Origin of the sequence: Vibrio sp. JPW-9-11-11 (genome assembly GCF_013369335.1) — a bacterium.
Taxonomy (GTDB): Bacteria; Pseudomonadota; Gammaproteobacteria; order Enterobacterales; family Vibrionaceae; genus Vibrio.
Window position 1 is genome coordinate 518,199 of sequence record NZ_SZQJ01000004.1, and the last position, 115,343, is coordinate 633,541.

Below are 115,343 nucleotides of genomic sequence, written 5' to 3' on the forward strand. Positions count from 1 at the left end.
AGCGTAAACTCAACGAGATGGAGCTTGACCGAGCTTCAGTATTGGTTATTCGCTACTGTTTATGCGCGGCTATTGATGAGTCGGTATGTCGACAGGAATGGGGGGCGAATAGCCATTGGAGTCAGAATAGTCTTTTGTCTGAGTTTCACAATGAGACATCAGGAGGCGACAAGTTCTTCGTCATTCTTGAAAGATTGAAAGCAGACCCGCGGAAGTATCGCCATGTCATAGAGTTCCTTTACCTTCTACTGCAACTTGGCTTCCAAGGCAAATATGGCCGAGAAGAGCGCGGAAATGAGAAACTGACAGAGATAGGCAATACTATCTATCGCCTCGTGCGTGATGACCGCTTAGCGGAACAGGAAAAAGTCACACTGGTTAACCTAAAAGCCAAGTATTTGAAAAAACCGCTTAAGAAGGTGATTTCTCCTAAGCTAATTTTGGGTTTTAGTGCGTTTACCTTCGCCGTTATGTACGCAGCAACCTACATTGTTATCGACATGAAATTCCAGAAATTATTAGAAGTGTATCAGCAGAGTATGTAACTCAAAGTGAGATCTTCTGTCAGATTTTTAAGTTAGCGTGATTTTTTAGGTAAGTTCCGTGGAAATCACTAAGTATTTAGAGAGATTGCAATATGCGATCTCTTTTATTATTCACTCATTACATATTCATATGGATTGGTTATGGGCGTAACAGTTTGTGCAAATGGACTCAGTGTGGTTCATAAAGGATCAGGTGGTGAAGCGAATGCCACGCTTCCCGATGTATGTCTAACAACAGTCGGTAACTCGGTAGTGCCTATACCGTATGGTAATAATGCTAAGTCTGCCGATTTAGCCGATGGCACTACAACAGTATCGATGGATGGCGGCAACAGCATAGCAATCAAAGGTAGTAAGTTCAGTGCCAGTACGGGTGATGCTGGCGGCGATAAAAAAGGCGTATCTTCAGGAACAATAGAAGCAGAAGCCGAATTTATCTCCGCTTCGCCGACCGTAAAGTTTGAAGGTAAGGGCGTGTGTCGTCTTTCCGATCAAATGACTATGAACAAAGCCAACACCATGTGTTTAGGTGGCGCCCAGAACCCATCAGTGACTGTGACGGAAGAAGCGGAAGGGACTTATACGGTTGATATTGAATGTCGTTATCCAGATGGTGTGCTTCTTAAGAACGCAGACTTTGACATTACCGACGTCTCCGGCGGTGTGCTTTCTTCCGGTCATATTGATGATTCTGGTAAAAGTATTGCGTCAGGCTTAAAACCTGGTCAAATCAAAATTCTTGCCAAAGAAAGTACGGATGATTTTATCACGACACCTGTTCGCATCACTAACCCTCACTATCTGCCAGATTACAATGACTATGACTTTTTTGATAGGTCTGCTCAGGGGCAGCAAACTTTCTGGCACCCAAACCGCATCGCCCCTCCAGTAGAAGGTTGGGGGACCATGGGCTCCAGTCTCACTGCTGACCGATATTTCGCTGATATTGTGAAAGAGGAAACGAAAGCTCATTTTGAATTTAGGCACCCTGAGTTTCAGTTCAGCGTATTGGCAGAGTCTCTAATCGCGGGGATTGATAGCCTCTCTGATGCCAGCTTTGACAGTGTACTGGTGAATGGCTTACCAATAGTGATGGAAGAAGGGGAAATACTGTCCGTCTTATTTCGTTTACCCAAGCATGAAACAGCAGACCGTATGCTGGCTTACATGCGCGCTCGAGGTAAAGGTAATCCTCAGACTTTCATCAATAATTATCCTTGGGACAAAGCTAAGAAAAGCCTCAATTCAGAGATTGAAGGGTTGTTAAGCAAGATAAAAGGGCGTATTGAGTCTCTAAGATCTGAAGCTAGTCGGTTGAATTACGTTTACTTGTCTTCTGACATCTATAAAAAGCATGTAAGTACCATTGATACTTATGCTAAAAAACTGCCCGATAATCTCAGTCAAGCTTTCAAGCGTATGGAGAAGAAAGCGAACCAACTCATGAGTGATGTATCGGGTGTCTCGGTCATTCAAGCGCCTAATCATGTTTACTCTGCGGAAGCAGGGACTATTGAAGTTGTGGTTAATGCGATACAGAAAATAGATTTAGAGGAGCAGAAATGGGTCAAAGTCCGTGCAATATACTCCGATCGTTGGCAGACACCTATATATGCTCAAAACCTCAAAATAACTGCTAACTCAGTGGTGCATGAAGAGAACGCATCACTCAATGCTCTACCCTTGAATAGCACAGAATCTGAAACCATAGACTTGGCTGTCGAAACAAATCAAGTTGAGGGTGGTGTAGCGGTATTTGACACATTAAAACCTAACACAGATATGGTAACCGTAGAGTTCGTTGGCGAACCAGGTATTGAGGAGCAAATCGTCAATATCCAAGACAGCGTTGAGGCCACACTTGATGGTACATACAACGCACTTATTGAGGACATGAAAGGGTTCCAACAACAATGGGATGAAGAGGGTTACTGGACTTTAGGCGATGGTGTGATTGACGGTGCTCAAGCTTGGGGTGCTGGTATTGTTGATATGTTGTCTCCTAGTTTTTGGGGAGACGCTGCGGACACTATCTCAGATTTATCTTCTTCTGCTGTAGATAAATTGGCGATTTATTCAGTCGATAAGTTCAACTCGATCACCAAGGCAATGCTTAACGAGAAGGGGCAACTGAAAAATCCAACTTGGGTATTGGAAACATTAGGAAGAGAGTTTGATTCATTCCAAGACAGTGTTTTTGAATCTGTCGATGAAGCAATTGAAGATGTAAGTAAGCTGTACGTGGAAAGTCAAGATGTTGTGCGAAAGCTAGAGTGTATTGCTAAGCATCGGCAGACGATTCTAGAATTGCCACAGAAAATCTCTAATGGTGATATCGATGCGGTTGAAACCTTTGTTGACACAGTGTTGATGGAGCTTGACCCTGATTGGGCACAGGAAATAAAGGGCCACGAACAGTTCCCTAACGCAATGGCAATCATAGAAGACCACGATACGATTCTGACTTATGTGACTTATCTGTCTTTAATGCTTGAGGCTATTCCACCTAACTTCTATTTCTACTACGGCGGTAAAGCGGGTACATATTTGATCCTTGAACTGATTCTCACCGTTGTGCTGGCTATTTGTACGTTAGGCACAGGAGCAGCGGCTCGTATTGCGACGCTAGTAGCACGTTTTGCGGGAGGTGCTAAGAAGGTCAAGGGAATAAGAAATGCGGCTAAAGCTTTGGATTCATTTATTAAGGCAGTGGAAAGCTTGATTGATGTTCTGTCTGATTATCAGGAGCTAGCGGAAAAACTAGTCAAACGCCCACTTGGGAAATTTAAAGGCAAGGCTGTTACAACCATGACTGCGAAAAAGAAAGCGGTCAAACGAGACGCAAGCTGTAGGCTCTGTCATTCCAACCAACATAAAACGCCTCGTTATAAACGCGGTGAGTTAGATTATATTTAGGGTTTTAAAGATGGGATATAGAAAAAATATTCTGAATCGCATAAAAAATGATTTGTCGCATCCAATAAATCACGGGTTTAAGATGCAAGTTCACCACCTAGTCTCAAAAAATGGTGTGACTAAATCTGGAAAGAAAAGCATTCTAGAAGCATATGGTTATGATATAAATTTAGCGGGTAATTTGGTTGCATTGCCATCAACATTAGATGGTGCATGCCATTTGAAAGTGCAGCTTCACAGAGGTAATCATACTACTCCTATAGAGGATAACGACAGTGATAAGGTGCACCCAATGTCTTATCACACTTATGTGAAAAAAATGCTAAAGCCAGCTGTCAGAGAAATAAAAACAAAATGTAAAACTAATGATATACAAAAAGTACAAGCGTATTTAAATCTGCATAGTCAAGTTATATTAGATGATATATCTGACTTTAGATTACCATTGACGAGGGTTTTTAAAGCTTTTAAATCAGGTGCGGTTGGGTGTTTGGATGAAAAAGAAGTTGGTAGTTTAGCGAAGAAAATCAAACTGAATATCCCGTGTACTTGCGATCGCGTTCATTCAGAGTACAATTCATTTCCGTCAACAGGCTATACACTTAAGAGAGGTAGGTAATGAAAAATTATAATGATGAATACTATATTATTGAACAGGACTACTCCTTCGAAGATAATGCAGCATATCCATCCGAGTCTTCATCAAACTTTGACTACGATTATGATGAGTTAGTACTAGGAACTAAGCCTTTAAAGTTTCACGCAGAAATCAGTGATGTAGGAGATTTTAAATCTTCTTATATTTTTCTTTACGATGGTCCTTCATTTCTTGTGAATACAGAGCTTAAAGAAAAAATAGACTTTGGCCTATATGGATCTCAATTCTTTCCTGCAATTATTGTCGGAGAAGACCAAGGAGTAAGAGATGATTTTTGGGTTCTTAATACCTATGACATGCTTGATGCTTTAGATGAAAATAAATCTGATGTTAAAACTATTCCCGAGAGTGTTGATGGTCTATCAATGAGTGGTTCGGTATTAAAGTATTCACTTGATTTTGAATTGCTTTCATCAATTCCAGAAGAAGAAAGACTAATATTTAAAATGTCGAATACAAGCACTGAACCTGTTTTTGTTCATGAGAAAATTGTAAGCATATTTAGGAAGCTATCAGTTCAAGGTGTGAAGTTTTATAAAGTCAGTGAATATGAATTCGGTGATGAGTTTCAATAAACTAATTTGTTTTTTCCATAAAGAAATCGGTTGATGAATCCAAGTTTATTAAATTAAACCGCAAGCTGTTTGCTATTTGTACAATGTTTTACTACCGTAAAATTAAGTACCCTGAGCATGCTTTAGGTACTTATTAAATCTATGTTCTATACGTAGTGTAGAAACTCTCATCGAATTAATAGTGAGTATATCTATGTTGAATTTAATGGATAATTTCATTGAACTTGATATGAGATATTTTAACATCTGAATATGTGTCTCGCATAATGAAATACGATCTTTTCAAAGTGTCTGATTGGGAAAAGGATCCCAGTCTGTAGATTCTTAATCTATATCGTGATAGTAGAGGAAGAAATCTTATCATTTTACTCGAACGAGTTTTGATGAAAACTCGTTCACTTTGAGAATCGGGGTTTTATTGGTACAATGATAGTAGTTTGAAAAACGATTTCCGATGTATGCAGTAATCGGTATTGTACAGTCGTTGCTCCAGCAAGGTTTGAAATGGTTAGGTGTTCGTGTTGATTTCTCTAAGCAAGAGCATGTGCATCTTGAAGAGCGTTTAATATTTAAACTAGAAGAAGACTATGGCTTGGTGTTTATACACGAAAGCGTAATTGAACTGCTCAAAAAATCCGTCAAGGATGTATGGGTAAGAGATGTATAAAAGGCGCCGAAAGGCGCTTTTTCTTTATCAGATTTAATAGTTTTAGAAGACAAAAAGCGTATCTTCAGGAACGATAGAAGCAGAAGCCGAATTTATCTCCGCTTCACCGACCGTTAAATTTGAAGGTAAGGGCGTGTGTCGCCTTTCCGAACAAATGACTATGAACAAAGTCAACACCATGTGTTTAGGTGGCGCCCTGTAGTGGCATAGTGAATTTGGCCACTACACTGAATTAGGCAACAAAGCCGGATAGATTTATCTAAGTTAGAAGATGTGCATATAACAAGAGCACTTGATATTACTCCCCCCCAACAGAATCACTTGCACTTTGGTGTCAGGATCGATATAAATTCGCCTTTGCTTTTTCCATCGTAAGTTCGAGTAGTTGGGGTTAACGTACATGACACACTTTTGGCAACAAAAATCACTAGAAGAGATGACTGAACAAGAGTGGGAGTCTCTGTGTGACGGCTGCGGTAAGTGTTGCCTGCACAAATTGATGGATGAGGATACCGATGAGGTTTACTACACCAACGTTGCGTGTAGTTGGCTAAACAGCAAAACATGCGCGTGTAAAGACTACCCAAACCGTTTCACTTCTGGTGAAGAGTGCACCAAGTTAACCCGTGAAGACATCGACGATTTTACTTGGCTTCCGCATACGTGCGCATACCGCCTGCTGGCTGAAAAGCAACCTCTACCAGAATGGCACCCGTTGATTACGGGCTCAAAGTCCGCCATGCATGCCGCCGGTGAGAGTGTTCGCAACAAGGTGGTGTACGAAATCGATGTGGTGGATTGGGAGGACCACATTTTGAATCACCCTCACCGTGCGTAATCTCGACTGCAGCCGCTTTTTGCGGCTGTTTTTCTATTTACCTTGAGTTAACAATCAAACTGCAAACTTGCCTGAGTTGTGGTGTACACTAAAGGGCAATAACTTTTGAAACAAAGACTTGCTGGAGTCTTAAGAGGTAAATATGAATCAGCTCAGCCGCTTTACCTTCTCATCTTTTTACGTTGTTGCTTTATTCTTTGTCGCGTTGCTCATGAGTGTGACGACGCACGCCAACGAGGAGCTTAGTCCACCTTCTCCTTCTAAAGATGCGTTGGCTCTGCAGACACTCAATAGTGAGTTGAAAGATCTCACTGATTCGCTAAATAGTGCCAGCGGGGATGAAAAAGACGCATTGCAGCTTAAGCTATTTCAAAAGAATGAAGAGTTACGCGCGCAGCTCAACAATGCGATTCGTAATCAAAGCATGGATAAAGCGACGCTGATTGCTCATGTCGAAATGCAACAGACATACACCAGTAACGCCACTGTTTACCTAGAAAGTAAGATCAAAGCGCTCAACCTCAAAATTGATGAAGCGAAGAATGAAGACCGTTTGTCGCTGCTTACGGACTACCAAGAACTGCAGCACTACTTTGATGAAGTGATCACCTCGAGATGGCAAAATATTCAATGGCTACAGCAGCTTGGCTTAGATGAAACCATTGCGGAGCAACAACTGCGCGATGTCGTGGAAAAACGCCTCAGAGTTATTTCGGCGTCTGTCGAGTATTTTAGTCAACAAATAAACTCCGTCGGCAAGCAGTTATCGGTCAGCCCTGAGTCAGAGAAAGCATCTCTGCAGCTTAACCAATTGGTCATTAAACAGCGTATGGGCATTGCGGTAGAGAGCTTGTCAACGCTGATCAATCTTGCCGATAATCTCAATATCGACAGCGCAGAATACAAACGTCTCCAGTTCGAAGTGACAGGGAGTATCACCCAAGATTTACTTAATGGGCAGGTGATATTGTCTATCCTCACCACATGGTCAGACGGATTGTGGGATTGGATTGCCAACAACGCCCCGCAGCATTTATTTCAGTTGTTCGTCTTTGCTTTGATTCTGTTGGCAACCAGTTTGGTCGCCAAACTGGTGCGCAAAATTATCTCTAGAGCGGTAGTGACAAAGAACCTCAATTTGTCCCAACTGATGCAAGATTTCTTTATCGGCATGTCAGGCAGGTTTGTGTGGGTGCTCGGAATTTTGGTTGCGCTGTCGCAAATTGGGCTAAATCTCGCGCCTGTATTGACCGGTTTCGGTATTGCGGGTGTGATCATCGGTTTTGCTTTGCAAGATACCCTATCTAACTTTGCGGCAGGGATGATGCTGCTGATTTACCGGCCATTTGATGTCGGTGACTTTGTGTTTGCGGGCGGTGTTGATGGCAAAGTGAGTCATATGAGCTTGGTGAACACCACGATCAAAACGTTTGACAATCAAATTATCATTATCCCCAACAGCAAAATTTGGGGCGACGTGATAAAAAATGTGACTCATGAACGTGTTAGACGCGTCGATATGGTGTTTGGCATTGGCTATTCCGATGATGTGCTTAAAGCCGAGCAAGTCCTAACCGATATTGTTGTCTCGCACCCGAGTGTCCTTCGTACTCCCGAGCCGATGATCAAAGTTCACACTCTCAATACGTCTTCTGTCGACTTTATTGTTCGTCCTTGGGTCAAAACGGACGACTATTGGGATGTATATTGGGATGTGACTAAAGAAGTGAAATTGCGCTTTGACCAAGAAGGAATTTCCATTCCGTTCCCACAGCAAGATGTGCATTTACATATGGTGAAAGAGCAATAAACAAAAAGAGCGCCACTTAGGCGCTCTTTGTCATCCAATTTCTTCGAAGAAAGCAATGACGGGTTCATCTTTCAAGATGCGATCAAGCTGACCTAGTAAGTTTTGCAAATAGGGTTGCTGACTATGAAAGTCGAAAGCTTCTTGGTTGGCAAATTGCTCTTGAAAAACAAAACGGCCCGCTACGTTTGCATCTTTAAACAGGCGGTAAGACACACAGCCTGGCTCATTGCGAGTGGGTTCGATTAACGCTGTTAATAGCGTCTGTAGCTCTTGTTCGGCGCCATCTTTGGCGTCAAAAGTCGCGGTTAAATGGATCATAGTCATACGCTTTAAAGATAACGTCCTTGGCGCTGCAAAAACTCGATTTTGTAGCCGTCTGGGTCGGTGATGAAAAAGAAGGTCGCAAGGTGCGCACCATTGTGATCGAGTACTTTGACATCCGATGCATCAATTTCTAGATCTTTAATGCGTTTGTGTGCTTGCTCAATGTCTTCGACACTTACCGCCAAATGCCCATATCCAGAGCCATGACTGTAAGGATCTTCTTGGCTGTGGTTGTGTGTCAGTTCCAGCTCAAAGCCGGTTTCCGCATTTGCCAAGTAGGTTAAGCTAAAGCCATCAAACATAAACTGGTCTTTGACTTCAAGCTCTAAGGCTTGGCGATAAAAAGCGATTGAGCGGGCAAGGTCACTGACCCTGACCATGGAGTGAATGAGTTTTGTCATAACTGCCTCTTACTTCTGATTTGGGTAGGATACGGGCATCGAAAACAGATTAGGTAGTACTAGAGTACGACACGGCCATTTTTACGCGAACTCATGCAGTTTTTGTTTTACTTCTTCCATCACATTGTTTGGTTGACGCAGGTAAATGAGGCACGCGCAGCGAAGCAGCGAAGTGAAGTTGCTAATCTCACCATTGTGCTGCAAGGCTTCGTTGTGAATAGAGCTAATGAAACGAGGGAGTGACATGCCTTGTTTTGCAGCGATCTCTTCGAGAATTTGCCAAAAGCTGGCCTCGAGTTTGATGCTGGTGGCGTGGCCATCGATACGAATAGAGCGAGCGACCGTTTGGTAGTTTTCTTGAGGTTGTTGGGAGAATATTTCACACATGTTCGAAGGCCTTAACTATTGCTCGGTCTATTCTTATCTCTCCCTCGCTGAGAGTCAATCACTGGCGCCGCAAACAAAAAAACGCCCCTTGTGGGGCGTTGGATTAAGCCAAGTGAAATCTATTCAGGCTATTTCACTTGAGATTTAATAAACTCACCAAGTTCTGAGTGGTGCATGATTTTTGAAACTGGCACCACTTTCTCAGCAGGTCCCCAAGCAAATACATTGACCGGAGTATGAGTATGAGTCCCGGTTCCCCAGACGATGTTTTGCCCAGTGGCTTGTTCGCGCGCCAACAAGTTACCGCGGTCGTTGTATGGAAAGAAAGCGTCAAAATCATTGATCGCTGGGACTTCTTCCACTGACAAGTAGCTATGCCCGGCTAGGCGGTATGGGTTCGGTTTGCTTTTCAGAACATTCGCCGCCTGTTCCGCAGTGATAGGGAAAGCACTGTTTTGGTTAACAATCTCAGCAAGCTTTTCAGGGGTCTGTTGTGACTTGTCGAGCTTTTCAAACTGGCTAATCATCGAGTAGTAGCTGAGTTTTTGATTGTATAACCCATCGAGGATATCGAATGCACCGAAATTAAAGTTTGGTGCGTAGTCACGTTTCTCGAAGGCCTGACCAGAACGCTTTTGTGCTTTAGGCAGATCTTTTGACGAGTAGCTGAAACCAAAAGAGCCGGTTTCGTGGTCAGCGGTGACAATGACAATGGTATCGTCTCGGTCTTTGGCCCAGTCATACACCGATTGGACCGCTTCATCAAACTTGATCATCTCATGCAGCATGGTACCCGCATCATTGCTGTGACCAGCCCAGTCGATTTGACCGCCCTCAACCATCAAGAAAAAGCCATCGTTGTCCTTAGAAAGCACTTGTAGTGCTTTGTCGGTCATCTCTTTCAAGCTTGGCTGGGTGCGTTTCGGACTATTTTTCTCGTTCCTGTATGCGATGCCGTCATTCATGCCAGAGTAAGCAAAAAGACCAAGCAGTTTATCGCCTTGGGCTTGGCTAAGCATGTCGCGGTTAAAGGCCAAGTTATAGCCTTTTTGCTCAGCTTCGTTGAGTAAGTTTCGCTCATCCTTACGCTTTGACTTAAGGTACACATCACCTTGCGTCAGAGTTTCAAGTTGCTTATAGGTCTCGCCTTTGTCATTGGTAGATTTTGGAATCCAGTGACGCAAACCGCCAGATAGCATCACGTCTACACCGGTTGCGAGCATATCTGAGGCAATATCGTTCTCTAGCGATCGGTGAGGTTGGTGAGCCGCAAAAGCGGCCGGAGTCGCGTGAGTCAGTCGGGTGTCTGAAACCAGACCTGTCGCTTTTCCTGCGCGTTTCGCCTTCTCTAACACGGTTTCAACGTGATTGCCTTGGGAATCAATGCCAATCACTTCCGAGCCTGTGTAGATACCGGTGGCGAGCATGGTGGCAGAACAGGCGGAATCGACCACAATGGCATCTTCTGGGTGGGTCAGAGATGAACCGATTACCCCTTGCTCTGCAAGTTGGTAAAGCGCGGTTTGCTTACCTTGATAGATTGAGTTTGGCGCTTGATTGGCGTAGGTTTCGAGTAGGCCAACTTGCTGTGGTCCCATACCATCACCAATCATCAAAATAACATTTTTGATTTCTGCTGACACAGCGCTAAGAGAGAGCGTAGAAGTTGCCACGGCGGCAATAATGGGTTTTATGTAGTGCTTCATTAAATTATCCTTGTTTACAAAAGCAACGCGATTAAAACATTGATTTATTTCAACAATGTTTCTGTTAGGTTGCAAAAATATAACAAAGATCTGCCGCCCACTTTTTTAGTCGCTAATAAAGAAAAAGCTCACCTATCAAGGTGAGCTTTGGATTGGGCATGGAAGCGCAGAGTCTAGGTCAGGAAACGGAAGTCGCCAATACCGTTTGATTGAACTCCCCCCGCGCTTGCTGTGCTTGCTCAGATGCTTCCTGCTTAAGTTGCTGCGCTTGTGCCACTTTTTCTAAGGCGTGTTGCAATGCCTGCTGCAGTTCATCTGGAATATGATGGTCGCCACTAGCGTGTTCCAAAGCAAAAGCGCGCATACGTTTTTTCACCTCATGCACTTTGGCCAGCGCTGCACGCTCTTCTTCGGCCGCGGCTTGGGCGGCATCACGGCTTCGTTCAAATCGCGCCAACGCCATACCTTCCGTCGACCAAGGATCGATATCAGGCAACGCCTCGATATTGATGGTCGGCTCAACATAGGTGTGCTGATGACGAAGGTCGAGAGTCGTGGCCCGTACCGCTGAGATCATGAGCATGATGGAAATCACTAGCAGTGGCAATCCCCCAACGATCGCTGCGGTTTGCAAGGTGCTCAAACCGCCCAAAAACATCAGTACCGTCGGCATAAATGAGAGCGTAAACGCCCAAAACATTCGGTTCCAACGCATCGGCTCTTCGGAGACATTGTTCTGGACAACGGAAGCAAGAATGTAAGAGATAGAGTCAAAGGTTGTCGCGGTGAATATCACGCATAGTACGGTAAATACGGCGATGACTAGCGTTCCCATCGGCAGAGCATTGAGCATCGAGAAAATCGCTTTGGTCGCTCCCTCAGCGTTGAGAATGGCGACCACATCCAACTCTCCTGATAGTTGTAGAGATAGCCCATAGTTACCCAAAATCATAAAAAATAACAAGCAGCCCAAAGAGCCAAAAAAAATTGACCCGGACACCATTTGTTTTATTGTTCGGCCACGTGAAATCCGAGCGACAAATAGTCCCATACTCGGCGCGAACACGAGCCACCAAGCCCAGTAGAAAATGGTCCAATCTTGTGGGAAATGGGTGTTTTCAAATGTGCCATAGCCACCAAACGGCTCGGCCCAAGTTGCCATAACAAAAAAGTTCGACAGCATTCGGCCAATTGAGTCGAGGCCCGTTTCGAGCATAAAGATAGTAGGACCGGCAATCAGCACGAAGGCGAGTAGTCCCATTGCGCCCCAAAAATTGATGTTGCTCAGTACCTTGATGCCTTTTTCCATCCCTGCATAGGAGGAATAAGCAAAAATGGCGGTACAAACCAGTAGGACACCAATTTGGCTTAACGTCGTTTGTGGGATACCAAATAGGAAGTGGAGTCCTTCCCCAATCAATGGCGCTGCAAGACCAAGCGTGGTAGCCGCCCCGCCCAACAAGCCGAAAATAAATAGTACATCAACCAATTTTCCTACCGGACCCTTAGTGCGAGCCTCGCCAAGTACTGGCATTAGCGCACTGGACACCTTAAGTACAGGTTGCTTACGAACATAGAAAAAATAGGCAATAGGAAGAGCAGGGATGAGATAAATAGCCCAAGCGATTGGTCCCCAATGGAAAATCCCGTAGGTGGCCGCCCAGCGTACGGCTTCCTCACTACCGGGTTCTAGTTGGAAAGGGGGCGCTTGGTAGTAGTAGGCCCACTCTATACAGCCCCAATAAAGAATACTGGCACCAATACCACCACAAAACAGCATCGCCGCCCAAGATGCGGTGGCAAACTCTGGCTCCTCGTCCGCCTCACCAAGCTTGATTTGCCCCATGTCACTAAAGACAACATAAATCATAAAAAAGAAAGCGCCTAAGCCCAAAGCAAGGTATAGGAAACCAAGCTTATCCGTCATGAACGTTTTGGCGACAGCAATCCAATCAGCGCCTTGTTGTGGAAAGGCGATGAGTGGAATCACTATGGAAAACAGCAGCGCTAAAGCGCCAAAGAAAGTGGGTTTGTCGATAAGAGAAAATGAGTTGCGCACAACATCCGATCCATAATTATGTAGAGTGCTGATTATGGATTGGAGTGTTTGCTCACGACAAATAGGGTAATTTGTCGTGAGGGAAAAAGAAGTCAATCACACCCAGATTAGATTAAGGCCAGCAAGATACCGCCAACCGTTGCCGCAGCGGAAAGATATTGCCCCGCAGAATAGGAACCGTCTTCCTCTTCTTTAATTTTATCTGGATGGTCCATTCCGAGGGCACCATGGGCAAACGATTCAACTTTATCGCCAACGGATTTCTCGGGGAGTTTACTCTCTTTATCAATCTCTTGCAGTGCGGCCAAAAGCGCTTTTCCCTCATCTGAGAGGGTCACTTTGTTTTGCTCCACTTTTAGCGGGGCCGGATTGGAGACGGCATCTGCTGCCGCTGCTTGAGGCTTTACCTGCTGGGTAGGGGACAGCTTAGCTGGCTCCATTCCTACTGGTGTCATAATGATCTCCTTACATCATCCTCAGACAATATATCGACTGCTTGACGAGAAACTTGTGCAAAATATGCAAAATTTGTATAAAAACTCAGCAAGCATAAATCGTGCCTGTTTATGGTTCCTCACCGATATTCCCGTTGGTGAAGCCAGAGGTGCTGCCCACAGCACCTCATCAAAGATACCTCAGCAAGAATAGTGCCTATTGGCAAGTAAGCGAATCGTTGCGTTTGCCCAAGTGTTGATAGGCGGCTAAACGGTTTTCTGCTTGCACATAACGGACTGGCGGTGCTAACACTTTAAGCCAATAGTCGTCTCCTTGAGGGGGAAGGTTGCTGTCCATCGCGATAGGGGTAACGACGATAACCTTGAGATTAGGATTACGCTTGGCTATCGATGATTTGATCCCAAGCCCTTGCTCTGTGTGAAATTTGCCCGCTATGTGGACAACTTGCGCTGCAGGGTGTTGTTGTAGATAGCGTACGATACTGTCGGCCATCGTTTCATCCCATGAAACTTGCGCGGCGAACTGTCTCTCGGTTTGCTCGGGTTTACCGTGGTGCATGGAAGCCATAAATTTTTCTTTGTACGGGGAGTCTGAAATATCGATATCGCTAGCTAACAATGAACGCTCTTCGTCACTCAATGAGTTGAGATAACCCACACCCTGGCGACCAATACAGCGTACTATCGCTTTAGGCGCGTTGGACGCGATGATCTCTAGGCCTTGAGCCTTGGCGAACTCGACCAGTGGGCGGTAATCGCTTTCATAGTTAGGCCACGCGTTGCCCTCCTTTATCAATACTTGTTCACCGATGCTGCCTGCAAGGTAATCATCCACTACGGTTTGCTTGTCACGAGAAAACTGCTCCATAGAGAGGGCGACGGTTTTATTGTTCCGTGTAAGCTCTCTCAACAGGTCAGTTTGAAAACGATGGATACCTGTGTGGGTATGCCACTCTCCGATTAAAATGACATCGGCATTGGCTAGGTTTGCCGGAAGTTGGTTGACTTGTATCTGCTCAGAATTAGGCGTAAGCAATGTGTAGTCATAATAGGTGGGGGGAAGCGGGTCTTGAGTGGTTGAGCAGGCGCTGAGGAATAGGGTAATCAGTGATGTTGAGATTAGAGTACGCATAAAAAGCCTCCAGAAGATAGTGGGTGCATACTACTGGAGGCTTAGTGATGTTTCAATAATAATGAGAATTGTTATTATTGAGTTTGCTTGCGATAGATACGTAGCATAAAGTCGGCCTCACACTCGTACAGTGTAGCGGACTGCAACTCATCTCTTAGTCCATCGGATGCTTTCCAAGCAAATGGTGTCATCTGAAGAAGGTCGTAGCCGTCCCCTTGTGCAAGAGGCATCACGTAGTTCAGCTTTAGCTCTTTTTCTAACGTGAACCTCGACATGGCTTCGGCGGCCTCACTGTGTAGCCTCACGTCCGAATATATCGCTTCACGCAATTGGTATAGGTGGCGTGCCCCTGGCGTCACGGTAATCACGACGCCCTGTGGTTTGACCACTCGAGCCAGTTCTTCGGCTTTGCACGGTGCATAAATTCGTACCACCGAATCTAGGCTGTGATCGGCAAAAGGCAGGCGATGGCTAGAAGCGACACTGAACGCACAGTTGTTGTAGCGCTTGGCTGCATAGCGAATGGCGACTTTTGAAATATCAAGCCCGTAAACTTGGGCACTGGGCGAAATAGCCTGTAACTGTTTGGCGATTTCTGTTGTGTAGTACCCTTCACCACAGCCAATATCTAACAATTGGGGGCTATCGCCTTGCGTGTATTCGGCGCTAAGCTTCGCCACTTCGTGTTTCATTGGTTGATAATAGGCTTTTTCCAAAAAACGTCGGCGTGCCTGCATCATCTCTTTGTTATCACCAGGATCTTTTGACCGTTTATGTTGCACGGGCATGAGGTTGACATACCCTTCTTTAGCGAGGTCAAAACTGTGATTGTTTTCGCAGCGAAAGTTTGACTGTGAAAATGAAAGCGGTTGATGGCAAAGAGGGCATTGATAGTTCATGACGTTCTCAATACAGAAAAGAGGAGCGATTTTAGCAAAAACACCGGTATCAAGCGAAGTAAAAAGAGCCGAATTTCTCCGGCTCTGTAACCTGATTTAGTGGAAGAAAGCCACTTGCTGTTTTAAGTGTTGAGCTTGTTGTTGTAACTCTGTAGCGCTTAGCGATGTTTGCTCGCTTGTGTCACGGCTCTTTTGATTCAACTCATTGATTGAGTTCGCGTTGGCGGCAATTTCTTGTGAAACGTGAGCCTGCTCTTCTGATGTGGCTGCAATGGCGTCCGATTGAGAGGCAATCGACTGAACTTGGCTTGCGATAGACTCTAGCGCATTGCCTGCTTCTTGCGCTTTATCGAGTACTGCGTTGGCGTTGGTTTGACTGTCGTTCATCATTTGTACGGCATTGCCCGTCGAGGCTTTGAGTTTTTCGATAATACTCACCACATCTTGGACGGATGTTTGTGTTCTATGCGCGAGAGTTCTGACTTCATCGGCGACAACGGCGAAACCTCGACCTTGTTCACCAGCTCGTGCGGCTTCAATCGCGGCATTTAATGCCAATAAGTTTGTTTGTTCAGCGATTTCATCAATCATCTTGGTGACCGCTTGAATGGTTTCACTGTCCGCACTGACTTGTTCTATAGCAGCGGCAGATTGGTCCAATTGGTCATTCAGCTGCGCTACATCAATACATACCCCTTCGACAACTTCTAGCCCTGATTGACAATCGTGGTTCGCTGAACGCACGTTTTCAGCAATCGCTTCGACCTGTTGAGCGACCGACTGTGCGGAAGAGGCCATTTCTTCAATGGCTGTCACGACTTGCTCAACTTGCTCTTGTTGGGTATCGGATTGTATTAAGTTGCGCTTAGCATCATCAACTACGCTGGCTGAGTTGCGTTCTACTTGGTCGCTCGTGTTGCGAATTTGACCAACAAGCCCATTCAACTGGTCTGCCATATTGGCGACACCATTCGTTAAATTGTTAATCTCATTCTTTGTTGATTGGTGTGACGCGGGAATCGCTATGCTCACTTCTCCTTTAGCAAGACGAGACATATAACCATTGAGTACGGTCAGAGGCATGATCATTCGGTTTAACATGACAGTCAGAACAGTAAAGGTACCCAGCGCAATGACCACTGAGATGATAGCAATCAATTTAAGCAATGCGTGGCTACCTTTGGTGACCTCTTCAATAAAGGTGCCGCCCAACAGCTTCCAGTTCCAGCCGGGAACTTCGGTAAAGACGAGGTACTTTTCACCAACTTCCCCCTGATATTCATAGGGATAGCGAATCAACCCACTACTTTGCTGAAAAATCTGTTGGAAAGGTTTGTTGCCCTCGTAATCGAGCGTTTCTTGAATCGGCGCGTCTCGTTCAGAGTGTTTCGGATGGAGTAGGTAGTGGCCTTGATTATCTTGAGTGTTATCGACAATGACGGTGTAGCCTGAATCGCCCCATTTTACCGTTTGCAATGAATCAAACAGTGCTTGCGTTGCTTGCTCTACAGGTAGGCCGATAAAGGTAATGCCTGAAGTCTTGCCTGATGGGTCTTTCAAAGGGGCGTAGTAGGTAATGTAGCGCTGGTCATAGAGTTTGATTTGTGCGTAATAAGGCAACCCACTCATCAATTGTTGATAGCCAGGATGATCGACACCTAAGGTTGTGCCGATCACACGATTGCCTTGCGGATCTTTAAGAGACGTTGCCACGCGAATAAAGTCGTTATCTAAAGGAGCAAAAATGGTCGCAACCGCGCCAGTGTCTCTAGTAAAGGTATCGACCAGTTTAGTATCACCAATCAAGCTTTCACTGTATTGAGTGATGTTTGGGATTTGATGATCTTTGAAGTCTACGGTGTAGTTTTCGACATAAACTCCAGCCAGATAGCCGTTTCTAAATGTCGATTCTAGTACTTCTGCTGTATGAAGGTAGGCGTTGAACTGTCCAGCGATCGTTTTAGCCATCGATTCGACTTTCGATTGATGCTCACGCAAAGTGTTTTCGAGTAACACGCTGGAGGCATTTCGATAGACAAGAACCGCAATGCTCGAAAAGGCGATAAACAGACATAGTGTGATGACCAATTTTAACTGGACGCCGACACTTTGGTTTCTGTACTTTTGCAACATGTAATGTTTTTCCTACTATTGTTCGGTCGGATAGGTTTCGATGAAACTGATGCTATCGATTTATATCAATCGCTGAATTGATATCTATTAAGTAATGTATCAAAAAGTGCAGTTATTGCAGGGGATATCTACGAGACCGGATAACAGTGGAGTTGGTTGCAAAAAGGCCGGCAAGCCGGCCCAATTTAGTCATTACATTGATTTAACGGTCGTGATCAATTGGTGGCGTTCACCAGGCTGTAAGGCTTTACCCTGTTCAATCGTGGCAGCGTGTAGAGTCGACTCCACACATAAGAAGGTTCTATAACCATCGTCTTGCATGTCCGCCATACTTTCTGCGCCTGCGGCCCATGGGTTCCAAATGACTGCTGAATTGTGCCCTTGGTTTTCGACGCACAGAGAACGGTTCAATACTGGGTCTTGCAGCGTGATTTGTGCTTGTGGCTGAGTGTAAACACGGTCAATGGCGTCAGTCAGTTGGAGGGTATCGCCGCCCTGGCAGATTTTTCCATCTTGTAGGCTGTCAATATATTCAGGGCCCATTCCACTGGTTTGGGTTTGTTCGATGTCGCCTACATTGAGATAGGTGTGCAGCGCGCCGGAGAATGTCCAAGGTTGATCGTCAGTGTTAATGACATCGAGAATTACTTTCAGCTCATCACTGATTTCAACTAATAAGTGAGCTTGGAATTGGTGCGGCCAAACCGAGAGTGTTGACTCCGATGCCATTAGCCCAAGTTCGATAATCACACCATTTTCATTTTCGCGGTGTTCGAGCAATGTCCATTCACTGTTACGGGCAAAACCGTGGGCGGGGGCCGCAATACGTCCAAACCAGGGCCAACAGACGGGAATGCCACCGCGAAGGGCCGCTTTTCCATCGAAGACGGCTTGCTCGCTCATCCAAATCAGTTCGTCGTGGCCTTGAGGTTTAAATGAAATGACATGCCCACCGTGCAAGGCGATACCCGCTGTGGCTTTTTCATGGATGACGCGAACTACTTTAATTTGGTCAACTTCAACGATTGTCACCTTGTCAGAAAGAACGGTAAGGGCGGGGAGAGTGTTTAAATCCATGTCTGTTTCCTATCGCAGGGAGAGCATTGCTTGGTATCGCATGCTCTCAAGTTCCAGATACAAAAAAGGCGACTCGAGAGCCGCCTTTTCAAAATTCATACGCTAATTGCGCATCCTAAGATATTACTTAGAGATGTGAGCGATTAGGTCTAGAACTTTGTTTGAGTAACCGATTTCGTTGTCGTACCAAGATACAACTTTAACGAAGTTATCAGTTAGAGCGATACCAGCTTTAGCATCGAATACTGAAGTTTGTACTTCACCGATGAAGTCTTGAGAAACCACTTGGTCTTCAGTGTAGCCTAGAACGCCTTTTAGTTCGCCTTCAGAAGCTTCTTTCATTGCTGCACAGATAGCTTCGTAAGATGCGCCTTTCTCTAGGTTAACTGTTAGGTCAACTACAGAAACGTTAGCTGTTGGTACGCGGAAAGCCATACCAGTTAGTTTGCCGTTAAGTTCTGGAAGAACAACGCCTACTGCTTTAGCAGCACCAGTTGAAGATGGGATGATGTTTTGAGAAGCACCACGGCCACCGCGCCAGTCTTTAGCAGAAGGACCGTCTACAGTTTTTTGAGTTGCTGTAGTCGCGTGAACTGTCGTCATAAGACCAGACACGATACCGAACTTGTCGTTAAGAACTTTAGCGATAGGTGCTAGACAGTTAGTAGTACAAGAAGCGTTAGAAACGATGTCTTGACCAGCGTAAGTTGAATCGTTTACGCCCATAACGAACATTGGAGTTGCGTCTTTAGAAGGACCTGTTAGAACAACTTTTTTCGCGCCAGCAGTGATGTGCTTACGTGCAGTTTCGTCAGTTAGGAAAAGACCTGTTGCTTCAGCAACAACGTCAACACCGATTTCGTCCCACTTAAGATCTTCTGGGTTACGCTCAGCTGTAACACGTACAGTTTTGCCGTTAACGATTAGGTTACCGCCTTCAACTTCAACAGTACCGTTGAAACGGCCGTGAGTTGAGTCGTACTTAAGCATGTATGCCATGTAATCTACATCGATAAGATCGTTAATACCTACTACTTCGATGTCTGCGCGCTCTTGCGCTGCACGGAATACGAAACGACCGATACGGCCAAAACCGTTAATACCTACTTTGATAGTCATTATAGTTGCTCCACAACTTAATTTCTGATTAAAGATAACTGGTAGTAAAATTACAGAATCCAGTCAAAATCTGCAACAGATAATCGGACTTAACTTGTTTAAAGTCAAAAAAAAGCGTCGCTTTTTTTCACAATTAGTCGCAAATGGTTAACTTTTGAACGGATTGCTGGTTCCTTCCTAAACCAGTTGACGTAAAATAGTTTAGATGTCGACAATGCTGATGAAAGTTTGAACATCCTTTTATGGTTTCAAAGTATGTGCTACAAAGTTCGATATCCGCAAGTTTTTCGCAAAAAAAGTCATAACTAAAAATGAGAATAAGGAGAGATAAAGCAGTGAAACATAAGGTAGAAAAAATCACGAAACCTGATGAATACTGGCGTGAGAAGCTATCTGACGAAGCGTATCGAGTGTGTCGAGAACAAGGGACTGAAGCGCCGTTTTCGGGAAAGCTACTGCATAACAAAGAGACGGGCGTGTATGCTTGTACCTGCTGTGAAGCGCCACTTTTTACCTCTGAGAATAAGTACGATTCGGGCTGTGGTTGGCCGAGTTTCGATGCCCCGATCAACAGTGAGGCTATTCGCTATTTAGAAGATCTGAGTCACGGAATGGTGAGAACAGAGATACGTTGCGCCGCTTGTGATAGCCATCTAGGTCACGTTTTTCCTGATGGCCCACAAACAACAGGTGAAAGGTTTTGTGTTAATTCAGTGTCGTTAATTTTCAACAATTGATAAAAAAGCGACGATTTATCCAGCTTGGATTGTTTTATCCTTTCACTTCACTATTTGGAAGTTTCAAACCTAGGGATTTGCTCTGAGCTAAAAGTGCCACCCCGAATCGACTCTTCTATCTGTTCGGCAATATCATCAAGCTGATCATAGATACTGTTTTCAAACCCATATAAGAGTTGTAGCTCGTTTTGTGACGCGATAGGGACGTTGAACGATTCTGCGACTCGGGTCCAGATATAGGCTTCCTCTTTGAGGTTAATCCGGTATGTGGTGCTCGCTAATGATTTAAAGATTTCAGTGTTGATGTTTTTCCCTTTACTTAGCTCTAAAGCGCGCAGCAGTAAGTAACGGGTTTTACCATGGTCTCGACTGGTATAGAAAGTTGCCAATGCGTACTGCATTTCGGCGGTCTCGAGCTCTGGAGAACCTTCTAATTGTAAAAAACGTCGTCGGGCCTGATCGTTACCGACTTGGCTCCACAAAAAATACAGCGCTTCTGGCGAGGTCGATTTTTCCAGTGCGGTGACAATGGTCTCTAAGTCGTCGCCAGCGTTGACCAGTGCGCTAAAGCGTCGCTGTTTGAGGTCGGTTTGATCCAATGGCTGTATTTGCGCGGCGAGCTCTAAACATTTTTTGTATTCTGCGACCAGTTGATACTCTTTAATTTTGTTTTGGTCGGTGGGATTTTTTAGAACTTCAAATCGGTGCCAAATGAGGTCAGTACGCGGTACGCGACATTGACCATCGTTAATGTTTAAGCGTTCACATTTGAGGCTGGGATTGTCATTACAAAGTTGCTCGGTGTTTTTGTTGCCCTCTAAGCAACCGCTCAGCAATAGGCTAGAAGATAGAAGGGCAAGAGTGCTAATTGTTTTCATACTGTCGTTGCTTGTGATCCGTTACACTTATTCATATCAGGTGTCTTGACTCACTCGGTTGGCTCGGTACTGTTTGCTTACTTTGTTAGACTTATAGGACATAACATGGACGCAGAGCAGTTAGTTAATGCCATTACACCTGAGGCTTATGAGCGTCTACTATTCGCAGTAGAAACTGGTAAGTGGCCTGAGGGTACTCCACTTTCAAAGCAGCAGCGAGATTCTTGTATGCAAGCTGTGATGTTGTATCAATCTAAGCATAATGCACAAGCTCAACATATGACAGTTGCTAAGGGTGGGGAAATCAGTTTTAAGTCAAAAGCTGAGTTAAAAAAGCAATTTCAGCGCGACCAAGAGGATATCGTCCGAATCAACCCGAATCACGACGACTAGACCAGAGTATTTAAATGCAAAAGGCAGGGAGATCCCTGCCTTTTCATGTTTAACGGCTTACCAATGAATTAACCGCAGCACTTTTTGAATTTTTTGCCACTGCCGCAAAGACACGGGTCGTTTCGGCCAATCTTAAGGTTTGAAACCGTTTGCGCGAGTCGAGTATCAACCTGCGTCTCTTGTGGGGAGAAAGTGCCGTCAATGTAATACCAAAGCCCATCCTGCTTGATAAAACGCGAGCGCTCTTCTAGGCAATACTCCTGACCTTCTTGGCTAAAGTAGGCTCTAAATGTCACAAAGCCTTCATCGGCATGGCTTCCATCTTCGCATTTGAGTACCTCTAACCCTATCCAATCGCTGTTTATCGACTCGGCAATTTCAGAGCGCTGCTTTTCTGCTTCGCAGCTTGGGTGATAGGTCGCGACAACAAAATCAACCAAACCTTTAACATGGGCACTGTAGCGCGAGCGCATCAATTGTTCCGGTGTTGTTGCTTGATTGTGATTCTGGTGCACTAAAGCACAACACTCTTGATATGGGCTTGGGTTGCCACAAGGGCACGAACTCATAGCGTCTCCGTTTAACTGGTTTTGACTGAAAGTAGGTCCGCTGTCCATTTGACTGAAGCGTCGTAGCACTCGCTCAAGGTTTCTTGGTCGACACCAACTTGTTGACATAAGTCATTGACGTCCTCCCACTGTGCTTGCTCGTATGCTTTGGCTAGCGTAAGAATGCTGCCCAGTATGCCTTGGTTGTCTATAATTGCGAGTTTTATTGACTTATCGACCGAGATTTCGTCGATGATTTGTTCAATCGGACGATCAAGCAAGCTATCAAGCAGTGAAAACATACCGGTCAGAAAGGCCTGGCCCGACTCGAGTTTTGTCTTGAGGCGCGAAGCAAGCAACTCGCAATAACGAGCGCGTTGGATAGAGAGGCCGTAGAGGTAATCAGGTTTGCTGTCTTGGGTTGAAGCCAGTGCGACTAACGAGATAAATTTGCGGAGCTTGTCTTCACCCAAGTAAACCAGCGCCTGCTTAAAAGATTGAATCTGAGTGCGGACTATCGAAGAGGCGTTGACGAAAGTGAGCAGTTTGTAAGAGAGCGTTAAGTCTTTGCTGATAAGAGACTCGATTGCAGCAAAGTCCATATCTTCCTTTGCGATTTCAGTCAGCAACTGAACAACCGTCATAAAAGAAGGCTCGAGTGATTTACGAGAAATCATTTCGGGCTTGCTGAAAAAATAGCCTTGAAAATAATCAAACCCCGCTTGTTTAGCCTGTTCAAATTCTTGATAAGTTTCGACTTTTTCCGCCAAAAATTCGATGTCAGAACCACTGAGCCGCAGAATAAACATCCGTGCCTTTTCAATCGATACTTGGCGAATATCAAACTTAATCAAAGAAACATAGGGCAGAAACGCTTTCCACTCTTTGCTTGGTACGAAGTCGTCGAGTGCGATCTTGTACCCTTGGCTAGCCATCTCTTTTACCGCTTGCAATAGTTCGTCGGTGGGGGCGCAGGTTTCGAGAATTTCCACCACGAGATTTTCGGCAGGAAATAGGGTAGGTACGCGATTAATCAGGCTTTGATATGGAAAGTTAACAAAACCGAGCTTGTCGCCTAACGTTTCGTAGTGGGTTGAGAGGAAATGGTCAGAGAGCAAACGGCTGGTGGCTTGCTCAGGGTCAATTTCTGGGAAAGTGTTGTTGGGCCCGTCCCTAAAAAGAAGCTCATAGCCAACCGTTTGCTTGCTTGTGTCGAGTATGGGTTGTCTAGCTATATATGAGTATTTCAAGGTAGTCACCTGCTCCGTGTAAAAAATCATGCTCATCCATTACCGACGAGACGGTACTATTGTGCATGAGTGAAAGCGCTTAACCAGAAAAAGGTCTTTGTTGTAACTCGAAATGATTTTTATCGAACACCAACACTGAGCCCTGAGTGTACCAATCTCCCAATACAATTCTAGTGTAGGCCTTCTGGTTTCGTTCAAATGTGTGAACATTAGGTCGGTGCGTGTGGCCGTGGATCATGAGATCTACCTGGTGAGATTGCATCACTAGCTCGACTTCACTCTGAGTCACATCCATGATGTCGAGGGACTTAGTCTGTTTCTCGGTATTGATGCCGGATTGAACTTTACTGACGATCTTTTTCTTGATTGACATAGGAATACGGTTAAACACCCACTGCAGCCAAGGTTGATGTACTTTTTTACGATATTCGAGGTATTTCACATCCTGTGTGCACAAGGTATCTCCGTGGAGCACCAAAGCTTTGCGGCCATACAGGTCGATGACTGTTTCATCGCCGAGCAGTTTTACGCCAGTTTGGCGACTGAAGCGTTGACCTATTAGGAAGTCTCGGTTGCCTTGAGTAAAGTAGCAAGGTACGCCACTATCGGTGAGGTTTTTAAACTCCGCACGGATCTGATTGGCAAACTGAGAACGGTCGTCATCGCCAATCCAAAATTCAAATAGGTCGCCTAATACATAAAGTGCGTCGGCTTTTACCGCTTCTTGGCGCATAAAACGAACAAAACACTCAGTGGTCGCCGGTGTGGAAGGAGACAGGTGAAGATCAGAGATAAATAGTGTGGTCATAGTGTGATAAAAAGAGAGCGCATGCAGCGCTCTCAATACGTCATATTATTCTTCGATAGTCGTGCCAGTGATCATCACCTCTTCAAGAGGCACGTCTTGGTGCATACCCATAGAACCCGTGCTCACACCTTTGATCTTGTTAACAACGTCCATACCTTCAACCACTTCGCCGAATACGCAGTAGCCCCAGCCGTCAAGGCTTTCACTGCGGAAATCTAGGAAAGTGTTGTTGTTTACGTTGATAAAGAACTGTGAGCTTGCTGAATGCGGTTCCATGGTGCGTGCCATGGCCAATGTGCCCACTTTATTGCTTAGACCATTGTTTGCTTCGTTTTTGATTGGCTCACGAGTGGATTTTTCTCTTAAACCAGACTCCATACCGCCACCTTGAATCATGAAACCGTCGATAACACGGTGAAACAGTGTGTTGTCGTAGAAACCATCACGGCAGTACTGTAGGAAGTTTGCGCTTGTCTTTGGTGCTTTTTCTTCGTTGAGCTGAATTTTGATGTCACCAAAATTAGTGTGAAGGGTGATCATGATTATGTCCTTTACAGATGTTTTTGACTTGAATGGCAGATTCTAGCTCAACTTTAGCGACATTAATACGTGAAAAGTTATCATTGAGAGCCCGGTATCAGTGTCAATGGTGGCTTTTTAGTCGTTTGAGGGATTACCTATTAGTGCGTGACTTGATATACTGGACGACCCTTTATTTCACCCAACGATTAGAAAGAGATCATGTTAAAGATTTATAACACACTCACAAGACAGAAAGAGGAATTCAAGCCAATCAATGCCGGCAAAGTAGGCATGTATGTCTGTGGGGTAACCATCTATGATCTCTGTCATATTGGCCATGGTCGCACCTTTGTGTCGTTTGACGTAGTTTCTCGTTATCTACGTTACTTAGGCTATGAGTTAACCTTTGTACGCAATATTACTGATATCGATGACAAAATCATCAAACGCGCCAACGAAAATGGCGAAAGCTGCGACTCACTAACAGAACGTCTGATTGGTGAAATGCACGCCGACTTTGACGCATTGAACATGAAGCGCCCTGACGTAGAGCCGCGTGCGACAGAATTTATTACAGAAATCATCGAGCTAGTTGAAAAGCTTATAGAACGTGGATTTGCTTATGTTGCGAGCAACGGCGATGTGATGTTTGAAGTCGGCAAGTTCGATGAGTACGGCAAACTGTCAAAGCAAGACCTAGATCAGTTGCAAGCGGGTGCGCGTGTGGATGTTGAAAGTGCGAAACGTAGCCCGTTAGATTTTGTTTTATGGAAAATGTCCAAGCCAGGTGAGCCAACATGGGAATCCCCTTGGGGACCAGGTCGCCCTGGTTGGCATATCGAATGTTCAGCGATGAACTCGTCTATTTTGGGTAATCACTTTGACATTCATGGTGGTGGTTCAGATTTGCAGTTCCCTCACCATGAGAACGAAATCGCCCAGTCATGCTGCGCCCATGATACTCAGTACGTCAATACTTGGATGCACAGTGGTATGGTGATGGTCGACAAAGAGAAGATGTCGAAGTCACTGGGTAACTTTTTTACCATTCGAGATGTACTTGGCCACTATGACCCAGAAACGGTTCGTTACTTCTTGATGTCAGGTCATTATCGTAGTCAGCTGAATTACAGTGAAGAGAACTTAAATCAGGCACGTGCGTCTCTGGAGCGTCTGTACACGTCATTGCGCGGTCTTGATCTTGCGGTACCAGCGGCGGGTGGCGAAGAATACGTTAAACGCTTCACACAAGCGATGAACGATGACTTTAATACCCCAGAAGCTTACTCAGTGCTTTTTGATATGGCGCGTGAGATTAACCGTTTGAAAGGTGAAAGCTTAGAGCAAGCCAGTGCCTTAGGCTCATTGATGCGTGAGTTGGCCGATGTGATTGGTATCTTGTACCAAGAGCCTGAGGCTTTCCTCAAAGGTGATGCTGGCAGCGATGATGAGGTCGCTGAAATCGAAGCGCTCATAAAACTGCGTAACGATAGCCGCGCGGCTAAAGATTGGGCCAATGCCGATCTGGCCCGCGATAAGCTCACTGAGCTGGGTATTGTGTTAGAAGACGGGCCGGAAGGCACGACTTGGCGCCGTAAATAATTGTAAGGGCTGTCATTGCAGCCCTTTTTTCTACGCTTTTATTATTTCTATAGGAATCAATCTGTGGCACAGATGTACTTCTATTACTCAGCAATGAATGCGGGTAAATCAACCACTCTTCTTCAATCTTCTTTTAACTATCAAGAACGTGGCATGACGCCAGTGATATTTACCGCAGCGCTCGATGACCGCTTCGGGGTAGGTAAAGTGAGCTCACGTATTGGTTTACAATCTGATGCACATTTGTTTAGTGCAGACACCGATCTTTACCAAGAGATCGCGGCGCTCAACGAAGTGGAAAAACGTCACTGTATCTTGGTTGACGAGTGCCAGTTTCTTACCAAAGATCAGGTTTATCAGCTTACAGAAGTGGTCGATAAACTGCATATCCCAGTTTTGTGCTACGGCTTGAGAACCGACTTTTTGGGTGAATTGTTTGAAGGAAGTAAGTACCTGCTCTCATGGGCAGACAAGCTAGTCGAACTCAAAACGATTTGCCATTGTGGTCGTAAAGCCAATATGGTGATCCGAACCGATGAGAATGGCGTGGCGATCAAAGAGGGTGATCAGGTGGCGATTGGCGGCAACGACAAATATGTGTCAGTTTGTCGAGAGCACTACAAACACGCGCTTGGTAAATAAAGGTCAGGTGAGTGGAACACAAAAAAGCGAAGCATCATGCTTCGCTTTTTTGTTGGTATTCGATTAATTCGATTGCCGACAGCAGTTCGAGATTAACGAGCACGGAAGACGATGCGACCTTTTGATAGATCGTATGGTGTCATCTCAACAGTTACTTTGTCACCAGTAAGAATACGGATGTAGTTCTTACGCATTTTACCAGAGATGTGAGCAGTAACTACGTGGCCGTTTTCTAGCTCAACACGGAACATTGTGTTTGGAAGAGTATCAAGGACAGTGCCTTGCATCTCAATTACGTCTTCTTTAGCCATTTAATCCTCTTTTAAAAAATGGGCAATTTTCAGCGGCTTATCATGCCGACAAAAATGAAATAAGTAAAGTTGGGGCGTATTCTACCCTTGCCAACGCTGATTTACTAGCCTTTGATGACGCTGAAATCGGACTTTGTAATTCATTGCCGGACATTCATCGATTTGATACCCCAGGTAAAGCCATTGTTTTCCTTGTTGACGACAATATTCGGCTTGATACAAGACCGCTAGCGTACCTAGTGAAATTGAATGGTTGGGGTCGTAAAAGGTATAAAAAGCGCTAGCACTATTGGACAAAATATCGGTGACGGCAATCGCGATCAGTTTGCCCTCGTGGTAGAGGTGTAAAAATTGGGTATTAAGCCAGTTACACTGTGAAAACTGCGCGAACTCATTACGCTTCGGTGGGTACATAGACCCATTGCGGTGTCGAGCCTCGATGTAGCGCGCGTACAGTTCAAACCAATCATAATCCATGCTCTCTTTCAATTGCCACTCTATCGCGTGCGCCTTGTTCAACAAGCGCTTTTGATTGCGTGTTGGGATAAAGTCAGGAATAGAAACACGAATGGCTTGGCACGCCTGACAACGATCACAATGAGGCTTGTATATGGTGTCTCCACTACGACGAAAACCGTTGGCCAGCAATACTTCGTAGCTCGACCCGCAATGCATGGCAGGATCCAAAGCGACCGCAACCCGTTCTTGGCGCTCACTCAAATAGCTGCACGGATGATTATCAGTTAAACCGATTCGGATTTGCTGAAGGTCTGAACTCATCAAGGTTTAGGTCTCGCTCTTTAAGTACTGTTTTGTAAAACAGTTTTCTTGTACGGGCTGATTTCTAAAGGATAGCAGTGTTTGAAGAAAATCGGCTCGTTCCAATGCATAGGCACCTAATGAGGCAAGATGGGGGGTCATCACTTGGCAGTCGATAAGCTGACCACCGTGGGATTGAAAATGCTGACAGAAAAACCAAAGTGCGATTTTTGAGGCGTTGGTTTTTAAGCTAAACATGGACTCACCACAGAAAACTTGCCCTACCTCGATGCCGTACAAGCCACCGATGAGTTGGTCTTGATCCCACACTTCGACCGAGTGACAAATGCCTTGTTTCGTGAGCTGTTTATAGGCCAGACGCATCTCCTCGGTTAACCAAGTCTCCTCGGCAGGGCGTGTTAAAGCGCAACGGTCGATAACCGTTTCTGTTGCGTGATTAATGCTCACCCGATAGTGATGTTTGCGTTGAAACTTTTTGAGACTTTTTGCCGCTTTGAATGTCTTAGGATCAAAGACGGCGCGAGGTGACGGACTCCACCATAAAATAGGCTCTCCGGGGCTATACCATGGGAAGATGCCATTTTGGTAAGCCAACACTAAGCGTCTCGGTGTTAGATCTCCCCCGAGAGCGAGTAACCCGTTCGGATCGGATAGGGCGTCATCGGGAGAAGGAAACCAAAGCTCGTCAGGGTCAAGCTCAGTGAGATAAAGCGCCATGATAAATAGAGGTCAAGTGAATGAGAAAGTGGATGTGGATCATATTGGTTTTTCCTTTGATTGCCAATGCTGGCTATGAAAGAAACCGCGCAAGGCCCGTCAATCAAGTCATCTATGGCGAGATAGACAGCGTTAGATATATTAGCCAACAACAACTGATACAGTCGCAAGCGAATGGATGGAAGACATTACTTGGAGCAGTGGTAGGAGGGGTGATCGGTCACCAATTTGGAGATGGGAGAGGTAGAGAGGTCGCGACGGCTGTGGGTGCGATTACTGGCGCTGGGGTAGTAAACCAGCAGGCACAGCAAGAATACCGAATAGAGTATCAGTGGGTTGAGTTACTGGTGAAAACCGAACAAGGTCAGCTCATCGACATCATTCAAGATGTTGATACCGACATGCTTTTTAGCCGCGGTGACTCAGTACGTATCCTTTATTTCGATGAGGGAGTCCGGGTGGATAAAGCCTATTAATGGATTTCTATTGAAGCGAATCTGCGCGACATAATTATTCAGTCTTATCGCGGTTTGGCTCTGGTTTTACACGGGGTTTTTAGATAGTCTGCAAGTACGAAGAATTTTTCATCATCCCATTTAGGAAGGTGGGATGAGCAAGGATTAACAATTTTAATGGAAAGCCTTACGTTACAACCTATCAATAAAGTCAATGGTGAGGTCAACTTACCTGGTTCTAAAAGTGTCTCAAACCGCGCGTTGCTGCTTGCTGCCTTAGCAAAAGGAACAACACGCCTCACTAATCTACTCGATAGTGATGATATTCGTCACATGCTTAACGCCCTGACTCAATTGGGGGTTCAGTATACCTTGTCGGCAGATAAAACCGTGTGTGAAGTCGAAGGACTTGGTCATGCTTTTCGATCGCAGCAAGGACTTGAACTCTTTTTGGGCAATGCGGGTACCGCTATGCGTCCACTGGCTGCAGCGCTTTGCCTGGGGCAGGGAGAATATGTGCTCACGGGTGAACCACGGATGAAAGAGCGCCCGATTGGTCACTTGGTTGACGCACTGCGACAAGCGGGGGCGAAGATTGAGTATCTTGAAAACGAACATTATCCACCACTGAAAATCTTTGGTACGGGTTTGAAAGGCGGAACAGTCGAAATTGACGGGTCTATTTCGAGTCAATTTCTCACCGCATTTTTAATGTCCGCTCCGCTTGCGCAAGGCGATGTGACGATAAAAATTGTGGGTGAACTGGTTTCTAAACCATACATCGATATTACTTTGCACATCATGCAGCAGTTTGGGGTTGAGGTGGACAACCGCGATTACCAAGAGTTTGTCATTCGTCAAGGTCAGTCCTATGTTGCTCCCGGAGATTTTTTGGTCGAGGGTGATGCGTCTTCCGCTTCTTACTTTTTAGCCGCAGGGGCGATTAAAGGCGGCGAAATCAAAGTAACGGGAATTGGTAGAAACAGCATTCAAGGTGATATTCAATTTGCTGATGCGCTTGAAAAAATGGGCGCGCAGATAGAGTGGGGGGATGACTACGTGATCTCTCGTGCTGGTGAACTCAAAGCCGTGGATATGGATTTTAACCACATTCCTGATGCCGCGATGACAATTGCGACGACTGCACTATTTGCCGAGGGGACAACTGCTATCCGCAATGTCTACAACTGGCGAGTCAAAGAGACAGATCGACTCGCTGCAATGGCAGCAGAGTTGCGTAAAGTAGGCGCCGGTGTAGAAGAAGGTGATGATTACATCATTATCACACCACCAGAGCAGCTGCTTCACGCGGCGATAGATACCTATGACGATCACCGTATGGCGATGTGCTTCTCGTTAGTCGCCTTGAGTGATACCCCCGTGACAATCAACGATCCCAAGTGCACCTCTAAAACGTTCCCCGATTATTTCGACAAGTTAGAAGGCTTGAGCTCTTAAGGGAAGCGTTGCAAATCAACAAGGGTTGGCGTAACTGCCAACCCTTTTTACTTTTCTCGTTCTCTTTTTTAGCCGTTACTTTTTAAGCGTAAACTCTTTCGATAAATGGTGAGCTAAATACTTGAACATATTGAATACTGAGGTTGTTTGCGCGGTCGGCATGCCTTTGTCGTCGAGGAAGTAGTTTCCTTTAAAGACCAGCACCTCATCTTTTTCTTCGACGCTGTCAGCGCGCATGCCTTCAATATAATCGTCGTGTGATTGAATGATGTGGTTGGCGATCATCAATAGTTCATTTTCAGAGATGATTTTTTTTTCGCTCATGGGTTATACCTTAGTCAATACGGCTTCAATATAGAATCAATGGCTTGATTGTAGGGGGGGGACAGTAAAAAACCAATGCGTCAGATCAACTCTGCTTTTGCCTAAGTCGCGGGGTTTTGTGACTAATGGCTAAAATTCTTGCGATAAGTTGGCAACATTTTGCCCTTGACGTTTAGTATGTCCCACTTTCTACTCCGTTGTGTATCCATTTGGGCCTTTACACCATTATCGTCTCAACAATCATGGGTACATCGCCGATTTGTCGAGCAATCAAGGTCGAATTTTAAAAAAGATATTGATCTTCTAGCAATCTCGCTCAATAGTAAAAAAAGAAGCAAAATATTAAGTATGTCGTGCGATATGTTCGCACTCGATAAAGGACACTTGAGTCAATTATGGGTAAGTCACTGGTTATTGTGGAGTCGCCAGCCAAAGCGAAGACCATCAATAAGTATTTAGGTAAGGACTTTATTGTAAAGTCGAGTGTAGGTCACGTCCGTGATCTGCCTACTGCTGGCCAAAGTACTGGCCAGAAAGCAGCCGCGGTATCCACTAAAGGCTTAAGCGCTGAAGAAAAAGCACGCATTAAGAAAGAGAAAGATCGTAAAGCTCTGATCAAGAAAATGGGTATTGACCCTTATCATGGTTGGGAAGCGAACTATCAAATACTGCCTGGTAAAGAGAAAGTGGTTGCGGAGCTACAAAAGCTCGCTAAAGACGCGGACCGCGTCTATCTCGCAACCGATTTAGACCGCGAGGGAGAGGCTATCGCTTGGCACCTTCGTGAGATCATCGGCGGCGGTGAAGAGCGATACAAACGAGTAGTATTCAACGAAATTACCAAAAATGCCATTCAGCAAGCGTTCGAAAAACCGGGCGAGTTGAGCATGGATGGGGTTAACGCCCAGCAGGCACGACGCTTTCTCGATCGAGTCGTCGGCTTTATGGTGTCGCCACTGCTATGGAAAAAGGTAGCGCGTGGCCTATCGGCTGGCCGTGTTCAGTCGGTAGCGGTAAAACTGCTGGTTGAGCGCGAACGCGAAATCAAGGCGTTTGTGCCAGAAGAGTTTTGGGATATCCACGCCGACACCCACACGCAAGATAAGACAAACTTCCGTTTGCAAGTTGCCCAGAAAGACGGTTCTGCATTTAAACCCGTCAACGAAGCAGAAACCAAAGCGGCGATGGCGGTGCTTGAAAAAGCGCGCTATGAAGTGTGCAAACGTGAAGACCGCCCAACATCGAGTAAACCGTCTGCGCCATTTATTACTTCAACGCTGCAGCAAGCCGCCAGTACTCGTCTCGGCTACGGCGTTAAAAAGACTATGATGCTCGCTCAGCGCCTCTATGAAGCGGGTTATATTACTTATATGCGTACCGATTCAACCAACTTGAGTGCGGAAGCCGTTGAAACGGTTCGTGGCTTTATTGGTGATGAGTATGGCGACGCTTACCTACCTGAAAAACCTAACGTTTATGGTAGTAAAGAGGGGGCTCAAGAAGCGCACGAAGCAATTCGTCCCTCGGATGTGGCAGTCAAAGCAGACGACCTCAACGGTATGGAAGCTGATGCGCATAAGCTATATGCATTAATCTGGAATCAGTTTGTCGCCTGTCAGATGACCCCTGCCAAATATGATTCGACGACAGTCAGCGTTAAGGCTGCTGAGTACACTTTGAAGGCAAAAGGCCGCATCTTGAAGTTCGACGGTTGGACACGTGTTCAACGACCTTTAGGTAAGAGTGAAGATCAAATTCTACCAGCGGTACAAGTTGGTGACAGTGTTGAGCTCGTCAAACTCGATCCGAAACAGCACTTTACTAAGCCGCCAGCGCGCTTTACCGAAGCTGCGTTGGTTAAAGAGCTTGAAAAGCGCGGTATTGGTCGCCCATCTACTTACGCCTCGATTATCTCAACCATTCAAGACCGTGGTTATGTGAAAGTAGAACAGCGCCGTTTCTACGCGGAAAAAATGGGTGAAATTGTTACCGATCGCTTAGACGGCAGTTTTGACGACTTGATGAATTACGAGTTCACTTCACGCATGGAAGAGAAGCTTGACCAAATCGCAGAAGGTGAAGCGAACTGGAAAGCCGTGCTGGATGACTTCTTCAATGATTTTACTGGCGACCTGGCAAAAGCTGAGCTTGATGAAGATGAAGGAGGCATGAAGCCTAACCACATCGTCTACACAGATATCGAGTGTCCGACATGTTCTCGACCAATGGGGATTCGTACCGCATCTACTGGTGTCTTCCTGGGTTGTTCTGGTTATGCACTTCCGCCAAAAGAGCGTTGTAAAACGACGATAAACTTGGGTGATGAAGAGGGAATCATTAACGTTCTCGAGGAAGACGTGGAAACCGCTGCGTTGCGCGCCAAAAAACGTTGTCCGATTTGTGAGACCGCAATGGATGCGTATCTAATCGATGACAAGCGCAAAATGCACGTTTGTGGTAACAACCCTAACTGTGAAGGCTACGTCGTCGAGTACGGTGAGTTTAAAGTCAAAGGTTATGATGGCCCGGTTGTTGAGTGTGATAAATGTGGTAGCGATATGGTGCTCAAGAATGGCCGTTTCGGTAAGTACATGGATTGTACCAACGACGACTGTAAGAACACCCGTAAGATCCTGAAAAACGGTGAAGTTGCGCCACCGAAAGAAGACCCCGTTCATCTTCCGGAGCTACCATGTGAAAATTCTGATGCGTATTTCGTACTGCGTGATGGTGCATCTGGGCTATTTTTGGCTGCGAGCACATTCCCGAAATCACGAGAGACACGTGCACCTTTGGTTGAAGAGTTGGTTCGTTTTAAAGACCGAATTTCGCCAAAGTTCCATTATCTGACTGAAGCGCCACAGCAGGATCCAGATGGTCGTCCAATGGTCGTTCGTTTTAGCCGTAAAACGAAAGAAAACTATGTGCGCTCAGAGGTAGACGGTAAACCATCGGGCTACACAGGACTTTATGTTGACGGTAAGTGGGAAATTACCGACAAGCGCAAAAAGTCGGCGAAGTAAACGCCATCAACATTAAAAAAGCAGCCATTGGCTGCTTTTTTTGTACCGACTGACATCGCCTACTTCGATGTGAGTATGTGAACGCATGTTCAATCTTTGGCTGGTCGAAGAAAGGTGTTAGAAAATAGCGTGAATAGGTATGGTGAGTTATGAGCAGCCTATTAGGCTTGATAAATTTGTTACCAAGTCGCGCCAATGTAGAGTGAATGTTATTAACTTGTATCTTGTTGCGGCTAGAGTGTGAGCTAACGCAGGAGGCGAAAAAGTAATTAATGTGAGGTCGATAGTACAGCATATTTTAAATTGTAATCTTCACTGAATAGGATAACGTATATCTAACCCCTTGCACACATCGTTGCGGGAGCGTCATCTCCTCGAAAAACAGATGTGATACGGCTTATGCCGGAGATTGCCCTAACTCATTGGAGCAACAACTGGAATTATCAGGATGAATCCCCCCAACCCATACGATTCATCCAAGTACAAATAATAAAATGGAGAACAATACATGGCTGGAGTTTTGGGAATGATCCTTGCCGGAGGTGAAGGATCACGCCTTCGCCCTCTGACGGAATCTCGCAGTAAACCCTCGGTACCTTTTGGTGGTAGTTATCGTCTTATTGACTTCGCTTTAAACAATTTTGTTAACGCTGACTTGATGCGCATTTATGTGCTCACTCAGTTTAAATCCCAGTCTTTGTTCCATCACATGAAGAAGGGCTGGAACATCAATGGTATTACCGACCGGTTTATCGACCCTATTCCAGCGCAAATGCGTACGGGCAAACGCTGGTATGAAGGTACCGCAGACGCTATCTATCAAAACTTACGCTTTATGGAACTCGCGGAGCCTGAGCAGGTGTGCATTTTTGGCTCAGACCATATTTACAAAATGGATATTAAGCAGATGCTCGACTTCCATAAGGAGAAACAAGCGTCATTGACGGTGTCAGCACTGCGCATGCCTCTTTCGGAAGCCTCTCAGTTTGGTGTTATCGAAGTCGACAAAGAAGGGCGTATGGTTGGCTTCGAAGAAAAGCCATCTTCACCTAAATCGATTCCCGGAGACCCTAACTTTGCATTGGTTTCTATGGGTAACTATGTATTTGAAGCTGAAAAACTGTTCTCTGAGCTGATTGAAGATGCCGATAATCCAAACTCATCACACGACTTTGGCAAAGATATCATTCCGAAAATGTTCCCGCATGGTGATGTTTACGTTTATGACTTTAGTACCAATCGTATCACTGGCGAAAGAGAAGAAGTGTACTGGCGTGACGTGGGTACGATAGATGCTTATTGGGAAGCGCACATGGACTTGCTTGAAAAAGACGCACCGTTTTCGCTCTACAACCGCAAATGGCCACTGCATACCTACTATCCTCCGCTACCGCCGGCGACATTCACAGACTCTGACAACGGGCGTGTGCAAATCATCGATAGTCTGGTGTGCAACGGTAGTTATGTACGAGGCTCTCGTATCGAAAAATCAGTACTCGGTTTTCGCAGTAATATCGCTTCTGCATGTGATATCAGTGAGTGTATCCTTCTTGGGGATGTGAAAGTGGGTGAGGGGTGTGTGTTGCGTCGCGTGATTGTGGACAAGGATGCGGACATAGCGCCAGGAACGCAGATTGGCGTCAACTTATCGGAAGATAAAAAACACTTCCACGTATCAGAAGACGGCATTGTCGTGATTGCGAAAGGAGCACGAGTTGGCTACTAAGAATTTATCTATTCTATTCGTAGCATCAGAAGTTGAAGGGTTAATCAAAAGTGGTGGCTTGGCAGATGTTGCCAAGGCACTCCCTCAATCGCTGCGCGCGCTGCAACAAGATGTACGTTTAACGCTACCAGCTTACCGAAATGTTGCCAATATCTCAGACGCCGAAGTGCTGTTGACTACCCGGCTTGATCACTGGCCGCACACTGAGTATCAAGTCAAACGCTTAGAGGTCGCCGGTGTGCCGGTCTACGCTATCGACTGTGGCAAGTATTTTGATCGTCCAGAGATGTACGCAGAGAACAATCAGGCCTATGTTGACAATGGCGAGCGCTTTGCGTTTTTCAGTGCGGCGAGCCTAGATATGTTGCCTAAATTGGGTTTTCAGCCGGACGTGGTGCACGCTAACGATTGGCATACAGGGTTCGTCCCTTATTTACTCAAACATCGTTATGCGTCGAATCCTTTTTTTTCCGGAATCAAAAGTGTACTTTCGGTGCACAATGCGGTGTTCAAAGGGGTGTTCAGCTACGATGAAATGCAGTTCCTCCCAGAAATGCATACTCGCTTTGCTCCTGATGCTGCGATCAGTAGTAGTCACATCACTATGCTAAAAGCGGGCGTGATGAATGCTGATAAGATTAATGCTGTAAGTCCTACTTACGCTCAAGAGCTTACCACAGAGCTTGGCAGCCATGGAATGGCGGTAGAATTTCAAAGTCGAGCATTGGATCTTGTGGGCATCCTTAATGGGTGTGATTACTCGGCGTGGAACCCGCAAACCGACTCTTTGTTGCCTGCCAACTACCAAGCGACAGCTCAGAGTCTGGCGAGTGGTAAACAAGCATGTAAGCGTGAGCTACAGCAACGCGTTGGCTTAGAGCAACAGGATGTGGCGATGTATGGCATGGTCTGTCGTTTGACCCATCAGAAAGGTGTGCACTATCTACTGCCAATCTTAGAAGACTTTTTGCAAAATCAATTGCAGGTTGTGATCGTGGGTACCGGGGATCCTAAGCTTGCGATGGATTTACGTCGAGTGGCTGAGCGTTACCCAACCAAGTTAGCGTTTATCGAAGCTTACGATAACGAAATGGCACACTTGGTCGAAGCAGGTAGTGACTTTTTTGTTATGCCGTCAGAGTTTGAACCTTGTGGCCTTAATCAGATCTACAGTATGGCTTATGGAACGCTGCCGATAGTGCGTGGTGTTGGTGGCTTACGCGACAGTGTTCACGATTATGATGCCGACCCTTTAATCGCGACGGGGTTTGTGTTTGAAGAGCCTGAGCCGTTAGCGCTATTGGCGAAGCTACAACGTACCCTGCTACTCTATCTTCAGCAGCCGGACGAGCTTAAACGGGTACAACTGCATGCGATGAAGCAAGATTTCTGTTGGAACAAAGCCGCTGAAGAGTATATAGCCCTTTATCGCAGTGCACTTGGTGTATAATTAAACCAACTTTAGGCGTCGTAACGACGCCTTTTTTGACGACTACTTACAATTTTATCGCTACAATTACCAACAATTGACTTTTGTTGGCGTATATTCCGCTATGTTTATGGTAACCTCCTACACCGTCTCGTAACCCAGATGATTTGCTTTGACTATGAGTGATACTTTGCTTTTCCACAAAACCTTTGCCCACCCAACCAGTGATGAATGGGTTGTGTTTGTGCATGGTGCAGGAGGCAGTTCGTCAATATGGTTTAAGCAGATCAAGGCCTACAAACAGCACTTTAACTTATTGCTTATTGATCTACGTGGTCATGGGAAGTCGAATCAATTGTTGAAGGAGCTGATGTCCAATCGCTACACCTTCAAAACGGTCACGCTTGATATTCTTAAAGTATTAGACCACCTGAAAATTCATTCTGCCCATTTTGTCGGTATGTCGCTAGGGACTATCATCGTGCGGAATTTGGCAGAGTTAGCCACAGGAAGGGTTAAGTCGATGGTGCTTGGTGGAGCGGTCACTCGTCTTAATACGCGTTCTCAAGTGTTGGTTAAGCTGGGAAATCTGTGTAAGCATATCGTGCCTTACATGTGGCTCTATAGCTTATTTGCTTATATTGTGATGCCACAAAAAACGCAAAAAGAGTCTCGTCACTTGTTTATCCGTGAAGCTAAGAAGTTGTGTCAGAAAGAGTTTAAGCGCTGGTTTATTCTGACCGCTGAAGTCAATCCACTGATGCGCTATTTTAAAGACCGAGAACTTCCCATCCCCACCTTGTATTTAATGGGTGAGCGCGATTATATGTTTATTCAACCGGTTAAGGAGATGGTCGCTGCACATCGAAAAAGTCAGCTGCTAGAAATTGCCGACTGTGGCCATGTGTGTAACGTAGAGCGCCCGGAAGAGTTTAACCATCACTCTATTGCTTTTATCAAACAACAAATCACTACTGCCTGCTAGGGCGCAGTGTCACCACATTGCCAGCATACACCGAACTGGGCCTCGTTGATTTCCCCGCATTGGGTGCAGCGCCAAGGTTCACCCAAATGAGCGCTGCGATACTCTTCAATAAGCTGCTTGGCGAAGCTAAGCGACGTTTTATCGAGAAGCCATATATAAGGCGCACTGCTTTCGCCCAACGGAACTTCACCTTGTAGGCCAAAAATACCTTCTCCTCGTACCTCACATTGAACGTGTTTCGATTTGAGTAACTCACACACAATATGTGCTTCAGTCGGTGTTTCGGCACTGTAAATCTTCACGAGACGTTTCCATTCGAGGTGGAAGGGAAAACTTTCAATTTACCCATTACCCATTTGGCGACCACAGGGAAAAGCCCTAACAGAACGAACGAGAACAGAACGCTTGGAGAAACGATCCCAGCCAGACTGTCTATTTGAGCTAGCTGCGTACCGGCATTTAAATATACCGCGGTGCCAGGTAGCATGCCCATCTGACTGACCAAGTAGAATCTGAGCGTTGAGATTGGCGATAACCCCATTAATAGGTTGATGAGGAAGAATGGAAATACTGGTATTAAGCGCAATGAGAACAAATAGAAGGCACCGTCTCGCTCAACACCACGGTTGATGGCGTTGAGTCTGTCACCAAACTTTGATTGCACCCAGTCGCGAAGCAGATAGCGACTGCTTAGAAATGCCAAAGTGGCGCCAATGGTACTGGCAAAAGAAACCAACAATAAACTGGTCCAAAATCCAAACAGTGCAGCGCCCAATAAGGTCACCACGACAGCTCCTGGAATGGAAAACGCCGTTACTAAAACGTAGGTAATAAAGTAAATCGAGGCGGCGAGCACAAAGTTATCAGTTATAAAGCTAGTGAGGCTCGCTTGTTGCTCTTTGGCGTTGTCTAACGTGAGGTATTGACCAAAGTTCATCCCAAGAACAACGATAAGGGTAACCAGTACAACCCCAAAAATAATTTTTCTATTCATTGCTTAGCTCCATGGCTTAAAACAGCAAGTGCGACTCAAGTGTTATTAGACCAGACAGAGAAAGCAAGGTTTAAATTTCATTGAAGAGAAAAAAGTCAGCGCAAAGGCTGACTTTTCATAACGTGTTTAGTGGCTGAGTTGATTGAGCAGCTCTTGACGCCGGTTGTGTGGGATCACCGACCAATGAGTCCCTTTGATTGCGCCTTCTAAAGCCCATAACAGTTCAATATTGACATCTGCCGAGTGGCTTGATTGGATCGCTTGGAAGGCTTTGACCGCGCCCGTTTTTTCAAGGCTTTCAACAGTATCAATCCCGGCCTTTTTTAACATACGCTCGGTTGCTAAGCGCAAATTAGGTAGGTCTTTGAGACGGTTAGGCTTGGCTTGAGATTGCGTTTGCTTCTCTTTGTTCGCTGCACTCAGTGCATGATTGGCGATTTTCAGTGTTTTCTCAGTATTCGCAAACAAACTGTCATCTAGAGCGAAGTACTTGGTGACCACAGGGAAACCACGCTTTTTATAAACGTAAGGTTCTAGGCCTTGAGATTTGAATTGTTTTGCAAGCGCCGCATCGGCACGAACATGAAGTTTGTTGTTAACCACAAGTGCGAACATGGTGTCATCGGCGAAAATACCAAAACCACCAAACATCGAGCGAGACTTGATGCTTCCAAGCTGCTCAAAAAGTCGCATTGAGTCTTTTAAAATAGGTTTATCCATGCTGTCTTTTCTCGGTGTATAAATATACGCCACCAATTCAGGTCCGAGAGTGTAGCAAAATAATGCAGGTACTGTGTCAGTACGATGTCATGCCGCTGTGGGCGTGACGTACGGTTCTATGCATATTTGCCATCGGCAACCCCGCTACCTGACATAAAATGTTTAAGGCCGGAGGCTTTGCGTCCCATCCTTTCGGAATGGTTTGCCCTGTTCGTGGCTGTTTCGAACATCAAAAGCATAAATAAAATATGCGCAGAGCATCACATAAAGATGAAATATATGTGATTCATCTCACAAAAAATATAGATATTGATTCACTGGGCCGATGAATTTTATCCTCGGCCCAGTGCGTGTGAGAGGTTACTTGTTGAGATGGCGAACGGTATTGCGCTCAACAATTTCAGGATGCATTTCAAAAATACGTTTATCGTGCTCTTTGTCTTTAATACGCTCGAGTAAAATCTCAAAGGCATTTTTTCCCACTCGTCGTTTCGGCTGGTGGACCGTGGTCAAGGGGGGCGAGAAGTATTCTGCGAGCTCGATGTTATCGTATCCGATGACCGACATATCTTCAGGAATACGAATGCCTTTCTGTTGTAGGCGACTCATCAAGCCGAGTGCCATGGTGTCATTGAAGCAGAAAATAGCGGTGGGCTTCTTGTCCATCGCGACGATCTTATCCGCAGCGAGCACCGCAGTATCACATTCGAAGTTACCTTCTAAAATCCAATTTTCATTGACGCTCAGGTTGGCCTCCTCCATGGCACGCTTAAAGCCTCGAATGCGCTCCTGACAGGCGGCTTTTTCAAAGTGACCACTTAAACAGGCGATCTCTTTGTGGCCATGTTCAATTAGGTATTTTGTCGCAAGATAGCCGCCTTCTTCGGAATTATCGATGATCTTGTCGGCTTGAGAACTCTCCGGACCCCAGTCCATCACCACTTTTGGGATGTCCTTATGGCGGTCAAGCATTTCACTTAACTCTTCCGTTAAGTCAGAACACATCACCAATATACCGTCGACGCGTTTTTCAGCCAGCATGCGAATGTAGTCGCGCTGCTTTTCGTAGATACCACCAGTGTTACACAAAATCAAAGTGTAGCCTTGACGATAGCAGTAGCTCTCAACACCATCGATGACTTCTGAGAAAAATAGGTTGGTAGATTGAGTCACGAGCATGCCTATCGTACGTGTCGTGTTGCACTTCAAGCTGCGCGCAACGGCACTAGGCGCATAGTTCAGCTCCGCAACGGCTTCCATTACTTTTTCTTGAGTAGCTTCGGCAACAAATCGCGTTTTGTTGATAACATGAGACACAGTGGTAGTTGAAACGCCGGCTAAGCGTGCAACGTCTTTAATAGTGGCCATAGGTTTTGTCCTGTCGATGACTGCCACAGAGATATATTCACAGTTTAGAATATTTGGGCAGAAGTATCAGAAACACAAAAACCGCTCTTAACTAGCGGTTTGTATTTAAGTCGTTAATTTTTATCGTTTGCGGTCACGATTTTAGACCGCAATTGATATTAGGGCAATCAAAAAACACCCTCATGGTATGCCCAAGTTCACATCGTGCTCTATTCATCACCGTTCAAGTAGTGGCAATCTAGCGTCAAAAAGGCTTCGGTTAAGCTTGTTACAGCGGCGTAAAAACCAAATTGGTCAAGGGCTTGGCATTTGGCACTAAATTGGGGAACCCAACTAAGTAAGTGCGTTTGTATAAAGATCTCTTGATCTTTAAGCGCTTTTTCTAGGTGTCGTTGTTGCTCAAGTTCGTTCGAGCGAATGATTAAGTTACCCAAGAAATCAAGTACGATCGCGAGGTGATCCGCAGGCTCATTGAGGCCTTTCTCGACGCTAACACCGTGTTGCGCCATCAAAGCTTCAAGCTCTTTGGCGGGCGTATCGTTCAGCAAGCCTGTTTTACCGATATACATCGACGCATATGGGAGCGCGGAGTCTCTGTCCGATTTCAGGAACAGATCGCAAAAGTCTGCCGCTAACTCAAGCTGAGCATCGTCGCGATCGAGTAAGCGGTTGAGTGCGTCAACTAAACGTTCAATTGCAGGCTTAAGTTCAGCGTTTTCACCTAAACCGCTCAGAAAAGAGCGAATTTCAGCGGAGTGGTATTGCTGCAAGTTCTCTTCGGTGAGTTCAGTGGCGAACAGGCTTGATAGCCACCAATAAATTTCGGCGCGTTTTTCATTAAATGCTTTAATTTCTTGCATTACGGCTACTCCTAAAATAACTATTTAATAGTGTAACCAATAAAAATGAATAGCGGTAATGGCTTACATGACAGTTTACGTTGGAATGTGAAAGAGTATGAATAGCGTGGCGGTTTTGTCTTGAATCAAGAAAAAATCACCTTTCTCATCTTTCGTCCTATATTTACTAGAAATGTTACTGTTTATGAATAGAATGTGGTGTAGAAACCAGTTCCAATGCAAATAAAGTGGTGTAGATGAGCTATCACGTACTCGTTGTAGAAGATGACCTAGTGACGCGCAGTAAGTTGGTTGGTTACTTTCAAAATGAAGGTTACCAAGTCAGTGAAGCTGACAGTGGTCAGGAAATGCGAGAAATACTGAGCAATAACGCGATCGATTTAGTGATGTTAGACATCAACCTTCCGGGTGAAGATGGGTTAATGCTAACACGCGAACTTCGTAGCCAATCCGATATTGGTATCATTTTAGTGACCGGACGCACAGACAGTATCGATAAGATCGTTGGCTTAGAGATGGGCGCCGATGACTACGTGACTAAGCCATTTGAGTTGCGTGAACTACTTGTGCGAGTAAAAAACCTGCTATGGCGCATCGCCTCGGCACGCGAGGGAAGCGCAAAGAGTAAGTCGGCAGCAAGTAACGACAATGTGGTTTATTTCGGAGACTGGACGTTCGATGTTCAACGCCGCGCGTTGAGCCGCAGCGGGGAGCCCGTTAAGCTAACCAAGGCGGAATATGAGTTGCTGGTTGCTCTATCGAGTTACCCCAATCAAGTTTTAAGTCGCGAGCGTATCCTAAATATGATCAGTCATCGTGTTGATGCACCTAATGATAGGACCATTGATGTCCTCATTCGTCGTATGCGAGCGAAAATGGAGTTTGACCCTAAGAACCCACAAATCTTTGTTACCGTGCATGGTGAGGGGTATATGTTCGCGGGGGATTGAGCCCAATAAACTGTGAGAAAAGACCGAGGCATGCCTCGGTCTTTTACGTAGTGGGAAGGGGAAACTTAAACTTGGCTTTCAGAGGCTTTGAGCGCACGTTCTTCGTAGTCTGAAGCCCAATTACGCAACGATTGCCATAGGCGCCCCAAGGTCTCGTGCCAGTAACGTTCGGTTTGTTCTAAGTAAACCGCTTTTGGGGTGTATTTGGCCCAAGCTTGGGTAACTTTATCGTGCGCAAGATAGTTAGTCGGTGCCGGGTAGGGTTTTAACCCAGCAGAATGAAATTCATTTAGAGCTCGTGTCATATGACTCGCTGAAGTCACCACAACCAACTTCTTGGTGGAAACAAAAGCCGCCGCTTGGCGAGCCTCTTCCCAGGTGTCTTTGGCAGTTTCAAGTAAAATGATGTCAGATTTAGACACGCCGAGCGACAACGCCACTTTCGCCATCATACGTGCGTTACTCACCTCTGAGCCGCCTGAGTAACCAGATAAAATCAACTTAGATCCAGGGTAGATACGCATAATCCGAATGCCTTCAGCCAAGCGCATTAAACCTGTGCGACTTAGCTCTGAGGTAGGAGGGATCTTATCGTCAACGACATGGCCACTGCCGAGCACCATAATATAGTCGATCGACTCATCGACGGGGAAAAATGCCGAGTATTGACGCTCTAATGGCATTAACAAACGTGAGGAAACCGGTTGGAAGGCGATGAGGAAAATGCCGATAAAGGAGAATAGAACAACAAAGCAGCCACTCTTTTGTTTGCGAGTAAACATGATCAGCATCAAGCCAAACAACCCGATGATCAGCATGGCGGGAAGCGGCATGAGTAAAGAAGACACTACTTTTTTCAGCTCAAACATACTAAATAGTCCGAAAAAACATCAATTGATAATAATTTAAGAGAAAGCCTCTTTATTCCTGCTTTTCTTGTGACAGAATAGCAGCACGATTAGACATGATAACTCAAGCTGCTGTGACTGAAGACCGCAATTTCGACGATATTGCCCACAAATTTGCAAAAAATATTTACGGCTCTGACAAAGGCGAGATTCGTCAAGTCATTGTTTGGGAAGATCTTCAACAAATACTGGACGCTTTGGCAGGCGGTGAAAATAGGTTGGATATCTTAGATGCGGGCGGAGGTTTGGCGCAAATGTCGCAAAAGCTTGCCGAACTCGGACATCAGATTGCGTTATGTGATCTATCTTCTGAAATGCTGCAATTAGCGCAGCGGGATATTGCAAAAAATGGCTTGCTTGAGCAGTATCGCTTCATCCATTCGCCAGTTCAATCTATTGAGCAACACCTCACTAAAAAAGTGGATGTTGTACTGTTTCATGCGGTCATGGAATGGCTTGCTGACCCAAGACCCGCACTAGAAACCGTTCTCAACCAGGTCAAACCTGGCGGGATGGCCTCGGTGATGTTCTATAACCATCATGGGTTGGTCTACAAAAATGTTGTTTGTGGCAATATCCCTCATGTTTTGGATGGGATGCCACACAGAAAAAGATTTAAATTACAGCCACAAAAAGGCTTAAAACCCGAACAGGTTTATCAATGGATAGAGCAAGCCGGGTTCACAATTTGTGGCAAATCTGGGATCCGCTGTTTTAGCGATTACATCGGTGATCGCCAATATATGGGGGATTATCAGCCAGAAGATGTGTTGGCACTAGAAAGACAATTGTGCAGACAAGAGCCGTACCTCTCGTTAGGCCGATACATACATGTATGGGCACAGAAGAAAAATAAGCAGGACTAACAATGAGTGAGATGACTCTAAACGCTGCAGAGCAGCCGATCGATGAACTGGTCGGCTGGGTCAAACAGCACGATTTCTCATTGAACCTATCCAACGAACGCCTAGCATTTCTGATTGCGATTGCGGTCTTGAGTAATGAAAGGTTTGATGAAGAATTAGGTGAAGGTGAATTGCACGATGCATTCACTATCGTCACCCGCCTATTTGCCGATACCGGAGAGGCGTCGGCGTTTCGCGCGAACAATGCGATTAATGAAATGGTTAAGCAGCGTTTGATCAGTCGCTTTACCAGTGAGATCAATGATGGTGCAAGTATTTATCGTTTATCACCATTAGCGATTGGTATCACGGATTACTACGTACGCCATCGAGAGTTTTCAAAGCTTAAGCTCTCTATTCAGTTGTCGATGGTCGCAGACGAGATGGCCAAAGCGATTGAGTCGGCTCGACAAGGTGGTACGCCCGGCCATTGGCGCAAAAACGTTTATGGCGTTCTCAAGTATTCCGTCGGTGAGATTTTCGATCAAATTGACCTCAACCAACGCGTGATGGATGAGCAGCAGCAGTCGGTAAAAATGCAAATTGCTGAACTGCTTAATAAAGATTGGCGCGATGCGATCAATAACTGTGAAACATTGCTGTCAGCCACATCCAATACCTTGAGAGAGCTGCAAGATACCCTCCAAGCTGCAGGCGATGAACTGCAAACGCAAATTCTCGATATTCAAGAGCTGGTTTACGGAGATGACGAACTCGAGTTCATCGCCGAGACACTATTTGGTTTACAGATGAAGCTCGATCGAATTACCAGCTGGGGACAACAAGCGATTGACCTTTGGATAGGCTACGATCGCCATGTGCACAAGTTTATTCGTACCGCTATCGACATGGACAAAAACCGAGCCTTCAGTTCTCGTCTGCGTCAGTCGGTCAAAGACTACTTTGAGATGCCATGGTATCTGACTTACGCTGATGCCGAGCGTCTTACCGATCTGCGTGATGAGGCCTTAGTGCTCAGGGACGATGAAGTCACCGGTCAAGTGCCACTGGAAGTTGAATACGAAGAGTTTCAACAGGTAAACGATGAGTTGTCAGAGCGGATTGGCCATATGCTGAGCGCACATAAACAGCAGGGTACGCCGATTGATTTAGGTTTGGTGCTTCGCGACTACCTATCCCAACATCCACACACTCATCATTTCGATTTAGCCCGAATTGTTATCGATCAAGCCGTGCGTCTAGGTTATTCCGAATCCGATTACCAAGCGATTCAACCAGACTGGCAAGCGATCAACGATTATGGTGCAAAGGTACAAGCAAATGTCATCGACCGATATTAATGAATACATGTCAGATAATCTGGCCAAAGCAATTTCGAACCCATTGTTTCCAGCGCTAGATAGCATGCTGCGAGCGGGTCGTCATATTTCTAGCGAAGATCTCGATAATCATGCCTTGCTGTCTGATTTCGAGGTCGAGCTCTGTTCTTTTTATCAGCGCTACAATACGGAACTGGTCAAAGCGCCTGAGGGCTTTTTCTATTTACGTCCGCGCTCAACTTCCCTGATTGGCCGCAGTGTTCTGTCTGAGCTCGATATGCTGGTTGGCAAAGTGTTGTGTTTCCTCTATCTGAGCCCAGAGCGTTTAGCTCATGAAGGTATTTTCACCAATCAAGAGCTGTACGAAGAGTTGCTCGCGTTAGCCGATGAAACCAAGTTGATGAAGCTAGTCACCCATCGCGCAACAGGTTCTGACCTTGATAAAGAGAAGCTGTTTGAAAAAGTGCGCACATCACTGCGTCGCTTGCGTCGCTTGGGCATGATTATCAACATTGGAGAGACCGGGAAGTTCAGTATTAGCGAATCGGTGTTTCGCTTTGGTGCCGATGTTCGTATTGGTGATGATATGCGTGACGCTCAGCTCCGTCTGATTCGTGATGGCGAAGCGGTTGTTCACACGAAAGAGCCGAGTCAGGGCAGTTTATTAGAGCAGGCAGACGAAGAGTCGGTCGAACAAGAAACGATGAAAGAGGGTGACGCATGATTGAACGTGGTAAATATCAATCGCTGACCATGATCAACTGGAACGGCTTCTTTGCACGTACCTTCGATATTGATGGCTTAGTCACTACGCTCTCGGGAGGGAACGGTGCGGGTAAATCGACCACTATGGCGGCGTTTATTACGGCTTTGATCCCTGACCAAACGCTGCTTCATTTTCGTAACACGACAGAAGCGGGCAGTAACCAATCTTCTCGTGATAAAGGATTGTACGGCAAGCTGCAGGCTGGAGCCTGTTATGCGGCGTTAGACGTGGTGAACTCGCGTCATCAGCGACTGTTGTTTGGGGTTAAGTTACAACAGGTGGCCGGTCGCGACAAGAAAGTGGATATCAAGCCGTTTGTGATTCAAGGTTTACCGAGTGATGTAAAACCAACGGACATCTTGATTGAAAGCGTCTCGGATACTCAAGCGAGAGTGCGCCAAATCAACGAAGTGAAAGAGTCACTAGCGCAGTGGGAAGGGGTTCAGTTTAAAGCCTTTTCTTCGATTGTTGACTACCATGCACAGATGTTTGAATTTGGTGTCATTCCAAAGAAATTGCGTAATTCAAGTGACCGTTCTAAGTTCTACCGCTTGATCGAAGCTTCTCTCTATGGCGGGATCTCAAGCGCGATCACTCGTTCGTTGCGTGATTATCTTCTACCACAAAATGGTGGGGTTAAAAAAGCCTTCCAAGATATGGAATCGGCGCTGCGCGAAAACCGCATGACGCTCGAAGCAATCAAAACGACCCAAGCCGATCGCGATCTGTTCAAACATTTAATCACTGAATCGACGAACTACGTCGCGGCGGATTATATGCGTCATGCTAACGATCGTCGCAATAAACTCGAGCAAACTTTGTCGCTTCGCTCTGAGCTATTTAGCTCACGTGAGATCCTGCATGAGCAAAATGGCTTGCTTAATCGAGTGCAAGAAGAGCTGGAGCTATTGATTGAGTCAGAGTCATCGCTTGAGCAAGATTATCAAGCCGCTTCTGATCACCTTCAGTTAGTGCAGAATGCATTGCGCCAGCAAGAGAAGATTGAACGTTATCAAGAAGATCTTGAAGAGCTCAGTGAGCGTCTTGAAGAGCAGATGATGGTTGTCGAAGAGGCGCAAGAGCGAGTGATGATGGCAGAGGAGCAAGCTACTCTCGCCGAAGATGAAGTAGATAGCCTCAAAACTCAACTCGCTGACTACCAACAAGCGCTTGATGTTCAACAAACACGGGCATTGCAATATCAGCAAGCGGTCGAGGCTCTTGATAAGGCAAAGCAATTATTGGGGGATGAGAGCCTCTCTGCTGAGTCTGCACAGGCCTTGATTTCTGAACTAAAAAGCACCGAAGCCGAAAAGACTAACCGATTGTTATCGCTTAAGCACAAATTGGATATGTCTTCAGCAGCGGCACAGCAATTTGAGACGGCTTTGCAGTTAGTCCAGGCCATTGCAGGGCCAGTGGAACGCCAAGACGCCCCACAGCAAGCCAAAAAGCTATTGATCAAAGCGCGCGACGCTCATCAAATCACGCAAAACGAATCGCAATGGCGAGAGCAGCATCGAGACCTTGAGCGCCGTCTTAACCAGCAACGTCAAGCCCGTGAATGGGTGAGTGAATATCAAAAACAGTGTCAGGTCGAGCTGACCAGCGAAGCGGTCTTTGAGCAAGAGCGCGAACGTCACACTGTGCAGATTGAAGCGCTACAAATGGCCCAGGAAGAGCTTCGAGAGCAGCGCAGCGAACAGCGTCGCCTTGAACAAGATGCCGCCGCCGATATCAGCAAGCTCGAAGCACTGGCACCTACTTGGATTGCCGCGAATGACACATTGCAAGCCTTGCGTGAGCAAAGTGGCGCTGAGCTTGAGAGTAATTCGGCGGTTATGAGCCAAATGCAGATTGTGCTTGAGAAAGAGAAACAGCTTTCAGTTAGCAAGGACAAACTGGCACAGCGTCGTCAACAACTTGAAGGTGAAATAGAACGCCTTGCTTCACCAGGCGGTTCAAACGATCCTCGCTTAAAAGGCCTAGCGGATACTTTAGGTGGTGTGCTGTTATCAGAAATTTATGATGATATAACCATTGATGATGCACCGTATTTTAGTGCCATGTACGGTCCAGCGCGTCATGCGATTGTGGTGTCAGACTTGACTGATATCGAGCAGAAACTGGTGGAGCTGGACGACTGCCCGGAAGATCTCTACATCATCGAGGGTGATATTGATGCCTTTGATGACAGTTCGTTTGATGCGGAAGAGCTCGAAGGTGCGGTGTGCGTACGAATGAATCAGCGTCAAATGCGTTACTCGCGTTTGCCTGAGATCCCTTTATTTGGACGAGCGGCGCGTGAACAACGTTTAGAGCTACTGCGTAACGAACGTGAAGAAGTGGTAGAAGAGCATGCTAAGGCGGCATTTGACGCACAGAAGATGCAGCGCCTTTACCAAGCGTTTAATCAGTTTATTGCTCAGCATATTCATGTGGCGTTTGACGCAGATCCAGAACAAGCACTCGTCTCCCGGCGTGATAAGCGCAACCAGATTGCGCGCATGCTGGCCGAGCTTGAGAATAAAGAGCAACAGCAGCGTTCTCAACTGCAAGTGAGTAAACAAGCGTTGGCACTGCTCGATAAGTTAGCGTCCACCATGTCGCTGATTGAAGATGAGACTTTACGTGGCCGTTTTGACGAATTGGAAGAAAAAATTGCTCAGCTCGTCGATGCTAAAGCGTTTTTAAATCAACACGCCAAATCGGTGGCTGAGCTAGAACAAGTGGTGACAGCGCTAGACGCCGACCCTGAACAGTTTGACGCGCTGGAAGCTGAATACCAAGCGGCAGATCAGCAATTGCAAGCGCTTAAAAAGCAAATTTTCGCGTTGGCCGATCTTGTGGAGCGTCGCCACTATTTTGCCTACTCGGACTCGGTTGACCTTCTCAATCAGAGCAGCGAACTGAGCGAGCAGTTAAAAGCGAAGCTCGTGCAGGCGGAGCAAATTCGCACTCGCTCTCGCGAAGAGCTCAAACAAGCTCAAAGTCAGATCAACCAATACAACCAAGTACTGGCTTCTTTGAAAAGCTCTCATCAAGCCAAACAAGAAACGGTTCAAGAGTTTAAACAAGAGCTGCAAGAGTTTGGCGTGACTGCGGATGAAGGTGCGGCCGAGCGTGCAATGCGCCGTCGTGATGAGCTGCAAGAGCGCTTACATACCTCCCGTAGTCGTAAGAGTGAGTATGAGCGTACCATCACCTCAACCGAACTAGAGATGAAAGCGCTGGCAAAACGCTTGAAGAAAGTTCAGAAAGAGTATGTCGAACTGCGCAGTTTTGTTGTGGCGGCGAAAGCAGGCTGGTGCTCTGTATTGCGACTCGCGCGTGAGAACGATGTTGAACGTCGATTGCACAAACGTGAACTGGCTTACCTGTCGGATAACGAGTTGCGCTCGATGTCGGATAAGTCACTTGGCGCTCTTCGCTTGGCGGTCGCCGACAACGACGATTTGCGCGATGCGCTACGCCTCTCTGAAGATAACGCTCATCCAGAGCGCAAGGTTCTGTTCTATATTGCGGTTTATCAACACCTTCGAGAGCGTATTCGTCAAGACATCATCCGTACCGATGATCCTGTCGAAGCGATCGAAGAGATGGAAGTAGAGCTGGCGCGTTTAACCGAAGAACTGACTCAGCGTGAAAATCGTTTGGCGATCAGCTCTGATTCGGTAGCAAGTATCATCAAGAAGACGATTCAGCGTGAACAAAATCGTATTCGTATGCTTAACCAAGGCTTGTCGAATATTTCGTTTGGTCAGGTTAAAGGCGTGCGCTTGAATGTGAAGATTCGTGAAAGCCATGAAGTGCTACTCAATGGCTTATCTACGCAGCAAGAGCAACATAAAGACCTGTTTGAATCACCTCGCTATACCTTCTCTGAAGCGATGGCGAAGCTATTCCAACGCGTCAATCCGCATATCGACATGGGTCAACGTTCTCCACAAGTACTGGGTGAAGAACTACTGGACTACCGTAACTACCTCGAGCTAAGTGTTGAGGTTAACCGTGGTTCAGATGGTTGGCTGCAGGCAGAGTCAGGCGCACTTTCTACCGGTGAAGCGATCGGTACTGGTCAGTCAATTCTGCTTATGGTGGTACAAAGCTGGGAAGAGGAGTCGCGTCGACTGCGTAGCAAAGACATCGTTCCTTGTCGCCTGTTGTTCTTGGATGAGGCGGCACGTCTGGATGCGAAGTCTATCTCGACCTTGTTTGAATTGTGTGACCGTTTGGACATGCAGCTCCTTATTGCTGCCCCAGAGAATATCAGCCCTGAGAAAGGAACCACCTATAAGCTGGTGCGTAAAGTCTTTAAAGATCATGAGCATGTGCATGTGGTTGGTTTGAGAGGCTTTGGGCAAGAGCAAAAGCCAAAGAGTGAAATCCAACAGCTGGTGGAAGAACTCTAATAGTACAGACAGAAAAAAGCCCGCAATTGCGGGCTTTCTTTTGATGAGTCTTTGTTGCTAAGAAGTGACTTCTTTAGCAAAAATGCCAAACTGCCTGGCGGCATAAGCCACTCGCTCGGCGGGTTTCGGATATTCGGCAGGCGACCCTAAGTTTTCGATATGATGCAGGCGAGGCAATAATCCGGCTCCATTGGCAATCTGAATCGCCAATCCAGGACGAGCGTTTAGCTCTAGCACCATCGGGCCTTCTTCTTTGTCGAGCACCATATCGGTACCCATGTAGCCAAGCCCGGTCATTTCCCACGCACTCGATGCTAGGGTTAGAAGCCTTTCCCAATGTGGCACCTTAAGCGTCGACAGCTCTTTTCCTGTGTCAGGATGATGGGTGATCGGCTGGTCAAACTGGACCGCGCGTACCGCACGCCCGGTCGCGATATCGATACCCACGCCTACCGCACCTTGGTGTAGGTTGGCTTTTCCGTCTGAAGCCGAAGTGGAGCAGCGCATCATCGCCATAACTGGATAGCCTTTGAAAACGATAATACGCACATCAGGTACGCCTTCGTAACTAAAACCATCAAAACAGTCGTCAAACTTAATCAGGTTCTCAACGACCGCCACGTCGTTTTTTCCTCCAAGAGAAAACAGGCCAGCAAGTGCATTACTAATGTGGCGCTCTACATCTTCTTGGTTAATGGTGGCGCCAGAAGGCTTGGTGTACACGCCATCCTTATGTGAAACGATCACTAAGATGCCCTTGCCGCCGCTGCCCTGTGCTGGCTTTATCACAAAGCCAGGCCAGTTTTTGACCATATTGTGAATGGTTTTTACTTCGGCCTGATTGCTGATCACGCCAATCAATTCTGGAGTGGTCGCACCGTGCTGCTGAGCGATGATTTTGGTTTTCAGTTTGTCATCGACCAAAGGGTATTTCGAGCGATCATTATAGCGACCAATGTAGCTATGATTTCGCTTGTTCATTCCCATAATGCCTTTATGATGCAGCTTACCCGGTGAGGTAAACTGAGCAGCAAAACGTGAAAGCATACTTAATCCTCCGCCAACGGCTTAAAGCGACGCAGCTCAGTGAGGCGGTAACCTGTATAGGTACCGAGAAGCAAAATACCCGCTAAGACGATCAATTGCAGTCCGATAAAGTTGAAGGTTAAGTGCTGAATGAACGCGTTCGTCATCGCCAAGTAGACTAAGACAGCGGTCAGCAATGAGCCTCCCCCCTGTAGTACCACTTCCTTCGCACCTTCTTCCTCCCAAAGAATTGACATGCGTTCAATGGTCCATGACAGGATGATCATCGGGAAGAAGGTGATCGACAGCCCTTCGGTAAGGCCGATCTTGAAGGCCACCACGGTAAACACAGAAATAATCATGATGACAGTAATGATCACTGCAGATATACGGGCTACCAAGAGTAAGTTGAGTTTCGACAGATAACTTCGAATTACTAGGCCAGTTCCCACAATCAGCAAGAATCCAACGATACCTGTGACTAATTGGGTTTGAACGAAGGCCACCGCTATCAATACAGGCATAAAGGTGCCTGATGTTTTCAGCCCAATGATTACTCTTAGGAACACCACGATAAGCGCGCCGATTGGGATTAGCATGATGGTCTTAAACATCGCTTGCTCTTCGAGTGGCAAGCTGTGAATTGAGAAGTTAAGTAACCCATCGGCTTCAACTTTGTTGGCCGTCGCTTGGGTTGGCGTCACTTCAAGCGCAATCATCGAAAAATGCACTTGGCTGTTTTGTCCACCGACTAGGTCCAGCAGCGACACGTTCGACTCATCCCACACCAACAGGTTGTCGGCAATGATTTGATTGATTTTGTTCGGGTTAAACAGCACCCAATCCGCCCCATCCCAGACTTGGTTCATATGTTGGATGGTTTGGCGGCGTCTACCGTCTTCTAACTCTATTACGCCTACCACTTTATTCGGGATGTTGGCGTACGACAGAATCGAGTTGACCGCCTCTACCTTAGACATGGTGTTGAGCACCAATGATGCGTTTTGGCTATCGGAGTCGTTGAGAGACTTAATCAGTTCACGCGTAAAGGTGACATCATCCGCAGAGCGTTGATTTGCGCGTTCAATCAATGCGATAGCCGCGGCTTCAACTGGGCCTTCAAACGTCGGTGATGAGATCTCTTCGCCCGGAGGCGTGGGATCGACTTTAGCGTGAGGGTCGACTAAAAACTGAGTTTTGTAATAAATGGTTTGTGGGCCGTTTGCGTGACGAATTGACCACTCTGCGCGTCGACCTGTATCGGTTTCTAAGTAAGAGACTCCGTAACCAGGTGAAGAGGATGACTCGCTGATTAGGGTGAAGCCTGTTTGAGTATGAGGAGCCGCCAATGAAGCTTTGACTGGCTTATCTTGACCATTGAATTCGATGCGCGCTTCAATATCCCACACTTGGCGAGTTTCGCCTGGTGTCCAAGGCACACCATAAGTTTGATGGCGGAACATGCTTAACGCGATGCCCGCTAAAATCAGTAGCACTACTGAAAGATAAAAAGGAACTTTAGACGTCATAAACTCACGCTACCTTTATTGTTTTTGAGGGGAGTTCGCATGGATGTACTGTTGGCTAACATCAACAATTGCGATGTCACGAATAAACTCACGACCTAGTAGTACAGGATGACTCATTTGAGAGCGATCTGCCAAGGTAAATTGCGCTTTTTCATGGATTTTTCCGAGCCTTACCCATAACTCGACTACCGCACGTCGTTCAACTTCATCATTGCTTGATTGGCGAATTTTAACAAAACGTACAATCGGCGCTTCTATCCAGTTTGAATCGTCAAGAGGCGTCTCCCCGTCAGAGAGATGAAAGCGAACCCAATTGTTGCCATTGCGCTCAAATTGTTGGATATCAACCGCATTTAATGACGAGGTGGCGGCTCCGGTATCAATGCGTGCATCAAACACTTGCTTGATTGAATCTATAGTGACTTTCTCAACTTCGCCGAGCAGCAGTTCATCTCTTGGCACTGGTGTATAAATCGGCGCAGGTTGCGCTTGAGCTTTTTTCTCCGCTTCACAGCGCTGCGCAAGTGACTCGTATTTGAAGTCTTTGAGTTCTTTTTCCAGGTCACTTAGGCGAGTTTCTAGGTTTTCAATGTAATCGTTTTGATTACTGATATGTGTATTGAGGCTTTGAAACTGCTCTGTCAGATTGGTCTCGGACGACTTAATCGCTGCGACAGTTTGCTGATGGTACTTTTCACTATTGGTTAAGGTGCAGCCAGAGAGAAGAATAACAGTTACGAGGGGAAGAGTTCTTGTAAACATTGATTAGCCTAAGTTAGGTTGAGATTGTGTGCTTAAGAGGTCCACTCAATCCCTATGTCTACTTATCGAAGAATAGGCAGTTACTATCGCTAATAATATGATTCTTAAATGATAAGTACAAAAAAGGATGCGATTTCAGCATCCTTTATATTGTAAAATGGAAACGAACAGAGAGGAATCCATTTCACGGCGACTTGAGTAAACTCTCTGTCAATTTGTCGCAATTATGGTTTCTTTGCGACTAACACGGCTCGTCTTGGCGCAGGGTGACCTTCTACGGTTTTACTTGGATCATTTGGATCGAGGTAATCGGGCAGTGAGTTGTGCGTCATCCAGTCTGTGGTACGTTGTTCGCCAGTGGTGGTGACGTTTTCATCCACAATACGCACATCAACAAATCCGACTTGTTCAAGCCAAACCTTAAGTGCAAGCGCAGATGGGAAAAAGTACACGTTGCGCATTTGTGCATAGCGATCAATCGGAACCAATACCGAGGTTTCATCCCCTTCGATAACCAGTGTTTCTAAGACGAGTTCGCCACCTGCCACTAATTGGTCTTTCAACTGGATAAGATGATCGAGCGGTGAACGGCGATGGTAAAGCACACCCATGCTGAAGACAGTATCAAAGGCTTCTAGCTTAGGTAGCTGCTCAATGCCAAGTGGCAACAGGTGCGCACGCTGGTCATCGCCCATCAGCTTACGAATGGCTTCAAACTGAATAAGGAATAGATGAGAAGGATCGATGCCAACCGTGAGTCGAGCGCCTTCGCCGAGCATCCGCCACATATGGTAACCATTACCACAACCTACATCGAGCACACTGCGATTGTTTAATGGGGAAATATGGGGCAATACACGGTCCCATTTCCAGTCGCTGCGCCATTCTGTGTCAATGTGAATACCATGCACAGTATAAGGGCCTTTGCGCCAAGGGTGGAAAGTGCGCAGCAGGCTCTCTAGCTTTTTAAGTTCACCTTCATGAAAAGGCGTGTCGTTGCTAATAGTAACTGAGTGTTTGATATCCACTTGGTTCGGCGCACCTTGCGGAATTTTGTTCAGTGCTTTCACCCAGCGACTAAAGTCACCGTGCTCAGCATTTTGCCAATCTGTTAACTGTTGAGGCAACACGTTTAGCCATGGTTGAAGACGGGTATCTTGGGCAATTAACTGATAAAAATTAGCAAAGTTGAACATAGTTTTTCACTGATTTGGTGGTGTAAAAATTAAGTGTGTCATCCCTTACAGTGAGGGACGAACATGATAGGGAATCTCAACTTTTCGTTGTTGACAAGAGATCCCCAACTCGCTCGTTCCTCGTTCTTGACGATGACGTTTTAATAAGAGCGAGCGGTATGGCTAATCTTATTTTATCGCGAACATCGAGCCAAAGTTAAAGCACTGGAACCATATATCAAAACTGCTAAAGCCGATTTTAGCGAAACGCTCTTTGTGTTCTTGCTTCGAATCTGGACGCATGACGTTCTCAATTGCACTGCGTTTTTGACTGATTTCCAACTCGCTGTAGCCATTGGCACGTTTAAAGTCGTGATGGAGGTCGATCAGAAGCTGGTTGGCTGCCGAATCCTCGAAGACAAATTTTTCTGAAACAATCAGAATACCGCCAGGACGTAAACCCGCGTAGATCTTCTCTAACAGGGTGTAACGATCATCTGGAGAGAGAAACTGCAGAGTGAAGTTAAGCACCACGACAGAAGCGTTTTTAATTTCGATATTGCGAATGTCTGCTTCAACAACATCAACCGGAGTGTCGCTGCGGTATGCGTTTACGTGCAACTTGCAACGCTCGACCATGGCAGAGGAATTATCGACAGCGATGATCTTACACCCTTCTTGTTGAATGTGGCGTCGCATCGACAGAGTGGCGGCGCCAAGAGAGCATCCTAGGTCGTAGATGTGAGTGTGTGGTTTAACAAATCGCTCTGCCAGCATGCCAATGGCAGAAATAATATTGCTGTAGCCGGGTACAGAGCGTTGAATCATATCCGGAAAAACTTCAGCAACACGCTCATCAAAGGTGAAATCACCAATTTTATCGATCGGCGCTGAAAAAATGGTATCTGGATTGCTGTTAGGGTTCATAACCAAATCTCTGCATACATGCTGACGGGATTCTTAGTCTTCAAAAACGTCAGGCATCAAAAAAGGCGCGTATTTTATGAAAAATTCGCGCCTCTGTCATGCGTTGAGCAAATTATTGTTAGAACAACTGTAATCGCGAGTTGCCATCGGTGACCAGAAAAGCAGGTAACTCGATTAATGGAACCTTTAGCTATAGCTGTTTATACAGCTGCAGCTGAAACTTGGGGGCAAGCATATTATCTGGTGCCGTGATCCTCAAGCAAGACTGAGTGCCTTGTCCAATCCAAACGGGTAGCTTGTTAAACAAAGGTTCGAAACAATGAAAGCTGTCACTCAGCTCCGGATGGTCGACGAAGTGAGGCTAGGAATGGATAGCAGTCGCAATTACATGTACACAAGGTTATCCGGCTCACTCTTCGCTTTAAGAGGTTGTTATTTATCTAAAACTCACCAATTAGCGAATAATTTTCCATAGATATCAAATTCTATATGCTTAAAACTTATACACATTGTTTTAGTAATAATAGATTTATATACTCTGTGCTCATTTACACATCAATAGGTATGTCGTTCTGTTTGGTGTGTAAAATATCCCATTTAGCAGCTAAAAATAACAAACAGGAATAATGATGTTCAGTAGTAAAACGTCAGTACTAGGCTTACTTTCCCTCTCTATTTTACTCGGTGGTTGTGCTTCAAAAAATAACGAGCAAACTAGTGTAGAACAACAATCAGATGCAAAGGTTGAAGTGGGTGCGACCGCCACAGTCAAAGAGTCTGGTCTCGCTACACCTGCGTTTAAGAATAAACAGCTTGTTGGTTACAACTTCCAGAAAGGCTTCGCTGTTCCAGCAAAAATTGGGAACTTTTTTGGCTTGAGCTACACCGCAACTCAATCGCTTAAAATGACGTCAGATGCAACTGACGCAAAAGTATACAAGAGCTTACCTGTTGTTATAGAAGTCACTCACCCAGAGATCAACGGCTCAACCAATAGTAGATGGAACGACACGCTATATTTTGGCCGCGACAACTTTGCAATGTGGCAGTTTGAATCAGACGCAGAGCTTGTAAGCGGTAAATGGACAGTAGCTGTTAAACTCAATGATCAAGTCATTGCAGAGCAAAACTTCTTTGTTCAAGTTCCACCCAAAATGCCGGCTAAAGTGGCACAAGTTTGTAAGGCACAAGTAGAACTGTTCCCTCAACCACTTCAAGAAGCTCATACAGCATGTTGTGAGAGTAATGATGCACAAGCCTGCTACAACTTCGCCTGGCGTGGTTTGGAGCGTGTTCGTGACAAAGAAGGCGCATTGCTATACTACGCAAAAAGCTGCGATTTAGGTGATGTTTCGGGCTGTCGAACGGCAGCAAAGTTCGCTAAGACCGAAGACCAAAAGTTGGAGTTCTTTAACAAAGGCTGTGATTTGAAAGACTTTGAAAGCTGTATTGATGCAGATCGTCAGTTCTAGCCTTCACGACGCTTTAAACTAAAAAGAGCCGCACTTAAAGGGTGCGGCTCTTTTATTTTGAGGATAAATCGGTGGACATTGTGCAGCTTTCGTCGATTTATATCCCCGAGTTGTGCAACATGCAACTCACAGATTCTCGGGATATTGACCAGCCTGTTTCGTTCGAACAATCAGATCGGCCGTTTGCATTCAACCGATTGGTATGATCAGCAAAGGTCATCTGATTGTCGTTTCCCGGCGCAAGAATGCTTTGCTCTGACTATGCTGAATCAGCTTGCCCGATATTCTTTTAATCATAGTCTGTGTCGCCTGTGTGCATTTTACGAGAGTTTTGCTGAGTTAGGTAATTTCACGCTATAATCCCGAGCAATTTATTCGTTTTGGCGTGCTTTTGAGCATTTGTTGTACTAAAAAGCACCAGTGAACGATAAAACACAATTAATCGTATGTTGAGTAGTCGATTTTCATAGGCTTTCAGCGTATAAATGGAACTTTGCTCTATGGGTAAACTTAACACCGATAGAGAGTAATCAACAAATTTTAAGAGATTGGGAAATTCATTATGCGTACCCATTACTGTGGTCACCTGAACAAGTCCCTTGCAGGACAAACTGTAGAACTGTGCGGCTGGGTTAACCGTCGCCGTGATTTAGGCGGTCTTATATTTATCGATATGCGAGATCGTGAAGGCGTTGTTCAGGTAGTTGTCGATCCAGATATGGCAGATGCGTACGCAGTGGCTAACACGCTACGTAATGAATTCTGTATCAAGCTAACGGGTGAAGTTCGTGTTCGTCCAGACAGCCAAGTAAACAAAGATATGGCGACGGGTGAAGTAGAGATCATCGCGAAAGGTCTTGAGATCATCAACCGTGCAGACGTGCTACCTCTTGACTTCAACCAGAAGAACTCAGAAGAGCAGCGTCTTAAGTACCGTTACCTGGATCTACGTCGTCCTGAGATGAGCGATCGCATCAAGCTACGTGCAAAAGCTTCAAGCTTTGTTCGTCGTTTCCTAGATGATAACGGCTTCTTAGACATCGAAACACCAGTACTAACGAAAGCGACACCAGAAGGTGCGCGTGACTACCTAGTACCGAGCCGTGTTCACAAAGGAAGCTTCTACGCGCTTCCGCAGTCTCCACAGCTATTCAAACAGCTATTGATGATGTCTGGTTTTGACCGTTACTACCAAATCGTTAAGTGTTTCCGTGATGAAGACTTGCGTGCAGACCGTCAGCCAGAGTTCACTCAAATCGATATCGAAACGTCATTCATGACGGCTGACGAAGTTCGTGCCACCACTGAGAAGATGGTTCGCGACATGTGGCAAGAGCTACTAAACGTTGATCTTGGCGATTTCCCAGTGATGCCATTTAGCGAAGCGATTCGTCGTTTCGGTTCTGATAAGCCAGATCTACGTAACCCACTAGAGCTAGTGGACGTGGCTGACCTAGTGAAAGACGTTGAATTCAAAGTCTTCTCTGGCCCTGCAAATGATGAGAAAGGTCGCGTTGCAGTCATCCGCGTTCCTGGTGGTGCGTCACTGACTCGTAAACAAATCGACGGTTACGGTGAGTTTGTTGGCATCTATGGCGCGAAAGGCCTAGCGTGGATGAAGGTTAACGACCGCGCGGCAGGCTTGGAAGGCATTCAATCTCCAGTGGCTAAGTTCCTTAGCGAAGATGTGATCAACGGCATTCTTGATCGCACTCAAGCAGAATCTGGAGACATCATCCTATTTGGTGCAGACAAAGCAAGCGTCGTTGCAGAAGCAATGGGCGCGCTACGTTTGAAACTAGGTACAGATCTTGAGCTAACAGATACTTCAGCGTGGACTCCATTATGGGTTGTTGACTTCCCAATGTTTGAAGAAGACGACGAAGGAAACCTACACGCGATGCATCACCCATTCACATCGCCTCTAGGTGTGACTGCAGAAGAGCTAAAAGCGAACCCAGCGGCAGCGAATTCAAACGCATACGACATGGTAATCAACGGCTACGAAGTGGGTGGTGGTTCGGTACGTATCCACAACGCTGAAATGCAATCAGCAGTATTCGATATCCTTGGTATCGAAGCTGACGAGCAACAAGCGAAGTTTGGCTTCCTACTCGACGCACTTAAGTTCGGTACACCTCCACACGCAGGTTTAGCATTCGGTCTTGACCGTCTAGTAATGCTGCTATGTGGCACAGAGAACATCCGTGATGTTATTGCCTTCCCGAAAACAACGGCAGCGTCATGTTTATTAACAGACGCTCCAAGCCTTGCAAACCCAGCAGCGCTTGAAGAACTTGCCATTGCGGTTAAAGCTGCCGAGAAGAAAGACGAAGAGTAACTTCAGTTATCTCAAAATCGAAAGCCGCTTGGATACAAGCGGCTTTTTTGTATTCAAAGCATGAATAATAGCGTTCGCTGTGTTAAAAGTACGCATCATTGAGTACCTATAGATAATAAGATGAACAATCAGCTAATTTCTTGTGATGCAACCCATCGCTTAAGAGCCAAAGTGTTGGTCGGTATGTGTGCGATCTTAGGTAGTACGGCCTTGCTGTTTGGGTTAATCAACCTCTTTTACTATGGCGAGCGCGCAACGCTACTTGGAATTATAGAGCTCGGGTATTTTGTCATTTGTTTCACCATGTTGCAGCATGTCAAAAAGCAGGTTCAGCCCAACTGGTTTCTCGCTTTTCATTGCTTTGTTCTGACTCTTTTGATCTGTTTTGGAACTTATATTAGTCGAATTGAGAGCTCAGTTTATTTATGGGCGGTGGTCTTGCCAACGGTCTTCTATCTTGGCTTAGGTCTAAAAATTGGGTTTATTTGGAGTTTCATCTGTTTGTGCTTGCAACTGATGGTGTTGCACTTTGCATTCGATGGATTTGATAGTAGTAACGCTGCGCTATTGTTGAATTTGTCAATGGCCTATATTTTCGTTTGGACTATCTCGCATGTTTACGAAGACAGTCGGGCAAAGGGGGTGGATAGGCTAAACAATTTGGCTCATCGAGACGCGTTGACAGGGGCACAAAACCGCCTTTCGCTGATCACCGTGTTTAAACAGAGCCCCAATAAATTACAGGGCTGCATTGTCTATATTTTGGATCTCGATGATTTTAAAGAAATCAATGATAGATATGGCCACGCCGCGGGTGATGAGGTGCTCAAACAGGTCGTAATTCGCTTAAGCCAAGTAGTCAACGAGCAACAGATTTACCGGATGGGAGGAGAGGAGTTTGTTGTCGTTCTGACCCCTCATCAGGTTCAGCAGACTGGCCTTTTTGCACTGGTAAAGCAGCTACAAACCTGTGTCATGACAGAACCTGTTATTTTCCAAGGTGAGTCAATTGCGATTTCTTTCAGTGCTGGTTTGGAGCATTTTAACCGCCATGTTGGGCTAGACCAAACCTTGTCTAAAGCGGATAAAGAGCTGTACTTAGCGAAAAACTCCGGCAAAGGCCGTTGTTTCTATCAAGGTCAGGCCGTCCAATAGCGGCTCTGCATGTTTAACGCGATATCAAAGCGCGATCTCTTTCCATTGTCCCGGCTGCAAGTTATCTAAGGTGAGCTCGCCCATCGAGTATCGAATCAAACGAAGAGTGGGATAGCCAATATGGGCGGTCATACGACGAACTTGTCGGTTGCGCCCCTCGATGATCGTGATCGCTAACCACGTAGTGGGGATGTTGGCTCTGAAACGAACAGGTGGGGTACGCTCCCAAACTTCAGGCGCGTCTATTACCTCGACTTGAGCAGGTAGCGTCATACCATCTTTAAGCTCGACCCCTTTGCGCAGTTTATCTAAATCGGATTCAGAAGGCGCACCATCGACTTGCACCCAGTAGGTTTTTGGAGACTTAGATTTAGGTTGAGTAAGCTTGGCTTGCAACACGCCGTCATTGGTCAGCACCATCAAGCCTTCACTGTCTCTGTCTAAGCGACCCGCGGCGTATACGTCTTTCACCGGGATAAAGTCAGCGAGGGTTTTTCTGCCATCGCCATCGGTAAACTGACTCAACGTATCATATGGTTTGTTGAATATAATCACTCGGCGCTCATTTGGAGAAATTCTCGGCTTTGCTTTGTTAGGTTTATAACGGTTTTTAGCGCTGCTTGTACGATGAGAGGCGTTCGATTTATTGCGTTTAAAACCTGATGCTGGCTTGGTTTTGGTACCAGGCGCAGAGCCTCGGTTGGAGCGTGGTGGCATGTTAACTACCTTGCAAAAATGTAAATAAAGTGTGTTTGAAAGTTTCTTAAATATCCAATTTAAGCTATCATTTGCGCGCCAAAAAACAGGATTGTCGAGGATGATAGACTATTCTCTTGTTTTTGTTTAATTATAATTAATCGCTCTCATGGATGTCACTGGTCAGTGACGAAAACAACAAAGAGACGGACAAATCGCAACAAGTGAGGGGATGAAGTATTCAACTTGTTTGCGGCCATTCACACAAGGCTACTCATCCGATGGCTTTGTTAGAACAATAGGGAAATTTCATGCCTACAGAAAAACCTACAATCATTTACACCATTACTGATGAAGCACCTGCATTAGCGACGTATTCACTACTTCCGATTATTCAATCGTTTACCGCTTCTTCTGGTATTGATGTTGACACTCGCGATATCTCTCTGGCCGGGCGTATTATTGCTAACTTCCCAGAACATTTGACTGAAGAGCAACGCATCGGAGATGCGCTAACTGAACTTGGCGAATTGGCAAAAACGCCGCAAGCGAACATCATCAAACTGCCTAATATCTCTGCATCGATCCCTCAATTGCGAGCGGCAATTAAAGAGCTGCAAGAAAAAGGTTATAACCTGCCAAATTACCCAGATGAGCCGAGTACGTACGAAGAAGAAGCGATCAAGGCCACCTACGATAAAATTAAGGGTAGTGCGGTAAACCCGGTACTGCGTGAAGGTAACTCAGACCGTCGCGCGCCACTTTCGGTTAAGAACTACGCCAAGAAAAACCCTCATTCAATGGGCGCGTGGTCTGCGGACTCTAAATCTCACGTGTCGAGCATGACGGACAAAGATTTCTTCGGCAGCGAACAGTCAGTGACTGTGCAGGGTGCGACTGAGGTGAAGATTGAGTTTGTTGCAGCAGATGGTGCTGTGAAACAACTTAAAGCACCTTTCCCGATTCAAGATCAAGAAATCATCGATAGCGCGGTACTAAATAAAAACGCACTGGTGGCGTTCTTTGAACAGCAGATCGAAGAAGCCAAACAACAAGATGTGCTGTTATCGCTGCACATGAAAGCGACCATGATGAAAGTCTCTGACCCAGTGATCTTCGGTCACGCGGTTAAGGTGTACTATAAAGATGTGTTTGCGAAGTACGGCGAACTCTTTGATCAATTGGGCGTGGATGTTAATAACGGTATCGGCGACGTTTACGCGAAGATTCAATCACTTCCAACTGCTCAGAAACAAGAAATCGAAGCAGCATTAGAGGCGGTGTACGAAACTCAACCGCCACTCGCGATGGTTGATTCGGATCGTGGTATTACTAACCTACACGTACCAAGTGACATCATTGTTGATGCCTCTATGCCTGCGATGCTTCGTTCTTCTGGCCAAATGTGGGGACCAGACGGTAAACAAAAAGATACTAAAGCCATGATCCCAGATCGCAGCTACGCAGGTATCTACCAAGCCGTTATCGACTTCTGCAAAGAGAACGGTGCCTTTGATCCTACCACCATGGGCAGCGTGCCAAATGTGGGCCTAATGGCGCAAAAAGCCGAAGAGTATGGTTCACATGATAAGACCTTTATCATGGACGCAGCGGGTAGCGTACGTGTCGTGGATGCTTCTGGTGCAGTGTTGCTTGAGCAAGCGGTTGAGGAAGGCGATATCTTCCGTATGTGCCAAGTGAAAGACGCGCCAATCCAAGATTGGGTTAAGCTTGCCGTAAGCCGCGCGCGCGCGACAGGTGCACCTGCGGTATTTTGGCTGGACGAAAACCGTGCCCATGATGCTGAGCTAATTAAGAAAGTTAATGCTTACTTACCACAGCACGATACCGAGGGTTTGGAAATCAAGATTCTTGCACCTCTAGAAGCTTGTCAGTACTCGCTGGTTCGCATTAAAGAAGGTCTAGATACGATTTCAGTAACGGGTAACGTACTGCGTGACTACCTCACCGACTTGTTCCCAATCCTTGAACTGGGTACCTCTGCCAAGATGCTTTCTATCGTTCCACTAATGAATGGCGGCGGTCTATTTGAAACTGGCGCAGGCGGTAGTGCACCTAAGCATGTTCAGCAAGTTGAGAAAGAGAACCACCTACGTTGGGACTCGCTCGGTGAATTCTTGGCTTTAGCAGCCTCTCTTGAACATCTGAGCACAGTAGCAGGTAACGCTAAAGCGCAAGTATTGGCTGAAGCACTCGATAAAGCGACCGGTGAGTTCCTTGACAACAACAAGTCGCCATCGCGTCGTGTCGGTGAACTCGACAACCGTGGTAGCCACTATTACCTAGCGACATACTGGGCCAAAGCATTGGCAGAACAAACGCAAGACGCTGATCTAGCGGCTGAGTTTGCTCCGATTGCTCAAGCTCTCGCAGAGAACGAAACGACAATCGTCGCTGAGCTCAATCAAGCGCAAGGTGTTCCTGGCGATCTAGGCGGTTACTACGCACCGGTGACAGAAAAAGCTGCCAGCTTGATGCGCCCAAGTGCGACATTGAATACGATTATCGATAAATAATCCTTCTACAATAATGTAAAAAACCCGCTGATAAAGCGGGTTTTTTATTTAACTAAACCATTTAAGTTGGCAGCGGTCATTTGGCTGGCTGACTCTCAACCGGAACCACAGAGCTAGCGTGGTAGCCTTTTGGTCCTTCTTCCACTTCAAAACTCACTTGTTGGCCTGCTTTCAGAGTACGATAACCGTCCATTTGAATTGTGGAATAGTGTGCAAACACATCTCCGTCTTCTCCCTCTGGACAGATAAAACCAAATCCTTTGGCGTTGTTAAACCATTTTACTGTACCTGTAGCCATGCTTTACATCCCTCATGCATTGTGTGTCTGATGTTGTTTAAGTGTTTACATATCATCCTTGTAAACAGAAAGTGAATATCCATTCAGCCGCTGCCAAATTTTCAGTCACTATTTGACCAATGTAGCCAATGATGTAGCGCAGTCAATAGGAAAAAGGTCTTACAGTCTACATATTTGCAAACAAATCACTTTTGAGATTTACATTTGTGCAACTTGTGAGGCGGCGTTACGTATCAAGTTGATAGAGCTTTATTGGGTTTTTGGTCTCTTTTTAATCAATTAGATACAACACTTCTGTAGATTAATATCTTTTATTTGCAGCGACCCAATTGCTGGATTAGGCTCTAAGTAAGGTCAAAACATTTTTACATCGGTTTGACCTTGGATTAAGAGAACTAAATTCAAAACTTCTGCTCGTCGAAGTGGTAAAATTAATAGAGTCAAACATCAACGTCGTATAGTCATGAGCAAACATTTTGAATGGGTTACTCCAGATTCAGACTTACTGGAGCGAGAAAAAACAAAAGTTAAACCACCATCTATGTATAACGTTGTGCTGAACAACGATGATTACACCCCGATGGACTTTGTGATTGAAGTTTTAGAGCGATTTTTCTCAATGGATATCGATAAAGCAACACAGGTCATGCTTCAGGTGCATTATGAGGGGAAAGCAATTTGTGGCACGTTTACTGCAGAAGTCGCAGAGACCAAAGTAGCGCAAGTTACTATGTATTCGAAAGAGAACGAGCACCCTTTGCTTTGCACAATGGAACAAGCTTAACGCTTGTTCGAGCAACCTAAGTTGTTCTTAAAGGAGGTACTTATGCTGAATAAAGAATTAGAGTCGAGTCTCAACGGTGCGTTTGCCCGTGCTCGAGACAAAAGACATGAGTTTATGACTGTCGAGCACCTCCTGTTAGCATTGTTAGAGAACGATGCAGCGCGAGAGGCTCTGCAAGCCTGCCAGGCGGATATTGACGCGCTTCGTAGCGAACTTGATATCTTTATCGATCAGACAACACCACTCATCCCTGACAATGATGAAACTCGCGAAACGCAACCCACTTTGAGTTTTCAACGCGTTTTGCAACGCGCCGTGTTCCATGTGCAGTCTTCCGGTCGTAGCGAAGTGACGGGGGCGAATGTTCTCGTCGCCATTTTCAGTGAACAAGAGTCACACGCGGCTTATTTACTCAAGAAAAATGATATTAGTCGCCTAGATATCGTCAATTTTATTTCGCACGGCATTACTAAAGCGTCAAGTTCCGGTGACGAACCTTCGTCTCCCGACTCATTTAGCAGCGACAATGTCGACGAGGGAAGTAGCGAAGATCGCTTGGAGAGCTTTGCAACTAATCTCAATCAAGTGGCCAAACAAGGGCAAATTGATCCATTGATCGGACGCGAGAAAGAGCTTGAGCGTACGATTCAAGTTCTTTGTCGCCGCCGTAAAAACAACCCGCTACTGGTTGGTGAGGCAGGTGTCGGTAAAACCGCAATTGCTGAAGGGCTCGCTTGGCGGATTGTTGAAGGCCAGGTACCAGAGATTATCGCCGACAGCGTGATCTATTCGCTAGATATCGGTTCTTTGTTGGCAGGGACTAAATACCGCGGTGACTTTGAGAAGCGTTTTAAAGCGATTCTCAAACAGCTTGAAAAAGAACAAGACGCGATTCTATTTATCGATGAAATCCATACCATCATCGGGGCGGGCGCGGCTTCGGGCGGGCAAGTGGACGCCGCCAACTTAATCAAACCACTATTGAGTAGCGGTAAGCTGCGTTGTATCGGCTCTACCACTTATCAAGAATACAGCAATATTTTCGAAAAAGAGCGCGCGCTCTCGCGTCGTTTCCAAAAGATCGACATTGTTGAGCCGTCGCTTGACGACACAACCAAGATTTTAATGGGTCTTAAGCCCAAATATGAAGCACACCATGAGGTGCGTTACACCAACAAAGCGCTGCGCGCTGCGGTTGAGTTGTCGGCTAAGTACATTAATGAACGCCATTTACCAGATAAAGCGATTGATGTTATCGACGAAGCGGGTGCTCGCAGCCGCTTAGCACCGGCAAGCCGTCGCAAGAAGACCGTCGGCGTCGCTGACATTGAAGCCATGGTGGCGAAAATGGCGCGCATTCCAGAGAAATCAGTGTCGTCCTCAGATAAGGAAATTTTGCAGAAGCTTGATGAGAAGATGAAGATGCTGGTCTTTGGTCAAGACGATGCGATTGATGTATTAAGTGAAGCTATTAAGCTCACCCGTGCCGGTTTAGGCGCAGATCACAAACCTGTTGGCTCGTTCTTGTTTGCAGGGCCAACCGGGGTGGGTAAAACAGAAGTAACGGTTCAGATGTCGAAGCTGCTTGGTATCGAGTTACTTCGCTTTGATATGTCTGAGTACGGTGAACGCCATTCAGTGAGTCGCTTGATTGGTGCTCCTCCCGGTTATGTGGGCTACGACCAAGGTGGTTTGCTAACCGATGCGGTGATCAAACATCCCCATTCGGTTGTGCTACTGGATGAGATTGAAAAAGCGCATCCAGATATCTTTAACTTGCTTCTTCAGGTGATGGATAACGGCACGCTGACGGACAATAATGGCCGAAAAGCAGACTTCCGTAACGTAATTTTGGTGATGACGACCAATGCGGGCGTGCAAATGACGGAGAAAAAATCGATTGGTTTGATCCAGCAAGACCATAGCCATGATGCGATGGCGGAAATTAAGAAGGTGTTCACACCTGAATTCCGTAACCGTCTCGACAATATCATCTGGTTCAATAGCCTAGATGAACATGTTATCCATCAAGTGGTTGATAAGTTTATTGTCGAGCTACAAGCACAACTGGATGTTCGCGGTGTGTCACTGGAAGTATCTGACGACGCTCGTCATTGGTTGGCGGTCAAAGGCTATGACAAAGCAATGGGCGCTCGCCCGATGGGACGGGTGATTCAAGATCAATTGAAGAAACCACTGGCAAATGAGCTGCTGTTTGGTTCCTTGGTTGATGGCGGGACAGTCAAAGTCGACTTGAAAGATGATGAGTTAAAGTTCACCTACTTGAATGAAAAGGAAGCCGCGGTTCATTGATGTTAGGTCGTTGATATAGTCGGTAAAAGCCAGAGTATACAGTACTCTGGCTTTTTTATTTTCAGATTAGAGTGAACTCAGTACGCTTTTGATCATTTGGTAAGAGTGCTGCACTTCTGCTGGGATTGGTTGTTCAATCTGATAACCCAGCGCAGGATAGTCGCGTATACGCTCGAAATCCCCCAACACGGCTGTCAGCGTGGTATAGAGATCTATCTCTTCATTGAAGTAGTCACAGAACGCTTGTTTGGTTGAGCTAACGCAAACGTGATCGACGTCATCTGGCCATTGCTTGACAAACGTGGCGAGGGATCGTCGTTCCATATAAGGCTTTTGCACTAGGATAAATGAGCGGATATTAAGCGCTTGCTGTTGGATAAGCTGGTGGGTAAAAACGACATTTTCGCCAGTATTTGTTGCTTGGTTTTCAATCAATATGGCTTGGCTGGATATGCCGGAATCTCGCGCAACTTGAGCAAAGGTGTCGGCTTCACTCTGTTCAAACACCCCTTGTGTTAAACGCCCGACACCGCCAGAGAAAATTAGATAGTCAGCCCACCCTTCAAGATAGAGCTGAGATGCGTACTCGGCAACGCGGACATCATTACTACCAAGGACAAAGATACAGTCGGATTTGACCAACCTATCTGAGCATTGCATAAACCGCCATAGGCGTTCGATATGTTGATATAGCTTCATAAGCCTCTTACTCGTTGCTCAAACCAATTCTAAGGTGTGGTCATAATGAAATCGGTAACCCAGTGAAACAATCTTATCTGCTAGGATGCGCTTGTCGGCTTGATGTACGACCGGGGGAAGGGGATCGTTGGCGCCAACGCTATCCAAAGCGGCTTGATAAAATTCTGCTTTACTTACAGTATTTGGGGTTGTGGCATTAACCACGCAGTTCTCTTTATACAATGCCATGTAGCTGACGGTGCCGATCGCATCTTTGAGTTCAATCATGTTGGCTGAGGCTTGATCGCTTACTTGCTTGAGGCGAGCCGCAAAACGAGAAGGATGTCTATCCGGGCCGACTAATCCGCTACAGCGAACCACCGCATACTCTAGGCCAGAATCAATTAGGCACTGCTCCGCAGTCAGCATAGTGACGGCATTGTCGCTAAATTGTGCGTTGCTTTGGGCCAAACTGAGACTGGCATCTTCTTCGCGCATCTCTTTGGCAAGTGTAGGGTAAACGGTGGTCGAACTGACCATCACCACGCGTTTAACATCTTTTTTCTGGGCCGCTTCAACCAAGGATCGCCAATACTTTACGTAGTTTTGTCCCCCCCCGCGACGAAATCCTGGTGGAAAACAACCAATGATAATGTCACTTGGATGGTGCGTTAAGTGCTCTAAGAGTGGCTGTGAGCCCTGATTTAGATCGCAAACAAAGCCGTGTAAACCTTGCTGGTTTAACTCGTCAGCACCTTGATGGGTCGTTTTACTAGTGAAGACTTGATAGCCAATTGATAGCAAATATTGACTTAGTGGTTTCCCCAACCATCCACCGCCAATAACCGTAATCGTTTTCACATTTCACTCCTTGTTATTCAATCTCTTATATCAGAATGTCATCTTTTACAGATAGGCAAAAAGCGGCTACTTGGATGTTACATACCACCCATATTTTTTGCCAACCGAGCTCGCGACGAGGCAACCGATAAAGATGTAGCCGTTGTCAGCATAACAAACATTTGCCCCGTAAGCTGTTTGAAAACTGTTCGTCCCAGTGGTCTCAAGCGTATAACTCTTCGATGACTAAAAAGTGGGCTTTTGGGAGCTGTATATTTGGATTAAGCAAACGAGTGTTGGCGCTAGATTATTAGCACCCTGATCCTATGCTTAATGGTAACGAGGGTCGTTGTAGGAGGAGAAAATGAAGTGGTGGCTGATTCTGCTCTTGGTTTGGAACAATGCCGAAGCTCAGCGAGTCTATATGACGTCTTTAGATTGGCCTCCTTATTCAGGAGAGGCACTACCTGAGAATGGTTTATCTGTCGCTATTGCTCGTGAAGCTTTTGCTGCGATGGGCTACGAGTTGGTGGTTGAGTTTAAACCTTGGGTGAGAACCGTAACGACCGCATCAAAGCGTGAAAAGTACATAGGTTATTTCCCCGAATACGCGTTCGATACTGAAAAATACATTTTCTCAGACTCGATTGGAACTGGGCCTTTGGGGTTTGTACAAAATCGCAATAAAGCAATTTCATGGTCAACGCTTGCTGATCTGTCTAGTTATCGAATCGGTGTGGTTCAAGGTTATGTAAATACGCGTGCATTTGATCAATGGGTCGAGCAAGGAAAACTCGACGTCGAAGCATCGGAGAACGATGTCATTAATATCCATAAAGTGGCCAAAGGAAGGCTAGATTTGGCGGTTATCGATGCCAATGTGCTGAAATACCTCGTCGATACAGACAGGCGTAAAAGCGTGTTAGAAACTAGGGTCGAGATGAATGATCGATTGTTAGAAGTGAAACAGCTTTACCTTGCGTTTAAAAATAGTCCAGAGGGAAACAACTGGCGACGCATCTTCAACCAGGGCTTGAGCCAAGTTGATGTTAATCGCGTCGCCGGTCGGCTTTATCCGACCGACAACACTAAACACAAACCACAAAGAGGTAATTAGCTGCTGAGGACACGCAATATTTTGTCTGCATGTTCAGCGACTTCGATGCCTTCATCGGTCAGATAACCTCCGTCAGGAAGCGTACATAGACCTTTTGAGTAAAGACGTTGGACTGCCGCCTGCATCTCTTCAGACGCTTCATGATGAACTTTGATACCGGTTGCTGCGCTACTGATATCAAATTGAAGGAGCAAGTTGAGTTCAGATATGTATTCAGGCGTAAATTTCATGCTCAATTCCTTATAGAAAGTACTGAATCAACTTAATCATGAAGTGGGATAACAGCAACGTAATCAATAGAGAAGTGTTACCTAAGCCAGAGTTTGGCGAACGAAGTCGATAAATTTGGTTAGTCGTTAGGCAACTGCACTTGGATTAGAGCGAGATCAAAGAGACTCAAGAAGCAATCATCCTGTTCACCTTGGTCGTCTTGCTAAATGAGAAAATAGTATAAAAAACGATTTATTATGCGTAATTTTGCTAAAGCATAGTCAGGGAGCGAGGCTTTAGATTGGTTTTAATATAATGCTTTGAAATATAAAACTAATTTATCTTTTCGTTCGGAAGGTTTTACGTTGTTTTTTGTTTGTTATTACCCGCGTTGTTAAAGATGAAACAGGTATAAACGCCGCTTTGATAACAACCCCACAATTTGTACTTGAATTTAATCACATTTCAAGTGATTATCCGCGCCCACTGACTTCAATGTTGCAAAATGTTTCTAAATGATGAACTTCAATCAATTTGACTCTCTGTTACCGCCGCAAATGGCCGAACGTGCCGCTGAAATAGGCGTAGGTAAAGCGACCAAGGATCCGCTTAAATCCTTTCTTCTCGCTATTTCGGCTGGTATCCATATCGGCATCGCATTTGTCTTTTACACCGTTGTAACAACGGGAGCGGGTGAGCTGCCTTGGGGATTTACTCGTCTCATAGGCGGGTTAGCATTTAGCCTAGGTTTGATTCTCGTGGTTGTGACTGGTGGCGAGCTATTTACCAGCTCGGTGTTAACACTGGTTGCTCGGGCGAGCGGTAAAATAACCTCTCAGACGTTGTTTAAACATTGGCTGGTGGTTTACTGCGGCAACTTAGTTGGTGCGCTGCTGTTAGTCGCTTGTATGCTGATGACTAAACAATATATGTTCGATCATGGCCAAGTTGGGCTTAATGCGATGGCGATTTCACAGCATAAGCTGCATCACAGTTTCTTGTCGGCCGTTGCGCTGGGTGTGATGTGTAATGTCTTGGTATGTATTGCAGTGTGGATGACGTTCAGTGGCCGAACCTTAACCGATAAAATAGCCGTCATGATCTTGCCCGTAGCGATGTTTGTTTCCGCTGGATTTGAGCACTGTATTGCCAATATGTTTCAGGTACCGATGGCAATCGGTATTAAAAATTTCGCCCCTGCCGAGTTTTGGCAAATGACAGGGGCGACTCTGGCCGATTACACCGATCTCAACATGATCGATTTTATTACCCATAATCTGATCCCAGTGACTTTGGGTAACATCATTGGCGGTGGGGTGTTTGTGGGTATGTGGTACTGGTTGATTTATTTACGAGACTAGTCATCAAAGTCATTGCGATTATCTTGAAAAGCTCACTTCGGTGAGCTTTTTGCTTTGGATCAAAGCGAGAATAGTGAATAAGCGCGTTTATTTATTATGTGAGTAGAATTAAATGCTAGGCATATGAATGTAAAGTAAATTCTGCGAAGGGGGCTGAATAAAACTTGGTTTGACCAGTTGACTTCGAGGTATCACCACGGTTATCCACAGAATCTGTGGATAAGATCCTTGGGCATTTGGCTTACCTTGGCTGGTTAGAGTCTACTTTGACTAACACTCGCCCATAGCGATTAATACAACGTTTGACGACCAGCTTGAGAGTGATAGCGATTGAGAATGACATGGTGACGAAAATAGCAATCATGATCATGATTTGATACTTGATGGCCACCATTGGGCTGGCACCACCGAGAATTTGACCTGTCATCATGCCGGGTAACGTGACGAGCCCCGTGGTCGTCATCGTTGCTAAAGAAGGGGCCAGCGACAGCGCGATGGCATCTCGAACGAAGGGTAGGGTCGCATAACTCGGAGAGGCGCCCAATGAAATCGCCGCTTCATACTCCGATTTTCTCTCTTCAAATGCATTAAAAAAATTCTGCAGTGCGACAATATTGCCGCTCATCGAGTTCCCCAACAACATGCCCGCCAGTGGGATTAAATATTGGGCGTTGTACAAAGGGGTAGGCTTAACGACCGCGAGCACGATAATCGCCAGCATTGGCACTAATGCTATTATCAATCCACTGCACACTGGCAGCATCAAGTGTGTACGTGGCAGTTTGGCTTTGCTGGTAATAGCGCTTGCCCCGATCAGTGTCATGACCAATACCCAGAGTATGTTTATCGCTAGGCTATTGAGCTTAAACAAATACTCCAAGTAGACACCGACCAACATCAGTTGCACTGTCATGCGCCCAACACTGACGAGTATCTCTTTGCTCAACGCGAGGTGATAGTAGCGGCTGATTGAAAACGGAATGACCAGTAAGGTAAAAAATAACGCCAAGGTTAGCCAAGAAATATCTATCACACTGTCCATATCATCCCCTTAAGTTGCTACCACATTGTACGCAAAAACTGCCATGCGTCACCTTGTCTCTTACTTGACACTGCTGCGGTTAAAATCTCTCTTTTATTAACAATTGCATCACAATTGAACTAGATTTAGCACATGTAATGCGTGTTTCTTGCGGGTTAAATGTTGTAATTCGGTAACGAGATGTTGTTTTTTTTGGGGTGTTTTTACCTCTCGGTTTCGTTCATATTTTTTCATATTAGGTGGCATATCTTCACATCAAAACATGATTAAACACATCTCTGGATGAGCTCAAAAAAGTATGGAATAACAGGGCTTACAGGCGATGAATTGATTGAACCCTACTAAGAGTATGGTCTAACATTTTTCAGTAGAGATGGTAAAAAATTCAGCTCACCCGACTGAGCTAACCAATAACACTAAATACAAAATAGGCAAATGTATGAGTGATGTTAATAAAATTGAGAGTGGTGAGAAGCGCTCTCTGGAGTGGAAGTCATTCCTCTTCATCGCGGTTGTTCTTTTCCCAGTTCTAAGTGTGGCGTTCGTAGGTGGTTACGGCTTCTTGGTGTGGATGCTCCAAGTGTTTGTCATGGGACCACCTGGTGCACACGGCATGTAAGCCTGTGAGTTCAACTCCACATTTTTGAAAAGATTCTAAGAGAGCAAAGCATGAAATCATTGATTGTAAAACTGTGGCGCACAATGATGCGACCAGCTGTCCACATCAGCCTTGGCGTGCTGACGATGGGCGGATTCATCGCTGGTGTTATTTTCTGGGGCGGCTTCAATACGGCACTTGAAGCGACCAACACTGAAGAGTTTTGTATCAGTTGTCACACGATGCGTGACAATGTTTACGTAGAGCTGCAAGAAACGGTTCACTGGAAAAACCATTCAGGGGTGCGAGCGACCTGTCCTGACTGTCATGTTCCGCACAATTGGACCGACAAGATCGCTCGCAAGATGCAAGCGTCTAAAGAGGTTTTTGCCCAAGTATTTGGTAATTACGACGAACCTGGTGTGTTTGAAGAGCGCCGTATCGAATTGGCCAAACATGAGTGGGATCGTTTCTCTGCAAATAAATCACTAGAGTGCAAAAACTGTCATAATTACGCATCGATGGATTTCGAGTTAATGTCTCCGACTGCTCGCATTCAAATGAAGCAAGCCGCCGAAAAAGATCAAAGCTGCGTAGACTGTCATAAAGGGATCGCCCATAAGCTTCCAGCGGGAATGGATAGCATCGGCGGTATTGTCGGCGATCTAGAAGGCTTGGCTTCGAACACCAACTATGGTGTCGGTGAAACGCTCGTGAGCGTGCGTCACTTGCCGATTTACTTTGATGCCGAAGGCCAAACCGAGGCGGGTCTGCTTAACCCTGCATCGTCAGTAAAAGTGATTGATGAGAAAGGTGAGTACGCCGAAATCGAAATTGACGGCTGGCGCAAGGCGAAAGGCTTTGGTCGTGTTATCCAAGAAGACTTTGGTAAGAACATTGCCGTTGCTTCACTGTTAAAAGAAGCCTCAACCGATAGCAGCGTAGTGACCACAGGTGAGAAAAAAGTGGATGAGCTAACCGGTCTGCCATGGGAAAAAGTCGCGGCGAAAGTGTGGATCAAAAAAGAGTCGATGCTCAACGATATTACGCCTGTTTGGGAAAAATCTGCGGAAGCATACAAAACCAACTGTTCTGTTTGTCACACCCAGCCAGACGAAGCGCACTTCGATGCCAACACTTGGCCAGGCATGTTCGACGGTATGCTTGCTTTCGTTAACCTTGATACAGATAGCGAAGCGTTGATCTTGAAATACCTACAAAAACACTCTTCAGATTACGCTGAAGGTCACCACTAATAAGCGCCCAATGGAGTAAATGAAATGGCTATTACACGAAGAAGTTTTCTGAAAGGCGTAGCAACAACCAGTGCGGCGTCGGTCATTGGTCCTAGCTTATTAGCGTCGACATCTGCTCAAGCTGCCGAGTCGACAGGGACTTGGAAGGTATCGGGGTCTCACTGGGGGGCGTTTCGCGCCCATATCTATGCAGGTAAAGTGCAAGAGATTAAACCGCTTGAGCTAGATAAAAACCCAACCGAGATGCTCAATGGTATCAAAGGGATTATCTATAGCCCATCACGTGTTCGTTACCCTATGGTACGACTCGATTGGCTGAAAAAGCACAAATACAGTGCAGATACCCGTGGCAACAATCGTTTTATTCGCGTTACGTGGGACGAAGCGTTAGATCTGTTCTACCGCGAGTTAGAGCGAGTGCAAAAAGAGTACGGCCCGTGGGCTCTGCACGCGGGTCAAACCGGGTGGAACCAAACCGGGGCGTTCAACAACTGTACCGCACACATGCAGCGAGCAGTTGGAATGCACGGTAACTTCATCACCAAAGTGGGTGACTACTCGACTGGTGCGGGGCAAACCATCCTACCTTACGTGTTAGGTTCTACGGAGGTGTACGCGCAAGGCACCTCTTGGTCTGAAATCTTAAACAATTCTGACAACATCGTATTGTGGGCAAACGATCCGGTGAAAAACCTACAAGTGGGTTGGAACTGTGAAACGCACGAGTCGTTTGATTATCTCGCACAACTGAAAGAGAAAGTCGCCAAAGGGGAGATCAACGTTCTTTCCGTCGACCCTGTCAAAAACAAGACTCAGCGTTACCTAGAGAACGACCATCTGTATATCAACCCACAGACTGACGTCGCATTCATGCTGGCCGTCGCACATGTACTGTACAGCGAAGATTTATACGATAAGGCGTTTATTGACACCTACTGTCTTGGTTTTAAAGAATTCATTCAGTATGTGATGGGTGAAACCAAAGACAAAGTGGTGAAAACGCCAGAGTGGGCAGCGGAAATTTGTGGGGTCAAAGCTGACAAGATCCGCGACTTTGCTCGCATGCTTGTGAATGGCCGTACACAGATTTTGATGGGATGGTGTATCCAGCGTCAAGAACACGGTGAGCAGCCCTACTGGGCAGCGGCCGTGATTGCCGCCATGGTTGGCCAAATCGGTTTGCCGGGTGGCGGTATTTCTTACGGTCACCACTACTCAAGCATCGGTGTGCCTTCAACAGGGTTTGCTGGCCCTGGCGGCTTTCCGCGTAACCTTGACCCAGGTATGAAACCAAAATGGGACAACAACGATTTTAACGGTTACAGCCGCACCATCCCTGTTGCGCGTTGGATAGACTGCCTACTGGAGCCTGGTAAAGAGATTCGTTACAACGGCGGTAAAGTGAAATTGCCTGACTTCAAGATGATGGTGATTTCGGGTAACAACCCTTGGCACCATCATCAAGACCGTAACCGCATGAAGCAAGCATTCAAGAAACTTCAAACTGTGGTAACGATAGAGTTTGCTTGGACGGCAACATGTCGTTTCTCTGACATCGTGCTGCCAGCGTGTACCCAGTGGGAGCGCAACGATATCGATGTGTACGGTTCATACTCAAGTAAAGGCTTGATTGCGATGCATCGTTTGGTTGATCCGCTGTTCCAGTCTAAACCAGACTTCCAGATCATGAGTGAACTGACTGAGCGCTTTGGCCGTCGTGATGAGTACACACGCGGTATGAGCGAAATGGAGTGGATTGAAAGTTTATATAATGACTGTCGCGACGCCAATAAAGGTAAGTTCGAGATGCCAGACTTTAATCAGTTCTGGGAGCAGAGCGTACTAGATTTCGGTCAAGGCAAACCTTGGGTTCGCCATGCAGATTTTCGCCAAGATCCCGAAATCAATGCGCTGGGTACACCGTCGGGCTTTATCGAGATTACTTCTCGTAAAATTGGCCGCTATGGGTACGAGCACTGTCAAGAGCACCCAATGTGGTTTGAGAAAACTGAACGCTCTCACGGTGGCCCTGGTTCTGATAAACACCCATATTGGCTACAATCGTGTCACCCAGACAAACGTCTTCACTCGCAAATGTGTGAGTCAGAAGAGTTCCGTGCAACATACGCAGTTCAAGGCCGTGAGCCGGTGTATATCAACCCAATGGACGCCAAAGAGAAAGGCATTAAAGATGGTGATTTGGTGCGAGTCTACAACGAACGCGGCCAGTTGTTGGCGGGGGCTGTACTGACAGACAGTTACCCTCGTGGTGTTGTTCGTATTGAAGAAGGGGCGTGGTACGGACCGCTGAATGAGAAAGAGGGCGCTATTTGTACCTACGGAGATCCGAACACTTTAACCATGGATATCGGCTCTTCGGAATTGGCGCAAGCCACTTCTGCCAATACCTGCATTGTGAACTTTGAGAAGTTCACGGGTAAGGTGCCGCCTGTCACCTCTTTTGGTGGCCCGATCGAAGTCGCATAACGACCCGAGTCAAGAAACCAGCCGCTTGGCTGGTTTTTTGTTCGTGTGCACCTTACTTTGAGACACCATATTTCTCTTTCAGTTGCTCTAGTTTCTCCGCGCCTTGAGTGAGGAAGTATTGATTGAGCATATTGACAATGGCTTGCGCTTGGGGGTGATCGTGTCGTACGCCCGCATAAAGTGGGGTAGAGTCTAAATAGGTTGGACTAAATTTGAGCTGGTTGATATCGATATTCATCTGCTTAATCGTCCAACGAGCAACAATTTCATCCGAAACCAGTACATCAGCGCGTTCGGTGAGAACCAAACGCAAACTGTTGGGTAAGTCTATCGAGTTGACCGGAATCATGTCTGGGTACTCGAGCAGCTTCGGCGTATACGCATAGCGATGAATCAACGCCACTTCTTTCCCTTTTAAGCTCTCGATTTGCGTGTAGTTAAAATCACTATCATTACGTGATACCACTGCCATTTGGTTGTTCATATAAGCGTCGGTAAACAGAAAGTGCTGCTCGCGCTCCTCGGTTTTCCACATGGCAACAATCACATCATTCTTGCCATGAATGGTCTCTTTAAGGATTCGGCTCCACGGCTTTTGATCAAACTGTACTTGATACCCCGCTTCAACCAGCGCGTCGACGATAAAATCATGGGCGACGCCTCCGCCAAGTGGCGACTCCATAATAAAAGGGGGCCATTCTGTTTGCGCGACGCGCAGTGTTTCTGCGTAAACAGTTGCGCTGAAGCTTAAACTAGACGCAAGCACTAAAGAGGGCAGTATCCGCAATGTGGAGAGTATGAGTTTCATTGTATCTTTCAGTGTAGTCTTTCTCATAGTGTAGTTGAGGAACTAAGCAATCGAGTAGTCAACGTCGGCTCAAAACATGGTTTAATAAACGTGAACTAGATGCTCATGATGGCTGATGAGCAAATAGACAATAGCAAAACATAGTGCTCTAATTGAGAAAAACTAAATAAAAATGAGCAAGATATGTCGCAGTCTTTTCAACTCTCCAGTGAACGAATTATCCAAGTCGCGAACTCAGATCTCGCAGTAGAACGGATGGGGAATCAGGTGAGTTTCTTTTATCGTGGTCTCTCTAACGATCCGGTTGGCGACCAATACTCACTATTTCGCACTGATTTTGATTTTGAAAAGCAGGCCACGTTGCTAGGGGATGGTTTCCAAATGCTGGCGCAGACCACCGGAAGCTGGAACAACCCGAGCGATATTGGTCGTTGTCCAGATAACAGCCCGAGTTATCGTATTTATCCGTCCAACTCGCCCAAACGGTATTACAATTATCTAGTGGTCGAAGATTCGCTCGGTTACGCGCTGTTTGGATTTACTTCTTGCTACCGTTTTGCTGGCTATTTCACCGTGGAAGAAGAGCAAGGTCGGCTACAGGTGTGCGCGTACATTGATGGAGAAAACACCTGTCCGGCAGATTGGAGTACTCATCGACTTGAATCAGTTGTGGTCTTGCGCGGGAAATCCTTATCTGAGTTATATCAAGAGTTTAGTCATTACATAGCGCAGCATCACCCGATTCGACCTGGAGTTACTCAACCCTCTCCACTTGGCTGGTGCTCTTGGTATGCATATTATGCCGAAGTGACCGAGCAACACATCGAAAACAATGTTCAGGAAATGCGTAATCACTTAAAGCAGTTGGATTACGTGTTACTCGACGATGGTTATCAGGCTTTTATGGGCGATTGGCTGACTCCGTCTGATAAGTTTGCCTCGGGGATCAAACCGGTACTTGGCGAAATTCGAGCGCATGGTAAAAAACCGGCCATCTGGCTTGCTCCGTTTATTGCTCAACCAGAGTCGCAGATATTTCAGCAACATCCGGATTGGTTCTTACGCCATAGCGACGGCAGTTTACTCAAAGCTGAGGATGTCACCTATGCTGGGTGGCGGTGTACACCTTGGTATATTCTCGATACTACTAACACGCAAGTTCAAGAGCACTTAACTCAGGTGGTGCGCACCATGCGAGAAGAGTGGGGAGTAGAGCTGTTTAAGCTGGATGCCAATTATTGGGGGACGCTAAAAGGTGTACGCAGTCAAACTGGTGTGACAGGCGTTGAGGCGTATCGTCTTGGCATGCAGGCGATCATCGAAGGCGCAGGCGACGCATTGATTTTGGGTTGCAATGCGCCGATGTGGCCTTCGCTTGGGTTAGTGGATGCAATGCGGGTGTCAGACGACGTTGAGCGTAGTGGCAGCCGTTTTGAACAGATAGCGAAAGAAACCTTCTACCGCAGTTGGCAGCATCGCAAGTTGTGGCAAATTGATCCCGATTGTGCCACCTTTGTCTCGCTGCCTAATCAAACCACAGAACGACGCAATTATCAGTTTCACCGCGATGTGCTGCTTGCTTGTGGCGGGTTGTTATTGTCAGGCGATCCGCTCGATGAGTTAACGCCTTTCGCCAAGCGAAGCCTGGCCAAGTTAGTCGTTCGTCACCGTCATAGCCAAGAGTCGGCTCGGTTTACCGCGCTGAATCTGCATCATGCCTATTTACCGCTTACCGATCGCAATGATTTGCACTGTTTGTTTAATTATCGAGGACGCGCGCGGGATGTGACGCTAACCGCCAACTACCCGGTCTATTGGTACGATTATTGGTCTGGAGAGAAACTGGTAGCAGAGCCAACTCAGGTATTGGAAGTGGGCTTAGAAGCAGGATTGTCCAGTCGAGCGATAATTACCTCGCTATAGCGGCGCGGCTAGATTAAGATCAACGGCTAACTTTTGCGAAAATTAACCAAATCATGTCTATCATTCTAGGTATCGACCCAGGCTCACGCATCACAGGTTATGGTGTGATCAGACAAACGGGTCGTCATCTACATTATCTTGGCAGTGGCTGTATTCGAACCTCGGAGAAAGAGCTTCCCGGGCGACTCAAGCAGATCTATGCAGGCGTCTCTGAGATCATTACCCAGTTTCAACCCGATGTCTTTGCTATTGAGCAAGTCTTTATGGCGCGCAATGCCGATTCTGCACTTAAACTTGGTCAAGCTCGTGGCAGCGCGATCGTTGCAGCAGTCAACGCAGAGTTGCCTGTGTATGAGTACGCCGCTCGCTTAATTAAACAAGCGGTGGTGGGGACCGGAGGCGCCGATAAAGAGCAAGTTCAGCATATGGTGCAAAACATGCTCAAGCTTCCGGCTAAACCGCAAGCCGACGCCGCTGATGCGCTGGGCGTTGCCATTTGTCATGCCAATACCAACAAAACGCTAGTCGCGTTAGCGGGCAAAGCCACTAGCGCCCGTCGTGGCCGCTATCGCTAACTGATCTTAAGCTATGGTTTGAATCGATATACAGCATCGTTTTTTCCTCTCAAAAATCCGCGGCAATAAGATAAAGAACTGGATGTCTATCCAGTTCTTTATTATCCTGTCGCAAATTCATTTCCAAAGAGAACTCACCGTGATCGGACGTCTACGCGGCATTCTAATTGAAAAACAACCTCCAGAACTGCTTATTGAAGTCAATGGTATCGGCTATGAAGTACAGATGCCGATGAGCTGCTTCTATGAGCTGCCCAATATTGGTGAAGAAGCTATCATCTATACTCACTTTGTGGTGCGCGAGGATGCTCAATTGTTGTATGGATTTAATACGGTCAAAGAACGCGCGTTGTTTCGTGAGGTGATTAAGGCCAATGGGGTCGGACCTAAGTTGGGGCTAGGTATTTTATCGGGCATGACGGCCAGTCAATTTGTTGCCAGTGTTGAGCGTGAAGACGTCTCTACTTTGGTTAAGTTACCGGGCGTGGGTAAGAAAACCGCAGAGCGTTTGGTGGTGGAGATGAAAGACCGCCTCAAAGGGTGGGGCGCAGGAGACCTGTTCACACCCTTTACCGATGCTGCGCCAACCGATTCCGCGCCTCAGTCAGCTCAGTCGAGTGCTGAAGAGGAGGCGGTCAGTGCCTTGTTAGCGCTCGGATACAAACCGACTCAAGCATCAAAAGTGGTTTCTCAAGTAATGACCGAAGAGATGAGCAGCGAGCATCTGATCCGCGAAGCACTCAAATCTATGGTGTAGAAGGGTTAAACTATGATTGAAGCGGATCGATTGATTGCGCCGGATAACGCGGTGTACAGAGATGAAGACGTTATTGACCGAGCAATACGCCCGAAAAAATTGGAAGACTACCAAGGTCAGGACCACGTTCGTGATCAGATGGAAATCTTTATCAAAGCGGCTCAGTTGCGAAAAGAAGCGCTCGACCACTTGTTGATTTTTGGCCCTCCAGGGCTGGGTAAAACCACCTTAGCGAACATTGTCGCGAATGAGATGGAAGTCAATATTCGCACCACTTCAGGTCCGGTACTCGAGAAAGCAGGGGATTTAGCTGCCTTGTTGACCAATCTAGAAGAGAACGATGTACTGTTTATAGATGAGATCCACCGCCTCAGTCCTATGGTTGAAGAAGTGCTGTACCCAGCGATGGAAGATTACCAACTGGATATCATGATTGGTGAAGGCCCAGCCGCACGCTCGATCAAAATCGATTTGCCCCCGTTTACTTTAATCGGTGCCACCACCCGAGCGGGATCGTTAACGTCGCCATTGCGCGACCGTTTTGGGATTACCCAGCGGCTTGAGTACTACAAAATTCCCGATTTACAACATATTGTTCAGCGCAGTGCCGACTGTCTGGGGTTGTCTATGGAAGCGGAAGGTGCGCTAGAAGTTGCCCGCCGTGCTCGTGGAACACCGCGTATTGCCAATAGGTTGCTGCGTCGCGTAAGAGACTATGCCGAAGTGAAAGGCAATGGTCATATTTGTGCAGAGGTAGCAGACAAAGCGCTCAACATGTTGGATGTCGATGCTCAAGGTTTTGACTACATGGACCGTAAATTGCTCCTTGCGATTATGGAAAAGTTTGGTGGTGGTCCGGTTGGCCTCGATAATATGGCTGCAGCGATTGGTGAAGAGAAAGACACGATTGAAGACGTTCTCGAGCCTTACTTGATTCAGCAGGGTTATTTACAAAGAACGCCACGAGGTCGAATTGCAACTGACCGGGCCTATCTTCATTTCGGAATTGAAAAATAAGTTTGCACAAGCCAGCGCTGATACGCTGGCTTTTTATTTTGTGATTTACATCACATTGGATCAAATATTTTCTCTCCATGTTACGTAGCGTGATTGAGTGACTTGTTAACTGCTTGTTTTGCATAAATAGTAACTGCAGACCTGGCGTAACCAGGCATTAACAAGCTACCCTTTTTGCATTTGATGTAGATCAATGTGATGCTTTTATGACCAAGAATGCCGCACAAAACTTGATGTAAATCAAAGCGGACTCTGGCTATAAACCTTTTGAAACATTCACATTTTAGCAGTAATATTAGTTGCAGCTATATTAGCTCTTGCTTAACAATTAACTAACCGTTACGGTACATTTTTGCAACAATAGGCCTAATGATGGCAACAGTGATTGGTTTTGTTTAACACTGACTAACAATGCATTAATGTCGAAAGTGTCTTCAGCCGACACATAGGAGTAAACATGATTGACGTAGTTGATCTGTCGCGGTTGCAATTTGCACTGACAGCGATGTATCACTTCCTCTTCGTACCTTTGACTCTAGGTATGGCATTCCTGCTTGCCATCATGGAATCTCTGTACGTAATGACGGACAAGCAAATCTATAAGGACATGACCAAGTTCTGGGGTAAGTTGTTCGGGATTAACTTTGCGCTTGGTGTGGCAACAGGCCTTACCATGGAATTCCAGTTCGGAACTAACTGGTCATATTACTCGCATTATGTTGGTGACATTTTTGGTGCGCCGCTCGCGATTGAAGCTCTGGTCGCTTTCTTTTTGGAATCCACTTTTGTCGGGCTATTCTTCTTTGGCTGGGATCGCTTAACAAAACGCCAACACCTTGCGGTCACTTGGTTGGTTGCTTTAGGGTCAAACTTTTCTGCGCTATGGATCTTAGTCGCAAATGGTTGGATGCAAAACCCAGTTGGCGCTGAGTTTAACTTCGAAACCATGCGAATGGAGATGGTCAGTTTTGCGGAAGTGGTGCTCAACCCAGTGGCTCAGGTGAAGTTTGTTCATACTGTAGCGTCTGGTTACACCACAGGTGCAATGTTTATTCTAGGCATCAGTTCTTACTACCTACTTAAAGGTCGTGACATCGCCTTTGCGCGCCGCTCTTTCGCCATCGCTGCCTCTTTCGGTATGGCTTCGATCCTGTCGGTTATTGTCCTAGGTGACGAGTCGGGTTACGAGCTTGGTGAAGTACAGAAAGTCAAGTTGGCGGCGGTTGAAGCTGAGTGGCACACAGAGCCAGCGCCTGCCGCTTTCACAGTTTTTGGTTTACCAAACCAAGACACCATGCACACTGACTATGCAATCAAGATCCCTTATGTCATGGGCATCATTGCAACTCGTTCATTTGACGAGCAAGTGACCGGTCTTCGTGATCTACGTGATCAGCATGTCGATCGTATCCGCACCGGTATGTACGCTTACGAACTGCTGGAGAAACTGCGAGCAGGTGATAAGTCTGAAGCCAATATGGCTGAGTTTGAAGAGGTTAAAGGCGATTTAGGTTACGGTTTGTTGCTTAAGCGCTATACCGAAAACGTTGTCGATGCGACGGAAGAACAAATTCAAGCGGCGGCGGATGATTCGATCCCGACCGTTTGGCCGCTGTTCTGGTCATTTAGAATCATGGTAGCGTGTGGCTTCATTATGTTATTCGTATTTGGTGCAGCGTTCGTTCAAACGTGCCGACAGAAGATCGAGCAAAAACGTTGGATTCTACGTGCAGCTCTACTGAGCATTCCACTGCCTTGGATCGCGGTAGAAGCGGGTTGGTTTGTCGCAGAGTTTGGGCGTCAGCCATGGGCTGTTGGTGAAATTCTTCCGGTTCATGTAGCGGCATCAGCCCTAACAGCTGCTGAAATATGGACTTCATTATTCGCCATTCTTGCTCTTTACACTGTGTTCTTGATTGCTGAAGTTTACTTGATGGTGAAGTTCGCCCGCAAAGGACCGAGCAGTCTGAAAACCGGCCGTTACCACTTTGAGCAAAATCCACAAACAGTGGAAGACAAAGTCAGTCGCCAAGTAGAAGCTTAAGGCAAGGAGAGACAAATGTTTGATTACGAAATCTTGCGACTTATCTGGTGGGTGCTGATTGGTGTCCTGCTCGTGGGCTTCGCGATTACCGATGGTTTTGATATGGGTGTTGGCGCGCTTGTGCCTGTTATCGGCAAAAACGATAACGAACGTCGTGTCATGATTAACTCGATTGCGCCGCACTGGGATGGTAACCAAGTATGGCTTATCACCGCGGGTGGAGCTTTATTTGCGGCTTGGCCTTTGGTCTACGCCACATCGTTTTCTGGCTTTTATCTGGCGATGATCGTGACGCTTGCGGCGTTATGGCTACGTCCTATTGGCTTGGACTACCGCTCCAAAATCGAAGATCCAAAATGGCGTCAAACTTGGGATATTTGTATATCCATCAGTGGTTTTGTTCCGCCGATCATTTTTGGTGTTGCCTTTGGTAACTTACTGCAAGGGGTGCCATTCCAGTTAAGCGAGTTCTTAATGCCAACGTATCACGGTTCGTTCTTTGGTCTGCTCAACCCATTTGCACTACTGTGTGGTTTAGTGAGCTTGTTTATGATCCTGATGCAAGGGGCAACATGGCTACAGATGAAAACCACAGCAGATGTGCATAATCGAGCACGCAATGTGGCGCAGCTTACAGGCCTTCTGACCGTCGCCGCATTCGTTGCAGCGGGTTTTTGGGTGCAAGGTATGGAAGGTTACGTCATCACGTCGGTAATGGATGGCAACGCGGCTTCGAATCCTCTAAATAAAGAGGTGGTTCGAGAAGTCGGCGCGTGGATGAACAACTTCGAAACCTACCCATTAATGTGGACTGCCCCTGTACTGGGCGTTGTGATGCCGCTGCTCGCTGTATTAGCGTCGCGTTTAGAGAAAGGCGGTATTGCGTTTCTGGCGTCGAGTTTGGGTAACGCTGGGGTGATCTTTACTGCAGGTTTAGCCATGTTCCCGTTCATCATGCCTTCGGATTTGATGCCTAACCATAGCTTGACCATGTGGGATGCCACTTCGTCTGAGTTGACGCTGAACCTGATGACGGCGGTGGCATTTGTGATGGTTCCGGTGATTCTTGGCTACACAACGTGGACCTACTACAAAATGTTTGGTCGTTTGGACGAGAAGTTCATCGAAGATAACAAAAACTCACTTTACTAAGGAGCTATTAGTATGTGGTATTTCGCTTGGATTCTAGGTGTACTACTTGCCTGTGCATTCGGCATCATTAACGCTCTTTGGTTAGAGCATTCAGAAATGATGGATAAAGACAGTGAGTAATCTTGCTCACCAGGTGGCGAGATTACACGCCCCTGTCGATAGAGCTCTTTGGCGGGCTCTATCGTTACTACTGGGTTTTTACCATGTCGCGATGGTGATGTGGGATCCTGAGCTTTACTCAGCATCTATCGGCGGCTTTAATGCGCTGGTGGCACCGTTACTAATCTGGGCCATTTGCTCAAGTATGGTGTTTGGGGTTGGTTTTAAGCCTCGTCATTGGGTGTGGCAAGTTTGGTATAGTCCTTACTGTAGTTTGAGTATTCTTGGCTATCTTACGGTGCTGCGTTTGTTCTAAATTTGAGCACCATGGTAAACCAGTTGTATAAAAAAAGCGCATCACTCTAGCGAGTGGGCGCTTTTTTTTGTTTCAAGCTTTGAATTCACCGATTTACCCTTGCATTGGGGGTGACGACTTGCGTTATAGTATCCAATCAAATAGTTAGAGGTGGGTAACAAGGTGGAGCAAGATAAGCCGATATTTGAGTGGCCGGTAACCGTTTATTATGAAGATACCGATGCGGGTGGAGTTGTCTATCACTCAAATTATCTCAAGTTCTTTGAAAGAGCGAGAACCGAGCTGCTTCGCACAATTGGTGTGTCCCAGCAAACCTTGCTGGAACAAAACCTAGGTTTTGTAGTCCGACACATGGATATTGATTTTCTACAAGGTGCGCGTCTTGATGACCATCTGACTGTCACCACTCAAATCGCTGACCTTAAAAAAGCCTCGCTGGTGTTCTGTCAGGAGATCGTTAATCCTGACGGTAGGACATTGTGTAAAGCAATGGTTAAGGTAGCATGTATCGATAATAAGAAAATGAGGCCAAAGCCAATGCCTCAATCAATCGTAATGGAGTTAACTCAAAGTGACCGCTGATATTTCGATGCTCGATCTGTTTTTACAAGCTAGTTTGCTGGTAAAAATGGTGATGTTGATCCTGTTGGGCATGTCGATCGTTTCTTGGGCAATGATCATCAAACGCAGTAAAGTACTGTCGCAAGCGGGTAAAGAGGCGGAAAGCTTCGAAGATAAGTTCTGGTCAGGAACCGATTTATCGGTACTCTACCAAAGTGCCAAAAAGCGTAAAGATGAGTTAGCAGGCACTGAAGAGATCTTTTATTCAGGTTTTACAGAGTTTGCTCGTTTACGTAAATCTAATGCAGGCTCGCCAGATTTTATTATGGAAGGAACGGGACGTGCGATGCGCGTCGCGGTTGCTCGTGAAGTCGACGAACTTGAAACCAACCTGCCATTCCTAGCCACCGTTGGTTCTATTAGTCCTTACATTGGCCTTTTTGGTACGGTGTGGGGCATCATGCATGCCTTTATTGCGCTTGGTGAAGTGAAACAAGCGACCCTTGCAATGGTTGCTCCGGGTATCGCCGAAGCCTTGGTGGCGACGGCTATGGGCTTGTTCGCGGCGATCCCAGCGGTGATGGCCTACAACCGATTAAGCAACAAAGTGGGCAAGCTAGAACACAACTACGCGACATTTTCAGAAGAGTTCCACAGCATTTTGCACCGCCAAGCAATGGCTGGGCGTGATACCGTGCATAAGGATTAGTCGCAATGGCTGGCTACCAACCGAAAAAACGCAAAATGACCGCAGAAATCAACGTTGTGCCATACATAGACGTTATGTTGGTGCTGCTGATCATTTTTATGGTGACGTCACCTTTTGTTACTCAAGGAGTGGATGTCGAATTGCCTAAAACCGCAACGGCTAAGCCCGCTTCTGAGCTGGCCGGTGATAGTGATGCGAGCTTTATCATCGTGGAAATTGATAGAGAGGGCAACTTAGGCTTAAGCGTCAATGATGAAGAGGTGACACGCGGTATTTCACTACAAGACGTGATTGTGCGCGTTAAAGCAGAGCTGTCATTAAAGCCCAACTCTCCAGTGGCGGTAGGCGGCGATGCGGCAACGCCGTATGCAGATGTGGTGTTAGTTTTGGATGAACTGAGTCGTGCTGGCATACCCAAAGTGGGTTTGTTGACGGACATTAAGGAATAACGTTCGCTATTCATGAAAGAGAAAAAGATCAGAAAAGGTAGCGACTACAAGAAGCCGATATTTATCTCGGCGAGTTTGCACGCGTTATTGATCGTGACCCTGATATGGGGCGCAGATTTTACGATGTCGAAACCAGAGCCGAGTGGGCGAATGGTGCAGGCCGTCGTGATCGATCCTGCCTTAGTCAAACAGCAAGCGCAGCAGATACGCAGTCAACGCGAAGCCGCGGCAAAAAAAGAACAGGAGCGTCTCGACAAGCTTCGCCGTGAAAGCGAGCAGCTTGAGAAAAATCGCAAAGCGGAAGAAGAGCGTATTCGCAAGTTAAAAGAGCAGCAAGCGAAAGAAGCGAAAGCAGCTCGCGAAGCTGAGAAACGTCGCATTGCTAAAGAGAAAGAACGCAAAGCAGAAGAGCAGCGTGCCAAGAAAGAGAAAGAGCGCGTCGCCAAGCTAGAACAAGAGCGTAAAGCGAAAGAGCAGGCGATCAAGAAAGCTGAGCAAGAACGTTTAGCGAAAGAAGCGGCGATTGCCAAAGCAGAGCAGGAACGTATCGAGCGAGAGAAAGCAGCCAAAGCGGCTGAAGAGAAAGCTCGACGCGAGCGCGAAGCAGCAGAAAAAGCTGAGCAAGAGCGCATAGCGAAAGAGAAGGCAGCAAAAGAAGCGGCGGAGAAAGCGCGTAAAGAGAAAGAGCGCTTAGAGCGACTGGAACGAGAACGTAAAGAGCAAGAAGCAGCACTGAACGATATCTTTGCGGGCCTTGAGTCTGAAGCGGAAGCGAATACTTCAGCGCGTTCAAGTCATGTTGCCAGCGAAGCGGATCGGTACGGTGCTATCTACACGCAACTGATTCAGCAAAATTTGTTGTTGGAGGACGCGTTTAGGGGAAAGTCTTGTCGAGTTAACCTGCGTCTGATCCCGACAGGAGCGGACGCAATTTTAGGTAACCTGTCGGTTCTTGGTGGAGACAGCCGTCTATGTGCTGCAACCAAACGAGCCGTGGCACAGGTAAACAGTTTTCCATTGCCTAAAGACCCTGCTGTTGTCGATAAAGTAAAGAATATCAATTTAACCGTAGTACCTGAGTAATAAGGAAAAGCTTGTGTTAAAGCGAATAGTAATAGGATGTATGCTCACCGTGATGAGCGCGTTTCAAGTAGCCAACGCGGCACTGGAACTTGTCATTACTGATGGTATCGATTCGGCTCGTCCAATCGCTATTGTGCCATTTAAATGGGAAGGGCCAGGGAAGCTACCGCAAGATGTGTCTGCCGTTATTGCATCAGATCTGCAACGTAGTGGTAAGTTTAGTCCGGTTGCGACCAGCAAGATGCCGCAAACCCCTTACAGTGAGACCGAAGTCGATTTTAACGCATGGACAGGGCTAGGGGTCGACGCACTCGTAACGGGCTCTATTTCACAAAACGCAGAGGGTAACTACGTCATCAACTATCAGTTGGTTGATGTTGTGCGCGGCCAGTTGACTCAAGGTCAAAGCAAGGCACTGAGTGACGATGGGCAACTGGTGCTATCGAAAGACCATGTTCTGTTTAATAAACGAGCGACTGTCCCTGGTAAACGAATGCGTGAGTACGCGCACCGTATTTCAGATTTGGTATATGAAGCTTTAACCGGTGAGAAGGGTGCATTTTTGACGCGCATTGCTTATGTAGTGGTCAATGATAAAGACACGTTCCCATACCAATTACGCGTTGCTGACTATGACGGTTATAACGAACGTTTGGTTTTGCGTTCTAAGCAGCCGCTAATGTCTCCTGCTTGGTCACCAGATGGCCAACAACTTGCCTATGTGAGCTTCCAAAACGGTCAAGCCGAAATCTTCTTGATGAATATCTATACGGGCGAACGCGAGAAGGTGACGTCATACCCACGTCATAATGGCGCGCCAAGATTCTCTCCCGATGGCAGCAAGCTGGCCTTGGTGCTATCGAAAACCGGTAGCCTGCAGGTTTATACGCTGGATTTAACCAGTAGAAAACTGACCCAAATAACCCGTGGTAGATCGAATAATACTGAACCGTTTTGGCATCCAGATGGTAAATCTCTAATTTTTACCTCCGATCGGGGTGGAAAACCTCAGATTTATCAAGTAGATTTGGCAAGCGGTTCGACAAATCGCCTAACATGGCAGGGTAGCCAAAACTTAGGTGGTCAGATTACGCCCGATGGCCGTTTTCTCGTCATGGTTAATCGTAGCAACTCAGGTTTCAATCTCGCTAAGTTAGATCTTGAAACCGGGGCGATGCAGACATTGACCAAAACATTGTTAGACGAGTCGCCGAGTATTGCACCGAATGGTGGTATGGTCATCTACAGTTCGATCTACAACAAAACGAATGTCTTATCGATGGTGTCTATCGATGGGCGCTTTAAAGCAAGATTACCGGCAACAAATGGTCGAGTTCGTGCTCCTGCATGGTCACCGTTTTTGTAGCAAGTAAGTATCAATAACAAAGGAAACGATAACAATGCAACTTAACAAAGTTCTTAAAGGGCTTCTAATTGCGCTACCAGTACTAGCCGTTACCGCATGTAGCTCAAGCGACGACGCAGCGAATACTTCTGGTTCTACTGAAACTAACCAGACTCAAACTGTTGATAACACAGTTGTGTCACCAATGGACCAAAACGGTCAACTATCAGAGCAAGAGCTGAAAGAGCAAGCGCTACGCGAAACTCAAACTATCTACTTTGCTTTTGACAACGCGACAATCGCTGGTGATTATGAAGAGATGCTTGCGGCACACGCAGCATACCTAAGCAAGAACCCGGCGCTAAACGTAACTATTGAAGGTCATGCCGATGAGCGTGGTACGCCTGAGTACAACATCGCTCTGGGCGAACGTCGTGCAAGCGCAGTATCTAAATACCTACAAGCGCTAGGCGTTCAAGCGGACCAAATCTCTATCGTTAGCTACGGTGAAGAGAAACCACTTCTTCTTGGTCAATCAGAAGATGTATACGCTAAGAACCGCCGCGCCGTTCTAGTGTACTAATAGAGGAAATGCCTCATGTTCAGTAACCTTAAGCGCGTTGTTACGCTTACGTTACTGGCAAGTGCAGCGAGCCAAGTGCTCGCTGCACCAGCTCCAGTATCCGATCTAAGCGGTAGCAATACTGCCCAATCAACCTCTTCTGTTTCGGGTAACGAAACTGATGTCCAGCGCTTAGAGCGCCTATTGGAAAACCGCAATCGAGTTCAGTTGCAAATGCAGCAACAGCTTGATGACATGTCTCTCGAAATCAGCAACTTGCGTGGTCAGTTGGAAAAAAGTACCTACGATATGGAGCAGATGCTACAGCGCCAGCGTGAACTTTTTATCGAACTGGATAAGTTACGTGAGCAGGTGGCCAAGCCCGTCGTTCAAGCTGAGAAGAACGATGATAGCCAACCTGAGGCTGCAGGCACCTTTAGTGCTAATGTCGATGAGCAAACCGCCTATCAAAATGCGGTCGACCTGATTTTGAAAAAGCGCGATTACACCGGCGCCATCGCGGCATTCCAACAGTTCCAAAAGGACTATCCGGATTCAAGCTTTACCCCGAATTCTCACTATTGGTTAGGCCAGCTTTATTTCGCTAAAAAACAAGATAAAGAAGCCGTTAAGAGTTTTGCGGCGGTCGTAACATACCAAGACTCGAACAAGCGTGCCGACGCGCTGGTGAAGCTGGGCGATATTGCCAAGCGTAACAATAACGAGTCACAAGCGATTAAATACTATCAACAAGTCGTCTCAGAATACCCAAATAGCGCCTCAGCTAAATTAGCCCAAGAGCGGCTTTAACTGAGCTTTGGGCAATGGCAAAAAGGAGCGGACACCGCTCCTTTTTTTGTTGCCGCAGAGAAACTGGAATCTTCGTCTGAGTTGAGGTTACAATAGCCGGATTATCGGAAGTTGCGTAGAGCAAGAGCAATGAGCCACATATTAGACAAAATAGATACCGTTTACCCTTTTCCACCTAAGCCTGTCCCTTTAACAGAAGAGCAGCAGCAAGCGCATATTGCCAACATCAAACAGTTGCTAAAAGAAAAAGACGCAGTACTGATCGCTCACTACTACACCGACCCTGAGATTCAAGCTCTGGCCGAAGAGACAGGAGGGTTTGTCGGCGACTCACTCGAAATGGCTAAGTTCGGTAACCGTCATCCCGCCAGCACTCTCATCATTGCTGGCGTGCGCTTTATGGGCGAGTCAGCCAAGATACTGACCCCAGAAAAACGCATTCTTATGCCGACGTTAGACGCGGAATGCTCATTGGATCTTGGCTGCCCTGCCGACAAGTTTACGGAGTTCTGTGATGCGCACCCAGAGCACACGGTTGTGGTTTACGCCAACACATCGGCGGCCGTAAAAGCACGAGCTGATTGGGTGGTGACATCAAGCATCGCTTTAGAGATTGTCGAGCATCTTGATGCGGAAGATAAACCCATTATCTGGGGACCAGACCGTCATCTCGGCTCTTACATTGCCAACAAAACTGGCGCTGATATGCTCCTTTGGCAAGGCGAGTGTGTGGTGCACGACGAATTTTCCGCTGACGCGCTGCGTAAAATGAAAGGCCTGTACCCAGAAGCTGCAATCTTAGTTCACCCAGAGTCACCCGCCAGTGTTGTCGAACTGGCCGATGCGGTAGGGTCAACCAGCCAGTTGATAAAGGCTGCCAAGGAACTGCCGCATCAGAAGATGATTGTTGCAACAGACAAAGGCATCTTCTTCAAAATGCAGCAATTAGTGCCAGAGAAAGAGTTAATTGAAGCACCGACTGCGGGTGCAGGCGCGACGTGTCGTAGCTGCGCTCACTGTCCTTGGATGGCGATGAACGGTCTTAAGGCGATTGAGTCAGCGCTACGTGATGGTGGTGACGAGCACGAAATCTTCGTTGATGAGGACGTACGTGTTAAGTCGCTGATCCCGCTTAACCGCATGTTAGATTTTGCTGAGCAGCTAAACCTGCAAGTGAAAGGCAACGCTTAGATAGAGCATGTTCACAGATTTTGAAACCAGCCCATGTGGCTGGTTTTTTTCTCCGAGTCGATACGATTAAATATCGTTTGCATATTCGACGCTATAGTAAGGGGCGCTATGTCGATTTGGATAACGTTTAGAAAGTGGCTTCATTCAAACCTGTTTAGCCTTAGCAACAGAAACTTAGCCATCTTGTTGATGCTTTACATCGGTCTGTCTTGGCTGCTGTTAACCGCCAGTGGTGAGCATGACCTAACCCAAGATCTCTCGACGTTTGCCTACTTTCTGATGGTAACGGCGTCGACAGTCGGGTATGGGGACTTATCGCCGACGACGCCATTGGGTAAGTGGGTGGTGGTGCTATTTGTCATTCCGGGAGGTTTATCCTTATTTGCGGCTCTCATTGGTCGTTTGGCTTCAGGAGCGGTGGAGTATTGGCGAGCAGGTGTATTAGGAAAACGGAGAGTGGGTGTGGACAATCATATTTTATTATTGGGTTGGAATGGGCAGCGCACGATCCATTTGATTCGGATGCTTCAACACGAAGAAGAGGGTAAACGGCCGATCGTATTATGCAGCCGCTCTGATATCGAAAACCCAATGCCGGGCGAGATAGGCTTTGTCAAAGTGAACAGTTATACCGACGGCCAAGAAATGGCGAAGGCGGCAATCGAGAGCGCCAGTTGTATCGTGGTTGATAACTTAGAAGATGATATCACGCTTTCAGCGGCCCTATACTGTGCCAACGTTAATCCTACCGCTCATTTATTGGCTTATTTTAAAGACGAAGCATTAAGCCACCTGCTTAGTCAACATTGCCCAAACGCCGAATGTATTCCTGCTGTTGGTGCAGAGATGCTGGCAAAGTCGGCGGTAGACCCAGGGTCGAGCGCGCTCCATCAGGAGCTGTTGGCGTCAACTCGAGGGATGACTCAGTACTCAACGATTTATCCAACGGAGCTTGAACCCATTTCTGTCGATACCGCTTTTGACTTTATCAAGCGGCACTATCAAGCCACACTCATTGCGGTCGATATTGGACAAGGTATTGAGCTCAATCCTGAGTTAGATCGCATTATTGCTCCGGGTGGCAAGGTTTTCTACATAGCCGATGAACGTATTGAGCAGATAGATTGGCGCGCCGCACTGTGACAATAGTTGAGTGAAATAAAAAACGCAGCGTTAAGCTGCGTTTTTGTCGGATTTTATCGCAGGGCTAGGCCTGCTCTGCCAACATACTGCCACGCATGGTTAACCCACATAACATCGTTGGCATGGCGTTAAAGATCTCTTCGAACTGCTCAAGGCCTTCAACTCCCTGTTCCGCCAGTGTTGCGATGGACGTTTCTGGGTCGTAAAGCATGCTTAAAGAGAGCAATACACCGCCAAGTAGCGCGTTGTCTTCGCTATCTTCGGGCATGATCGTTTCCCAATCGTCGCGCGCTAGCTGCCAACCTTGTAAGACACCCTCGCAGAAGTCACGAGTTTCCTGTGTCACAATCTCTTCTTCGTCGAGTCGACAATTTTCAGGCCATTGCCAGCGGTTCTCTAGCAATGCAGGGCGGTAGTCGTTCCACAATGCTACGATGTGCTCAATATAAGTTTCGAGTTGCTCGCCATCGCTAAATGGTGCGACTTCCTCTCCGCCCCACAGAAATGGTAGCCATTCGTGAGGGGGCAATACGTTCGGAGCCGCAGCCATGGCGGTGACAAACCCCTGCGTTTTTGCCTCATTGATCAGTTTCTGTTCCAACTCAGGCAGAGCAAGTAATTGTTGTAGTGTCAAAATAGGCATCCTATATCGAGCTAAAGTTGTGATGGCGGCATAGTAACACACCCAAACAGTGAGATAAAAAGGTTGCTGTGGGCAGTTATTCACTATAATTTTTTATAAAAGGACAAAATTCAAAGATTTATGGATATACGCTCATCACTTAAAAGGAAAAGCATCCTTGCGCTGGCCATCTATTTGGCGTTAGTGGTCGCGCTGATCGGAACGATCAGCTACCTAGTGGTGGAGCCCCCAACTCGTGATCAGCTAAAACAGAACCTCGATCTAAGAACAGAAATAATCTCCGAACAGATCCTGCATCCTGTCAATGTATCACTCGGTATTTTAAAGGCGATTGTCAGTATAGGCGGTTATGGTGATGAACAAATCCATCAGCAAGAACAGCTACATCAACTGTTTTCGTTGATAGACGGGGTGACCGTTAGTGGTGGGATCTGGCCAACGCCATACTCGGTCGATCCTAACCTTGCGTATACGAGCCTGTTTTTTACCCGTGCCAGTGATGGGCGTATTGATCAGCTTCAATCATGGAACAATCCTGCTCTAGGAGGATATGAGAACGAGTCCTGGTATTTATCGGTGGTCGGCAAACCGAGCGGTACCGTGGCATGGTCACCGGTCTATATTGACTCTTTCACCCATATTCAGATGATTACTGCCTCGTCACCCTATTATGTCGAAGGGGAGTTTGCTGGTGTTGCTACGGTTGATATCTCGCTTGAAAGTTTAGTCATGTTTGTTCGACAGCAAGCGGAAGAGTATGGACTAGGCGTGATCTTGCGTGATGGTTATGGCGAAATAGTCACCGAATACAATTTTCAGTTAGCTGAGGATGTTTATATTAGCCGTCATCAGTTTGGTGGTTTTGATTGGAGCGTTGAGGTGGTCAATGCCAATCAACGTGTGTCAGACCAAGTGTATGATGTGGTGTCGAAAGTTGAAGCGGTCATTGTTCCCATCATGTTGATTTGTGTCATGTTGGGTTACGTGCTTATCGATAGATTCTTGATCTCACCCATCATCACAATTGCACGTAGTGTCGATAATTCAAAACAGGGCGGCATTATAGCAACCGACTATCAAAGCCAAGACGAAATCAAGTACCTGATCGACTCATTCAACCACAAAACCATTTATCTCGAACGTGAAAAAGTGAAAGCCCAAGCTTCGACCAAAGCCAAGAGTGCTTTTTTAGCCACCTTGTCCCATGAAATACGGACACCGATGAATGGCGTGCTTGGAACTGCACAAATTCTACTCAAAACTGATTTAAACGACGAGCAGCGTAAACACCTCAAAACCTTGTACGAATCCGGTGAGCACATGATGACGTTGCTCAATGAGATCCTCGATTTTTCAAAGGTCGAGCAAGGCCATTTGGAGCTAGAAAGCTCGCCATTTCCGCTCGAATCCATTATTGGCAGTATCAATAGCGTCTATTACACCTTGTGTGCCGAAAAAGGCTTGCAGTTTAAGGTGTACTCAGAAGTGCCCAACGAGCGATGGTATCTGTGTGATAAGGCGCGACTACGCCAGATACTGTTTAACTTACTCAACAATGCCGTTAAGTTTACCTCGCGTGGTTATGTCGAGGTTTACTTTAAAGAAGAACAGCGCGATGACCAAGTGTATCTGTTGATCAGGGTGAGAGATACCGGCATCGGCATCGCTAAAGAGGCCCAGCAGAAAATCTTTAAACCGTTTGAACAAGCTGAGTCTTCAACAACTCGGCGTTTTGGTGGAACAGGGCTTGGGCTCGCTATCGTGCAGCAACTTTGTGATTTGATGCAGGGAGAGATTCACCTGACGAGTGAGTTAGGGATTGGCTCGAGTTTCGAGGTAAGACTGAGAGTGGAGCACTGTGAGCCTACCTATACAGAGTTTAATGAGCATCAAAAGCTCGATTACCACGGACTAAGAGCTCTAATTGTTGAAGATAATCGAACCAATGCAATCATTTTAACCACGTTCATGACCAATAAAGGCTTTGCCTGTGACACGGTTGAAAACGGTGAATTGGCCGTGCACGCGGTGGTCAATGATAACTACGATTTGGTGCTCATGGACAACCATATGCCTGTGATGGATGGCGTCGACTCGACAGCGGCTATTAGAAACTTAAATAGCGCAAAAGCCGATGTGCTTATCTTCGGTTGTACGGCGGATGTGTTCAAGGATACACGAGAACGCATGTTAGGGGCGGGAGTGGATTACATTATCTCTAAACCCATTGATGAAATTGAGCTCGACGATGCCCTAATGAGTTATTCAGATAAGCTTTATCAGTATCGTGCTGCGGTTCAAATCACCAACCTAGAAGAACCGTTAGCGCTGTTCTATATGGCAATAGAGAACAAAGATTTACCTTATACCATGATCTGCTTTGAGCGTATCTGCCATGAGCTTGAAGCGATCGAGACCCCGAAATTAAAGCAAACGATCGCGACCATTGAACATAGCTTAAAGCAAGGCGTGTTCCCTCCACAGCAAGAACTCGATGTACTGACTCTTCTGGTAAAAGATTACTGTAATTAACTTTCATATTGTTTACTCTGCAGTGACTGTTACGGCTTTTAGTGCATTAATCTAGTTTATTTACAAGATCTGGTGCTTTATTCACTACTTGATTAAAACTTTGAAATCTAAAACTGATATATGTGTGGTTTAATAGCCTCATTAACTGGTTATTTGTTTATTATCTAGTTTTTGGTTCTTTTATATTCTGTCATTTTAGGTTTTTGTTTGGTCTTGTTATGAAGTCGCGTGGTCCTTTTTGCATCCGTCATGCTGCCGCAGATACATTTGCGATGGTGGTATTTTGTTTTATTTCGGGAATGGTCATCGAAATATTGGTTTCGGGAATGACATTCGAACAATCGTTGGCATCGCGCACATTGTCGATTCCAGTTAATATCGCGATCGCATGGCCGTATGGGGTTTTTCGTGATTTCGTACTCAAGCAAGGTTTCCGTTTATCCTCGTCAAATATGATGAAAAATCTTTCTGATTTGACGGCGTATGTGCTATTTCAATCGCCGGTTTATGCGGCGATCTTGTTTACGGTCGGCGCTCAGCCTGAACAGATTGTGACGGCCGTCACATCCAACGCGATTGTGTCGTGCGCAATGGGTGTGCTTTACGGTTATTTTCTCGATATGTGCCGTAAGTGGTTTAGAGTGCCGGGTTACTATCAGCAAGCTTGATTTGGTGTTTTGCTGATCAAATTAGCCAGTTAGTGACCAATCGCAACGCTGGCGCGGTTTTTTTTGGCCATTTGGCTTGACCTAAACCAATAGAATCATTAAATTAGCGCCTCGTTAGCCGATTACGCTAACTAAAATTTGATTCGGTGAGTTGTCCGAGTGGCTGAAGGAGCACGCCTGGAAAGTGTGTATACGGCAACGTATCGAGAGTTCGAATCTCTCACTCACCGCCACATTCAAAAAAAAGACGTCCTAGGACGTCTTTTTTTATACCTGTAAATCAGTGTTGGTTACACCTTAAAGTACTTAAGTTGATCGGTAAGATGCTCTGCGGTGTTGGCCATTAACTGGCTATCTTCGGCGAGTGACTGTGACGCTTGGAGTACTTCGTTGGCGGCGAGATGTATGCCTGTGACGTTTTGGTTCATCTCACTGGCGACGGTGCTCTGCTGCTCAGAGGCAGCGGCAATCTGCGCGATCATATCGTTGGCGTTTTGCATTTCGTCGACGATGACATCCAACTGTTTACGTGTCTCATTAGAGGCCACAACGCTCTGCTCAACTCGGTCATTACTGGTTTGCATTGCAGTAAACGTTTTGTTGGCTTGTTCGGTGAGCTTTTCAATCGTCTGCTGTACTTCTGTGGTGGAGCTTTGGGTTCGGCTGGCTAAGTTTCGCACTTCGTCGGCAACCACTGCGAAACCGCGGCCTTGTTCACCAGCACGTGCGGCTTCGATCGCGGCGTTGAGCGCGAGTAAATTGGTTTGTTCAGACACCTCGCGAATAACGCCGACAACATTACTGATTTCGTTTACGCCAGCTTGTAGATCTCGTACGAGCTCATTGGCAACGGAAATGTTGTCAGACACATGGGCGATAGACTGAGAGGTGGTGCGCATGGTTTCATCGTTTCGATGGGCATGATCGACTACTTTATTGGTGCTGGTTGCCGTGTTTTCGGCGTTTGTTGCTACGTCAGATATGGTGGCACTCATTTCTGTCATGGCTGTCGACAGGAGTTCGAGTTGCGCGTGTTGAGAATTGACACTGGTGGCGGCTTCTTCACTGGCTTGGGCAATTTGGCTCGCCATTGTACTCGATTGTGTCGCTGACTCATTGGCAGTGCGGAGTGTCGATTGCAACTTATCCAACATCTTGTCGATTTGCTGGCTCATATCACCCAGTTCGTCTTTGCGAGTCATGTTCATACGAACTCGCAAATCACCATCTGCGATTCTGTGTGTGTTCTCGATTAACTTGCGTAGCGGGATCAAAATATTGTTCGAGATCGCGTAACCCATGGCAAATAAGAGGGCAGATAGCAGGATTGCCACGATCGCCTCTTTGATGGCGAGAGCGTAAAATGTTTCTTGGATATCGGCCACCAAAATGCCAGTACCTATGATCCAGTTCCATTCAGGGAACAGTTCAACATAGGATATCTTGTCTTTAAGTTGCCCTTCTGGGCTTTTCCATTGATAGTTGAGCGAGCCTTTGTGCGCGGTCGTGTTGGAAATGGCTACCATCTCACGCCAATGGTATTTCCCCGCACCATCTTGAAAATCTTTGGCATTTTGACCGTTGAGATTCGGTTTAAGCGGATGTAGGACGACGTTCATTTGCTGGTCGAGTACCCAGAAATAGTTGGTCTCATCATAGCGGAGTGATTGAATAGCGTTGAGGGCTTGCTGCTGAGCTTCAAGGTCGCCGAGTGTTTGGCGCTGGTCATAGTAGTGGTGAACCAAGCTGATCACTGCGTCGACCTGGGCGCTGAGTTTGTTTTCTCGTTCTTGAAGCGAAGAATTGCGTTGTTGGATTAGATTATAAGCACAGGCCATAACGATAAGAATCGCAGACAATGCCACAATGGAAGCCAACTTAGATTTAATCGTGAGGTTACTTAGTTTCATTTTTGACTCATTCTTATTTGGTACATTTCTATCTTGAAGGCGAACAAACTGTATCAATATTGTTAAATCACAGAAGCGCTGACGTCATAAATTAAGCGTATACATTTCGTTGCAGAGCAATAAAGTGCTTTAGCTCAACACAATCTCAATTTTGACGCAAAGGGTGCGGTGGTTGGAGCCCGTAGAAGGGAGAGAGGTGGGCGCGCTTTGATTAAACTAGGTTCACTTTAGCCACATTAACCTTTACAATCTTTCGTCGTATTGCCGGAATGCAGTACTGTTTCTTGGTCACTTGTAAGGATGTAAAGTGTTATGGCTAATTTGTCATTCAAAAACAAGATTATCGGCCTTATTGTCGCGATAATCACGCTCACCATTGCCACTTCGTATTTCAGCGTCAACCACTTTATCAGCCAATATATCCAAAATGCTGATAGTCAGAACATCACTCATAATGTTGATTTAATTCAAAAAAAGATAGAGAACGAGTTAAATAACAAACTCGGCCTAGCTTCAAGCCTCAACTTCAGCATGATGGATATCGCTGAAGCAAAGCAAAACAGTGGTTTCGCGCAAGTGATCAAAGTGGTGAATGGCTATGCTTTTGACGATAGTGGCAATATGAGCGATGAAGACGCACAAGTGTTTATCGATTTGGCTGAGTCGCACGGCGATGAAATGATTGTGAGCCCGGTGACACCAATGGGCGAGGGCTATGCGATGATTTTCTCGGTCAAGCGCGCCGATGAGTCGGTCGATTTCTTCACCCTTACGCTTGAACAGTTTGGCCCTATGATCGCCGAGTACTCAGCGCAAGGCAGTTTCGTTGAGCTTATCGCCGATAACATCACCATATACAGTAACAAGCAGGGACAAAATTTAACGCCGATTGAGCGTTCTGTCGAATTTGCTAATCATTCTTGGAAACTGGTTGGGTACATCGACTTAGATAGCATCCAGAGTAACACCAATAAACTCAATGGCCTGATCACGTTAGCCCTGCTGGTTTGTGCGGTGATAATTATCGTGGTCAGTGTGGTGTTGATCAATTACTCGTTTAAACCATTGTTACGTTTGCAGACGGTGGTCGCGGATTTGTCACAAGGGAGTGGCGATTTAACCCAGAGATTGGTGGTTGAAAGACAAGATGAGATCGGTGTGATATCGCAGTCGATCAATCAGTTTATTGAAAAGTTGCAACACATGTTTGTTGATGTTTCTCACTCGGCTCAAGAAATTGACAGTGCGGTTCATGATATCACGCAGCAATCTGCTTCAAATGTGTCGACGCTTGATCAACATACTCGTGAAACCGAGCAGGCGATCACCGCTATCGAGGAGATGAGCGCTACGGCAGGCTCAATCTCTGACAGCGCGGACAACGCGGCTAAGTTGACCGAACAAACCAACCAATTTGCTGAGCAGTCGAAACAAACGGTGATGACGGCGGTGGATAATGTCAATGCATTAGTCGAGCAAGTCTCTGCGATGTCGAGTGCGATTGGCACTATGAGTGCCGATACGCATCAAATTAGCAGCGTGCTTCAAGTGATCGGTGAGATTGCAGAGCAGACTAACTTGCTGGCGCTCAATGCAGCGATAGAAGCGGCTCGTGCTGGGGATCAAGGTCGAGGCTTTGCGGTGGTCGCCGACGAAGTGCGCGCATTGGCCGCTCGCACCCAAGACAGCACATCTCAAATTAACGAAATGTTGGCGAAGCTTCGTTCGACAACTGACAGTGTCGTTAACGAGATGGAGACCACTCGCTCTAGCTGTGAGCAGACCGCATCGAGTACAATTCAAGTGATGGATTCACTGAACCACGTGACAGAGTCGGTGGTGGAGATTAACGATCTCAACACGCTTATTGCGACTTCAGCCATGCAGCAAAGTCAAGTGACCGGAGAGGTGAGCACCAATATGTCAACGATTCAAGAAATGGTGCGTTTGCTCAATGATAATGCGAGTCACACCCATACGACCTGTGAATCGCTGCGCGAAACCTCGGTTGATTTATCGCAACTGGTAGGAAAGTTTAAAGTCGTCTAACAAACCACTGATAGAGCCATCGCACGATGGCTCTTGTTTTTTGGGCCATTTGTCGGTTATTCGGGCGCCATGCCATTCAATAAATTATTGATGACCGACATGTTAAAGTGCCTTTTCGTTGTGATGGCGTAAAAGCATTCGCTGACCGACTCTAAACTCAAGTAGTTTTTGAGCAAACCTGACTCTATCTCGTCTTGAACCACGACTTCGGGCACCACCGCCAAGCCTTCTACATCTCGCGCCAGAAGACGCAACATCGCCATATCATCGACCTCGGCATACGGGGTGAGTGTGATGCCATGCTGTTCACAAAATAGGTCGAACTGCAAACGGATATCGCTGCTTGGTCCTGGCACTAGCAGGTTGACTTGATCTAACTGTTGCGGCAAAGACAGCGCTTGCAAGGTAGGATTATTCGGCCCCACCAAACACACCTGCTGTTGGGCAATTAAGCGACATCGCCACGGTTTGGCGGAGTCACTTGCCACAGGCTGATTTGAAAGAACGAGATCCAATTTGTGCATTTGTAGCTGCTCAAGCAGATCCTCTTGGCTAGAGGAGTGCAGGATAAGACGAATGTTATCTTGACCAAGTACCGGACGGAGGAAATTTTCTTGGAAGTTACGCGATAAGGTCGCGACCGCGCCGATACGAAGTTGCTGCACTCGTGCCATTTCACCACTCTCCAGGATCGACAGCAGTTCACCACTGAGGTTAAAGATGCTATCGGCGTACTCCAACACCAAATACCCGGTCTCAGTCAGTTGTAAACTGCGTCCCTGCCTGATAAACAAGGCATGACCAAGTTGCTCTTCCAGTTGGCGTATCTGCGCTGACAGCGCAGATTGAGACACGTTGAGCCGCTGTGCTGAACGGGTTAAATGCCCCTCTTTGGCAACAGTCCAAAAGTAACGTAAATGGTGAAAGTTGAGTGAGCGTATTTTCATTGTTCTGTTTTATAGAACGGTTTGTGAATAATTATCTATTTTACATTATGTATCACTCGCCAGCAAAATGCTCTTCATAATAATCACATCCTTGTGAGGAGGAAGGTAAGGTGTCAGACCTGTTTACTTTTGGGTTTTTACCCGCCATTTTTTCAGTGGCAGCGGCCCTTTCTTGGTTACCAAGAATCGATACATGGCGTATCGCAAAGTGGTCTACCATATTGGCATTGCTGGTTTCTAGCGTGAATATTTTGAACGAGTTGTACCGTTACTTAGTCAATGAACGCAGTGGCGATTCACTTGGTTTAATTATGGCGTTGCTGGTTTCGCTGCTTAGCTGGGTCGTTGTGCGCTTTTCTGCCAATTACCTAGAAGGGGAGCCAGGGCAACGGCGTTTTGTGAGAGCGACGTTGTTTACCCTAGCGTGTGTGGCGACGTTAGTGACCAGCCAAAACCTTCTGCTTATCGCCGTCGCTTGGTCAGCGACCAGTATCGGCATGCATACCTTACTGACCTTTTATCCTCAGCGTACATCCGCTCAGTTAGTCGCACATAAAAAATTTATTGTGAGCCGTTTGGCTGACTTGTGCCTGATTGTCGCCATGGTGCTGGTTTACCAAATCGTGGGCAGTTGGCAGTTGGATGTGATTCATCAGCATCTCGCGAATCAAGGTGCCACAATACCGCTTAACTTGGCCACTGTGCTGCTGGCGATTGCTGCCGTTTTAAAAACCGCGCAGCTACCACTACACGGTTGGTTAATCCAAGTGATGGAAGCGCCGACGCCGGTCTCTGCACTGTTGCACGCAGGCGTGGTGAACATGGGTGGCTTTGTCCTGATTCGCGTCGCTGACTTGGTGGGCGCTGCGAGTTTGGCTCAGTGGCTATTGATTATCGTCGGGAGCTTAACCGCTTTTCTGGCGGGGTTAGTGATGATGACGCGCATCAGTATCAAAGTACGTTTGGCTTGGTCGACCTGCGCCCAAATGGGGTTCATGTTGATGGAGATTGGACTAGGCCTTTATGAACTCGCTCTGCTTCATTTAGTGGCGCACTCACTCTACAAAGCGCACGCGTTTTTGAGCTCGGGGCACGCGGTACGGCACAACTATCATGAGCAGCTTCAAGGTCGCTTTCGCATCGCTTCCACGCGAGTGTTATTGCTCGCGCCGATTGTCTCAGCAGCCATCATTCTGACCTGTTTGGCGGGCTGGCAATGGGCGGCTGCGGGGGTTGAACTCCCTTTAGTGGTCATCGTGATTTTGACGTTTGGTTTCGCACCCTTATTGTGGTCGGTGTCCAGTTGGCAGGTGGCGCTGGTGTCTAGCGTGCGAGTGACACTATTGACTCAAGCGTATTTACTCTTTCATTTGCTTTTTGCACAAGTGGTGAGCGCGCAACCCGTCGAGAGCTCTGTGGCAACAGGCTGGGTTATAAGCGTGTTTTTGACGCTTTACCTTATCCAAGGTGTCGTCTGTTTGTTTGGGCATCACTCTCTGATTGCGAGGTTGTATAACTGGGCTTATCACGGCTTTTTCCTCGATGAAACCTTTACTCGTTTAACCTTTAAATATTGGCCGGCCCGTTTTAGCCTCAGCGAGGGCCAAACTCGGGTAGTAAACCAAAGTCGTCAGTGGGAGATCTAATATGAATGTTGAAACCTCAACCACCATCGACTTGAGCGGTGTGGTCAAGCAAGTCTGCCAGCGCATCACCCCTAACTGGCCACTCGATCAAATGATCGCGGTGAGCCCTTATTGGCACCGAATCAATCAACCGTTTGCACAAGTCGCGGCTGCGTTAGAGAAGCAAGCGGGCTCGCCAATGAGTATGAACGGGGAGTTCTATTTAGCGCGTTGGCAGCGCGGTGAGATCACTGAGCAGGACTTGCAACAAGCGAATCAAGAGTACGGCGCTTATTTCAGCCAGAAAGAGTTGGTAGACTGCCTATCAGCCACTGAGACCGCGTTGACGTCTGCACCACTCCATTGTGATGCCTTGGATAGCCAGCGGGATTTGTCTCACCAGCCAGCGTGGTGCGACACGATTACCACGCAAATCTCCCAGTTTTGTGCCGCTTATTTCGATCAAGGGTTATCCGATTGGAATGCCGACAACCGCCAAGGCCTTTACGCGAGTTGGCGCTCGGCGATGGAGCGTGATTACAGCGTTGCACTGCTAATGAAATCTAAACATATCAACCGCCGAGCCAAGCTACTACCGGACGAGAGTTTTGCGGCGATAGAGTGGGCGCTTGGCAAGCTATCTCTAAGCGAGCGCGATTATGAGCGCTATTTAGAGGCTTGCTTACTGAGAATGAATGGCTGGGCGTCTTGGTGCGCGTATCTTAACTGGCAGGCTAATTTTGATAAGCAATCAACGGGTTACTTACAAGATTTGTTGGCGATTAGACTTTGCTGGGAGTGGTTGATTCTTGATCCCAAGTGTCCCTTAAATGTCATTTGGCAACGTCAATGGCAACATCACTATGCAAGGGGAAATCGAACGCAGAAGTTGCAGGTCTGGCAGCGCGCTGATGAAATTGGCTATCAAACGCAATTGTTTGATGCTCTGCAGCAGCGCCAAACCACTCAAGCGGGTCAACCGCAGGTAGAGGCGCAGGTTGCGTTTTGTATTGATGTGCGTTCAGAAGTCATTCGTCGCCACCTAGAGGCGAGCTCGGATCACATTGCAACGCTTGGGTTCGCTGGCTTTTTTGGCATGCCAGTCAGTTATAATCCAACGGGAACTGATGTTCATCGGCCTCAATTACCAGGATTGCTTGCGCCACAATTTAGCGTCTCTGAGTGTTGCGATACTAAAGAGCAGCAAACGGAGTTGGTCAAACGCCGCCGTGCACAGTTAAGAAAACAGCAAGCTTGGCAACCGTTTCATCGTCAGCCGAGTGCGGCGTTTACTTTGGTGGAGTCAACTGGGCTTGGTTATTTATCTCAACTGGTGAAGCGGGCGCTGCCGTTACGCTTTGAACCGAGCGGCCCAAAGAGTGAAGTCTCACGCGCAACGTCTTGTTCTACTCCCAAATTGTCAGCAGAGGTAACGCTTGAACAGCGTACACAACTGGCCAAAGACATTCTTACCGGAATGGGTATGGCTCAGCAACAGTCGCGCTTGGTTGCCTTGATTGGCCACGGCGCGCAAACCGAGAACAACCCACAACGAGCAGGTCTGGATTGCGGAGCGTGTTGTGGTCAAAGTGGTGAAGTGAACGCGAGAGCCGCCGCGGCGCTGTTGAATGATCCTCAAGTCAGGCAGCAGCTTACCAAGATAGGCGTTGAAGTATCGAGTGAAACATGGTTTGTCGCCGGGTTACACAATACCACGACTGAGAATGTCGAACTGCTTGATGTAGCAGCGGTGCCTGCTTCTCATCAATCGGATATCAAGAATCTGCGTAACAAGCTAAATCAGGCTAGTGTCGGCGCCCGTCGCGAACGAGCCACTGGGATGGGTATCCAGGTTAACTATTCAACTGATAATCAGTTGGCACAAGCATTTGCCAAACGAGCTCAAGATTGGTCACAAACTCGTCCTGAATGGGGGCTCGCCAACAATGCAGCGTTTATTATTGCTCCGCGCTGGCGTAGTCGAGGCGTTAATTTACAAGGCAGAGTATTTATGCACGAATACTCCCCAAGCCAAGACGTAACAGGCGAGGTGCTGGAAAAGATCATGACCGCACCGATGTTGGTAACGCATTGGATTAACATGCAATATTTCGCGTCAACGGTGGATAACTATAGATATGGCAGTGGCAATAAAACCTTGCACAACGTCGTGGGGGGAGGCATTGGCCTATTTGAAGGTAACGGTGGTGACTTGCGCAGTGGCTTAGCGATTCAATCGGTGCATGACGGTCAGAAGTGGCGTCATCAGCCTTTGAGGTTGACGGTGGTTATTGATGCGCCGAGAGCGTCTATTCAAGCTGTGATTGACGCGCATCCAGTGGTGAAGAACTTAGTCGATAACCGATGGCTCTATCTAAGCCGCTTTGGTCACGATGGTATCGAACAATACCAAAACGGGGAGTGGGTGAGCTGAGCGTGAAGCGGTGCTCCCCATTTGGCCAACGTATCACTACTGTGATTAAGTCACCCCCTGGCCGAGCGGTCTATCTGGTTTGATTGGGCTGGGTCAATGACCAATTCAGTAAACCCAGTACTGATATCGTGTTGACGGGAAAAAACCAGGTTTGAATAAGCATGAAGAATCAGTTCGGCGGTGGTATCAATCAGGCACCCTTCCATCAGGTGTCCGCCAATTACAGAACCGTCGGCACGTGAGACAGAGAGATGTACGTGCTGGTGGTCTGGTGTTAGAGTGCCCATCACCGAAACAATCTCTAGCGGCTCATTGAGCTGCAGTGTTTCACGTGCACCTGCTAATCTGAGTTTGAGTTGACTAAAACAGCCAACACAGGAAGCGATGCTTCCGGCATTAATCTGGTGCTGGGAGACCAGTTGATGTAGGGCGAGCTTTAAATCGTCGCCTTTGGTCAGGCGAACGGCAATGGGTGAAATCAAGAGAAGTCCTTTGAATACACTTAGTTGGTTGAGTAGCGTTTTACTGCTTTGGTCTCGGTTTTATCTTCAGCCTCGCGAGTGGTTTGCTCGTCTAGCGGGTTCCACTTCAGCGCACCATGGGTCTCAAAACGGTTGGCTGCGGAGCAGATCATGTAGTGCTTCCCAACCTGAATAATTGCGCCATCGGAATAGGCTTGATCTTGGTAGTAACAAACCCGTTTTGTGGCCTGATTGGCGTTAATCCCGATGACTGCTTTAGGCGCGGCCGTCAGGGTGTTGGCCAGTGCTGGACACAGCATAAAACTCAGTAACCCGATATACCATGGTCTCACTTTTTCTCTCCAAACCTTGGTCCATATTTTCGCTCATAGCGGGGGAGCATACTTTCGTTTCCAAGTATGCCGCCTTGATGGACGTAGATGATCGTTTTATCTTGGTTTTCTCTATACCATGATTGTAGACATTGCCACATCATTGGGTCGTAGAGTAGATCAAATTCTACATGCGTCTCTGCCAGTAGCTGTTGCCAAATACGGTAGTCTTGGTGATACAACTTGCCAAAATGGTGTTTGTAATCAAGCTCGAGAATCTCGGGAAAATCGTCTTCACCAAGTTGTTGGAACTGTTTGATCAAATACTCTTTTCCGCCAACGCATGGGCAAGTGATAACTCGAATGGAATGCGGCTTGAGGTATTTGTGTAGATAGAGTGAGGTTGTCCCTGTGCCAGCAGGCAGTGCAACAACAAACTCTTTGTGAGGCTCAAAGCGGGTCCAGGAGAGAATTTCTCTGGCCAGTTGCTCGATTCCGACACGAGCCATACTCGAGCGTCCTCCTTCTGGCACTACTAAACAGCGACTGTCTGGTTGGCGTACGTGTTTAATGTAATCACTTGGGTGAATTTGATGATCGGATGTCGATATGACCTTGGCTCCCAATTCAAGTGCGCCGCGGTAGTTGCCAATCGGCTTGTCGATTAACCATTGAGGGAGATGATCGACATAAAACTCAAACTGCCAACCTTTAATTGACGCCAAAGAGGCGAGCGAAAAGAGCGAGTTGGCCTGCGCACTACCATAGCCAATCAAGGTGCGGATATCCGGAAATTCCTGCTCCAATAGCGCCATAAACTTACGCGCCTTATTGCCACTAAAATGGCAGTGGATTTGGTCATCACGTTTGAGATAGAACGGGATGTCGGCAAACTGGTGTTGGGTGATAGGAGTATTGGCGAGCTTCATTGATTGCGCTAGTTAATCACACGGCCGCCTATCTTAACGGATCGCGATGGGGGTGTATCAATTTAGATCAAAATTTTATCGAGGCGACACAACCGCGAGTTGGGTGGTTGCTGAGTTCAAATTGCCACTGATAGCGGCGACACAAATCCCTGACAATCAGTAGTCCCAGTCCGTGTCCGTCGCTATCGGGAGTCTCTGATAATCCGACACCGTCATCAATCACTTCAATTTTTGTTGCACTAACCTTTATCGTTAATACTCCTTGCTCGCATGCGGCAATTGCGTTGCGGATAAGATTACCCAATACCATGTTGAGTACGGCTGGAGTCGCCCTAAGCTGCGGGCAATCCTTGATATCGATGTCGATCTGAAGTGATTTGTCATTGGCATAAGCGCTATTGGCGGCGACTATCGACTCAAACTCGTTGGGATCAACGGTGCGCAGTGGTGCGTCGGACACGTTCCGTTCATATCGGACGATGGAGAGCAGGGCATCGATCATGGTTGCCATGTCTGTCGTGGCATCTTCTATACGCCTGATTTGTCGGTGCTGGAACGATGAGTGTTCTTTGCGGCTCAGCAGTTTATTGGCACCTTTGACAACGGTCAGTGGTGTTCTTAGCTCATGACTGGCATAGCGAGCAAACGCTTGTTCTCGCTTGATCGCAAGTTGGAGCTCTTCGCGGTATTGATTGAGGTGCCGAGTGAGTAACTGAAACTCATCGGCTGCTTGATGATCCATAGTGAAGGTGGTGAAGGTATCACCGCTTAGGTGCTCATTCAGTTGTCTGGTAATGTCGTTGACGGGTTCGATCAAACGTTTTGAAAGGCGAAAGAGTAGGGTGCCAAAGGTAAACATCAGCAGTGAAACAAACACTATTACGATCAGGCCCGAGTAAAGAGTCTCTTCGTTGCCAAACTCGACTTGGTCAACAAGAGACAACAGGACGATGGTTTTTCGCGTTCCATTGTCCACGTAGTGACCTTTGTACAACATATGTCCACCCGGTGATAAAGCGGTGGCGACTTCGCCGAGATAAGTCGGGTAGTCTTGGATATAGTGGCGGAACTGAGACGGAACGAGTTGCAGATCGTTGTAGGCCACGGTTAATGAATCTAAACGTATTTGCCCCTGCTCACCCGATAGGAATCGTTCTACTGCGCTATCACGATCGATCAATATTCGTCTTTCACCGACCCGGTCTTCTGACCATTGTAAAGCGAAATAGAAAATACCAAACATCACGATGCCGATCACGCAGGACATGGCAGTAAAAAAGATGGCCAGCCGCCCAGTAAGCGTTCGGGTCGTCGAAAGGGAATCGTTGATCATTCAACATCCTCTAAGCGAAAACCAATTTTAGGAATGGTGGTTAGCATTGGCGTCGCAAACGGTTTGTCGAGTTGGTTTCTTAGTTGATAAATATGGCTTCTCAATACGTCGTTATTGGGCTCGCTCTCTTGCCAGAGCATTTCTGAAATATCGCGTCGGGTCACCACTTCTGGGGCGCGTTTACAAAGCAATTCTAATATGGTGTAGGTAGTGGGGTTGAGGGCCAGTCGCCGATTCTGGCGATAAGCTTGGCGAGTTTTTTGATCAATGCTAAGGCTACCGAAGCTAAGAGTGGAGCTAGCGACCTGGCCGCGATAGCGTTTGATCAGTGCCATAATGCGCGCTTCTAAAATCTCTAGGTCGAACGGCTTGGTTAAGTAATCATCGGCCCCATGTTCGAATCCGCGCAGCATGTCTTCGCGATTGTCCAAGGCGGTGAGCATCAAAATAGGCGTGCTGTTACCCGCTTCTCGTAGCTTATTGCACACCGTTAGCCCATCCATACGGGGTAGCATTAAGTCGAGCAGGATGAGGTCGAAGTTACCGGCCAGCGCCAGTTGCAGTCCGAGTTCGCCGTTGTCGGCATAATCCAGCTCCATTCCTTCAGACTCGAAGTAATCAAACAGTATTCCCGCGACTTCGCGATTGTCTTCAACCAGTAAAACTCTGTTCATAACACTCTCTCTTGTCCCGGGTGCTTATGATCTCAAGCGACGTGTGAAAAAAGCGTGAATAACAAGCTTTTCACATCCTCACTGTTAGATTGACCTCTCAAGGCGCAGCTGTCAAAAGCTGAGCAATAAGGACTGTTAATTCTATAGGGGGCAATATGGGTATTGTAACTTCAGTGCGAAACCATACTAAACCACCAGTCACACTTAGCGTAGTCGTTCCTTACTTTAACGAGCAGGACGTCCTTGCTGAGCTTCATTCAAGACTCACCGCTGTGCTTGAACAATTACCGGACAGCAGTGAAATCATCTATGTTGACGATGGCAGTAGTGACCACAGTCTCGCTTTGGTCGAGTCATTTACGAGTCATTCTTCAGCGATCATAAGCATCGCATTGAGTCGTAATTTCGGCAAAGAGGCGGCGATGAGTGCAGGGCTAGAGCATAGTAGCGGCTTAGCCGTGATCGTGATTGATGCTGACCTACAAGATCCGCCCGAACTCATTCCTCAAATGCTCGCCAAATGGCGTGAGGGTTTCGATGTGGTTAACATGCAGCGTTCTGAGCGACTAGGCGAAACTTGGTTTAAGCGCAAATCCGCTGCGGCCTTTTATCGGTTACTCAATGTAATGGTGAAGTCACCGATTCCAGAGAATGTTGGTGATTTTCGCCTGTTGTCTCGAGAGGTCGTCGACCATATCAACCGCCTTCCTGAGCGCAATCGTTATATGAAAGGTATCTTCGCTTGGCCAGGGTTCAAGCAAGTCACGGTACAGTTTCAACGTGATGCTCGATTCTGTGGGGAAACGAAGTGGAATTACTTCAAGCTGATGGGGTTAGCGATTGATGGCATTACGTCGTTCTCTATTCGCCCTTTACGACTGGCGACGGTACTTGGCTGTTTGATTGCGACTGGCGCATTTCTCTACGGCATGATGATCGTGGTGAAAACGCTGATATTTGGTGATCCTGTCACCGGTTACCCGTCAATGATGGTGGCGCAACTCGCACTCGGTGGTGTTCAGCTACTCAGTATCGGAATTCTTGGCGAATATATTGGCCGCATCTTTATTGAAACCAAGCAGAGACCGCTCTATTTGGTTCAGTCGGTGACAGAGAAGCAAAGCCTGCCGTTACACCAGACAGTGGAGAGACGAGTGTGAGAGTTAACCGAGTGCATTTATGGGCAATTTTAGGTGCCGCCCTGTTTATTCGATTAGTAACCTTAGGCGCCTACCCACTCATGGACACGACTGAAGCCAGGTATGGAGAGATGGCTCGTCTTATGACCGAGACGGGTAACTGGATAACCCCACAGTTTGATTACGGTGTGCCATTTTGGGGCAAGCCGCCGCTGTTTACTTGGATGAGCGCAGTCGGTATCGAGAGCTTTGGAGTGAGTGAGTTTGCGGTTCGTTTTCCTCATTGGATGGCGGCGTTAGTTGTGATTGTGATGATGGCGATGTTTGCTAAACGCCTAGGTTACAGTGGCTTAGTCACTGCTGTGGTGTTGGCGACCTGTGGCATTTTCTCAATAGCGGCGGGCGCCGTAATGACAGATATGGCGCTCACTCTGGGTCTTACGCTGGCAATGTTGGGTTTTTATCTACATTGGTTGAGCCATCAACAAGCTCGTTCGACTCGGCACTGGGGCTATGCGGGCTTTGTTGGTCTAGCCATTGGTCTGCTTGCCAAAGGGCCTTTAGTTCTCGTTTTGATGGGGCTGGCGGTTGTACCGTGGGTAATTCTGCAGCATGGGTTAGTTAATGGGTTTAAGGTATTGTGGCAGCGCTTCCCGTTAGTGAAAGGCAGCGTGTTAATGCTGACGATTGCGCTGCCTTGGTATGTGTTAGCTGAACGAGCAACCCCAGGCTTTCTTGATTACTTTATTATCGGCGAACACGTTAAGCGCTTTCTGGTCAGTGGCTGGCAAGGGGACTTGTATGGCAGCGCTCACCATGAGGTGAGAGGCACTATCTGGCTGTTCTGGATTTACTCCGCAGCTCCTTGGTCGTTGGTATTGCCGATATTGATGTGGAAAAAAAGAAAGGCGCTTAGCCGTGGGGGGCAGCATCCATTAGGCTTGGTGAGCTTTCTTCTACTCTGGCTTTTGTCACCGCTTATCTTGTTTACTTTTTCAGGCAATATCTTACCGGCCTATGTTCTGCCGGGAGTGCCCGCAATTGGCCTTTTAATCACCCTATTGATATCCGATGTAAAAGAGGAGAAAAGCTGGTTTAAACTGACAGCATGTGTAGTACCGACGTTACTGATTGTCGCCGTGGGCGTTGTCCATTTCGATATTGGTGATAAACGCAGTGACAAGGTTATCTTGTCACTGGCCGACCCCAGCATCGCGACCTATTACGTCGGTGCGCGTCCTTTCTCTGGTCAGTTTTACAGCGCGGGAAAGGCCAAATTGCTTGAAAATGAGTCGTTACTCGATAGTTTGCAGCAGGTTCAACTCATCGGTGAGCAAGCCGCAGTCGATAAGCTGGTTCGAGAGAAACAACTGAACTGTATCATAGAGTTTACTGCGAAGAGTCGTCGTTCTCTCTATCGCTGTGGTGAGCAAACATGAATCACGCCATAGTCCGGTTTGCTTGTGTTGGGAGCGTTGGCTTTGTTGTTGATGCCGCAGTTTTCTCTCTTTGCTTCTATCTGGTTGGGATTGATCCATTTGCGGCTCGCGTTGTGGCTTTCTTTTGTGCAGCGACCGTCACTTGGTATGGCAATCGGCGCTTTACGTTTGCCAATAGTCAGCGACAGTATCTAACGCAATGGCTTAAGTTCCTATCTGGCGCGACGGTATCTGCATTGCCTAACTTGGCCGTGTTTAAAGCGCTATGGTTACTCCTGGGCGGGGCGGGTTTAGCGCCAATCATCGCTTTGGCCGCTGGAGTATTGGCTGGGATGGTGAGTAACTATCTGATAAGTCGGCGATGGGTGTTTAAACCAGCTGAATAAAAAAAGCCCAGGGCAAAGGTGCTCTGGGCGGATACAAATGAACATAGGAGTTAATAAGAAAAAGCAGCGTAAATTAGTAGCTTCAGTAAGAAAACAAGTTTGACGGCCTGTAAACTTTAATGGGATGTCCAATCCCTCGAATGCTCTGCTAACTACACTTATTCAGACCGAGCATCCTGCAAACAGTTCAAAAAAAATTTAAATTTTTTATTCGAGACGCTTCAGAGGCTTATCACAAAGCCTCAACCTTCTGGTCGGACCAATGCCTAAAAGTGTGATGTTAATAACTTGTTGTCTTTGTGTTTCGAATGTATATTTTCAAACAGTTGTTTAATACGAGTGATTGAAATGTCCGCTAGAAATTCAACCAAAGAGAAAATCCTTGATGTTGCAGAAGCCTTATTTGCAGAGCATGGCTTTAAGGATACCTCTTTGCGCACAATTACCAGCAAAGCCGGCGTTAACCTCGCTTCCGTCAATTATCACTTTGGCGACAAAAAAACGTTAGTTCGCGCGGTTTTGAACCGTTATCTAGAGGCTTTTATGCCAGCGGTGCAGGATGCGCTGATTACGCTCAACCTTAACCACGAATATCAGATGGCAGACGTTTTTGAGTCGTTGCGTGGTCCACTGCGTAATCTAAGTGATGTGAGACCGAATGGGACCAGCCGTTTTATGCTGCTCATTGGCCGAGGTTATACCGATGTTCAGGGGCACCTACGTTGGTTTATTACCACTCGTTATTCAGACACATTAGCGTTATTTACTCAATCTGTGTTGAAGGCGAATCCGAAACTGACTCAAGAAGAGCTATTTTGGCGGCTGCATTTTACCTTAGGAACCTGTGTGTTCACTATGGCATCCAGCCAGGCCTTGCTAGAGATTGCAGAGAATGATTATGGGAAAGCGATGGACGCCAAGTCTGTGGTCGACCAACTGATACCGTTTTTAGCAGCAGGCGTTGCTGCAGAATAACACCTCAACCTACAACAAAAATAATATTGGACCACCAAAGAACAAAAGGATCTGATTATGGGCTCTCTAAGAAGAAAATGGGTCAGTGACCCAGCTTTCAAACTGTTTAAAAAAGTACTCCCGCCACTTTCAAGCACAGAGAAAGAGGCGATGGAAGCGGGTAGTGTTTGGTGGGATGGGGAACTGTTCTCTGGTAAGCCTGATTTCACTAAATTACACCAATACCCTACGCCGTCACTAAGTGCAGAAGAGCAATCTTTTATCGAT

106 protein-coding genes, 1 tRNA gene, 1 pseudogene and 1 riboswitch (2 of these 109 cut by a window edge) are annotated in these 115,343 nt (G+C 46.7%); of the genes and pseudogenes, 62 read left to right on the forward strand and 46 right to left on the reverse strand.

The window, feature by feature from the left end:
• From icmH to FCU94_RS04915, 8 genes and pseudogenes are all read left to right on the forward strand, one after another.
• On the forward strand, positions 1-545 hold the 3' portion of the coding sequence (gene icmH, locus FCU94_RS04880) for a type IVB secretion system protein IcmH/DotU (protein ID WP_176287411.1). The gene continues 256 nt to the left of window position 1, outside the view; the window shows 545 of its 801 coding nt (coding positions 257-801); its start codon lies off the left edge, out of view; it ends in the stop codon at positions 543-545.
• A gap of 141 nt (positions 546-686) precedes the next feature.
• Positions 687-3,461, forward strand: a complete 2,775-nt coding sequence (locus FCU94_RS04885; RefSeq protein WP_176287412.1) for a DUF4150 domain-containing protein — start codon at positions 687-689, stop codon at positions 3,459-3,461.
• Between the two features lie 10 nt (positions 3,462-3,471).
• A complete protein-coding gene (locus FCU94_RS04890) occupies positions 3,472-4,080 on the forward strand; it encodes an AHH domain-containing protein (protein ID WP_176287413.1) in 609 nt (202 codons plus the stop codon).
• Positions 4,080-4,694, forward strand: coding sequence for an imm11 family protein (locus FCU94_RS04895; protein ID WP_004748670.1), 615 nt, complete (start codon positions 4,080-4,082; stop codon positions 4,692-4,694). The genes FCU94_RS04890 and FCU94_RS04895 overlap by 1 nt, the downstream gene beginning before the upstream one ends.
• 454 nt (positions 4,695-5,148) lie before the next feature.
• Positions 5,149-5,361 carry a hypothetical protein gene (locus tag FCU94_RS04900; protein WP_176287414.1) on the forward strand — a complete coding sequence of 71 codons (213 nt, stop codon included), beginning with the start codon at positions 5,149-5,151 and terminating at the stop codon, positions 5,359-5,361.
• Positions 5,362-5,413: 52 nt separating this feature from the next.
• Positions 5,414-5,557 (forward strand): annotated as a pseudogene (locus FCU94_RS04905) (PAAR-like domain-containing protein); the annotation flags it as partial.
• Between the two features lie 204 nt (positions 5,558-5,761).
• Entirely contained in the window at positions 5,762-6,199 is a 438-nt protein-coding gene (locus tag FCU94_RS04910) for a YcgN family cysteine cluster protein (protein WP_176287415.1), read from the forward strand.
• 142 nt (positions 6,200-6,341) lie between these two features.
• Positions 6,342-8,009, forward strand: coding sequence for a mechanosensitive ion channel family protein (locus FCU94_RS04915; RefSeq protein ID WP_176287416.1), 1,668 nt, complete (start codon positions 6,342-6,344; stop codon positions 8,007-8,009).
• A 30-nt stretch (positions 8,010-8,039) separates the two neighbouring features.
• Here the strand turns inward: FCU94_RS04915 and FCU94_RS04920 are convergent, their stop codons facing one another.
• The 11 genes from FCU94_RS04920 to gap all read right to left on the reverse strand — a co-directional run bounded on the left by FCU94_RS04920 (position 8,040) and on the right by gap (position 19,701).
• On the reverse strand, positions 8,040-8,327 hold the full coding sequence (locus tag FCU94_RS04920; protein WP_176287417.1) for a putative quinol monooxygenase: 288 nt from the start codon (positions 8,325-8,327) through the stop codon (positions 8,040-8,042).
• An 11-nt stretch (positions 8,328-8,338) separates the two neighbouring features.
• Positions 8,339-8,734 (reverse strand): VOC family protein, encoded by a 396-nt coding sequence (locus tag FCU94_RS04925; RefSeq protein ID WP_176287418.1) that lies wholly within the window; start codon positions 8,732-8,734, stop codon positions 8,339-8,341.
• A gap of 81 nt (positions 8,735-8,815) precedes the next feature.
• Positions 8,816-9,121 carry a ribbon-helix-helix domain-containing protein gene (locus FCU94_RS04930; RefSeq protein ID WP_176287419.1) on the reverse strand — a complete coding sequence of 102 codons (306 nt, stop codon included), beginning with the start codon at positions 9,119-9,121 and terminating at the stop codon, positions 8,816-8,818.
• A gap of 128 nt (positions 9,122-9,249) precedes the next feature.
• The gene (locus FCU94_RS04935; protein ID WP_176287420.1) at positions 9,250-10,827 is read right to left on the reverse strand and encodes an alkaline phosphatase; all 1,578 of its coding nucleotides are present in this window, start codon (positions 10,825-10,827) and stop codon (positions 9,250-9,252) included.
• Positions 10,828-11,005: 178 nt separating this feature from the next.
• Complete coding sequence (locus FCU94_RS04940; protein ID WP_176287421.1) at positions 11,006-12,886, reverse strand: BCCT family transporter; 1,881 nt, start codon at positions 12,884-12,886, stop codon at positions 11,006-11,008.
• 107 nt (positions 12,887-12,993) lie between these two features.
• Positions 12,994-13,341 (reverse strand): hypothetical protein, encoded by a 348-nt coding sequence (locus tag FCU94_RS04945; protein WP_176287422.1) that lies wholly within the window; start codon positions 13,339-13,341, stop codon positions 12,994-12,996.
• Positions 13,342-13,537: 196 nt separating this feature from the next.
• A complete protein-coding gene (locus FCU94_RS04950) occupies positions 13,538-14,473 on the reverse strand; it encodes a ChaN family lipoprotein (protein ID WP_176287423.1) in 936 nt (311 codons plus the stop codon).
• Positions 14,474-14,547: 74 nt separating this feature from the next.
• Complete coding sequence (rlmA, locus tag FCU94_RS04955) at positions 14,548-15,372, reverse strand: 23S rRNA (guanine(745)-N(1))-methyltransferase (protein ID WP_176287424.1); 825 nt, start codon at positions 15,370-15,372, stop codon at positions 14,548-14,550.
• A 96-nt stretch (positions 15,373-15,468) separates the two neighbouring features.
• The gene (locus FCU94_RS04960) at positions 15,469-17,505 is read right to left on the reverse strand and encodes a methyl-accepting chemotaxis protein (RefSeq protein WP_176287425.1); all 2,037 of its coding nucleotides are present in this window, start codon (positions 17,503-17,505) and stop codon (positions 15,469-15,471) included.
• 192 nt (positions 17,506-17,697) lie between these two features.
• The gene (locus FCU94_RS04965) at positions 17,698-18,582 is read right to left on the reverse strand and encodes a D-hexose-6-phosphate mutarotase (protein ID WP_176287426.1); all 885 of its coding nucleotides are present in this window, start codon (positions 18,580-18,582) and stop codon (positions 17,698-17,700) included.
• A 123-nt stretch (positions 18,583-18,705) separates the two neighbouring features.
• Positions 18,706-19,701, reverse strand: coding sequence for a type I glyceraldehyde-3-phosphate dehydrogenase (gap, locus tag FCU94_RS04970; RefSeq protein WP_176287427.1), 996 nt, complete (start codon positions 19,699-19,701; stop codon positions 18,706-18,708).
• A gap of 335 nt (positions 19,702-20,036) precedes the next feature.
• Between gap and msrB the strand changes: the two genes are divergently transcribed.
• Positions 20,037-20,438, forward strand: a complete 402-nt coding sequence (msrB, locus tag FCU94_RS04975) for a peptide-methionine (R)-S-oxide reductase MsrB (RefSeq protein ID WP_176287428.1) — start codon at positions 20,037-20,039, stop codon at positions 20,436-20,438.
• A 50-nt stretch (positions 20,439-20,488) separates the two neighbouring features.
• Here msrB and FCU94_RS04980 read toward each other — a convergent pair whose 3' ends face one another.
• Positions 20,489-21,316, reverse strand: a complete 828-nt coding sequence (locus FCU94_RS04980) for a DUF2989 domain-containing protein (RefSeq protein WP_176287429.1) — start codon at positions 21,314-21,316, stop codon at positions 20,489-20,491.
• 105 nt (positions 21,317-21,421) lie between these two features.
• Between FCU94_RS04980 and FCU94_RS04985 the strand changes: the two genes are divergently transcribed.
• Positions 21,422-21,709: a YeaC family protein gene (locus tag FCU94_RS04985; RefSeq protein WP_176287430.1), complete on the forward strand. Its 288-nt coding sequence runs from the start codon at positions 21,422-21,424 to the stop codon at positions 21,707-21,709.
• Between the two features lie 68 nt (positions 21,710-21,777).
• Here FCU94_RS04985 and FCU94_RS04990 read toward each other — a convergent pair whose 3' ends face one another.
• The 4 genes from FCU94_RS04990 to FCU94_RS05005 form a co-directional block, all read right to left on the reverse strand.
• Entirely contained in the window at positions 21,778-22,278 is a 501-nt protein-coding gene (locus tag FCU94_RS04990; RefSeq protein WP_176287431.1) for a YchJ family protein, read from the reverse strand.
• Between the two features lie 11 nt (positions 22,279-22,289).
• Entirely contained in the window at positions 22,290-23,507 is a 1,218-nt protein-coding gene (locus FCU94_RS04995; protein WP_176287611.1) for an EAL and HDOD domain-containing protein, read from the reverse strand.
• Positions 23,508-23,586: 79 nt separating this feature from the next.
• Positions 23,587-24,315 carry a UDP-2,3-diacylglucosamine diphosphatase gene (lpxH, locus tag FCU94_RS05000; RefSeq protein WP_176287432.1) on the reverse strand — a complete coding sequence of 243 codons (729 nt, stop codon included), beginning with the start codon at positions 24,313-24,315 and terminating at the stop codon, positions 23,587-23,589.
• 45 nt (positions 24,316-24,360) lie between these two features.
• Positions 24,361-24,855, reverse strand: coding sequence for a peptidylprolyl isomerase (locus FCU94_RS05005; protein WP_176287433.1), 495 nt, complete (start codon positions 24,853-24,855; stop codon positions 24,361-24,363).
• Between the two features lie 201 nt (positions 24,856-25,056).
• Here FCU94_RS05005 and cysS point away from each other — a divergent pair, with 201 nt between their 5' ends.
• Both cysS and FCU94_RS05015 read left to right on the forward strand, forming a co-directional pair.
• On the forward strand, positions 25,057-26,439 hold the full coding sequence (cysS, locus tag FCU94_RS05010) for a cysteine--tRNA ligase (protein ID WP_176287434.1): 1,383 nt from the start codon (positions 25,057-25,059) through the stop codon (positions 26,437-26,439).
• A gap of 63 nt (positions 26,440-26,502) precedes the next feature.
• On the forward strand, positions 26,503-27,081 hold the full coding sequence (locus tag FCU94_RS05015; RefSeq protein ID WP_176287435.1) for a thymidine kinase: 579 nt from the start codon (positions 26,503-26,505) through the stop codon (positions 27,079-27,081).
• A gap of 92 nt (positions 27,082-27,173) precedes the next feature.
• Here the strand turns inward: FCU94_RS05015 and infA are convergent, their stop codons facing one another.
• The 3 genes from infA to aat form a co-directional block, all read right to left on the reverse strand.
• Positions 27,174-27,392 (reverse strand): translation initiation factor IF-1, encoded by a 219-nt coding sequence (infA, locus tag FCU94_RS05020; protein ID WP_001040192.1) that lies wholly within the window; start codon positions 27,390-27,392, stop codon positions 27,174-27,176.
• A gap of 81 nt (positions 27,393-27,473) precedes the next feature.
• Complete coding sequence (locus FCU94_RS05025) at positions 27,474-28,172, reverse strand: arginyltransferase (protein WP_176287436.1); 699 nt, start codon at positions 28,170-28,172, stop codon at positions 27,474-27,476.
• A 6-nt stretch (positions 28,173-28,178) separates the two neighbouring features.
• Positions 28,179-28,889, reverse strand: a complete 711-nt coding sequence (aat, locus tag FCU94_RS05030; protein ID WP_176287437.1) for a leucyl/phenylalanyl-tRNA--protein transferase — start codon at positions 28,887-28,889, stop codon at positions 28,179-28,181.
• A gap of 20 nt (positions 28,890-28,909) precedes the next feature.
• Here aat and FCU94_RS05035 point away from each other — a divergent pair, with 20 nt between their 5' ends.
• Both FCU94_RS05035 and aroA read left to right on the forward strand, forming a co-directional pair.
• Positions 28,910-29,365, forward strand: coding sequence for a glycine zipper 2TM domain-containing protein (locus tag FCU94_RS05035; RefSeq protein ID WP_176287438.1), 456 nt, complete (start codon positions 28,910-28,912; stop codon positions 29,363-29,365).
• Between the two features lie 156 nt (positions 29,366-29,521).
• Entirely contained in the window at positions 29,522-30,802 is a 1,281-nt protein-coding gene (aroA, locus tag FCU94_RS05040) for a 3-phosphoshikimate 1-carboxyvinyltransferase (RefSeq protein WP_176287439.1), read from the forward strand.
• 75 nt (positions 30,803-30,877) lie between these two features.
• On the opposite strand, the gene FCU94_RS05045 is transcribed toward aroA, so the two are convergent.
• Positions 30,878-31,126 carry a YciN family protein gene (locus FCU94_RS05045; protein ID WP_176287440.1) on the reverse strand — a complete coding sequence of 83 codons (249 nt, stop codon included), beginning with the start codon at positions 31,124-31,126 and terminating at the stop codon, positions 30,878-30,880.
• A gap of 395 nt (positions 31,127-31,521) precedes the next feature.
• Here FCU94_RS05045 and topA point away from each other — a divergent pair, with 395 nt between their 5' ends.
• From topA to FCU94_RS05065, 4 genes are all read left to right on the forward strand, one after another.
• Positions 31,522-34,149, forward strand: coding sequence for a type I DNA topoisomerase (gene topA, locus FCU94_RS05050; RefSeq protein ID WP_176287441.1), 2,628 nt, complete (start codon positions 31,522-31,524; stop codon positions 34,147-34,149).
• Positions 34,150-34,657: 508 nt separating this feature from the next.
• Complete coding sequence (gene glgC / locus FCU94_RS05055) at positions 34,658-35,875, forward strand: glucose-1-phosphate adenylyltransferase (RefSeq protein ID WP_176287442.1); 1,218 nt, start codon at positions 34,658-34,660, stop codon at positions 35,873-35,875.
• Complete coding sequence (glgA, locus tag FCU94_RS05060) at positions 35,865-37,325, forward strand: glycogen synthase GlgA (RefSeq protein ID WP_176287443.1); 1,461 nt, start codon at positions 35,865-35,867, stop codon at positions 37,323-37,325. The genes glgC and glgA overlap by 11 nt, the downstream gene beginning before the upstream one ends.
• Before the next feature lie 157 nt (positions 37,326-37,482).
• Positions 37,483-38,289, forward strand: coding sequence for an alpha/beta fold hydrolase (locus FCU94_RS05065; RefSeq protein WP_176287444.1), 807 nt, complete (start codon positions 37,483-37,485; stop codon positions 38,287-38,289).
• Here FCU94_RS05065 and FCU94_RS05070 read toward each other — a convergent pair.
• From FCU94_RS05070 to torD, 5 genes are all read right to left on the reverse strand, one after another.
• Positions 38,286-38,591, reverse strand: coding sequence for a DUF2007 domain-containing protein (locus tag FCU94_RS05070; protein ID WP_176287445.1), 306 nt, complete (start codon positions 38,589-38,591; stop codon positions 38,286-38,288). The two genes, FCU94_RS05065 and FCU94_RS05070, sit on opposite strands and share 4 nt — an antisense overlap.
• A complete protein-coding gene (locus tag FCU94_RS05075; protein ID WP_176287446.1) occupies positions 38,588-39,283 on the reverse strand; it encodes a TVP38/TMEM64 family protein in 696 nt (231 codons plus the stop codon). Before FCU94_RS05075 ends, FCU94_RS05070 begins: the two co-directional genes overlap by 4 nt.
• Before the next feature lie 126 nt (positions 39,284-39,409).
• Positions 39,410-40,003, reverse strand: coding sequence for a TfoX/Sxy family DNA transformation protein (locus FCU94_RS05080; protein ID WP_176287447.1), 594 nt, complete (start codon positions 40,001-40,003; stop codon positions 39,410-39,412).
• Positions 40,004-40,134: 131 nt separating this feature from the next.
• A riboswitch (cyclic di-GMP riboswitch) is annotated at positions 40,135-40,220 on the reverse strand.
• 143 nt (positions 40,221-40,363) lie between these two features.
• Complete coding sequence (gene purR, locus FCU94_RS05085; RefSeq protein WP_176287448.1) at positions 40,364-41,371, reverse strand: HTH-type transcriptional repressor PurR; 1,008 nt, start codon at positions 41,369-41,371, stop codon at positions 40,364-40,366.
• Between the two features lie 209 nt (positions 41,372-41,580).
• On the reverse strand, positions 41,581-42,231 hold the full coding sequence (gene torD / locus FCU94_RS05090) for a molecular chaperone TorD (RefSeq protein WP_176287449.1): 651 nt from the start codon (positions 42,229-42,231) through the stop codon (positions 41,581-41,583).
• 236 nt (positions 42,232-42,467) lie between these two features.
• Between torD and torR the strand changes: the two genes are divergently transcribed.
• A complete protein-coding gene (torR, locus tag FCU94_RS05095; protein WP_176287450.1) occupies positions 42,468-43,181 on the forward strand; it encodes a two-component system response regulator TorR in 714 nt (237 codons plus the stop codon).
• Between the two features lie 65 nt (positions 43,182-43,246).
• Here torR and elyC read toward each other — a convergent pair whose 3' ends face one another.
• A complete protein-coding gene (gene elyC / locus FCU94_RS05100; RefSeq protein ID WP_176287451.1) occupies positions 43,247-44,050 on the reverse strand; it encodes an envelope biogenesis factor ElyC in 804 nt (267 codons plus the stop codon).
• A 95-nt stretch (positions 44,051-44,145) separates the two neighbouring features.
• Between elyC and cmoM the strand changes: the two genes are divergently transcribed.
• The 4 genes from cmoM to mukB are packed head-to-tail and all read left to right on the forward strand — an operon-like array spanning position 44,146 to position 51,452.
• Positions 44,146-44,955: a tRNA uridine 5-oxyacetic acid(34) methyltransferase CmoM gene (gene cmoM / locus FCU94_RS05105; protein ID WP_176287452.1), complete on the forward strand. Its 810-nt coding sequence runs from the start codon at positions 44,146-44,148 to the stop codon at positions 44,953-44,955.
• A 2-nt stretch (positions 44,956-44,957) separates the two neighbouring features.
• The gene (gene mukF / locus FCU94_RS05110; RefSeq protein ID WP_176287453.1) at positions 44,958-46,295 is read left to right on the forward strand and encodes a chromosome partition protein MukF; all 1,338 of its coding nucleotides are present in this window, start codon (positions 44,958-44,960) and stop codon (positions 46,293-46,295) included.
• On the forward strand, positions 46,276-46,998 hold the full coding sequence (gene mukE, locus FCU94_RS05115; protein ID WP_176287454.1) for a chromosome partition protein MukE: 723 nt from the start codon (positions 46,276-46,278) through the stop codon (positions 46,996-46,998). Before mukF ends, mukE begins: the two co-directional genes overlap by 20 nt.
• Positions 46,995-51,452 carry a chromosome partition protein MukB gene (gene mukB, locus FCU94_RS05120; protein ID WP_176287455.1) on the forward strand — a complete coding sequence of 1,486 codons (4,458 nt, stop codon included), beginning with the start codon at positions 46,995-46,997 and terminating at the stop codon, positions 51,450-51,452. The genes mukE and mukB overlap by 4 nt, the downstream gene beginning before the upstream one ends.
• A gap of 57 nt (positions 51,453-51,509) precedes the next feature.
• Here the strand turns inward: mukB and FCU94_RS05125 are convergent, their stop codons facing one another.
• The 5 genes from FCU94_RS05125 to cmoA form a co-directional block, all read right to left on the reverse strand.
• Positions 51,510-52,499, reverse strand: coding sequence for an alpha-L-glutamate ligase-like protein (locus FCU94_RS05125; RefSeq protein WP_176287456.1), 990 nt, complete (start codon positions 52,497-52,499; stop codon positions 51,510-51,512).
• A gap of 2 nt (positions 52,500-52,501) precedes the next feature.
• Positions 52,502-54,007, reverse strand: coding sequence for an inactive transglutaminase family protein (locus tag FCU94_RS05130; protein WP_176287457.1), 1,506 nt, complete (start codon positions 54,005-54,007; stop codon positions 52,502-52,504).
• 15 nt (positions 54,008-54,022) lie between these two features.
• Positions 54,023-54,769 (reverse strand): ATP-dependent zinc protease family protein, encoded by a 747-nt coding sequence (locus FCU94_RS05135; protein WP_176287458.1) that lies wholly within the window; start codon positions 54,767-54,769, stop codon positions 54,023-54,025.
• A gap of 224 nt (positions 54,770-54,993) precedes the next feature.
• Positions 54,994-55,965, reverse strand: a complete 972-nt coding sequence (gene cmoB, locus FCU94_RS05140; RefSeq protein WP_176287459.1) for a tRNA 5-methoxyuridine(34)/uridine 5-oxyacetic acid(34) synthase CmoB — start codon at positions 55,963-55,965, stop codon at positions 54,994-54,996.
• 168 nt (positions 55,966-56,133) lie between these two features.
• Positions 56,134-56,871: a carboxy-S-adenosyl-L-methionine synthase CmoA gene (gene cmoA / locus FCU94_RS05145; protein WP_176287460.1), complete on the reverse strand. Its 738-nt coding sequence runs from the start codon at positions 56,869-56,871 to the stop codon at positions 56,134-56,136.
• A 629-nt stretch (positions 56,872-57,500) separates the two neighbouring features.
• On the opposite strand from cmoA, the gene FCU94_RS05150 reads away from it, so the two are divergent.
• The 3 genes from FCU94_RS05150 (at position 57,501) to FCU94_RS05160 (ending at position 61,839) form a co-directional block, all read left to right on the forward strand.
• Positions 57,501-58,343 (forward strand): DUF3859 domain-containing protein, encoded by an 843-nt coding sequence (locus FCU94_RS05150; RefSeq protein ID WP_176287461.1) that lies wholly within the window; start codon positions 57,501-57,503, stop codon positions 58,341-58,343.
• A gap of 562 nt (positions 58,344-58,905) precedes the next feature.
• Complete coding sequence (gene aspS / locus FCU94_RS05155) at positions 58,906-60,684, forward strand: aspartate--tRNA ligase (RefSeq protein ID WP_176287462.1); 1,779 nt, start codon at positions 58,906-58,908, stop codon at positions 60,682-60,684.
• 120 nt (positions 60,685-60,804) lie between these two features.
• Positions 60,805-61,839, forward strand: coding sequence for a GGDEF domain-containing protein (locus FCU94_RS05160; RefSeq protein WP_176287463.1), 1,035 nt, complete (start codon positions 60,805-60,807; stop codon positions 61,837-61,839).
• A 24-nt stretch (positions 61,840-61,863) separates the two neighbouring features.
• On the opposite strand, the gene FCU94_RS05165 is transcribed toward FCU94_RS05160, so the two are convergent.
• Positions 61,864-62,556: a pseudouridine synthase gene (locus tag FCU94_RS05165; protein ID WP_217906347.1), complete on the reverse strand. Its 693-nt coding sequence runs from the start codon at positions 62,554-62,556 to the stop codon at positions 61,864-61,866.
• 290 nt (positions 62,557-62,846) lie between these two features.
• Between FCU94_RS05165 and FCU94_RS05170 the strand changes: the two genes are divergently transcribed.
• Positions 62,847-65,072 (forward strand): NADP-dependent isocitrate dehydrogenase, encoded by a 2,226-nt coding sequence (locus FCU94_RS05170; RefSeq protein ID WP_176287464.1) that lies wholly within the window; start codon positions 62,847-62,849, stop codon positions 65,070-65,072.
• A gap of 76 nt (positions 65,073-65,148) precedes the next feature.
• Here FCU94_RS05170 and cspD read toward each other — a convergent pair whose 3' ends face one another.
• A complete protein-coding gene (cspD, locus tag FCU94_RS05175; protein WP_176287465.1) occupies positions 65,149-65,370 on the reverse strand; it encodes a cold shock domain-containing protein CspD in 222 nt (73 codons plus the stop codon).
• Positions 65,371-65,833: 463 nt separating this feature from the next.
• Between cspD and clpS the strand changes: the two genes are divergently transcribed.
• Positions 65,834-66,154 (forward strand): ATP-dependent Clp protease adapter ClpS, encoded by a 321-nt coding sequence (clpS, locus tag FCU94_RS05180; RefSeq protein WP_176287466.1) that lies wholly within the window; start codon positions 65,834-65,836, stop codon positions 66,152-66,154.
• 42 nt (positions 66,155-66,196) lie between these two features.
• On the forward strand, positions 66,197-68,467 hold the full coding sequence (gene clpA / locus FCU94_RS05185; RefSeq protein ID WP_176287467.1) for an ATP-dependent Clp protease ATP-binding subunit ClpA: 2,271 nt from the start codon (positions 66,197-66,199) through the stop codon (positions 68,465-68,467).
• A gap of 66 nt (positions 68,468-68,533) precedes the next feature.
• Here clpA and FCU94_RS05190 read toward each other — a convergent pair whose 3' ends face one another.
• The gene (locus FCU94_RS05190; RefSeq protein ID WP_176287468.1) at positions 68,534-69,166 is read right to left on the reverse strand and encodes a YdcF family protein; all 633 of its coding nucleotides are present in this window, start codon (positions 69,164-69,166) and stop codon (positions 68,534-68,536) included.
• Between the two features lie 18 nt (positions 69,167-69,184).
• Positions 69,185-70,006 carry an NAD-dependent epimerase/dehydratase family protein gene (locus tag FCU94_RS05195; protein WP_176287469.1) on the reverse strand — a complete coding sequence of 274 codons (822 nt, stop codon included), beginning with the start codon at positions 70,004-70,006 and terminating at the stop codon, positions 69,185-69,187.
• 343 nt (positions 70,007-70,349) lie between these two features.
• Here FCU94_RS05195 and FCU94_RS05200 point away from each other — a divergent pair, with 343 nt between their 5' ends.
• The gene (locus FCU94_RS05200; RefSeq protein WP_176287470.1) at positions 70,350-71,102 is read left to right on the forward strand and encodes a substrate-binding periplasmic protein; all 753 of its coding nucleotides are present in this window, start codon (positions 70,350-70,352) and stop codon (positions 71,100-71,102) included.
• On the opposite strand, the gene FCU94_RS05205 is transcribed toward FCU94_RS05200, so the two are convergent.
• Positions 71,099-71,332 (reverse strand): TIGR02647 family protein, encoded by a 234-nt coding sequence (locus tag FCU94_RS05205; protein WP_176287471.1) that lies wholly within the window; start codon positions 71,330-71,332, stop codon positions 71,099-71,101. The two genes, FCU94_RS05200 and FCU94_RS05205, sit on opposite strands and share 4 nt — an antisense overlap.
• A gap of 498 nt (positions 71,333-71,830) precedes the next feature.
• Between FCU94_RS05205 and focA the strand changes: the two genes are divergently transcribed.
• Positions 71,831-72,673 carry a formate transporter FocA gene (focA, locus tag FCU94_RS05210; protein WP_176287613.1) on the forward strand — a complete coding sequence of 281 codons (843 nt, stop codon included), beginning with the start codon at positions 71,831-71,833 and terminating at the stop codon, positions 72,671-72,673.
• A gap of 241 nt (positions 72,674-72,914) precedes the next feature.
• Here the strand turns inward: focA and FCU94_RS05215 are convergent, their stop codons facing one another.
• Positions 72,915-73,715: an ABC transporter permease gene (locus tag FCU94_RS05215; RefSeq protein ID WP_176287472.1), complete on the reverse strand. Its 801-nt coding sequence runs from the start codon at positions 73,713-73,715 to the stop codon at positions 72,915-72,917.
• Between the two features lie 439 nt (positions 73,716-74,154).
• Between FCU94_RS05215 and torE the strand changes: the two genes are divergently transcribed.
• The 3 genes from torE to torA are packed head-to-tail and all read left to right on the forward strand — an operon-like array spanning position 74,155 to position 78,056.
• The gene (gene torE, locus FCU94_RS05220) at positions 74,155-74,334 is read left to right on the forward strand and encodes a trimethylamine N-oxide reductase system protein TorE (protein ID WP_004744302.1); all 180 of its coding nucleotides are present in this window, start codon (positions 74,155-74,157) and stop codon (positions 74,332-74,334) included.
• Positions 74,335-74,384: 50 nt separating this feature from the next.
• A complete protein-coding gene (gene torC / locus FCU94_RS05225) occupies positions 74,385-75,569 on the forward strand; it encodes a pentaheme c-type cytochrome TorC (protein WP_176287473.1) in 1,185 nt (394 codons plus the stop codon).
• Positions 75,570-75,593: 24 nt separating this feature from the next.
• A complete protein-coding gene (gene torA, locus FCU94_RS05230) occupies positions 75,594-78,056 on the forward strand; it encodes a trimethylamine-N-oxide reductase TorA (protein ID WP_176287474.1) in 2,463 nt (820 codons plus the stop codon).
• 52 nt (positions 78,057-78,108) lie between these two features.
• On the opposite strand, the gene FCU94_RS05235 is transcribed toward torA, so the two are convergent.
• Positions 78,109-78,864, reverse strand: a complete 756-nt coding sequence (locus FCU94_RS05235; RefSeq protein WP_176287475.1) for a substrate-binding periplasmic protein — start codon at positions 78,862-78,864, stop codon at positions 78,109-78,111.
• 183 nt (positions 78,865-79,047) lie between these two features.
• On the opposite strand from FCU94_RS05235, the gene FCU94_RS05240 reads away from it, so the two are divergent.
• The 17 genes from FCU94_RS05240 (at position 79,048) to FCU94_RS05320 (ending at position 94,600) form a co-directional block, all read left to right on the forward strand.
• Entirely contained in the window at positions 79,048-80,787 is a 1,740-nt protein-coding gene (locus FCU94_RS05240; RefSeq protein WP_176287476.1) for a glycoside hydrolase family 36 protein, read from the forward strand.
• A 53-nt stretch (positions 80,788-80,840) separates the two neighbouring features.
• Positions 80,841-81,362, forward strand: a complete 522-nt coding sequence (gene ruvC / locus FCU94_RS05245; RefSeq protein WP_176287477.1) for a crossover junction endodeoxyribonuclease RuvC — start codon at positions 80,841-80,843, stop codon at positions 81,360-81,362.
• Between the two features lie 139 nt (positions 81,363-81,501).
• A complete protein-coding gene (ruvA, locus tag FCU94_RS05250; protein WP_176287614.1) occupies positions 81,502-82,119 on the forward strand; it encodes a Holliday junction branch migration protein RuvA in 618 nt (205 codons plus the stop codon).
• A 12-nt stretch (positions 82,120-82,131) separates the two neighbouring features.
• Positions 82,132-83,136 (forward strand): Holliday junction branch migration DNA helicase RuvB, encoded by a 1,005-nt coding sequence (gene ruvB / locus FCU94_RS05255; RefSeq protein ID WP_176287478.1) that lies wholly within the window; start codon positions 82,132-82,134, stop codon positions 83,134-83,136.
• 457 nt (positions 83,137-83,593) lie between these two features.
• A complete protein-coding gene (gene cydA / locus FCU94_RS05260; RefSeq protein WP_176287479.1) occupies positions 83,594-85,180 on the forward strand; it encodes a cytochrome ubiquinol oxidase subunit I in 1,587 nt (528 codons plus the stop codon).
• A gap of 15 nt (positions 85,181-85,195) precedes the next feature.
• Positions 85,196-86,332: a cytochrome d ubiquinol oxidase subunit II gene (gene cydB / locus FCU94_RS05265; protein WP_176287480.1), complete on the forward strand. Its 1,137-nt coding sequence runs from the start codon at positions 85,196-85,198 to the stop codon at positions 86,330-86,332.
• A gap of 12 nt (positions 86,333-86,344) precedes the next feature.
• Complete coding sequence (gene cydX, locus FCU94_RS05270; protein ID WP_000270284.1) at positions 86,345-86,452, forward strand: cytochrome bd-I oxidase subunit CydX; 108 nt, start codon at positions 86,345-86,347, stop codon at positions 86,450-86,452.
• A complete protein-coding gene (ybgE, locus tag FCU94_RS05275; protein WP_176287481.1) occupies positions 86,445-86,747 on the forward strand; it encodes a cyd operon protein YbgE in 303 nt (100 codons plus the stop codon). The genes cydX and ybgE overlap by 8 nt, the downstream gene beginning before the upstream one ends.
• 150 nt (positions 86,748-86,897) lie before the next feature.
• The gene (ybgC, locus tag FCU94_RS05280; RefSeq protein ID WP_441351734.1) at positions 86,898-87,329 is read left to right on the forward strand and encodes a tol-pal system-associated acyl-CoA thioesterase; all 432 of its coding nucleotides are present in this window, start codon (positions 86,898-86,900) and stop codon (positions 87,327-87,329) included.
• Entirely contained in the window at positions 87,319-88,017 is a 699-nt protein-coding gene (tolQ, locus tag FCU94_RS05285; RefSeq protein WP_176287482.1) for a protein TolQ, read from the forward strand. Before ybgC ends, tolQ begins: the two co-directional genes overlap by 11 nt.
• Before the next feature lie 5 nt (positions 88,018-88,022).
• Positions 88,023-88,466 carry an ExbD/TolR family protein gene (locus tag FCU94_RS05290; protein WP_176287483.1) on the forward strand — a complete coding sequence of 148 codons (444 nt, stop codon included), beginning with the start codon at positions 88,023-88,025 and terminating at the stop codon, positions 88,464-88,466.
• Positions 88,467-88,478: 12 nt separating this feature from the next.
• Entirely contained in the window at positions 88,479-89,549 is a 1,071-nt protein-coding gene (gene tolA, locus FCU94_RS05295) for a cell envelope integrity protein TolA (protein WP_176287484.1), read from the forward strand.
• A gap of 52 nt (positions 89,550-89,601) precedes the next feature.
• A complete protein-coding gene (gene tolB, locus FCU94_RS05300; RefSeq protein WP_217906379.1) occupies positions 89,602-90,915 on the forward strand; it encodes a Tol-Pal system beta propeller repeat protein TolB in 1,314 nt (437 codons plus the stop codon).
• Positions 90,916-90,949: 34 nt separating this feature from the next.
• Entirely contained in the window at positions 90,950-91,477 is a 528-nt protein-coding gene (gene pal / locus FCU94_RS05305; protein ID WP_176287486.1) for a peptidoglycan-associated lipoprotein Pal, read from the forward strand.
• Positions 91,478-91,492: 15 nt separating this feature from the next.
• On the forward strand, positions 91,493-92,266 hold the full coding sequence (gene ybgF / locus FCU94_RS05310; protein ID WP_176287487.1) for a tol-pal system protein YbgF: 774 nt from the start codon (positions 91,493-91,495) through the stop codon (positions 92,264-92,266).
• A 129-nt stretch (positions 92,267-92,395) separates the two neighbouring features.
• Positions 92,396-93,457 carry a quinolinate synthase NadA gene (nadA, locus tag FCU94_RS05315; RefSeq protein WP_176287488.1) on the forward strand — a complete coding sequence of 354 codons (1,062 nt, stop codon included), beginning with the start codon at positions 92,396-92,398 and terminating at the stop codon, positions 93,455-93,457.
• A gap of 108 nt (positions 93,458-93,565) precedes the next feature.
• The gene (locus FCU94_RS05320; RefSeq protein WP_176287489.1) at positions 93,566-94,600 is read left to right on the forward strand and encodes a potassium channel protein; all 1,035 of its coding nucleotides are present in this window, start codon (positions 93,566-93,568) and stop codon (positions 94,598-94,600) included.
• Positions 94,601-94,664: 64 nt separating this feature from the next.
• On the opposite strand, the gene FCU94_RS05325 is transcribed toward FCU94_RS05320, so the two are convergent.
• On the reverse strand, positions 94,665-95,234 hold the full coding sequence (locus FCU94_RS05325; protein WP_176287490.1) for a UPF0149 family protein: 570 nt from the start codon (positions 95,232-95,234) through the stop codon (positions 94,665-94,667).
• A gap of 129 nt (positions 95,235-95,363) precedes the next feature.
• Between FCU94_RS05325 and FCU94_RS05330 the strand changes: the two genes are divergently transcribed.
• From FCU94_RS05330 to FCU94_RS05340, 3 genes are all read left to right on the forward strand, one after another.
• On the forward strand, positions 95,364-97,775 hold the full coding sequence (locus tag FCU94_RS05330; RefSeq protein WP_176287491.1) for a hybrid sensor histidine kinase/response regulator: 2,412 nt from the start codon (positions 95,364-95,366) through the stop codon (positions 97,773-97,775).
• Between the two features lie 218 nt (positions 97,776-97,993).
• The gene (locus FCU94_RS05335) at positions 97,994-98,443 is read left to right on the forward strand and encodes an L-alanine exporter AlaE (protein WP_176287492.1); all 450 of its coding nucleotides are present in this window, start codon (positions 97,994-97,996) and stop codon (positions 98,441-98,443) included.
• 145 nt (positions 98,444-98,588) lie between these two features.
• Positions 98,589-98,676: transfer RNA gene (locus tag FCU94_RS05340), tRNA-Ser, on the forward strand.
• Between the two features lie 57 nt (positions 98,677-98,733).
• Here FCU94_RS05340 and FCU94_RS05345 read toward each other — a convergent pair.
• The gene (locus FCU94_RS05345; RefSeq protein WP_176287493.1) at positions 98,734-100,353 is read right to left on the reverse strand and encodes a methyl-accepting chemotaxis protein; all 1,620 of its coding nucleotides are present in this window, start codon (positions 100,351-100,353) and stop codon (positions 98,734-98,736) included.
• A gap of 312 nt (positions 100,354-100,665) precedes the next feature.
• On the opposite strand from FCU94_RS05345, the gene FCU94_RS05350 reads away from it, so the two are divergent.
• Entirely contained in the window at positions 100,666-102,402 is a 1,737-nt protein-coding gene (locus FCU94_RS05350) for a methyl-accepting chemotaxis protein (RefSeq protein WP_176287494.1), read from the forward strand.
• 56 nt (positions 102,403-102,458) lie between these two features.
• On the opposite strand, the gene FCU94_RS05355 is transcribed toward FCU94_RS05350, so the two are convergent.
• Positions 102,459-103,343: a LysR family transcriptional regulator gene (locus FCU94_RS05355; protein ID WP_176287616.1), complete on the reverse strand. Its 885-nt coding sequence runs from the start codon at positions 103,341-103,343 to the stop codon at positions 102,459-102,461.
• A gap of 116 nt (positions 103,344-103,459) precedes the next feature.
• Between FCU94_RS05355 and FCU94_RS05360 the strand changes: the two genes are divergently transcribed.
• Entirely contained in the window at positions 103,460-104,995 is a 1,536-nt protein-coding gene (locus FCU94_RS05360) for an NADH-quinone oxidoreductase subunit L (protein WP_369597232.1), read from the forward strand.
• Position 104,996: 1 nt separating this feature from the next.
• Positions 104,997-107,408, forward strand: coding sequence for a YbcC family protein (locus FCU94_RS05365; RefSeq protein ID WP_176287495.1), 2,412 nt, complete (start codon positions 104,997-104,999; stop codon positions 107,406-107,408).
• A gap of 50 nt (positions 107,409-107,458) precedes the next feature.
• Here FCU94_RS05365 and FCU94_RS05370 read toward each other — a convergent pair whose 3' ends face one another.
• From FCU94_RS05370 to FCU94_RS05390, 5 genes are all read right to left on the reverse strand, one after another.
• Complete coding sequence (locus tag FCU94_RS05370; protein WP_176287496.1) at positions 107,459-107,890, reverse strand: PPC domain-containing DNA-binding protein; 432 nt, start codon at positions 107,888-107,890, stop codon at positions 107,459-107,461.
• A 20-nt stretch (positions 107,891-107,910) separates the two neighbouring features.
• Entirely contained in the window at positions 107,911-108,222 is a 312-nt protein-coding gene (locus tag FCU94_RS05375; protein WP_441351735.1) for a DUF1496 domain-containing protein, read from the reverse strand.
• Positions 108,219-109,130: a 1-aminocyclopropane-1-carboxylate deaminase/D-cysteine desulfhydrase gene (locus FCU94_RS05380; RefSeq protein ID WP_176287497.1), complete on the reverse strand. Its 912-nt coding sequence runs from the start codon at positions 109,128-109,130 to the stop codon at positions 108,219-108,221. Before FCU94_RS05380 ends, FCU94_RS05375 begins: the two co-directional genes overlap by 4 nt.
• Positions 109,131-109,197: 67 nt before the next feature.
• Entirely contained in the window at positions 109,198-110,463 is a 1,266-nt protein-coding gene (locus FCU94_RS05385; RefSeq protein ID WP_176287498.1) for a sensor histidine kinase, read from the reverse strand.
• Entirely contained in the window at positions 110,460-111,137 is a 678-nt protein-coding gene (locus FCU94_RS05390) for a response regulator transcription factor (protein WP_176287499.1), read from the reverse strand. The genes FCU94_RS05385 and FCU94_RS05390 overlap by 4 nt, the downstream gene beginning before the upstream one ends.
• Positions 111,138-111,292: 155 nt before the next feature.
• Here FCU94_RS05390 and FCU94_RS05395 point away from each other — a divergent pair, with 155 nt between their 5' ends.
• From FCU94_RS05395 to FCU94_RS05415, 5 genes are all read left to right on the forward strand, one after another.
• Positions 111,293-112,297 (forward strand): glycosyltransferase family 2 protein, encoded by a 1,005-nt coding sequence (locus FCU94_RS05395; RefSeq protein WP_176287500.1) that lies wholly within the window; start codon positions 111,293-111,295, stop codon positions 112,295-112,297.
• Positions 112,294-113,715, forward strand: coding sequence for an ArnT family glycosyltransferase (locus tag FCU94_RS05400; protein ID WP_176287501.1), 1,422 nt, complete (start codon positions 112,294-112,296; stop codon positions 113,713-113,715). The genes FCU94_RS05395 and FCU94_RS05400 overlap by 4 nt, the downstream gene beginning before the upstream one ends.
• A complete protein-coding gene (locus FCU94_RS05405; protein WP_176287502.1) occupies positions 113,712-114,101 on the forward strand; it encodes a GtrA family protein in 390 nt (129 codons plus the stop codon). The genes FCU94_RS05400 and FCU94_RS05405 overlap by 4 nt, the downstream gene beginning before the upstream one ends.
• 348 nt (positions 114,102-114,449) lie before the next feature.
• Positions 114,450-115,076: a TetR/AcrR family transcriptional regulator gene (locus FCU94_RS05410; RefSeq protein ID WP_176287503.1), complete on the forward strand. Its 627-nt coding sequence runs from the start codon at positions 114,450-114,452 to the stop codon at positions 115,074-115,076.
• A 57-nt stretch (positions 115,077-115,133) separates the two neighbouring features.
• Positions 115,134-115,343 carry the 5' end (the start) of an acyl-CoA dehydrogenase gene (locus FCU94_RS05415; RefSeq protein ID WP_176287504.1) on the forward strand. It continues 2,082 nt past the right edge of the window, so the window shows 210 of its 2,292 coding nt (coding positions 1-210); the start codon lies at positions 115,134-115,136; its stop codon lies off the right edge, out of view.

What these genes read in the sequence shown, in the direction of transcription:
- mukE (WP_176287454.1), top strand. Translation starts at nt 46,276, where the DNA reads ATGTCATCGACCGATATTAATGAATACATGTCAGATAATCTGGCCAAA.
- glgC (WP_176287442.1), top strand. Translation starts at nt 34,658, where the DNA reads ATGGCTGGAGTTTTGGGAATGATCCTTGCCGGAGGTGAAGGATCACGC.
- mukB (WP_176287455.1), top strand. Translation starts at nt 46,995, where the DNA reads ATGATTGAACGTGGTAAATATCAATCGCTGACCATGATCAACTGGAAC.
- FCU94_RS05335 (WP_176287492.1), top strand. Translation starts at nt 97,994, where the DNA reads ATGAAGTCGCGTGGTCCTTTTTGCATCCGTCATGCTGCCGCAGATACA.
- FCU94_RS05150 (WP_176287461.1), top strand. Translation starts at nt 57,501, where the DNA reads ATGTTCAGTAGTAAAACGTCAGTACTAGGCTTACTTTCCCTCTCTATT.
- infA (WP_001040192.1), bottom strand. Translation starts at nt 27,392, where the DNA reads ATGGCTAAAGAAGACGTAATTGAGATGCAAGGCACTGTCCTTGATACT.
- ybgF (WP_176287487.1), top strand. Translation starts at nt 91,493, where the DNA reads ATGTTCAGTAACCTTAAGCGCGTTGTTACGCTTACGTTACTGGCAAGT.
- FCU94_RS04950 (WP_176287423.1), bottom strand. Translation starts at nt 14,473, where the DNA reads ATGCGTACTCTAATCTCAACATCACTGATTACCCTATTCCTCAGCGCC.
- FCU94_RS05170 (WP_176287464.1), top strand. Translation starts at nt 62,847, where the DNA reads ATGCCTACAGAAAAACCTACAATCATTTACACCATTACTGATGAAGCA.
- rlmA (WP_176287424.1), bottom strand. Translation starts at nt 15,372, where the DNA reads ATGAACTATCAATGCCCTCTTTGCCATCAACCGCTTTCATTTTCACAG.
- FCU94_RS05365 (WP_176287495.1), top strand. Translation starts at nt 104,997, where the DNA reads ATGAATGTTGAAACCTCAACCACCATCGACTTGAGCGGTGTGGTCAAG.
- FCU94_RS05125 (WP_176287456.1), bottom strand. Translation starts at nt 52,499, where the DNA reads ATGCTTTCACGTTTTGCTGCTCAGTTTACCTCACCGGGTAAGCTGCAT.
- FCU94_RS04910 (WP_176287415.1), top strand. Translation starts at nt 5,762, where the DNA reads ATGACACACTTTTGGCAACAAAAATCACTAGAAGAGATGACTGAACAA.
- aat (WP_176287437.1), bottom strand. Translation starts at nt 28,889, where the DNA reads ATGGCGCTTTATCTCACTGAGCTTGACCCTGACGAGCTTTGGTTTCCT.
- topA (WP_176287441.1), top strand. Translation starts at nt 31,522, where the DNA reads ATGGGTAAGTCACTGGTTATTGTGGAGTCGCCAGCCAAAGCGAAGACC.
- FCU94_RS05075 (WP_176287446.1), bottom strand. Translation starts at nt 39,283, where the DNA reads ATGAATAGAAAAATTATTTTTGGGGTTGTACTGGTTACCCTTATCGTT.
- cysS (WP_176287434.1), top strand. Translation starts at nt 25,057, where the DNA reads ATGTTAAAGATTTATAACACACTCACAAGACAGAAAGAGGAATTCAAG.
- cydB (WP_176287480.1), top strand. Translation starts at nt 85,196, where the DNA reads ATGTTTGATTACGAAATCTTGCGACTTATCTGGTGGGTGCTGATTGGT.
- FCU94_RS04895 (WP_004748670.1), top strand. Translation starts at nt 4,080, where the DNA reads ATGAAAAATTATAATGATGAATACTATATTATTGAACAGGACTACTCC.
- clpS (WP_176287466.1), top strand. Translation starts at nt 65,834, where the DNA reads ATGAGCAAACATTTTGAATGGGTTACTCCAGATTCAGACTTACTGGAG.
- FCU94_RS04890 (WP_176287413.1), top strand. Translation starts at nt 3,472, where the DNA reads ATGGGATATAGAAAAAATATTCTGAATCGCATAAAAAATGATTTGTCG.
- ruvC (WP_176287477.1), top strand. Translation starts at nt 80,841, where the DNA reads ATGTCTATCATTCTAGGTATCGACCCAGGCTCACGCATCACAGGTTAT.
- cspD (WP_176287465.1), bottom strand. Translation starts at nt 65,370, where the DNA reads ATGGCTACAGGTACAGTAAAATGGTTTAACAACGCCAAAGGATTTGGT.
- FCU94_RS05035 (WP_176287438.1), top strand. Translation starts at nt 28,910, where the DNA reads ATGAGAAAGTGGATGTGGATCATATTGGTTTTTCCTTTGATTGCCAAT.
- tolB (WP_217906379.1), top strand. Translation starts at nt 89,602, where the DNA reads ATGAGCGCGTTTCAAGTAGCCAACGCGGCACTGGAACTTGTCATTACT.
- FCU94_RS05005 (WP_176287433.1), bottom strand. Translation starts at nt 24,855, where the DNA reads ATGATCACCCTTCACACTAATTTTGGTGACATCAAAATTCAGCTCAAC.
- FCU94_RS05345 (WP_176287493.1), bottom strand. Translation starts at nt 100,353, where the DNA reads ATGAAACTAAGTAACCTCACGATTAAATCTAAGTTGGCTTCCATTGTG.
- pal (WP_176287486.1), top strand. Translation starts at nt 90,950, where the DNA reads ATGCAACTTAACAAAGTTCTTAAAGGGCTTCTAATTGCGCTACCAGTA.
- FCU94_RS05045 (WP_176287440.1), bottom strand. Translation starts at nt 31,126, where the DNA reads ATGAGCGAAAAAAAAATCATCTCTGAAAATGAACTATTGATGATCGCC.
- cydA (WP_176287479.1), top strand. Translation starts at nt 83,594, where the DNA reads ATGATTGACGTAGTTGATCTGTCGCGGTTGCAATTTGCACTGACAGCG.
- FCU94_RS05215 (WP_176287472.1), bottom strand. Translation starts at nt 73,715, where the DNA reads ATGGACAGTGTGATAGATATTTCTTGGCTAACCTTGGCGTTATTTTTT.
- FCU94_RS04935 (WP_176287420.1), bottom strand. Translation starts at nt 10,827, where the DNA reads ATGAAGCACTACATAAAACCCATTATTGCCGCCGTGGCAACTTCTACG.
- FCU94_RS04945 (WP_176287422.1), bottom strand. Translation starts at nt 13,341, where the DNA reads ATGACACCAGTAGGAATGGAGCCAGCTAAGCTGTCCCCTACCCAGCAG.
- mukF (WP_176287453.1), top strand. Translation starts at nt 44,958, where the DNA reads ATGAGTGAGATGACTCTAAACGCTGCAGAGCAGCCGATCGATGAACTG.
- cmoA (WP_176287460.1), bottom strand. Translation starts at nt 56,871, where the DNA reads ATGAACCCTAACAGCAATCCAGATACCATTTTTTCAGCGCCGATCGAT.
- tolA (WP_176287484.1), top strand. Translation starts at nt 88,479, where the DNA reads ATGAAAGAGAAAAAGATCAGAAAAGGTAGCGACTACAAGAAGCCGATA.
- FCU94_RS05165 (WP_217906347.1), bottom strand. Translation starts at nt 62,556, where the DNA reads ATGCCACCACGCTCCAACCGAGGCTCTGCGCCTGGTACCAAAACCAAG.
- FCU94_RS05395 (WP_176287500.1), top strand. Translation starts at nt 111,293, where the DNA reads ATGGGTATTGTAACTTCAGTGCGAAACCATACTAAACCACCAGTCACA.
- FCU94_RS04885 (WP_176287412.1), top strand. Translation starts at nt 687, where the DNA reads ATGGGCGTAACAGTTTGTGCAAATGGACTCAGTGTGGTTCATAAAGGA.
- FCU94_RS04925 (WP_176287418.1), bottom strand. Translation starts at nt 8,734, where the DNA reads ATGACAAAACTCATTCACTCCATGGTCAGGGTCAGTGACCTTGCCCGC.
- aspS (WP_176287462.1), top strand. Translation starts at nt 58,906, where the DNA reads ATGCGTACCCATTACTGTGGTCACCTGAACAAGTCCCTTGCAGGACAA.
- FCU94_RS04965 (WP_176287426.1), bottom strand. Translation starts at nt 18,582, where the DNA reads ATGGATTTAAACACTCTCCCCGCCCTTACCGTTCTTTCTGACAAGGTG.
- torD (WP_176287449.1), bottom strand. Translation starts at nt 42,231, where the DNA reads ATGCAAGAAATTAAAGCATTTAATGAAAAACGCGCCGAAATTTATTGG.
- torC (WP_176287473.1), top strand. Translation starts at nt 74,385, where the DNA reads ATGAAATCATTGATTGTAAAACTGTGGCGCACAATGATGCGACCAGCT.
- clpA (WP_176287467.1), top strand. Translation starts at nt 66,197, where the DNA reads ATGCTGAATAAAGAATTAGAGTCGAGTCTCAACGGTGCGTTTGCCCGT.
- FCU94_RS04985 (WP_176287430.1), top strand. Translation starts at nt 21,422, where the DNA reads ATGGACGCAGAGCAGTTAGTTAATGCCATTACACCTGAGGCTTATGAG.
- purR (WP_176287448.1), bottom strand. Translation starts at nt 41,371, where the DNA reads ATGGCCACTATTAAAGACGTTGCACGCTTAGCCGGCGTTTCAACTACC.
- lpxH (WP_176287432.1), bottom strand. Translation starts at nt 24,315, where the DNA reads ATGACCACACTATTTATCTCTGATCTTCACCTGTCTCCTTCCACACCG.
- FCU94_RS05190 (WP_176287468.1), bottom strand. Translation starts at nt 69,166, where the DNA reads ATGAAGCTATATCAACATATCGAACGCCTATGGCGGTTTATGCAATGC.
- FCU94_RS04930 (WP_176287419.1), bottom strand. Translation starts at nt 9,121, where the DNA reads ATGTGTGAAATATTCTCCCAACAACCTCAAGAAAACTACCAAACGGTC.
- FCU94_RS04980 (WP_176287429.1), bottom strand. Translation starts at nt 21,316, where the DNA reads ATGAAAACAATTAGCACTCTTGCCCTTCTATCTTCTAGCCTATTGCTG.
- focA (WP_176287613.1), top strand. Translation starts at nt 71,831, where the DNA reads ATGAACTTCAATCAATTTGACTCTCTGTTACCGCCGCAAATGGCCGAA.
- FCU94_RS04915 (WP_176287416.1), top strand. Translation starts at nt 6,342, where the DNA reads ATGAATCAGCTCAGCCGCTTTACCTTCTCATCTTTTTACGTTGTTGCT.
- nadA (WP_176287488.1), top strand. Translation starts at nt 92,396, where the DNA reads ATGAGCCACATATTAGACAAAATAGATACCGTTTACCCTTTTCCACCT.
- FCU94_RS05385 (WP_176287498.1), bottom strand. Translation starts at nt 110,463, where the DNA reads ATGATCAACGATTCCCTTTCGACGACCCGAACGCTTACTGGGCGGCTG.
- FCU94_RS05390 (WP_176287499.1), bottom strand. Translation starts at nt 111,137, where the DNA reads ATGAACAGAGTTTTACTGGTTGAAGACAATCGCGAAGTCGCGGGAATA.
- elyC (WP_176287451.1), bottom strand. Translation starts at nt 44,050, where the DNA reads ATGTTTGAGCTGAAAAAAGTAGTGTCTTCTTTACTCATGCCGCTTCCC.
- FCU94_RS05240 (WP_176287476.1), top strand. Translation starts at nt 79,048, where the DNA reads ATGTCGCAGTCTTTTCAACTCTCCAGTGAACGAATTATCCAAGTCGCG.
- FCU94_RS05025 (WP_176287436.1), bottom strand. Translation starts at nt 28,172, where the DNA reads ATGAGTTCAGACCTTCAGCAAATCCGAATCGGTTTAACTGATAATCAT.
- ruvB (WP_176287478.1), top strand. Translation starts at nt 82,132, where the DNA reads ATGATTGAAGCGGATCGATTGATTGCGCCGGATAACGCGGTGTACAGA.
- cmoB (WP_176287459.1), bottom strand. Translation starts at nt 55,965, where the DNA reads ATGTTCAACTTTGCTAATTTTTATCAGTTAATTGCCCAAGATACCCGT.
- FCU94_RS05235 (WP_176287475.1), bottom strand. Translation starts at nt 78,864, where the DNA reads ATGAAACTCATACTCTCCACATTGCGGATACTGCCCTCTTTAGTGCTT.
- FCU94_RS05410 (WP_176287503.1), top strand. Translation starts at nt 114,450, where the DNA reads ATGTCCGCTAGAAATTCAACCAAAGAGAAAATCCTTGATGTTGCAGAA.
- FCU94_RS05290 (WP_176287483.1), top strand. Translation starts at nt 88,023, where the DNA reads ATGGCTGGCTACCAACCGAAAAAACGCAAAATGACCGCAGAAATCAAC.
- FCU94_RS04920 (WP_176287417.1), bottom strand. Translation starts at nt 8,327, where the DNA reads ATGATCCATTTAACCGCGACTTTTGACGCCAAAGATGGCGCCGAACAA.
- FCU94_RS05205 (WP_176287471.1), bottom strand. Translation starts at nt 71,332, where the DNA reads ATGAAATTTACGCCTGAATACATATCTGAACTCAACTTGCTCCTTCAA.
- cmoM (WP_176287452.1), top strand. Translation starts at nt 44,146, where the DNA reads ATGATAACTCAAGCTGCTGTGACTGAAGACCGCAATTTCGACGATATT.
- torE (WP_004744302.1), top strand. Translation starts at nt 74,155, where the DNA reads ATGAGTGATGTTAATAAAATTGAGAGTGGTGAGAAGCGCTCTCTGGAG.
- FCU94_RS05330 (WP_176287491.1), top strand. Translation starts at nt 95,364, where the DNA reads ATGGATATACGCTCATCACTTAAAAGGAAAAGCATCCTTGCGCTGGCC.
- gap (WP_176287427.1), bottom strand. Translation starts at nt 19,701, where the DNA reads ATGACTATCAAAGTAGGTATTAACGGTTTTGGCCGTATCGGTCGTTTC.
- FCU94_RS05160 (WP_176287463.1), top strand. Translation starts at nt 60,805, where the DNA reads ATGAACAATCAGCTAATTTCTTGTGATGCAACCCATCGCTTAAGAGCC.
- torA (WP_176287474.1), top strand. Translation starts at nt 75,594, where the DNA reads ATGGCTATTACACGAAGAAGTTTTCTGAAAGGCGTAGCAACAACCAGT.
- FCU94_RS05320 (WP_176287489.1), top strand. Translation starts at nt 93,566, where the DNA reads ATGTCGATTTGGATAACGTTTAGAAAGTGGCTTCATTCAAACCTGTTT.
- FCU94_RS05080 (WP_176287447.1), bottom strand. Translation starts at nt 40,003, where the DNA reads ATGGATAAACCTATTTTAAAAGACTCAATGCGACTTTTTGAGCAGCTT.
- FCU94_RS05405 (WP_176287502.1), top strand. Translation starts at nt 113,712, where the DNA reads ATGAATCACGCCATAGTCCGGTTTGCTTGTGTTGGGAGCGTTGGCTTT.
- FCU94_RS04900 (WP_176287414.1), top strand. Translation starts at nt 5,149, where the DNA reads ATGTATGCAGTAATCGGTATTGTACAGTCGTTGCTCCAGCAAGGTTTG.
- torR (WP_176287450.1), top strand. Translation starts at nt 42,468, where the DNA reads ATGAGCTATCACGTACTCGTTGTAGAAGATGACCTAGTGACGCGCAGT.
- FCU94_RS04990 (WP_176287431.1), bottom strand. Translation starts at nt 22,278, where the DNA reads ATGAGTTCGTGCCCTTGTGGCAACCCAAGCCCATATCAAGAGTGTTGT.
- cydX (WP_000270284.1), top strand. Translation starts at nt 86,345, where the DNA reads ATGTGGTATTTCGCTTGGATTCTAGGTGTACTACTTGCCTGTGCATTC.
- FCU94_RS05065 (WP_176287444.1), top strand. Translation starts at nt 37,483, where the DNA reads ATGAGTGATACTTTGCTTTTCCACAAAACCTTTGCCCACCCAACCAGT.
- FCU94_RS05135 (WP_176287458.1), bottom strand. Translation starts at nt 54,769, where the DNA reads ATGTTTACAAGAACTCTTCCCCTCGTAACTGTTATTCTTCTCTCTGGC.
- FCU94_RS04960 (WP_176287425.1), bottom strand. Translation starts at nt 17,505, where the DNA reads ATGTTGCAAAAGTACAGAAACCAAAGTGTCGGCGTCCAGTTAAAATTG.
- FCU94_RS05350 (WP_176287494.1), top strand. Translation starts at nt 100,666, where the DNA reads ATGGCTAATTTGTCATTCAAAAACAAGATTATCGGCCTTATTGTCGCG.
- FCU94_RS05200 (WP_176287470.1), top strand. Translation starts at nt 70,350, where the DNA reads ATGAAGTGGTGGCTGATTCTGCTCTTGGTTTGGAACAATGCCGAAGCT.
- FCU94_RS05380 (WP_176287497.1), bottom strand. Translation starts at nt 109,130, where the DNA reads ATGAAGCTCGCCAATACTCCTATCACCCAACACCAGTTTGCCGACATC.
- aroA (WP_176287439.1), top strand. Translation starts at nt 29,522, where the DNA reads ATGGAAAGCCTTACGTTACAACCTATCAATAAAGTCAATGGTGAGGTC.
- FCU94_RS05130 (WP_176287457.1), bottom strand. Translation starts at nt 54,007, where the DNA reads ATGACGTCTAAAGTTCCTTTTTATCTTTCAGTAGTGCTACTGATTTTA.